At 56.9% G+C, this 115,343-nt stretch carries 105 protein-coding genes (2 of these 105 running past the window's edge); 58 read left to right on the plus strand and 47 right to left on the minus strand.

Features of this window, described 5'->3' with window-relative positions:
* Positions 1 to 347, minus strand: the 5' portion of a protein-coding gene (locus FQB27_RS10900) for a TetR/AcrR family transcriptional regulator (protein ID WP_169561081.1). 337 nt of this gene lie to the left of the window's left edge; the window shows 347 of its 684 coding nt (coding positions 1-347); the start codon lies at positions 345 to 347; the stop codon falls past the left edge of the window.
* Between the two features lie 847 nt (positions 348 to 1,194).
* Here FQB27_RS10900 and FQB27_RS10905 point away from each other — a divergent pair.
* The 9 genes from FQB27_RS10905 (at position 1,195) to FQB27_RS10945 (ending at position 11,160) form a co-directional block, all read left to right on the plus strand.
* Positions 1,195 to 2,544: an NAD(P)-dependent oxidoreductase gene (locus FQB27_RS10905; protein WP_169561082.1), complete on the plus strand. Its 1,350-nt coding sequence runs from the start codon at positions 1,195 to 1,197 to the stop codon at positions 2,542 to 2,544.
* Between the two features lie 13 nt (positions 2,545 to 2,557).
* Positions 2,558 to 3,832, plus strand: a complete 1,275-nt coding sequence (gene preA, locus FQB27_RS10910; RefSeq protein WP_169561083.1) for an NAD-dependent dihydropyrimidine dehydrogenase subunit PreA — start codon at positions 2,558 to 2,560, stop codon at positions 3,830 to 3,832.
* Between the two features lie 10 nt (positions 3,833 to 3,842).
* Entirely contained in the window at positions 3,843 to 5,078 is a 1,236-nt protein-coding gene (locus FQB27_RS10915; RefSeq protein ID WP_169561084.1) for a Zn-dependent hydrolase, read from the plus strand.
* 103 nt (positions 5,079 to 5,181) lie between these two features.
* Positions 5,182 to 6,012, plus strand: a complete 831-nt coding sequence (locus tag FQB27_RS10920; protein WP_206374568.1) for an ABC transporter ATP-binding protein — start codon at positions 5,182 to 5,184, stop codon at positions 6,010 to 6,012.
* The gene (locus tag FQB27_RS10925) at positions 6,002 to 6,922 is read left to right on the plus strand and encodes an ABC transporter permease (protein ID WP_206374570.1); all 921 of its coding nucleotides are present in this window, start codon (positions 6,002 to 6,004) and stop codon (positions 6,920 to 6,922) included. Before FQB27_RS10920 ends, FQB27_RS10925 begins: the two co-directional genes overlap by 11 nt.
* Complete coding sequence (locus tag FQB27_RS10930; protein ID WP_206374572.1) at positions 6,919 to 8,052, plus strand: ABC transporter permease; 1,134 nt, start codon at positions 6,919 to 6,921, stop codon at positions 8,050 to 8,052. The genes FQB27_RS10925 and FQB27_RS10930 overlap by 4 nt, the downstream gene beginning before the upstream one ends.
* Positions 8,053 to 8,148: 96 nt before the next feature.
* The gene (locus tag FQB27_RS10935; protein WP_169561085.1) at positions 8,149 to 9,144 is read left to right on the plus strand and encodes an ABC transporter substrate-binding protein; all 996 of its coding nucleotides are present in this window, start codon (positions 8,149 to 8,151) and stop codon (positions 9,142 to 9,144) included.
* Positions 9,145 to 9,455: 311 nt separating this feature from the next.
* Positions 9,456 to 10,766: a sulfite oxidase gene (locus FQB27_RS10940; protein WP_169561086.1), complete on the plus strand. Its 1,311-nt coding sequence runs from the start codon at positions 9,456 to 9,458 to the stop codon at positions 10,764 to 10,766.
* A 73-nt stretch (positions 10,767 to 10,839) separates the two neighbouring features.
* On the plus strand, positions 10,840 to 11,160 hold the full coding sequence (locus tag FQB27_RS10945) for a hypothetical protein (RefSeq protein ID WP_206374574.1): 321 nt from the start codon (positions 10,840 to 10,842) through the stop codon (positions 11,158 to 11,160).
* A 48-nt stretch (positions 11,161 to 11,208) separates the two neighbouring features.
* On the opposite strand, the gene FQB27_RS10950 is transcribed toward FQB27_RS10945, so the two are convergent.
* Positions 11,209 to 12,012: an anti-sigma factor family protein gene (locus FQB27_RS10950; protein WP_169561088.1), complete on the minus strand. Its 804-nt coding sequence runs from the start codon at positions 12,010 to 12,012 to the stop codon at positions 11,209 to 11,211.
* Positions 11,999 to 12,670, minus strand: a complete 672-nt coding sequence (locus FQB27_RS10955; protein WP_206374577.1) for an RNA polymerase sigma factor — start codon at positions 12,668 to 12,670, stop codon at positions 11,999 to 12,001. The genes FQB27_RS10950 and FQB27_RS10955 overlap by 14 nt, the downstream gene beginning before the upstream one ends.
* Between FQB27_RS10955 and FQB27_RS10960 the strand changes: the two genes are divergently transcribed.
* Positions 12,669 to 13,415, plus strand: a complete 747-nt coding sequence (locus tag FQB27_RS10960) for a substrate-binding periplasmic protein (RefSeq protein ID WP_169561089.1) — start codon at positions 12,669 to 12,671, stop codon at positions 13,413 to 13,415. The genes FQB27_RS10955 and FQB27_RS10960 overlap by 2 nt on opposite strands.
* Positions 13,416 to 13,491: 76 nt before the next feature.
* On the opposite strand, the gene hydA is transcribed toward FQB27_RS10960, so the two are convergent.
* A complete protein-coding gene (gene hydA, locus FQB27_RS10965; protein WP_169561090.1) occupies positions 13,492 to 14,949 on the minus strand; it encodes a dihydropyrimidinase in 1,458 nt (485 codons plus the stop codon).
* 204 nt (positions 14,950 to 15,153) lie between these two features.
* Here hydA and FQB27_RS10970 point away from each other — a divergent pair, with 204 nt between their 5' ends.
* Complete coding sequence (locus FQB27_RS10970) at positions 15,154 to 16,026, plus strand: nitrilase-related carbon-nitrogen hydrolase (RefSeq protein WP_169561091.1); 873 nt, start codon at positions 15,154 to 15,156, stop codon at positions 16,024 to 16,026.
* Positions 16,027 to 16,060: 34 nt separating this feature from the next.
* On the opposite strand, the gene FQB27_RS10975 is transcribed toward FQB27_RS10970, so the two are convergent.
* Positions 16,061 to 16,951: a DMT family transporter gene (locus FQB27_RS10975; protein WP_169561092.1), complete on the minus strand. Its 891-nt coding sequence runs from the start codon at positions 16,949 to 16,951 to the stop codon at positions 16,061 to 16,063.
* Between the two features lie 54 nt (positions 16,952 to 17,005).
* Complete coding sequence (locus FQB27_RS10980) at positions 17,006 to 18,256, minus strand: D-amino acid dehydrogenase (protein WP_169561093.1); 1,251 nt, start codon at positions 18,254 to 18,256, stop codon at positions 17,006 to 17,008.
* A 121-nt stretch (positions 18,257 to 18,377) separates the two neighbouring features.
* Between FQB27_RS10980 and FQB27_RS10985 the strand changes: the two genes are divergently transcribed.
* Together FQB27_RS10985 and FQB27_RS10990 are read left to right on the plus strand one after the other, a co-directional pair.
* Entirely contained in the window at positions 18,378 to 19,178 is an 801-nt protein-coding gene (locus FQB27_RS10985; protein ID WP_169561094.1) for a crotonase/enoyl-CoA hydratase family protein, read from the plus strand.
* A gap of 191 nt (positions 19,179 to 19,369) precedes the next feature.
* Entirely contained in the window at positions 19,370 to 20,335 is a 966-nt protein-coding gene (locus tag FQB27_RS10990) for an alpha/beta hydrolase (RefSeq protein ID WP_169561095.1), read from the plus strand.
* 9 nt (positions 20,336 to 20,344) lie between these two features.
* On the opposite strand, the gene gph is transcribed toward FQB27_RS10990, so the two are convergent.
* Entirely contained in the window at positions 20,345 to 21,010 is a 666-nt protein-coding gene (gph, locus tag FQB27_RS10995; protein WP_169561096.1) for a phosphoglycolate phosphatase, read from the minus strand.
* Positions 21,011 to 21,117: 107 nt separating this feature from the next.
* Here gph and glmU point away from each other — a divergent pair, with 107 nt between their 5' ends.
* A complete protein-coding gene (gene glmU, locus FQB27_RS11000) occupies positions 21,118 to 22,464 on the plus strand; it encodes a bifunctional UDP-N-acetylglucosamine diphosphorylase/glucosamine-1-phosphate N-acetyltransferase GlmU (RefSeq protein WP_169561097.1) in 1,347 nt (448 codons plus the stop codon).
* Positions 22,465 to 22,489: 25 nt separating this feature from the next.
* Positions 22,490 to 24,313: a glutamine--fructose-6-phosphate transaminase (isomerizing) gene (glmS, locus tag FQB27_RS11005; protein ID WP_169561098.1), complete on the plus strand. Its 1,824-nt coding sequence runs from the start codon at positions 22,490 to 22,492 to the stop codon at positions 24,311 to 24,313.
* A gap of 211 nt (positions 24,314 to 24,524) precedes the next feature.
* Here glmS and FQB27_RS11010 read toward each other — a convergent pair whose 3' ends face one another.
* The 5 genes from FQB27_RS11010 to FQB27_RS11030 all read right to left on the minus strand — a co-directional run bounded on the left by FQB27_RS11010 (position 24,525) and on the right by FQB27_RS11030 (position 26,877).
* Complete coding sequence (locus tag FQB27_RS11010; protein WP_169561099.1) at positions 24,525 to 25,130, minus strand: hypothetical protein; 606 nt, start codon at positions 25,128 to 25,130, stop codon at positions 24,525 to 24,527.
* Positions 25,131 to 25,354: 224 nt separating this feature from the next.
* Positions 25,355 to 25,690: a hypothetical protein gene (locus FQB27_RS11015; RefSeq protein ID WP_169561100.1), complete on the minus strand. Its 336-nt coding sequence runs from the start codon at positions 25,688 to 25,690 to the stop codon at positions 25,355 to 25,357.
* A 1-nt stretch (position 25,691) separates the two neighbouring features.
* Positions 25,692 to 25,898: a hypothetical protein gene (locus tag FQB27_RS11020; protein WP_169561101.1), complete on the minus strand. Its 207-nt coding sequence runs from the start codon at positions 25,896 to 25,898 to the stop codon at positions 25,692 to 25,694.
* 208 nt (positions 25,899 to 26,106) lie between these two features.
* Positions 26,107 to 26,337 carry a hypothetical protein gene (locus FQB27_RS11025; RefSeq protein ID WP_169561102.1) on the minus strand — a complete coding sequence of 77 codons (231 nt, stop codon included), beginning with the start codon at positions 26,335 to 26,337 and terminating at the stop codon, positions 26,107 to 26,109.
* Positions 26,338 to 26,361: 24 nt separating this feature from the next.
* The gene (locus FQB27_RS11030) at positions 26,362 to 26,877 is read right to left on the minus strand and encodes a PAS domain-containing protein (protein WP_169561103.1); all 516 of its coding nucleotides are present in this window, start codon (positions 26,875 to 26,877) and stop codon (positions 26,362 to 26,364) included.
* Positions 26,878 to 27,141: 264 nt separating this feature from the next.
* On the opposite strand from FQB27_RS11030, the gene gabD reads away from it, so the two are divergent.
* The 13 genes from gabD to rpsD all read left to right on the plus strand — a co-directional run bounded on the left by gabD (position 27,142) and on the right by rpsD (position 43,855).
* Complete coding sequence (gene gabD, locus FQB27_RS11035) at positions 27,142 to 28,623, plus strand: NADP-dependent succinate-semialdehyde dehydrogenase (protein WP_169561104.1); 1,482 nt, start codon at positions 27,142 to 27,144, stop codon at positions 28,621 to 28,623.
* 85 nt (positions 28,624 to 28,708) lie between these two features.
* On the plus strand, positions 28,709 to 30,064 hold the full coding sequence (gene gor, locus FQB27_RS11040; protein WP_169561105.1) for a glutathione-disulfide reductase: 1,356 nt from the start codon (positions 28,709 to 28,711) through the stop codon (positions 30,062 to 30,064).
* A gap of 163 nt (positions 30,065 to 30,227) precedes the next feature.
* Positions 30,228 to 31,607 (plus strand): class II 3-deoxy-7-phosphoheptulonate synthase, encoded by a 1,380-nt coding sequence (locus FQB27_RS11045; protein WP_169561106.1) that lies wholly within the window; start codon positions 30,228 to 30,230, stop codon positions 31,605 to 31,607.
* Positions 31,608 to 31,618: 11 nt separating this feature from the next.
* The gene (locus FQB27_RS11050) at positions 31,619 to 32,770 is read left to right on the plus strand and encodes a beta/alpha barrel domain-containing protein (protein WP_169561107.1); all 1,152 of its coding nucleotides are present in this window, start codon (positions 31,619 to 31,621) and stop codon (positions 32,768 to 32,770) included.
* Positions 32,771 to 32,867: 97 nt separating this feature from the next.
* Positions 32,868 to 34,262, plus strand: coding sequence for an MFS transporter (locus FQB27_RS11055; protein ID WP_338090303.1), 1,395 nt, complete (start codon positions 32,868 to 32,870; stop codon positions 34,260 to 34,262).
* A gap of 143 nt (positions 34,263 to 34,405) precedes the next feature.
* A complete protein-coding gene (locus FQB27_RS11060) occupies positions 34,406 to 35,173 on the plus strand; it encodes a hypothetical protein (protein WP_169561109.1) in 768 nt (255 codons plus the stop codon).
* Positions 35,174 to 35,380: 207 nt separating this feature from the next.
* A complete protein-coding gene (locus tag FQB27_RS11065; protein WP_169561110.1) occupies positions 35,381 to 36,148 on the plus strand; it encodes a hypothetical protein in 768 nt (255 codons plus the stop codon).
* A gap of 164 nt (positions 36,149 to 36,312) precedes the next feature.
* A complete protein-coding gene (locus tag FQB27_RS11070) occupies positions 36,313 to 37,977 on the plus strand; it encodes an NAD+ synthase (RefSeq protein ID WP_169561111.1) in 1,665 nt (554 codons plus the stop codon).
* Positions 37,974 to 39,305: a glutamate--tRNA ligase gene (gltX, locus tag FQB27_RS11075; protein WP_169561112.1), complete on the plus strand. Its 1,332-nt coding sequence runs from the start codon at positions 37,974 to 37,976 to the stop codon at positions 39,303 to 39,305. The genes FQB27_RS11070 and gltX overlap by 4 nt, the downstream gene beginning before the upstream one ends.
* Positions 39,306 to 39,320: 15 nt before the next feature.
* Positions 39,321 to 40,700: a cysteine--tRNA ligase gene (gene cysS, locus FQB27_RS11080; protein WP_169561113.1), complete on the plus strand. Its 1,380-nt coding sequence runs from the start codon at positions 39,321 to 39,323 to the stop codon at positions 40,698 to 40,700.
* Positions 40,700 to 42,304 carry a citramalate synthase gene (gene cimA / locus FQB27_RS11085; RefSeq protein WP_169561114.1) on the plus strand — a complete coding sequence of 535 codons (1,605 nt, stop codon included), beginning with the start codon at positions 40,700 to 40,702 and terminating at the stop codon, positions 42,302 to 42,304. Before cysS ends, cimA begins: the two co-directional genes overlap by 1 nt.
* 22 nt (positions 42,305 to 42,326) lie before the next feature.
* On the plus strand, positions 42,327 to 43,082 hold the full coding sequence (locus FQB27_RS11090; protein ID WP_169561115.1) for an RNA methyltransferase: 756 nt from the start codon (positions 42,327 to 42,329) through the stop codon (positions 43,080 to 43,082).
* Between the two features lie 155 nt (positions 43,083 to 43,237).
* The gene (rpsD, locus tag FQB27_RS11095) at positions 43,238 to 43,855 is read left to right on the plus strand and encodes a 30S ribosomal protein S4 (RefSeq protein ID WP_169561116.1); all 618 of its coding nucleotides are present in this window, start codon (positions 43,238 to 43,240) and stop codon (positions 43,853 to 43,855) included.
* 168 nt (positions 43,856 to 44,023) lie between these two features.
* On the opposite strand, the gene FQB27_RS11100 is transcribed toward rpsD, so the two are convergent.
* Positions 44,024 to 44,962 carry a hypothetical protein gene (locus tag FQB27_RS11100; protein ID WP_169561117.1) on the minus strand — a complete coding sequence of 313 codons (939 nt, stop codon included), beginning with the start codon at positions 44,960 to 44,962 and terminating at the stop codon, positions 44,024 to 44,026.
* 94 nt (positions 44,963 to 45,056) lie between these two features.
* On the opposite strand from FQB27_RS11100, the gene FQB27_RS11105 reads away from it, so the two are divergent.
* Entirely contained in the window at positions 45,057 to 45,800 is a 744-nt protein-coding gene (locus tag FQB27_RS11105) for a TerC family protein (protein WP_169561118.1), read from the plus strand.
* Positions 45,801 to 45,836: 36 nt separating this feature from the next.
* On the opposite strand, the gene purN is transcribed toward FQB27_RS11105, so the two are convergent.
* Both purN and purM read right to left on the minus strand, forming a co-directional pair.
* Positions 45,837 to 46,487 (minus strand): phosphoribosylglycinamide formyltransferase, encoded by a 651-nt coding sequence (purN, locus tag FQB27_RS11110; RefSeq protein ID WP_169561119.1) that lies wholly within the window; start codon positions 46,485 to 46,487, stop codon positions 45,837 to 45,839.
* Positions 46,484 to 47,566: a phosphoribosylformylglycinamidine cyclo-ligase gene (gene purM, locus FQB27_RS11115; RefSeq protein WP_169561120.1), complete on the minus strand. Its 1,083-nt coding sequence runs from the start codon at positions 47,564 to 47,566 to the stop codon at positions 46,484 to 46,486. Before purM ends, purN begins: the two co-directional genes overlap by 4 nt.
* A gap of 133 nt (positions 47,567 to 47,699) precedes the next feature.
* On the opposite strand from purM, the gene FQB27_RS11120 reads away from it, so the two are divergent.
* The 8 genes from FQB27_RS11120 to FQB27_RS11155 all read left to right on the plus strand — a co-directional run bounded on the left by FQB27_RS11120 (position 47,700) and on the right by FQB27_RS11155 (position 56,202).
* A complete protein-coding gene (locus FQB27_RS11120; protein WP_169561121.1) occupies positions 47,700 to 48,779 on the plus strand; it encodes a DUF2066 domain-containing protein in 1,080 nt (359 codons plus the stop codon).
* A gap of 46 nt (positions 48,780 to 48,825) precedes the next feature.
* Positions 48,826 to 49,353 carry a CDP-alcohol phosphatidyltransferase family protein gene (locus FQB27_RS11125; RefSeq protein WP_169561122.1) on the plus strand — a complete coding sequence of 176 codons (528 nt, stop codon included), beginning with the start codon at positions 48,826 to 48,828 and terminating at the stop codon, positions 49,351 to 49,353.
* 36 nt (positions 49,354 to 49,389) lie between these two features.
* Positions 49,390 to 50,472: an AI-2E family transporter gene (locus FQB27_RS11130; protein WP_169561123.1), complete on the plus strand. Its 1,083-nt coding sequence runs from the start codon at positions 49,390 to 49,392 to the stop codon at positions 50,470 to 50,472.
* Entirely contained in the window at positions 50,469 to 51,143 is a 675-nt protein-coding gene (locus FQB27_RS16695; protein WP_206374578.1) for an HdaA/DnaA family protein, read from the plus strand. The genes FQB27_RS11130 and FQB27_RS16695 overlap by 4 nt, the downstream gene beginning before the upstream one ends.
* 1 nt (position 51,144) lies before the next feature.
* Positions 51,145 to 51,924, plus strand: coding sequence for an SDR family oxidoreductase (locus FQB27_RS11140; RefSeq protein ID WP_169561124.1), 780 nt, complete (start codon positions 51,145 to 51,147; stop codon positions 51,922 to 51,924).
* 25 nt (positions 51,925 to 51,949) lie between these two features.
* The gene (locus tag FQB27_RS11145) at positions 51,950 to 52,390 is read left to right on the plus strand and encodes a DUF2147 domain-containing protein (RefSeq protein ID WP_169561125.1); all 441 of its coding nucleotides are present in this window, start codon (positions 51,950 to 51,952) and stop codon (positions 52,388 to 52,390) included.
* A 97-nt stretch (positions 52,391 to 52,487) separates the two neighbouring features.
* Positions 52,488 to 54,641, plus strand: coding sequence for an RNA degradosome polyphosphate kinase (locus FQB27_RS11150; protein ID WP_206374580.1), 2,154 nt, complete (start codon positions 52,488 to 52,490; stop codon positions 54,639 to 54,641).
* Between the two features lie 37 nt (positions 54,642 to 54,678).
* The gene (locus FQB27_RS11155; RefSeq protein ID WP_169561126.1) at positions 54,679 to 56,202 is read left to right on the plus strand and encodes a Ppx/GppA family phosphatase; all 1,524 of its coding nucleotides are present in this window, start codon (positions 54,679 to 54,681) and stop codon (positions 56,200 to 56,202) included.
* Positions 56,203 to 56,273: 71 nt separating this feature from the next.
* Here the strand turns inward: FQB27_RS11155 and rnd are convergent, their stop codons facing one another.
* Entirely contained in the window at positions 56,274 to 57,428 is a 1,155-nt protein-coding gene (gene rnd, locus FQB27_RS11160) for a ribonuclease D (protein ID WP_169561127.1), read from the minus strand.
* Positions 57,429 to 57,673: 245 nt separating this feature from the next.
* Between rnd and aspS the strand changes: the two genes are divergently transcribed.
* Both aspS and FQB27_RS16890 read left to right on the plus strand, forming a co-directional pair.
* Positions 57,674 to 59,458 (plus strand): aspartate--tRNA ligase, encoded by a 1,785-nt coding sequence (gene aspS, locus FQB27_RS11165; protein ID WP_169561128.1) that lies wholly within the window; start codon positions 57,674 to 57,676, stop codon positions 59,456 to 59,458.
* A gap of 185 nt (positions 59,459 to 59,643) precedes the next feature.
* A complete protein-coding gene (locus tag FQB27_RS16890) occupies positions 59,644 to 61,275 on the plus strand; it encodes a sensor domain-containing phosphodiesterase (protein ID WP_169561129.1) in 1,632 nt (543 codons plus the stop codon).
* A gap of 337 nt (positions 61,276 to 61,612) precedes the next feature.
* Here FQB27_RS16890 and FQB27_RS11175 read toward each other — a convergent pair whose 3' ends face one another.
* A complete protein-coding gene (locus tag FQB27_RS11175) occupies positions 61,613 to 65,323 on the minus strand; it encodes a vitamin B12-dependent ribonucleotide reductase (protein WP_169561130.1) in 3,711 nt (1,236 codons plus the stop codon).
* 467 nt (positions 65,324 to 65,790) lie between these two features.
* Here FQB27_RS11175 and FQB27_RS11180 point away from each other — a divergent pair, with 467 nt between their 5' ends.
* From FQB27_RS11180 to FQB27_RS11190, 3 genes are read left to right on the plus strand one after another with little or no spacing between them, the layout of a single operon-like run.
* A complete protein-coding gene (locus tag FQB27_RS11180) occupies positions 65,791 to 66,156 on the plus strand; it encodes an NADH:ubiquinone oxidoreductase subunit NDUFA12 (RefSeq protein ID WP_169561131.1) in 366 nt (121 codons plus the stop codon).
* Between the two features lie 36 nt (positions 66,157 to 66,192).
* Positions 66,193 to 66,651 (plus strand): outer membrane lipid asymmetry maintenance protein MlaD, encoded by a 459-nt coding sequence (gene mlaD / locus FQB27_RS11185; RefSeq protein ID WP_169561132.1) that lies wholly within the window; start codon positions 66,193 to 66,195, stop codon positions 66,649 to 66,651.
* Positions 66,652 to 66,664: 13 nt separating this feature from the next.
* Complete coding sequence (locus tag FQB27_RS11190; RefSeq protein ID WP_206374582.1) at positions 66,665 to 67,075, plus strand: DUF2155 domain-containing protein; 411 nt, start codon at positions 66,665 to 66,667, stop codon at positions 67,073 to 67,075.
* Here FQB27_RS11190 and aat read toward each other — a convergent pair.
* Genes aat through aroQ form a run of 4 tightly spaced genes read right to left on the minus strand, consistent with a single transcriptional unit; the run spans position 67,042 to position 69,990 of the window.
* Entirely contained in the window at positions 67,042 to 67,695 is a 654-nt protein-coding gene (aat, locus tag FQB27_RS11195; RefSeq protein ID WP_169561134.1) for a leucyl/phenylalanyl-tRNA--protein transferase, read from the minus strand. The two genes, FQB27_RS11190 and aat, sit on opposite strands and share 34 nt — an antisense overlap.
* A gap of 11 nt (positions 67,696 to 67,706) precedes the next feature.
* Entirely contained in the window at positions 67,707 to 69,050 is a 1,344-nt protein-coding gene (gene accC, locus FQB27_RS11200; protein WP_169561365.1) for an acetyl-CoA carboxylase biotin carboxylase subunit, read from the minus strand.
* A 14-nt stretch (positions 69,051 to 69,064) separates the two neighbouring features.
* A complete protein-coding gene (gene accB, locus FQB27_RS11205; protein WP_169561135.1) occupies positions 69,065 to 69,529 on the minus strand; it encodes an acetyl-CoA carboxylase biotin carboxyl carrier protein in 465 nt (154 codons plus the stop codon).
* A 26-nt stretch (positions 69,530 to 69,555) separates the two neighbouring features.
* A complete protein-coding gene (aroQ, locus tag FQB27_RS11210) occupies positions 69,556 to 69,990 on the minus strand; it encodes a type II 3-dehydroquinate dehydratase (protein ID WP_169561136.1) in 435 nt (144 codons plus the stop codon).
* A gap of 219 nt (positions 69,991 to 70,209) precedes the next feature.
* Here aroQ and thiS point away from each other — a divergent pair, with 219 nt between their 5' ends.
* Together thiS and FQB27_RS11220 are read left to right on the plus strand one after the other, a co-directional pair.
* Positions 70,210 to 71,187 (plus strand): sulfur carrier protein ThiS, encoded by a 978-nt coding sequence (gene thiS, locus FQB27_RS11215; protein WP_169561137.1) that lies wholly within the window; start codon positions 70,210 to 70,212, stop codon positions 71,185 to 71,187.
* Between the two features lie 71 nt (positions 71,188 to 71,258).
* Complete coding sequence (locus FQB27_RS11220; protein ID WP_169561138.1) at positions 71,259 to 72,047, plus strand: DUF3750 domain-containing protein; 789 nt, start codon at positions 71,259 to 71,261, stop codon at positions 72,045 to 72,047.
* A gap of 83 nt (positions 72,048 to 72,130) precedes the next feature.
* On the opposite strand, the gene FQB27_RS11225 is transcribed toward FQB27_RS11220, so the two are convergent.
* Both FQB27_RS11225 and FQB27_RS11230 read right to left on the minus strand, forming a co-directional pair.
* Positions 72,131 to 72,946, minus strand: coding sequence for a DsbA family protein (locus tag FQB27_RS11225; protein ID WP_169561139.1), 816 nt, complete (start codon positions 72,944 to 72,946; stop codon positions 72,131 to 72,133).
* 89 nt (positions 72,947 to 73,035) lie between these two features.
* A complete protein-coding gene (locus FQB27_RS11230) occupies positions 73,036 to 74,325 on the minus strand; it encodes a M48 family metalloprotease (protein WP_169561140.1) in 1,290 nt (429 codons plus the stop codon).
* A gap of 142 nt (positions 74,326 to 74,467) precedes the next feature.
* Here FQB27_RS11230 and FQB27_RS11235 point away from each other — a divergent pair, with 142 nt between their 5' ends.
* Both FQB27_RS11235 and FQB27_RS11240 read left to right on the plus strand, forming a co-directional pair.
* Positions 74,468 to 75,889: a gamma-glutamyltransferase gene (locus tag FQB27_RS11235; RefSeq protein WP_169561141.1), complete on the plus strand. Its 1,422-nt coding sequence runs from the start codon at positions 74,468 to 74,470 to the stop codon at positions 75,887 to 75,889.
* Positions 75,890 to 75,930: 41 nt separating this feature from the next.
* Positions 75,931 to 77,070 carry a pyridoxal phosphate-dependent aminotransferase gene (locus tag FQB27_RS11240; RefSeq protein ID WP_206374584.1) on the plus strand — a complete coding sequence of 380 codons (1,140 nt, stop codon included), beginning with the start codon at positions 75,931 to 75,933 and terminating at the stop codon, positions 77,068 to 77,070.
* A 103-nt stretch (positions 77,071 to 77,173) separates the two neighbouring features.
* Here FQB27_RS11240 and FQB27_RS11245 read toward each other — a convergent pair whose 3' ends face one another.
* On the minus strand, positions 77,174 to 80,140 hold the full coding sequence (locus tag FQB27_RS11245) for an Rne/Rng family ribonuclease (protein ID WP_169561142.1): 2,967 nt from the start codon (positions 80,138 to 80,140) through the stop codon (positions 77,174 to 77,176).
* A 553-nt stretch (positions 80,141 to 80,693) separates the two neighbouring features.
* Between FQB27_RS11245 and FQB27_RS11250 the strand changes: the two genes are divergently transcribed.
* From FQB27_RS11250 to prfB, 3 genes are all read left to right on the plus strand, one after another.
* Positions 80,694 to 81,902 (plus strand): N-acetylmuramoyl-L-alanine amidase, encoded by a 1,209-nt coding sequence (locus tag FQB27_RS11250; protein ID WP_169561143.1) that lies wholly within the window; start codon positions 80,694 to 80,696, stop codon positions 81,900 to 81,902.
* A 125-nt stretch (positions 81,903 to 82,027) separates the two neighbouring features.
* On the plus strand, positions 82,028 to 84,457 hold the full coding sequence (locus tag FQB27_RS11255) for a penicillin-binding protein 1A (RefSeq protein ID WP_169561144.1): 2,430 nt from the start codon (positions 82,028 to 82,030) through the stop codon (positions 84,455 to 84,457).
* Between the two features lie 60 nt (positions 84,458 to 84,517).
* Positions 84,518 to 85,637, plus strand: a protein-coding gene (prfB, locus tag FQB27_RS11260) for a peptide chain release factor 2 (protein ID WP_169561145.1) whose coding sequence is annotated in 2 segments (ribosomal slippage) — positions 84,518 to 84,586 and positions 84,588 to 85,637 — 1,119 coding nt in all. Because the reading frame shifts where the segments join, the coding sequence is not laid out codon by codon here.
* A gap of 134 nt (positions 85,638 to 85,771) precedes the next feature.
* On the opposite strand, the gene FQB27_RS11265 is transcribed toward prfB, so the two are convergent.
* Together FQB27_RS11265 and FQB27_RS11270 are read right to left on the minus strand one after the other, a co-directional pair.
* A complete protein-coding gene (locus FQB27_RS11265) occupies positions 85,772 to 86,986 on the minus strand; it encodes an NADP-dependent isocitrate dehydrogenase (RefSeq protein ID WP_169561146.1) in 1,215 nt (404 codons plus the stop codon).
* Positions 86,987 to 87,104: 118 nt separating this feature from the next.
* Positions 87,105 to 87,689 carry an LOG family protein gene (locus FQB27_RS11270; RefSeq protein ID WP_169561147.1) on the minus strand — a complete coding sequence of 195 codons (585 nt, stop codon included), beginning with the start codon at positions 87,687 to 87,689 and terminating at the stop codon, positions 87,105 to 87,107.
* 88 nt (positions 87,690 to 87,777) lie between these two features.
* Here FQB27_RS11270 and FQB27_RS11275 point away from each other — a divergent pair, with 88 nt between their 5' ends.
* The 4 genes from FQB27_RS11275 to FQB27_RS16895 all read left to right on the plus strand — a co-directional run bounded on the left by FQB27_RS11275 (position 87,778) and on the right by FQB27_RS16895 (position 90,804).
* Positions 87,778 to 88,086, plus strand: a complete 309-nt coding sequence (locus FQB27_RS11275; RefSeq protein WP_206374586.1) for a hypothetical protein — start codon at positions 87,778 to 87,780, stop codon at positions 88,084 to 88,086.
* A 105-nt stretch (positions 88,087 to 88,191) separates the two neighbouring features.
* Positions 88,192 to 88,674 carry a c-type cytochrome gene (locus FQB27_RS11280; RefSeq protein WP_169561148.1) on the plus strand — a complete coding sequence of 161 codons (483 nt, stop codon included), beginning with the start codon at positions 88,192 to 88,194 and terminating at the stop codon, positions 88,672 to 88,674.
* Positions 88,675 to 88,684: 10 nt separating this feature from the next.
* Positions 88,685 to 89,587 (plus strand): c-type cytochrome, encoded by a 903-nt coding sequence (locus FQB27_RS11285; protein WP_169561149.1) that lies wholly within the window; start codon positions 88,685 to 88,687, stop codon positions 89,585 to 89,587.
* A gap of 77 nt (positions 89,588 to 89,664) precedes the next feature.
* Complete coding sequence (locus FQB27_RS16895) at positions 89,665 to 90,804, plus strand: Ig-like domain-containing protein (RefSeq protein WP_169561150.1); 1,140 nt, start codon at positions 89,665 to 89,667, stop codon at positions 90,802 to 90,804.
* Positions 90,805 to 90,820: 16 nt separating this feature from the next.
* On the opposite strand, the gene FQB27_RS11295 is transcribed toward FQB27_RS16895, so the two are convergent.
* Positions 90,821 to 91,315 carry a hypothetical protein gene (locus FQB27_RS11295; protein ID WP_169561151.1) on the minus strand — a complete coding sequence of 165 codons (495 nt, stop codon included), beginning with the start codon at positions 91,313 to 91,315 and terminating at the stop codon, positions 90,821 to 90,823.
* Between the two features lie 224 nt (positions 91,316 to 91,539).
* On the opposite strand from FQB27_RS11295, the gene FQB27_RS11300 reads away from it, so the two are divergent.
* The 3 genes from FQB27_RS11300 (at position 91,540) to FQB27_RS11310 (ending at position 94,992) form a co-directional block, all read left to right on the plus strand.
* Positions 91,540 to 93,378: an ABCB family ABC transporter ATP-binding protein/permease gene (locus FQB27_RS11300; RefSeq protein ID WP_169561152.1), complete on the plus strand. Its 1,839-nt coding sequence runs from the start codon at positions 91,540 to 91,542 to the stop codon at positions 93,376 to 93,378.
* A gap of 109 nt (positions 93,379 to 93,487) precedes the next feature.
* Entirely contained in the window at positions 93,488 to 94,186 is a 699-nt protein-coding gene (locus FQB27_RS11305; protein WP_169561153.1) for a phosphatidylserine decarboxylase, read from the plus strand.
* The gene (locus FQB27_RS11310; protein ID WP_169561154.1) at positions 94,186 to 94,992 is read left to right on the plus strand and encodes a CDP-alcohol phosphatidyltransferase family protein; all 807 of its coding nucleotides are present in this window, start codon (positions 94,186 to 94,188) and stop codon (positions 94,990 to 94,992) included. The genes FQB27_RS11305 and FQB27_RS11310 overlap by 1 nt, the downstream gene beginning before the upstream one ends.
* An 88-nt stretch (positions 94,993 to 95,080) precedes the next feature.
* On the opposite strand, the gene FQB27_RS11315 is transcribed toward FQB27_RS11310, so the two are convergent.
* The 9 genes from FQB27_RS11315 to FQB27_RS11355 form a co-directional block, all read right to left on the minus strand.
* Positions 95,081 to 98,269, minus strand: coding sequence for an efflux RND transporter permease subunit (locus tag FQB27_RS11315; RefSeq protein WP_169561155.1), 3,189 nt, complete (start codon positions 98,267 to 98,269; stop codon positions 95,081 to 95,083).
* A complete protein-coding gene (locus FQB27_RS11320; protein ID WP_169561156.1) occupies positions 98,266 to 99,372 on the minus strand; it encodes an efflux RND transporter periplasmic adaptor subunit in 1,107 nt (368 codons plus the stop codon). Before FQB27_RS11320 ends, FQB27_RS11315 begins: the two co-directional genes overlap by 4 nt.
* A gap of 43 nt (positions 99,373 to 99,415) precedes the next feature.
* The gene (locus tag FQB27_RS11325; protein WP_169561157.1) at positions 99,416 to 99,961 is read right to left on the minus strand and encodes a PadR family transcriptional regulator; all 546 of its coding nucleotides are present in this window, start codon (positions 99,959 to 99,961) and stop codon (positions 99,416 to 99,418) included.
* A gap of 317 nt (positions 99,962 to 100,278) precedes the next feature.
* On the minus strand, positions 100,279 to 100,452 hold the full coding sequence (locus FQB27_RS11330; RefSeq protein ID WP_169561158.1) for a hypothetical protein: 174 nt from the start codon (positions 100,450 to 100,452) through the stop codon (positions 100,279 to 100,281).
* A 105-nt stretch (positions 100,453 to 100,557) separates the two neighbouring features.
* On the minus strand, positions 100,558 to 100,773 hold the full coding sequence (locus tag FQB27_RS11335; RefSeq protein ID WP_169561159.1) for a DUF1289 domain-containing protein: 216 nt from the start codon (positions 100,771 to 100,773) through the stop codon (positions 100,558 to 100,560).
* A 17-nt stretch (positions 100,774 to 100,790) separates the two neighbouring features.
* Positions 100,791 to 101,234, minus strand: coding sequence for an iron-sulfur cluster assembly scaffold protein (locus tag FQB27_RS11340; RefSeq protein ID WP_169561160.1), 444 nt, complete (start codon positions 101,232 to 101,234; stop codon positions 100,791 to 100,793).
* 7 nt (positions 101,235 to 101,241) lie between these two features.
* On the minus strand, positions 101,242 to 102,876 hold the full coding sequence (locus FQB27_RS11345; RefSeq protein ID WP_169561161.1) for an NTP transferase domain-containing protein: 1,635 nt from the start codon (positions 102,874 to 102,876) through the stop codon (positions 101,242 to 101,244).
* On the minus strand, positions 102,866 to 103,561 hold the full coding sequence (locus FQB27_RS11350) for an XdhC family protein (RefSeq protein ID WP_169561162.1): 696 nt from the start codon (positions 103,559 to 103,561) through the stop codon (positions 102,866 to 102,868). Before FQB27_RS11350 ends, FQB27_RS11345 begins: the two co-directional genes overlap by 11 nt.
* A gap of 11 nt (positions 103,562 to 103,572) precedes the next feature.
* Positions 103,573 to 104,001 (minus strand): XdhC family protein, encoded by a 429-nt coding sequence (locus tag FQB27_RS11355; RefSeq protein WP_206374588.1) that lies wholly within the window; start codon positions 103,999 to 104,001, stop codon positions 103,573 to 103,575.
* A 615-nt stretch (positions 104,002 to 104,616) separates the two neighbouring features.
* Between FQB27_RS11355 and FQB27_RS11360 the strand changes: the two genes are divergently transcribed.
* Entirely contained in the window at positions 104,617 to 105,222 is a 606-nt protein-coding gene (locus FQB27_RS11360) for a hypothetical protein (RefSeq protein WP_169561163.1), read from the plus strand.
* Positions 105,223 to 105,233: 11 nt separating this feature from the next.
* Here the strand turns inward: FQB27_RS11360 and FQB27_RS11365 are convergent, their stop codons facing one another.
* From FQB27_RS11365 to FQB27_RS11410, 10 genes are read right to left on the minus strand one after another with little or no spacing between them, the layout of a single operon-like run.
* Positions 105,234 to 106,118, minus strand: coding sequence for a ChaN family lipoprotein (locus FQB27_RS11365; protein ID WP_169561164.1), 885 nt, complete (start codon positions 106,116 to 106,118; stop codon positions 105,234 to 105,236).
* Positions 106,119 to 106,129: 11 nt separating this feature from the next.
* Entirely contained in the window at positions 106,130 to 107,833 is a 1,704-nt protein-coding gene (locus FQB27_RS11370; protein ID WP_169561165.1) for a Na(+)/H(+) antiporter subunit D, read from the minus strand.
* Positions 107,826 to 108,095, minus strand: coding sequence for a hypothetical protein (locus FQB27_RS11375; protein WP_169561166.1), 270 nt, complete (start codon positions 108,093 to 108,095; stop codon positions 107,826 to 107,828). The genes FQB27_RS11370 and FQB27_RS11375 overlap by 8 nt, the downstream gene beginning before the upstream one ends.
* Before the next feature lie 13 nt (positions 108,096 to 108,108).
* Positions 108,109 to 109,614, minus strand: a complete 1,506-nt coding sequence (locus tag FQB27_RS11380; RefSeq protein WP_169561167.1) for a monovalent cation/H+ antiporter subunit D family protein — start codon at positions 109,612 to 109,614, stop codon at positions 108,109 to 108,111.
* A gap of 3 nt (positions 109,615 to 109,617) precedes the next feature.
* The gene (locus tag FQB27_RS11385) at positions 109,618 to 111,114 is read right to left on the minus strand and encodes a monovalent cation/H+ antiporter subunit D family protein (RefSeq protein WP_169561168.1); all 1,497 of its coding nucleotides are present in this window, start codon (positions 111,112 to 111,114) and stop codon (positions 109,618 to 109,620) included.
* Between the two features lies 1 nt (position 111,115).
* The gene (locus tag FQB27_RS11390; protein ID WP_169561169.1) at positions 111,116 to 111,475 is read right to left on the minus strand and encodes a cation:proton antiporter subunit C; all 360 of its coding nucleotides are present in this window, start codon (positions 111,473 to 111,475) and stop codon (positions 111,116 to 111,118) included.
* A 9-nt stretch (positions 111,476 to 111,484) separates the two neighbouring features.
* Entirely contained in the window at positions 111,485 to 112,543 is a 1,059-nt protein-coding gene (locus tag FQB27_RS11395) for a DUF4040 domain-containing protein (protein ID WP_169561170.1), read from the minus strand.
* Between the two features lie 8 nt (positions 112,544 to 112,551).
* Positions 112,552 to 112,911 carry a monovalent cation/H(+) antiporter subunit G gene (mnhG, locus tag FQB27_RS11400; RefSeq protein WP_206374590.1) on the minus strand — a complete coding sequence of 120 codons (360 nt, stop codon included), beginning with the start codon at positions 112,909 to 112,911 and terminating at the stop codon, positions 112,552 to 112,554.
* A complete protein-coding gene (locus FQB27_RS11405) occupies positions 112,911 to 113,204 on the minus strand; it encodes an MrpF/PhaF family protein (RefSeq protein ID WP_169561171.1) in 294 nt (97 codons plus the stop codon). The genes mnhG and FQB27_RS11405 overlap by 1 nt, the downstream gene beginning before the upstream one ends.
* Positions 113,201 to 113,674: a Na+/H+ antiporter subunit E gene (locus FQB27_RS11410; protein ID WP_169561172.1), complete on the minus strand. Its 474-nt coding sequence runs from the start codon at positions 113,672 to 113,674 to the stop codon at positions 113,201 to 113,203. Before FQB27_RS11410 ends, FQB27_RS11405 begins: the two co-directional genes overlap by 4 nt.
* A 497-nt stretch (positions 113,675 to 114,171) precedes the next feature.
* Here FQB27_RS11410 and FQB27_RS11415 point away from each other — a divergent pair, with 497 nt between their 5' ends.
* Positions 114,172 to 114,744: a cold-shock protein gene (locus FQB27_RS11415; protein ID WP_169561173.1), complete on the plus strand. Its 573-nt coding sequence runs from the start codon at positions 114,172 to 114,174 to the stop codon at positions 114,742 to 114,744.
* 115 nt (positions 114,745 to 114,859) lie between these two features.
* Here FQB27_RS11415 and FQB27_RS11420 read toward each other — a convergent pair whose 3' ends face one another.
* Positions 114,860 to 115,343 carry the 3' portion of an ABC transporter substrate-binding protein gene (locus tag FQB27_RS11420; RefSeq protein ID WP_169561174.1) on the minus strand. Its footprint extends 452 nt past the window's final position, so 484 of the gene's 936 nt are visible here — the last part of the coding sequence; the start codon falls outside the window, past its right edge; it ends in the stop codon at positions 114,860 to 114,862.

Raw genomic sequence — 115,343 nt, forward strand, 5'->3', positions numbered from 1 at the left:
TTGGCAAAGACCCGCGACGCTTCTGGCCGGGTGCGAGACAGGTCCATCTTGGCGCGGATGTAATCGGCAAGGGTTGAGGCCGGATCGTCGTTCGCCGTGATTTCCCGGAACGAGGAAAGCCACAACGCCACAATGTCATCGACAACGGCCCGGTACAGCTTGGCCTTGGTCCCAAAATAATAATGGATGTTGGCTTTTGGCAGGCCCGCCTCTTCGGCGATGGAGGCAGTCGTTGCCCCGCGAAAGCCGTTCTGCGCGAAGACCTTTTCCGCCGCCTTCATGATGCGCTTTTCATTTTCCTGTCGGATACGGCCTTGCCCGTTCCCGTCCGTGGAGATGTCCTGCATACCGATAACCCGCCTTTCGCCGCGAATGCGCCCCTGTCGAAAGACAACAGGAACGCGAGAGCGGTTCGTATATTTTAAACTTACCTGACCAAATGGTCAATTCTTGCAGAAAGCGAATATATCAGGATCTTAATGGACCATTCAGGCGAATAAAATAAGATCAAAACAGAACGCGGAAAGTGCCCCTTAGAATTGAAAGGGGCATTACTTCGCCAATCCGGTCCTAAAAAGCCAGAAAACCTGTGTATAAAATTAGTAAAAAATAATATTATAATGTGAATTTTATTTAGATTTACTCTTATTCGTTGAAATATATTGCATTTTTCACACATATCGATTTTCTTTATAAGAACATAAAGTGAACATATGGACGAAAGTGAGGCCCCCTATGAAATTCAGGCTAGTAAATTCAGGGCCTCTTTTATCCCTTCGTTGTGATTTTTCGCCCTTAAAATCAGGGTGCCCCTTTCCACGGACGGGGAGATGATGGGCAGGGGCCATCTGTACCGTTATTGGTACAAATCATGAACATTTTTTGGGGCGAAAACCGGCAAAAAGGGGATCAGGCGGGAAGGTAATCATACGGGGGAGGGTCAATTTTGCGTGATATTTTTCTGATTAAGGATTCGCTTTATAATGGCATTTTATGCCGGGACGCGGGTTTCTTATCTGGCGGTTTGGTGGATTGGGGCCGCTTGGCAGGCTATGGGAATGGCACTTTTTCAGGGGGTTGAGTTAATATTCGAAAAAACTTGACCGTTTGGTCAGATTTTGACTACCTTCATATTAACAAAATATCAAATTCGGCCATGAGCCGATCATGTCTAACTGGGCTGGGGAAAGAAAGATGGGTGATATCGCAGGTATCGCGGCGGGACGTTTGTCCGTCGACGAGCTGTCGAAGAATTTCGACGACATGTATCCGGCACTGGATTCCAAAACCGCCGGGATCGAGGCAAGCAGGTGTTACTTCTGTTATGACGCTCCCTGTATGGAAGCCTGCCCCACGGGGATTGATATCCCGAACTTCATTCGCAAGATCCAGACCGGCAATTACCGGGGATCGGCACTGGACATCCTGACAGAGAATATCATGGGCGGGGCCTGTGCGCGGGTGTGCCCGACGGAAATCCTGTGTGAGGAGGCTTGCGTTCGCACCGCGCAGGAAGACAGGCCCGTCACCATCGGCCGCTTGCAACGCTTTTCCACTGACTGGTTGATGGAAACGGGGGAGCAGCCGTTCGAGCGGGCCGCGCCAACGGGCAAGACCGTTGCTGTGGTGGGGGCTGGGCCGGCCGGACTTGCCGCCGCCCACCGGCTGTCCATGCTGGGGCACGAGGTTGAGGTTTGCGAGGCCCGCCAGAAGGCCGGGGGCCTGAATGAATACGGGATTGCCGCCTATAAGGTGCCCCACGATTTCGCCCAACAGGAAGTGGATTTCATTCTCGGCCTTGGGGGGATCACGGTTCATTACGGTCAGGCCTTGGGGCAAGAGGTGACACTGGCCGGGTTGCGGGATCGCTATGATGCGGTTTTCCTTGGGCTTGGCCTTGGGGCTGTGCGGGCGCTTGGTCTTGCCGATGAACAGGTTGAAGGGGTTTATAACGCGGTCGATTACATCGCTGCCCTGCGCCAGTCGGATACCAAGGCCGATATCCCGGTAGGCCGCAAGGTTGTGGTGATTGGGGGCGGCAATACGGCAGTGGATATCGCGGTCCAGACAAAGCGACTGGGGGCGGAGGATGTGACGCTGGTATATCGGCGCGGCGCCGACGCCATGAGCGCCACCCCCCATGAACAGCATTATGCCCAGACTAACGGGGTGAAAATCAAGCATTGGGCCAAGCCGGCCTCGTTGCAGGTTGCCGGGGGTGTCGTGACCGGGGTCGGGTTCGAATATACCGAACTGGACCCGGACGGGCGTCTGATCGGAACCGGCGAGACTTTCACCCTTGAAGCGAACATGGTGTTCAAGGCCATTGGACAGGTTTTCATCCCGGACCCGGTGACGGAAAGCGCCGCCTGCCTTGAACTGGCGGAGGGGCGCATCGCCGTCGGGGACGGCGGGGCAACCTCCATCCCCGGTGTTTTCGCCGGGGGGGACTGCGTCTCCGGGGGCGAGGATCTGACCGTTGCCGCCGTTCAGGATGGCAAGCTGGCGGCCCATGCCATCAACGATTATCTGGCGAACCGATAAGGGGGAGAGCAGAATGGCTGATATTTCATACAATTTCGCAGGAATTAAAACGCCCAATCCCTTCTGGCTGGCCAGTGCCCCGCCGACGGACAAGGAATATAACGTGGTCCGCGCCTTTGAGGCCGGATGGGGCGGTGTGGTCTGGAAAACCCTGGGGGAAGACCCGCCGGTGGTGAATGTGTCCTCCCGCTATGGTGCGGTCAACCTGAACGGCCAGCGCATGATGGGGCTGAACAATATCGAGCTGATTACGGATCGGCCGCTGGATGTCAATCTGGAGGAAATCACCCGCGTCAAGAAGGACTGGCCGGACCGGGCCATGGTGGTTTCCCTGATGGTCCCGTGCGAGGAAGGGCCGTGGCAGAAAATTCTGGGCCGGGTTGCGGAAACCGGTGCCGACGGGGTGGAACTGAATTTCGGCTGCCCCCACGGCATGTCGGAACGGGGGATGGGGGCGGCCGTCGGTCAGGTGCCCGAATATGTTCAGATGGTCACCGAATGGTGCAAGAAACATACGGACATGCCGGTGATCGTCAAGCTGACCCCCAATATCACCGATATCCGCACATCGGCGCGGGCGGCGGTGAACGGAGGGGCGGATGCGGTTTCCCTGATCAATACCATCAATTCTATCGTCAATATCGACCTTGATATCATGGCCCCAACCCCGACCGTGGACGGCAAGGGAGCCCATGGCGGCTATTGCGGACCGGCGGTCAAGCCCATTGCCCTTAACATGGTGGCGGAAATCGCCCGTGATCCTGACTGCAACGGGATTGCCATGTCCGGGATCGGGGGCATTTCCAACTGGCGCGACGCGGCGGAGTTTATCTCGCTGGGGTGCGGCACGGTACAGGTCTGTACAGCGGCCATGCACCGGGGGTTCAAGATCGTCGATGACATGAAGACCGGCCTTGCCAACTGGATGGATGCCAAGGGGTACAAGACGCTGGACGATTTCCGGGGGCTGGCCTCGGCCAATGTCACGGACTGGAACCAGCTCAACATGAACTACGACATCAAGGCCCGGATCAATCAGGATCTCTGTATCAAGTGCGGCCTGTGCCATATCGCCTGTGAGGATACGTCCCATCAGGCCATTGCCGCCGCCCGTGTGGCGGGAGACCGGCGTTATGAGGTGGTCGATCAGGAATGCGTCGGCTGTAACCTGTGTATGCATGTGTGCCCGGTGGATAACTGCATCACCATGGAGCGGGTCGACGAGGGGAAACCCTACATGAACTGGAACCAGGACCCGCGCAACCCCCACAGAACAGCGGCGGAATGAGGGAAAAATAATGAAAAACATGAATGTAACCGGGGATCGTCTTTGGGACAGCCTGATGGAAATGGCCAAGATTGGCGGGACGGAAAAGGGCGGGTGCTGCCGTTTGGCCCTGACCGATCTGGACCGGCAGGGGCGCGATTTGTTCGTGAAATGGTGTGAACAGGCTGGCTGCACCATCAAGGTGGACAAGATGGGGAATATCTTTGCCCGCCGCGCTGGCGAGGATGACAGCCTGCCCCCGGTCATGATGGGATCGCATCTGGATACCCAGCCCACCGGCGGGAAATATGACGGTGTTTTCGGGGTGCTGGCCGGTCTGGAAGTGGTGCGGACGCTGAACGATTACGGGGTGCGGACCCGCCACCCGGTCGAGGTGGCCGTCTGGACCAACGAGGAAGGATCGCGTTTTGCGCCGGCCATGGTGGCCTCGGGTGTGTTTGCGGGGGTGTTCGATCTGGATTATGGGCTCAGCCGGGCCGATCTGGATGGCAAGACCATGGGCGAGGAGTTGGCCCGGATCGGTTATGCGGGCGAGGAAGAGGTCGGCGGGCGCGAGATCAAGGCCTTCTTTGAAGCCCATATCGAGCAGGGCCCGATCCTTGAGCATGAAGAAAAGACAATCGGTGTGGTCAAGGGGGCGCAGGGGCAGCGCTGGTATGAAATCACGGTGACCGGGCAGGAGGCTCATGCGGGTCCCACCCCCATGGCGCGCCGCAAGGATGCGCTTGTCGCTGCCTCGAAAATCGTGACCGAGGTCAACCGGATCGGACTGGACAACCAGCCCTATGCCTGTGCCACCGTGGGGCTTTTGAATTGCAGTCCCAATTCCCGCAACACCATTCCGGGAGAGGTGTTCTTTACCGTTGATTTCCGCCACCCGGATGATGCCATCCTGTCCAGGATGGATCAGGAACTTCGGGCCTATGCGAACAAGATCGCAGAGGAAGGCGGCTTTGACATGGCGTTCGAGCAAATCTGGTATTCTCCGCCTGTGGAGTTCGATGCCGATTGCGTGAACGCGGTTCGGACCGGTGCGGATATAGCAGGTTATGCTCATATGGACATTATCTCCGGGGCAGGGCATGATGCCTGCTACATCAACCGGGTGGCCCCGACAGGCATGATCTTTGTTCCGTGTGAAAACGGGATCAGTCACAACGAAGAGGAAGAGGCGACACCGGAAGATCTGGCCGCAGGCTGCAATGTCTTGCTGCATGCGGTGGTGGAACGGGCAACCGTCGCCTGATGGGAGACGATCAGGGGGAACGGCAAGGGGAAAACCCCGGCCAGACCCCTGACAGGGCGGCGCTGCCGAAGAGTAATCGAGTTCAACAGGGTAAGGCGTTGGGATGCATCGAGCAGTCGGTTCCGATGACGGAACAGGTGTGGTGACCGCACCGGCAAAACCGGTCATAGAAATAGAAAAACTTAATCTTGTCTTTCAGACACCGGATGCGCCGGTTCACGCCCTGTCGGATGTGGACCTGACCGTCAATGCCGGTGATTTTGTCTCATTTATCGGGCCGTCCGGTTGCGGCAAGACAACCCTGATGCGGGTGATCGCCGATCTGGAAACCCCGACAGGCGGACATATTTCCGTCAATGGCATGACCCCGAGAGAGGCCCGCGAACAGCGGGCCTATGGCTATGTGTTTCAGGCCCCGGCCTTGTATCCGTGGCGGACGGTGCGCAAGAATGTCATGTTGCCGCTGGAAATCATGGGGCTGGACAAGGCAGAGCAGGAGCGGCGGGCGCGGGACAATCTGGCGCTGGTCAATCTGGAAGGGTTTGAGAAGAAGTTCCCGTGGCAACTGTCCGGCGGGATGCAGCAGCGGGTTTCCATTGCCCGCGCCCTGTCGGTGGAGCCGGACCTTCTGTTGATGGACGAGCCGTTTGGGGCGCTGGATGAAATCACGCGGGACCACCTGAATGAACAACTGTTGCGGCTGTGGGACCAGACCGGGAAAACGGTGATTTTTGTCACCCACTCCATCCCGGAATCCGTGTTCCTGTCCTCCAAGATTGTGGTCATGTCGCCGCGGCCCGGAAAGATCATGGATGTGATCGATTGCGACCTTCCCCGGGACCGCAAGCTGGATATCCGCGAAACACCGGAATTTCTGGCCATTGCCCACCGGGTGAGAGAGGGCCTCCGTGCGGGGCATTCCTATGATGACTGAGGCGGTGTTGCCAGCCAGCAGCGGGGGGGGCTGGTCGCGACTTTATCAGGGGAAAACCATCCCGGTCCTGACGGTTCTGCTGTTCCTGTGTGCGATCTGGTATGCGGGGGCGGTGTATCTGAATTCCAGTGTGCTGATTTCCGGGTATGAACGAAACAATGTGGAATGGGATGCGGGCCGTCTGGTGTCGGACGCGTGGGCGATGGAACGGCCCATCCTGCCAGCCCCCCACCAGATTGCCGAGGAAATCAACAAGACGGTCTTTCAGAAGAAAATCACCTCGAAACGCAGTCTGGTCTATCATGCGTGGGTGACGACCTCTGCCACCCTGCTGGGCTTTGCGTTCGGGGCGCTTTTGGGGATTATGCTGGCCGTCGGTATTGTCCATGTGCAGACGCTGGATCGCAGCCTGATGCCGTGGGTGATCGCGTCACAGACCATTCCCATCCTTGCCATCGCCCCCATGATCATTGTGGTGCTGGGCAATATGGGGCTGACGGGAACCATCCCGAAATCCATCATTTCCATGTATCTCTGCTTTTTCCCGATCACCATCGGCATGGTCAAGGGGCTGCGCTCCCCGGATGTGTTGCAGCTTGACCTGATGCGCACCTACAGTGCCTCGACGGCGCAGGTTTTCTGGAAATTAAGAGTGCCTGCGTCTGTTCCGTTCCTGTTTGCCAGTTTGAAGGTGGCCATTGCCATCAGTCTGGTCGGGGCCATCGTGGGCGAGTTGCCGACCGGCGCGGTTGCCGGGATTGGTGCCCGTTTGCTGGCCGGGTCCTATTACGGGCAGACAATCCAGATTTGGTCCGCGCTGATCGTGGCCTCGGTACTGGGGATGTTGCTGGTATTTCTGGTGTCCGTCATTGAAAGGCTGGTCATGAAAAAGATGGGGTATGGCACATGATCGGGTTTTTGAAACGGGACTGGACATTAAGCGGCTTTCTGGTGTTGGCGCTGGTGTCCTTCACACTGCCTGTCGGTTCAGGAGAGGGGGGAAGACTGTTCTGGACCGGGGAGATGGGGGCACTGATCCTGGGGTTGATCGGTGTCTCCATTGCCCTTTTTCATCAATGGCGGGGCACGGATGGCCCGGCGGGGGCGCTTTTGGTGTCGCTGGGGGTGATTTTGGGGGCGGCCGGGTTGTTGCTGCTGATCGATCCTGCATATGAGCAAGGTACGGCGGGACCGGGCCTCTGGCTGTATTTGCTGGCCCTTGGGCTTTATGCGTGGCGGGCCATGGACCTTTTGTCGCGAAATGCGACAGGAAAACGGGCGCTGTCCCTGTTGGTGCCCGCCCTGTTCGGGATGTGGCTGATCTATGTCTGGCAGGTGGTGACCACCGGTTTTCAGGTGCCGTCGGTCCTGCTTCCAAGCCCGGTGCAGATTGCGGTGGCCTTTGCCGGGCATCTGGATATTCTGGCGGCGGATTTCTACCAGACCTTCGTCAAGTCGGTTCTTAGCGGCTTTGTCATGGGCTGCGGCGCCGGGTTTCTGGTGGCCATTCTGGTGGACCGGATACCCTTCATGCAACGAGGCTTGTTACCGCTGGGCTCGCTTGTCAGTGCCATTCCCATTGTGGGGATTGCACCGATCATGGTCATGTGGTTCGGGTTTGACTGGCAGTCCAAGGCGGCGGTTATTGTGGTGATGACCTTCTTTCCCATGTTGGTCAACACGCTGGCCGGGCTGGAGGCGACCAGCCATCTGGAAAAGGATCTGATGCGATCCTACGCGGCGTCCTATTTCCAGACCTTGCTGTTCGTGCGGTTGCCGAACGCCCTGCCGTTTATCTTCAATGCCTTGAAAATCAACTCCACGCTGGCGTTGATCGGGGCCATCGTGGCGGAGTTTTTCGGCACGCCGATTGTCGGGATGGGGTTCCGCATTTCAACCGAGGTTGGGCGCATGAATGTGGATATCGTCTGGGCCACCATCGCGGTCGCGGCGCTGGCCGGTTCCCTGTTTTATGGGGGCATTGCCCTGATTGAGCGGAGCCTGACATTCTGGCATCCGTCCTATCGGGGTAAAACGTAAATCCCGCTGGGAAATTATAAAAAAATAAAGTAGAAATATCTAAGGGAAGAAACAATTACGAATAAATGATACGTCTGACAGGAGAGGAGAGGTAAAATGAAAAAACTCAGCCTATTGGCATCGGCTGCTCTGATGAGTATGGCGGCGGTTACAGCCCAGGCCGCGGATTCATTGACCCTGCAACTGAAATGGGTCACACAGGCCCAGTTTGCGGGCTATTACGTGGCAAAGGACAAGGGGTTCTATGACGAGGTGGGGCTGGATGTCACCATCAAGCCGGGCGGGCCCGATGTGGCGCCGGCGCAGGTGCTGGCCGGGGGCGGTGCCGATGTCATTATCGACTGGATGCCCTCCGCATTGGCGACACGGGAAAAGGGGGTTCCTCTCGTCAATATCTCTCAGGTTTTCTCAAAATCCGGCATGATGCTGACCTGTCGCAAGGACATGGGGATCAGCAGCCCGGATGACTTCAAGGGCAAGACCCTCGGGGTGTGGTTTTACGGTAATGAATATCCGTTCCTGTCCTGGATGGACAAGCTGGACCTGAAAACCGACGGGGCCGGCGCGGATATTACGGTGCTGAAGCAGGGCTTTAACGTTGATCCCCTGCTGCAGAAACAGGCCGCTTGCGTATCAACGATGACCTATAACGAATATTGGCAGGTGATCGATGCAGGCCTGACGCCCGAAGAATTGCAGATCTTCAAATATGAGGATCAGGGCGTTGCCACACTTGAGGATGGTCTTTATGTCCTCGAAAGCAGCCTGAAGAAAGACGATATGAAGGACAAGCTGGCGCGCTTTGTCAAAGCCTCGCTGAAGGGCTGGAAATATGCCGTTGAAAACACCGATGAGGCCGCGGATATCGTGCTGGAAAATGACGCGACAGGCGCCCAGACCGAGAAACACCAGCGGCGGATGATGAGTGAAATCGCCAAGCTGATTTCAACGGAAAAACTGGGCCGTCTTGACGAAGCTGCCTATGAGCGGACAGTCAAGACATTGCTGACCGGGAAGTCCGCCCCCGTCATCAGCAAGGAGCCGGTTGGTGCCTTTACCCAGGAAATCTGGGATATGGGGATGGGCATGTAAGGCCTGCCCTGATCCGAAAATGAAGAAGAAAAGGGAGTGTCTCGGCACTCCCTTTTTTTTGTGCCAATGGGGGATTAGGGATCGGCGGGGGGTGGACTTTCAGAATTCCTGATCCAGCCTTTTAGGGGAAGTCCCGGTTCATGGTGCCGCGTAATGCCGTTTGTTTTTTGCCGGGGAAAACGGGGGGATCAAGGGGTTGATCACCCACAGACGGCATAAAAAAACGGGGCAGGGAATAATTGTTGTTGCTGACCCGTTAATCCTGAAACCGGCATTTTGCCATGAACCGTTCGTGTAGGAGAGGGAGCGACATGCAGAAAAAACCAAACAGCACAGAAGAGTATCAGAGCCTTTTTGAGGCTTATGAAAAGGACCCGGCACAGGCCGACCTTGATTTCCTTGGCCGGGTTCCGTACAAGGATCGCCGCGGCTTTCTGAAAGGGGCCGGTCTTGCGGCCCTTGGCGGGCTTCTGGGGGCGTCCATTCCGTTCCATCGGAATTTCCCGTCCGGCCTGATCCCGGTGGCCCTTGCCGATGAGGCAGGCCCGCTTGCTGGCAAGGATGGTCTGACATTGCTCAATGACCGGCCGGTGAACGCGGAAACCCCGCCGCATCTGCTGGACGATGCCATCACCCCGACCAACCGTCACTTCATCCGGAATAACGGTATTCCGCCGGAGCAGGTTGACCCGGATAGCTGGAAACTGACCATCGATGGTCTGGTGGATACACCGCTGGAACTGACCATTGCCGACCTCAAGTCCAAGTTTGAAGTTGTCACCATGGCCCTGACCATTGAATGCGGCGGCAACGGCCGGGCGTTCTTCAATCCTCCGGCGAAGGGTAACCAGTGGACCTATGGCGCGGTGGCCTGTTCCAACTGGACAGGGGTGCGCCTGAAAGACGTTCTGGAAGCCGCCGGTGTCAAGGACGAAGCGATCTATACAGCCCATGAAGGGGCGGACATGCACCTTTCCATGGCGGAAGGCAAGCTGCCCATTTCCCGCGGTATGCCGATCGAGAAAGCCCTGACCGATGACATCCTGATTGCGTTCGAGATGAACGGCGAGGCCCTTCACCCCATGAACGGGGCGCCGCTGCGTCTGGTTGTTCCGGGCTGGCCGGGTTCCTGTTCCCAGAAATGGCTGACCCGCATTTACCTGCGCGATATCGTGCATGATGGTCCGAAAATGACCGGTACGTCCTATCGTGTCCCGAACCATCCGGTTGAACCCGGCGAGAAGGTGGACAAGAAGGATTTCGACATTATCGAAAGAATGCCGGTGAAATCCCTGATTACTGCCCCGGCAACAAATGCGTCCGTGGCCGAAGGGGATATCGAGGTTCGCGGTCATGCCTGGTCCGGGGACCGGGCGATTTCCGCCGTGGATATCTCCATCGATTTCGGTGCCACCTGGCAAAAGGCCGAACTGGATGCACCGGTGAATTCCGGGGCGTGGCAGAACTGGCGGGCGGCGGTCAAGCTGCCGGTCAAGGGCTATTACGAAATCTGGGCGCGGGCAACCGACGATCAGGGCGAAGCCCAACCGCATGCCATCAACTGGAACCCGAAAGGGTACCTGAATAACAGCATGCACCGCGTCGCGGTCCGTTACGCATAATCAAAAGTTTATTTTATATCGGGCGGTGGTCATGGATCACCGCCCTTCCTTGTATTGTTTGGAGTATGGAATAGTGAAAATTTTCGCAACTGCATTTGCCGCAGGCCTGTTGGCCGTCGCCCATGTCAGCCCCGGCCTGGCCGATGACGAGCCGGAATTCGGGGTGCTGGTGGAAAAGCCGGGCGTTGAGGAAACCTTTATCTATTGCACGGCCTGTCATTCAGAACGGATCGTGGCGCAGCAGGGATTGACCCGGAAGGACTGGATCGATTTGCTGGAATGGATGGTGGACGAGCAGGAGATGGAACCGATCGAGGAGCCGGATTACACCATCATCATTGATTATCTTGCGACCTATTATAATACGGACCGGCCGAATTTCCCCGGAAAGTAACAAAAATGGCCCGGCCACCCTTGAAAGTGCCGGGCCCTTTTTTTGAGGCTAGGCGCAAGGCCGGGATTTGGCGTAAGTCTCCTGCATGGCCATGCGAAGCGGCTCCAGCGGTTCGGCATTGCGGCCGGTTTCCTCTTTCGCATAATCAAGGATGGTTTGAAACCGTTCCGGGTCCATACCCGATGCCATCATGTGAAATGTAAATTCCCCATGACGCCAGTCGGCCGTTCTGAGGCCTGCCAGCGTTGCCGAGGCGGGGGCATCGGTGCCGCCGGGCTGTTGCGCTGCGACAAGGGTCAGCTGACACCCGTTGCGCCCCCGGTAATGCATGGCCACAACATCCCGTCCGTCTTCCGTGTCCAGAACCACATCCGCCAGAACCAGCGCCGACGCATAAAGATCGGGTATGGTGAACCGGGTGTTGCCAACGCTGGAAACCATCAGGCGGGGGCCGGTTTCGGGTAACAGATAGGTCTTGCCGGAAAAGGCCGTGTGGTAATCCGCCGGGGTCTTGTGGGGGGCGGTGTCGATCATGCCATCCCAGACAAGCCACGATGCCCCGATTGCCGAGGCCAGCAGAACCGCCGCGGCCCATCGCCGGACGGAGGGCCGGACAGGCAGCTTGTCCCTGAACGGTTGCCGTGGCCGGGATGGTTGTTCTTCCGGGATGGGGGCCATATCCATCCGGCCCATGGCACCAAGCCCCGTTTTCAGGGCCAGCAATCGTTTTTGTTCTATCCGAAGGTCGGGACGGACCGTCAAAAGCCGTTCAAAGGCGACGTGGGACTGTTCGTCCAGTTCCCCGTCCAGATAGGCGTTCAATTGCTCCCATTCGGTGTCAGTTATTGCCATTACCGCTACTCTTCACTCTTGGCTCAAAGGGCCGAATATTTGTCTCTTCGATCCGGGACAGCATGGCCCGGCGTGCCCGGCTGATCCGGCTCATTACCGTGCCTTGTGGAATGTCCAGAACCACCGCCGCTTCGGCATATTTCAGGCCGAGGACATCAATCAGGTACAGGATCTCGCGATCTGTGGCACTGACCTGGGTCAATGCCTGCCGTACAAGGATTTCCTCGATCACGGTGGGCGTGTGAGGCTCACACTCAGACAGTAAACGTGCCTGATCGCTGGAATATTCCGAACGCACCCGATCTTTTCTCAATCCATCAATATAAAGGTTGCGGATAATCCGAAACATCCACGGCCGCAAATCCCTGATATCCTCAGGCACCCGTTTCGCAGACAGGGCGTTCTTGACGGCTTCCTGCGCCAGATCATCGGCCAGATCCCCGTTCTTGGACAAGGCAGTGGCATAGGCCTTCAGCTCTGGCAGAAGCAGTAGTATTTTTTTGCGCAAGGACATGCCCAGATATAATAACAGATTACCCGGTTTGACCAGAAGAAATACATCCCGCCCCAAGGGAGAGAACAGAAGGCGGGAAGGGGAATAGAGGGGTTTGCCATACCCGTATTTCGCGCTATATTTATAATTAAATAATATTATCATGAGGGCGCATGTTATGAAGGCAGTCTGGCAACAGATGCAGGGGGGCGGTATTTTTGTCGCCGCGTTTCTTATCGTGTGCGGGGGCGCCCTTTTTGGTCCCGCAGCACAGGCCGAGGAACACAAGGCGGGCGTTGTGATTGGCCAGATCCGGGAATCGCCCTTGCAGGAGAGAATTCGTCCGGGCATTCAGGAGCTTTATGACCGGATCGGGATTGAGGCCGAATTTATGCTGCTGCCCTCCAAACGGGCACTGGTCATGACCAACGCAGGGGAGTTGGATGCCGAGATTTTCAGGGTCGCCAAGGCGGCGCGGCGCTATCCCAACCTGCGCCGTGTGCCGACGGAAGTCACGGAATTTACCGGGCGGGCTTTCTTTATAAAGGATTTGCAGGTCGATAGCTGGGATGCGCTTGAAGGGTTGCGGGTCGGTATTGTTCACGGGGCGGTCTGGGCGGAAGAAGGAACCCGGGGCCGCAAGGTTGTCCGCACTGAAACCCTGTTCCGGCTGCTGGAGCGTCTGGTGAACGGCAGTGTGGATGTGGCAATTTCCACCCACGGGTCGGTTATGACGATGATTGAAACCAGTTACCCGGACAAGGGCATAAAATACGGGGCGCCGCTGAACAGGACGCCCGTCTACCATTATGTGCACAAGGATCTGGAATATCTGGTGCCCAAGCTGGATCAGGTGATCCGGGAAATGAAGCGGGAAGGGGTGTTCGATCGGTTGACCGGCCCCCTTTGAGCGGCAAAGACGGCAGTGGCCTTCCCCCTCTCCAAAAAAAAGCCCCCGTTAAAAAACGGGGGCAGTAAGAAGGGACTTACTCAGCGGCCATGGGCGGCCGTTTCACGCTCTTCGGTTTGGTAAGTTCCCTTCGGATTTTCAAGGCATCGAAATGGGTGTTGAATGTGGGGCGCTTGATATAGCGGCCCGCGCCTTTCACCACATTGAGCTGGCCGTCCTTATAGACAACCTTGCCCTGACTGATGGTGTGGCTTGGGCTGCCCTTGACTTCCATGCCCTCAAAAATGTTGAAATCGATATTCTGGTGATGGGTCTTGGCGGAAATGGTGCGGGTCATTTCCGGGTCCCACACAACGATATCCGCATCCGCCCCCACACTGATGGACCCTTTGCGGGGATGGATGTTGAAAATCTGCGCCGCATTGGTCGAGGTCACCTTGACGAATTCATTCAGGGTCAGCTTGCCCTGATTGACGCCGTGATGCCACAGGACGGCCATGCGATCCTCAACCCCGGATGTGCCGTTGGGGATTTTGGTGAAATCGTCCCGCCCGGCGGCCTTTTGCGGGGCGCAGAAACAGCAATGGTCTGTGGCAGTGGTTTGCAGGTTGCCCGATTGCAGGCCACGCCACAATTCACGCTGGTGATCCTTGGGCCGGAAGGGCGGGCTCATCACATGGGCGGCGGCATACTCGAAATCCTCGTTGTAATAGACGCTGTCGTCAATCAGCAGATGCCCGGCCAGCACCTCGCCAAAGACCCGCTGACCTTCAAGGCGGGCACGGGTGACGGCCTCAAGGGATTCCTTGCAGGAGACATGAACGATATAAAGCGGTGTTTGCAGGACCTGCGCGGTTCGGATGGCCCGGTTGGCGGCCTCACCCTCCACCTCTGGCGGGCGGGACTGGGGATGGCCTTCCGGACCGGTGATACCGTTTTTCAGCATTTCCTGCTGAAGATAATAGACCATCTCGCCATTTTCCGCGTGGACGGTGGCCATGGCCCCCAGTTCACGGCAGCGGTGGAAGCTGGCCATCATCATTTCGTCGGACACCATGATGGCATTCTTGTAGGCCATGAAATGCTTGAAGGAATTGACCCCTTCCTGTTTCGTCAGGATTCCCATATCGCGGGAGACGGTTTCATCCCACCATGTGACGGCCACATGAAAGCTGTAGTCCGATACGGATTTTTCCGCCCAACCCCGCCATTTGTGGTAGGCATCCATCAGCGGTTCCTCGGGATCGGGAATGACGAAGTCGATGATCTGGGTGGTGCCCCCGGCAAGGGCCGCCGCCGTGCCGGTATAGAAATCCTCGGTTGCGACGGTGCCCATGAAGGGAAGCTGCATATGGGTGTGGGGGTCAATCCCGCCGGGCATCACATATTGTCCGCCGGCATCAACAATTTCAGCACCTGACGGGGCCTCTAGGTTTTCGCCGATGGCCTTGATCACGCCATCCTCGCAATAGATGTCGCTGCGAAATGTGGTTTCTGATGTGACGACGGTACCGCCGCGAATAAGGATCGACATTCCCACCTCCTGTTCGTTGTAATCGCGTTGTCCGGTTCGGCTGTCCGGTTGTGTGTCCGGTGCGTTTTTCCGGGTCTGTTCCCTTCTTTGGAGAACATGATATTTTTCTATTTTAACTTTGCCTTTTGAAAAAGGATAGATAAAATCCTGACCAAATGGTCAAAAAGTTATTTTCCGCAGAAATACAGGGGATGGGAGGGACACATGACCCATGTAAAGGCAGGTTTGATCCAGCTTGGGCTGAAGGGGAATACGGATATGTCCCCAAAAGAGATCAGCGATTTGATGATCGAGGCCCATATTCCGTATATCGAGGAGGCCGGGCGGCAGGGGGTGCAGGTTCTCTCTTTTCAGGAGGTGTTCAACCAACCCTATTTCTGCCCGTCGCAGGATGCCAAATGGTATGCCGCCGCCGAAAAGGTGCCGGACGGCCCAACGGTCAACCTGATGAAGGAATATGCCCGCAAATATAACATGGTCATTGTGGTCCCGATCTATGAGGAGGAAAAGACCGGGATTTACTACAACACGGCGGCGGTGATCGATGCGGACGGGACTTACCTTGGCAAATACCGCAAAACCCACATTCCGCAGGTGGCCGGGTTCTGGGAGAAATTCTTTTTCCGGCCCGGCAATTCCGGCTGGCCGGTATTCGAAACCGCCTATTGCAAGCTGGGGGTTTATATCTGTTATGACCGGCATTTCCCGGAAGGTTGGCGGGCGCTGGCGTTGAACGGGGCGGAATATATCGTCAATCCGTCCGCCACCGTGAAAGGGGTCAGCCAGTATCTGTGGGAGTTGGAACAGCCGGCATCGGCCGTGGCCAACGGGGTCTATATCGGCGCGACCAACCGTGTCGGGACCGAGGCACCATGGAATATCGGCGAGTTTTACGGCTCATCCTATATCGTCAATCCGCGGGGCGAACTGATTGCCCAAGCCTCGGAGGATCAGGATGAACTGGTCGTGGCCGACATGGATATGGGGATGATCCGGGAAATCCGTAATAACTGGCAGTTCTTCCGCGACCGGAGGCCAGAGACCTATCGCCCTCTTGCGGACGATTCTGTCAGCTGAGGGCGCGTCTCACCGGTCCTGTGGTGACTGTGGCCTAGTGGCTGTGCCGGACCCGTTCCCGGTAGAGAATATAGAGGCCGCTGCCAACGATGATGATCGCGCCCAGAATGGTGTAGCCATCGGGGAAGTCCCCGAAGATGGCAAACCCGAAAACCGCTGTCCAGATCAGTTGGGTATAGGAGAACGGCGCCACATTCGAGGCGGTGGAATAGGAAAAGGCCAGAATGATGATGAAGTGGCTGACCCCGCCAATCAGGCCGATCACCCCAAGAAGCAGCCAGCCTTCCAGATCGGGCGGTGTGATCCAGACGCTGGGCAGCACAAAGCTCATGGCAACCGTTCCCACAAGGGCCGTATAGAACAGGGTGGTCAGGGCCGGATCAACCCCGGCCAGCTTGCGGGTGGTGATCTGGTAGGATGAATAAAAAACGGCCATGCCAAGAACAAGGAACATGGCCGGGTGAACGGCACTCATACCGGGGCGCAGGATAATCAGGGCCCCGGCAAATCCCACCAGCACCGCCGTCCACCGCCGGAAGCTGACCTTTTCACCCAGAAACAAAACAGACATGACCGTGACGAACAGGGGGGCCGTGCTGCCCATGGCCCCGGCATCGGCAAGGGGAATATATTTCAGGGCGGTGAAAAAGCAGATGGTCGCGCCCAGCAGCAGCATGGACCGAAAGACCTGAAGTTTCAGGTTGGCGGTGCGGACCAGCTTGCCGCGCAATGTCGGCCCCAGAATAAGAACCATCAGCAGCATGTGAAACGCGTATCGCGCCCACACAACCTGAAGGGGGGAATAGATCGTCGCCGCGTATTTCGCAAAGCTGTCCATGACAACGAACAGGAAAACCGCCGTGCAATAGAGGAAGATACCCCGGTAGGAGGAGGCAAGGGGTTGCGTGTTCGCTGATGCAGACATTTTTTATGCCCTGTTGTTGTTGAATTTTGATAGTGGGCGAAAAACGACCGGCTGTCAAAATCGGAATGACGAATAGTCTTCCGGGGCAAGGGGCGGGGTTTCGTTCAGAACAAGCGCCGTGACAAGATCGGCGGATCCTGCGGACAGGGTCCAGCCAAGCGCGCCATGCCCTGTATTCGTGTACAGGTTGCCAAGGCGCGTTTTGCCGATCAGGGGGACGCAATCCGGGGTCATGGGGCGAAGGCCGCACCACCGTTCCGCCCGGTCAGGGTCGCCGCAATCGGGAAATAGCTTCATGACGGAATTCAGCACCAGATCCTCGCGCACCGGATTGGCCGTCCGGTTATACCCGTTGATCTCGGCGGTGCCAGCGGCCCGCAGACGGTCGCCAAGGCGGCTGATCACCACATGGTTGGTTTCGTCCGTTATGCTGGTCAGCGGCGCAATATTGGTGCCTTCAACCGGGATGCTGACAGAATACCCCTTGACCGGATAGACCGGCAGGGACAGGCCGCATTCCTTTGCCAGATGGCGACTATAGGCACCGCCGCACAGGATAACCTTGTCGAAGGCATGGAACTGGCCATTGGCGGACAGGCCGGTAATGTCGGTAGCGGTTTTCTCCAGCCCGGTGATGGTGCAGTCATATTGAAAGGCAACGCCCATTCGCTCAGCGGTGGCGGCCAGCGCTTGGGTGAAGTGCCGGGCATCCCCGCTTTCATCGATGGGGCTGAACGTACCACCGGTAAAGCCCGATGCACTGCCGGTCAGGGCGGGTTCAATGCGGATGCACTCCTCGCGGGATAACAGGGCCTGTTCCACCCCGAAAGTGCGTAGCCAGTCGCGCCGTTCCGTGGCTTCCTGTTCCGCTTTTTCCCCGGTGAACAGTTTCAGGATACCCCGATTTTGACGGGAATAGTCGATGTCTTCCCGCGCGACCATATCGTTTAGGCAGGTTTTGCTGTGCAGGGCCAGTTTCAGGATTTTTTCCGCATGGTCATAGAAGGGCCGGCGCCGGCCGGACCACAGAAACCGGATCGCCCAGTGCCACATGAAGGGGTCTTTTTGCAGCTTCAGGACCAGCGGCGCATCCTTGCGGCCCAGCCATCTGACAAGCTGCCCCGGCAACCGGGGGGTGGACCAGGGAAAGGGTTGGCTGACCGATATCTGTCCGCCATTGGCGAAACTGGTTTCCTCGGCGGGGCCGGGTTGGCGGTCGAACACGGTCACGTCCTGTCCGCGCCGGGCAAGGGAGTATGCTGTTGTCACGCCTGTAACGCCGGCGCCGATCACTGCAATTTTCAAAATTTCGATCCTGACTGGATATTTGTGCGGAAAAATAGCGAAATAATGATTGGAAGCACAACGAAAATTCTTACACTGTGGGCCGAGACCGTTCATCACCAATAAGAAGAAAGAACAAATCATGTCCGAACCACTGATTTATGAACAAAATGATGCGATTGTTACCCTCACAATCAATCGGCCGGAAGAGCGCAACGCGCTGTCTGACGATCTTTTGTTCGATGCGTTCATGGATGCAGCCGATCGGATCAACAAGGACAATTCCGTCCGCTGCGTGATCCTGACGGGCAAGGGCAAGGCCTTTTCCGCTGGCGGTAACGTCAAGCATCTTCGCGACAAGGAAGGCCTGTTCGCCGGTATTCCCGTTGAACTGCGTCAGGGATACCGTCACGGCATCCAGAAAATTCCGCTGGCTTTCTACAATCTGGAAGTCCCGACCATTGCGGCGGTCAATGGCCCGGCCATCGGCGCAGGTTGCGACCTGACCTGCATGTGCGATATCCGTATTGCCGGAAAGTCTGCCGTGTTTGCAGAAAGTTTCGTCAAGCTGGGGATTATTCCGGGCGATGGCGGTGCCTGGTTCCTGCCGCGCACTGTCGGGCGCAGCCGGGCCGCGGAAATGACCTTTACCGGTGATGCCATTGATGCCGATACCGCGCTGGAATGGGGTCTTGTCTCGCAGGTGGTGGAAGATGCCGATCTGCTGACCGCTGCCAATGAACTGGCGCAGCGCATTGCCAAGAACCCGCCCCATGCCCTGCGTCTGTCCAAGAAGCTGATGCGGGAAGGCGAACATATGCGCCTTGACAGCCTGCTTGAAATGTCTGCTTCCATGCAGGCGCTGGCCCACTACACCGAGGATCATTCCGAGGCGGTAAACGCGTTCTTTGAAAAACGTCCAGGCGTTTTCAAGGGCAAATAAGCGACGGCCTGCCGGGGTGATCTCCGGCGCTGAAAATACCAGCCCTTCTCGCCGCGTGGCGGGGAGGGCTTTTTTGTGTCCGCTGTCCAAGGGTGTTTTCGGTGAAAACAAGCAGGAAAGGCTTGAAACGACGGTCAACTGATTTCATCATCACCACCAGAAACAACTCATGGGTAAAGACGAGGGATAACATGCTCAAGACGGTACGGGTTTTCTTGCTGTGTCTGGTGGCGGTTGCCTGTTCGCCTGTGGTTCAGAAGGCCGGTGACGGGGTTCAGGCCCCTCAGTTGCTGGCCGAACGGTTTGTCACCGCTGACGGATACAGCCTGCCGCTTCGGGTATGGAAGGCACCGGAGGAGCGGGCCGTTGTCATCGCCGTGCATGGATTTAACGATTACAGCAATGCCTTCACCTTTCCCGCTAGCTGGTGGCAGGGGCGCGGCATTTCCACCTATGCCTATGATCAGCGGGGGTTCGGGGAAACCCTGAACCGGGGTATCTGGGCAGGCGAAGACCTGCTGACCCGTGATCTGGCGGCAGTGGTTACGGCGGTACGCCGCGATCACCCGGAAAAACCGGTTTTCCTGCTGGGGGAGAGTATGGGCGGTGCCGTGGTCATGACCGCAGTGACCGGCGAGGCCTTCCCTGATGTGGATGGGATTATCCTGTCGGCGCCGGCCGTCTGGGGGTGGCAGGCACTGAACCCGCTTTACAAGGTTTCGCTTTGGGTGGCGGCGCATCTGCTGCCGGGAGTGACCGCAACCGGGCAGGGGCTGGGCATTCAGGCGTCTGACAATATTCCCATGTTGCGGGGGCTGGGGGCTGATCCCCTGTTTATCAAGGAAACCCGGTTTGATGCCATGTACGGGGTGGTGGGGTTGATGGACCGGGCCTATGACGTGGCGGCGGAGTTGGAGCCGGATATTCTTGTGCTGTATGGGGCCAATGACGAGGTCATTCCCCGGCATCCGGTTGAGGATGTGGTTGCCCGCCTGCCCGAAGGGGCCGATGTTGTCCTCTATGAGCAGGGGTGGCACCTGTTGCTGCGGGACTTGCAGGCGGAAGTGGTCTGGCGGGATATTGAAAGCTGGATCGCAAGCCGGACCCTTCCATCCGGGAAGCGGGTTGCGACCCTGCCGTTATTTCCTGACGACTAGGGCAGGCCGTCAGGCCAGTTTTTCAAGGATCGGGATCAACTCGTCAAAATGATCAATGGTGTGCTGGGCCCCCAACTGGTGGGCCGGACCTTCCGAGTAGCCGAACGAGACGGCAACACTGCCAATTCCGGCGGCATTGGCGGCGTCGATATCGTTATGGGTGTCGCCGATCATGACGGCCTTCCCGGTGCCTGAGGCAAACAGGGCAAGGGTTTTATGGATATGGCCGGGGTCCGGCTTCTTCACATCAAAGCTGTCCCCGCCGGTCATTACCGGAAAATACGGGGTCAGCGAGAAATCCTCGATGATGCGGCGGGCAAAGCCGATCGGTTTGTTGGTGCAAACCCCCATCTGGCAATTCATATCCCGAAGCCGGTTTAGGCAGTCGATCATGCCGGGATAGGGGACGCTGTGGTCGGACAGATGGTGTTCGTAATGGGCGAAAAAAAGATCGACAAGTTCTTCAAAGGCCGCGCTGGATGGAAGGCCCCCTGTTGCGATCAATCCGCGCTCCAGAAGGACACGGGCACCCTGTCCGACCATATGTTTGACACTTTCAAGGGTGACAGTATCCCGACCCGCAGAGGCAAGGCAGTAATTCAGGGTCCCGTGCAGGTCCGGCGCTGTATCCAGAAGGGTTCCGTCAAGGTCAAAAAGAACGCGTAATCCAGGCATCGTTGTAAAATCCAGAAACATTGTTTGATTTGGGGAAGAGTAATCACTATGCAAGAGTGCATGCAACCGATAAATTCCGTTCAAATGAGTGAATGTAACAGAGTTAAATGACGACAATTGCAGCGATAATTCTGGCCGCCGGGGCAGGAACCCGGATGAAGTCCAGCAAAGCCAAGGTGCTCCATCAGATTGCCGGGCGGCCCATGATTTCCCATCTTCTGTCCACGGTTGACGAGATGCAGCCTGCCCGCAAGATTGTGGTCGTTGCTCCTCATATGGACGATGTCCGGGCCGAAGTGGCCCCGGCGGAAACCGCGATCCAGCCAGAGGCACTTGGCACGGGAAGCGCCGTTGCCGCCGCGTTGCCGGCCCTTGAAGGGTTTGACGGGTCCGTTCTGGTCCTGTTCGGGGATTGCCCGCTGATCACGCTGGAAACATTGCAGGACATGGCCGCAGGCCTTGAAGGCGATGACAATACCGCTGCTGTCATTCTGGGGTTCGAGCCGGAAGACCCGGCGGAATACGGGCGCCTTGTGGTGGCAGAGGATGGTACTCTGGACGCCATTGTTGAATATGCCGATGCCAGCGAAGCGGAACGGGCGATCCGCATTTGCAATTCCGGTGTCATGGCCATTCGCGGCCGTCACCTGAAAGACCTGATTACAAGCATCGACAACAACAACGCCAAGAATGAATATTACCTGACCAGCATCGTTGAAATCGCCAAGGCCAAGGGGCTGACCTGCAAGGTCGCCATGGGGGACGAGGAAGAATTGCTGGGCGTCAACAACCGCGTTCAACTGGCGGAGGCGGAAGCCGTCGTCCAGAAGCGCTGGAGAGTGAGCGCCATGATGGGCGGGGCAACCCTGATTGATCCGGCCAGTGTGTTCCTGTCCCACGATACCCGTCTTGGCCGGGATGTGGTGATTGAGCCCAATGTGGTGTTCGGGCCGGGTGTCGTTGTGGGCGACGGGGTGCGTATCAAGGCCCATTCCCATATCGAGGGAGCCGTCATCGGCAACGGTGCACAGGTTGGCCCCTTTGCCCGGCTGCGTCCCGGCGCGGTTCTGGCCGAAGATGTGAAAATCGGTAATTTTGTCGAGATCAAGAAATCCGATCTGGAGAAGGGGGCTAAGGTGAGCCATCTTTCCTATATCGGGGATGCCCGTGTGGGGGCCGAGGCCAATATTGGCGCGGGCACCATTACCTGTAATTACGACGGTTACGACAAATACCGGACTGATATCGGAAAAGGCGCTTTTATCGGCTCCAACACCGCGCTTGTGGCGCCGGTTGTGATCGGTGACGGTGCCATTGTCGGGGCGGGCAGCACGGTTGCCCGGGACGTGGAGGCCGATGCCCTCGCCCTTGTACGGGCCGAGCAGGTGCACAAGCAGGGCTGGGCCGAGCGGTTCCGTAAAATGAAATTGCGTCTGAAAAACAAGACGTCCTGAACAGTATTGCAAGCGAGACAGATATATGTGCGGAATAATCGGGGTCCTTGGTAAATCCAACGTGGTTCCCTCCCTTGTGGGCGGTTTGAAACGTCTGGAATATCGGGGCTATGACAGTGCCGGGATTGCAACCTTGTGCGATGGCGTACTGGATCGCCGCCGGGCCGAGGGGAAGCTGAAAAATCTTGAAGCCGTCCTTGAAGGCAATGGCCTGAACGGAATGGTCGGGATCGGGCATACCCGCTGGGCCACCCACGGGGTTCCCAATGAAGCCAACGCCCATCCGCATATGACACCGCGTCTGGCGCTGGTGCATAACGGCATTATTGAAAATTACCGCGAACTTTCCGCCGAACTGGAAAACCGCAACTACACGCTGGAATCCGATACGGATACCGAGGTTGCCGCGTGGCTGATCACCAGTTTCCTGGATGACGGGAAATCCCCGGCTGAGGCCATGGCCCTGTCCCTCAAGAAGTTTCAGGGGGCCTTTTCCCTTGCCGTCATTTTCAAGGGCGAGGAAGACCTGATGATCGGGGCGCGCCGCGGTGCGCCTTTGGCTGTGGGCTGGGGAGACGGCGAAATGTTTGTGGGCTCCGACGCGCTGGCGCTGGCGCCGCTGACCAATCGCATTTCCTATCTTGAAGAAGACGACTACGTGATCCTGTCACGGGACGGCGCGACCTTCTTTGACGAGACAGGCGCCAAGGTCGAGCGGGAAATCAAGCTGACCCAGCTTTCCGGCGCCATGATCGGCAAGGGCAACCACCGCCATTTCATGATGAAGGAAATCATGGAACAACCGGCGGTGATCGGCGAGACCCTGAACAGCTTCTTCAACCCGAAAACCCGGACCATCACCCTGCCGGACCTGCCGTTTGACTGGCGGGACATCCCGAAAATGACCATTGTGGCTTGCGGAACCTCCTTCTATGCGGGGATGGTGGCCAAATACTGGTTCGAGACATTGGCGGGGCTGGGCGTCGAGGTGGATATCGCCTCCGAATTCCGGTATCGCAGCATGCCGCTGGCTCCGGGCGGGTTGGCGTTGTTCATCTCCCAGTCCGGCGAGACCGCCGACACCCTTGCCGCGCTTCGCTATGCCCGCGAAAACGGACAGCATATCGCCTCGATCGTCAATGTGGAGGAAAGCTCCATGGGACGGGAAAGTGATTTTGTGTTCCATACCAAGGCCGGACCGGAAATCGGTGTGGCCTCCACCAAGGCCTTCACCTGCCAGTTGGTGACGCTGGCCTGCCTTGCCATTGATGCGGGCAAGCAGCGCGGTGTGCTGGATCACGAGCGGGAGGCCCTGCTGAGCGCGGCGCTCTCCGAGGTTCCGGCCCGTGCGGCTGAAATTCTTGAGAATGATACCAATATCCGGGATCTGGCGGCCGAGATTTTCGAGGCACGGGATATCCTTTATATCGGTCGCGGTCCGGGCTATCCCGTTGCCATGGAAGGCGCCCTGAAGCTGAAGGAACTGTCCTATATCCATGCCGAAGGATATGCCGCCGGTGAATTGAAACACGGCCCCATCGCCCTGATTGACGAGGCGGTGCCGGTGATTGTGGTGGCCCCCACCGATCACTATTTCGAAAAAACCGCCTCCAACATGCAGGAGGTCATGGCCCGCAACGCACAGGTTATCTTCCTCTCTGATGCGGCAGGCATGAAGCAACTGGGCGAACATGCCCTTGGCTCCATCGAACTGCCGACGGTTGATCCTTTCGTGGCACCGATCCTCTATTCCATCCCGGTTCAGATACTGGCCTATCACGTCGCCGTCCTGAAAGGGACCGATGTGGACCAACCCCGAAACCTCGCCAAATCCGTCACCGTGGAGTGATAACGAAAAGGGGGCCTTATCGGCCCCCTTTTTTGTGCCCCGGAAAGGGTATCAACGCGCTGAACCTTGTGCGGTTTCGGTGGTAATATGGTGCGGGAAACAGACAGCCTAAAATCAGATAGTTTGGTGCGAGACCTATCAGGCTACTTACCCCGAATTGGATGCTATGTCAGCCAAACCGGGAAGGCCGTTTGAGGGGTTACGGTCGACCTTATTTCTTTATCCCGTTTAAAGGCGTGAGATTCAAAAGGGTGTCAGATTTAATAAAGCCATTTTCATTGAAATATTTCAATTCACCGCAGTAGAGGGTCACATCATCTTTGCAGGGGGCATACTGAAATTCTGCCAACTTGTACTTTTTGTACATCCCTAATTCTTCGGTGACCAAACCGCCCAGATCTTCTTCATTTTTCAGAAAATACGCTGTGCCTTCATCCTGAAACACACTGAAGAGAAAAGCCTTGTAGTACTTGTAAAAGAAAATTGAATTCTCTCTTTCGTAAGCCAGTTTTTTACCAACGGATAACCCTATGTTCGGGTGTTGCTTTACTTTTCTCAGGATTGCTTGATGGAGGAGAGCCTGCTCTTCTTCTGGATACTTGACCAAGTACAGGTCCGGGTACACCTCGGATTGTATGAATAGCATGTTCTTATAAAAGAAGTGGTGGAGCCCTTGCCCGATGAAACCCATTGCCAGCAACGCACAAAACACCCGTGATCTCATTTTATCTCGCAAGACCCACCTGATCAGGCTGACGACAAGCAATAAGATGCAGATCAACACGAGGATCAGAAAGATAATAATGATTATTTCCATCAGGTTGCCCTGCTATCGGTTGTTGGCTTCGTTAGTTTAGTTATTCATCGCTTGAACTATCGTTTGGCTTTACTCATCGGCTGGAAAATTACAGGGTATCCTGCGTTGCCCCGAGATACTATCCAGTTCCGGGCGCCGCAGGGATCGCATCGTGAAATCCAGATAAATGCGCCCCATTTTATCCTTCAATTTCAAAGATATAGGTGTTTGCATATGTCTCATTCTCATAATACGTCAAAGACTTTTTCGAGAAGATAGTGCGATGCCCCCAAGATAACCAATATCAATAACATGGAAATTGCCCGTATTGTGAATCTAGGCTTGGAAGGCTGCGATTTCCTTTTAAGATAAAGCGCATCAAATAGTATAAAGGTAATCGCTAAAATAGAGCCGATGATGCCGCCCACATGAAACAGCCCGATAAAATATATTTTTGAAATAAAAAAAGATAAGGTGTTTGTAACTTCGGGAGCTGAACCCAGAACCAGATACATATACCCGATACCAAGAAGCAGGGCGCCCATAGTCCAAAGACCGTATTCCAGGATTACCTTTCCCATATTATTCTTTCAGGTGTTGATCTTTACGCTCGTTTCCATGGGGCAGTGCTTTCATTCTATCGAACAAGCCTGAAGCACCAAAGTTCACCCCTCCCTCAATATTCCATACCCAGACAGGTGCAACTTCCTTGTTAATTGCTCTTGTTTTGGAGCAGGTATATGCGAAATTTTTGCCAATTTGCCGATGCGGGTCACTGACAAATAACAATACTGATTTTTCTTCTTTGAGTATCAGCTTTTCAATTGAGTCATACTGCTGTTCTTATTTTGTATACTCGATTGTTTTTTCCTGAAAGCAATTTACGCCATCGACTTCCCATGCACCGCTATCTGGCGATAGCAATCATTTTTCCGTCACATGTCCATCATGAATTTCGTGCTTTTTCATCCCTTTTTGTTCAGGATCAACTGTCGCGCTAGCGAACTTCGCTGAGCAGCGGAGTGATCTGGTCTTCGAGGCCGTTTTCAATGAAGAAGCGTTTGGCATCCTGAGAGGCCGGGTCCCTGTAAGTGCCCTTGGAATTCAGGGATTGGAAAATCTCCAGAAATTCCCCTGGCAATTGGTCGATTTCCTGCAGGTCCTCGGCAAGATGTTCATAGCGGATTACCGCATCACAGGCACAGGGGCCTGATTTGGGGCCGCTCAAGTATCGTTTTCAGAAGTGGCAAGGCTACCCTGCTGGCGGGGCGGCGCGGTCCTGGGGGATGGTTTTCATGACGCCGATGATGTGGGTGATGGTGCCAGTCTCATCGGTGAAGGGGCAGTCGACGGATTCAAAGTTGCTAAATCCCCGTCCGGCGAAGGCGAGGTTCCCCCGGCAGCGCATGGCATGGCGCGCCGTGCAAATTCTGTCCATATACCGGGCGAGAAGTTGGTCCTCTACCTGTGGGGAGGTGAGGGAAAAGGGCGTGAGGCGCATGGATTTGCCCACCATCCCGATCACTTTTTCCCCGTTCAACCGATACAGATAGTCGCCGGGGCCAAGAACCTGAATGACATAGACATGCTGGATCAGGTAGCGGTGCTCAAGAATGTCGAAATCCGATCGCCGGGGAAGGTCTGGCAGGAAAGAGTGCCACCAGTCAAAAAACAGGCGGGTGCTTTCCATGGCAAAATCATCTGAAGCCTGAACGGTTTCCCGTTTGATCAGGTTGAAATTGTCTGCACGCGATATGTTACTTTCCACAGCTTGCCCCGTTCCCGAGCCCGTTTCCTTACAGGTTCAGGTTACACACCCAACAATGACACACAGGCATAGGTTATACGAACTGTGCTTCCGTATTCCAATTTAATAAGCATGAAAAAGGCAAAAAAAGGACCCTTGTCACAGATGGGGGCAAAAAGGGGGATTGGCCCGGCCGGGGAGGGGCAAGCTAATGGTTTCTTTTGAAAAAGAGTTGCACTAGACTTCCGCCTCAATTCAAAAAACAAACAGGCGAGGAGACAGGCTGTGCCCACCCATAACGATAACCCGCTCAATCTTCAGGACCCCGGTCTTTTTCGTCAGCAATGCCTGATTGATGGCGTGTGGTGCGATGCCGACAATGGCAAGGTTGTCGAGGTGACCAACCCCGCAACTGGCGAACTGCTTGGGCACGTCCCGGAAATGGGCGAGGCGGAAACCCGCCGGGCCATTGCCGCCGCCAAGGCTGCCATGCCGGAATGGGCGGGGAAAACCGCCAAGGAGCGGGCCAATATCCTGCGGAAGTGGTACGAACTGATGCTGGAGAACACGGACGATCTTGCCCGGCTGATGACCATGGAGATGGGCAAACCCCTTGCCGAGGCAAAGGGAGAGGTTGCCTACGCGGCGTCGTTTATTGAATGGTTCGCCGAGGAAGGTAAACGGATTTACGGCGACACCATCCCGGAGCATCAGTCCGACAAGCGGATTATTGTCCTGAAGCAACCCATTGGCGTGACCGTGGCCATTACCCCGTGGAACTTCCCGGTTGCCATGATCACCCGGAAGGCGGCGCCGGCCCTTGCCGCAGGCTGCCCCATGGTGATCAAGCCCGCCGAATTGACGCCGTTTTCCGCCTTTGCCATGGCTGTTCTGGCCGAGCGGGCAGGAATCCCGAAAGGTATTCTGGGCGTGGTGACCGGCGTGCCGCAGGACATCGGCCGGGAAATGACCGGCAACCCGGATGTGGCCAAGCTGACCTTTACCGGCTCCACCGCCACCGGCCGCCTGCTGATGGAACAATGCGCCAGCACGGTCAAGAAAACCTCCATGGAGCTTGGCGGGAACGCGCCGTTCATCGTGTTTGATGATGCCGATCTGGATGATGCGGTCGAGGCGGCACTGGCGTCCAAATACCGCAATGCGGGGCAGACCTGCGTTTGCGCCAACCGCTTGTATATTCAGGACGGGGTTTATGAGGCCTTTGCCGCGAAGCTGGCAGAACGGGTCAAGTCCATGAAGGTGGGCAACGGCCTTGAAGACGGGGTGGAGCAAGGCCCCCTGATTACCGAGGCTGCCGTCCGCAAGGTGGAAGATCACATCGCCGACGCCCTGTCCAAGGGGGCGAAAGTCCTGACCGGTGGCAAGCGTCATGCCTTGGGGCAGACATTCTTTGAGCCCACCATCCTGACCGATGCCACAACCGATATGAAGGTGGCCCGCGAGGAAACCTTTGGCCCCATGGCCCCGCTGTTCCGCTTCAAGGACGAGGACGAGGTGATCCGGCTGGCCAATGATACGGAATTCGGCCTGGCCGCCTATGTTTGCGCACGGGATATCGGCCGGGTGTGGCGGGTCAGTGAAAAGCTGGAATATGGTATTGTCGGCATCAATACCGGTATTATATCTACGGAAGTGGCGCCGTTCGGCGGCGTGAAACAGTCCGGGATTGGCCGCGAAGGCTCCCGATACGGGATCGATGACTATCTGGAAATCAAGTATATGTGCCTTGGTGGTCTGGATAAGTAAAACCCCTGAAAGAACAAGAATAATAACAAAAACAAAGATGTTGGATGCGCCGGAAGGGTGCATGTGTGTAGAAGGATAGAGTTCAGTGACCTACGACTATGACCTGTTTGTGATCGGTGCCGGTTCCGGCGGCGTGCGGGCTTCCCGGATTTCCTCGTCCCTTGGGGCCAAGGTGGCGATTGCCGAAGAATATCGGGTCGGCGGGACCTGTGTTATCCGGGGCTGTGTCCCGAAAAAGCTGTTCGTTTATGCCAGCCACTATTCCGATGATTTTCAGGATGCGAAGAATTATGGCTGGACCGTCGGGGAAACCCGTCATGACTGGGCAACCCTGATCCGCAACAAGGATGCGGAAATTGATCGCCTGAACGGCATTTACTACACCATCCTGTCCAACAATAATGTGGAACTGTATGAGGCCCGTGCCGAGATCATCGACGCCCATACGGTTCGGGTCGGGGACCAGACCGTGACGGCGCGTTATATCCTGATCGCCACGGGCGGAACGCCGATGATGCCGGATATTCCGGGCATCGAGCATGCCATTTCCTCGAACGAGGCGTTCCATCTGGAAACCATGCCGCAGCGGGTTGTAGTTGTCGGCGGCGGGTATATCGCCGTCGAGTTCGCCGGGATTTTCAACGGCCTTGGTGCCGATGTGATCCAGCTTTACCGCGGGGAGCAGATCCTGCGGGGCTTTGATGCCGACGTCCAGAACATGGTCGCGCAAGAGATCACCAAGAAAGGTGTAACCCTGAAAACCCACGCCAATCCTGCGAAAATCGAGAAGCTGGCCGATTGCCTTCTCATTACCCTTGAGGATGGCAGCACCCTTGAGGCCGACGCCATCATGTATGCTACGGGCCGCTGTCCCAACACGGACGGGTTGGGGTTGGAGAATGTGGGCGTTGACTTGAAGCCGAACGGCGCTGTTGTGGTCGATGCCTATTCCAAGACATCCGTGGACAGCATTTATGCGGTTGGTGATGTAACCGACCGGATCGCCCTGACACCGGTAGCCATTCACGAGGGCATGGCCTTTGCGGAAACTGTTTTTGGCGGCAAGCCGCGGGCCTTTGATCATGCGGATGTGCCATCGGCTGTGTTCTCGCAGCCCCCGGTGGGGACCGTCGGCCTGACGGAAGCCGAAGCGAGGGACAAGTATGGCGATGTGGACATCTACAAGTCCGAGTTCCGCCCCATGAAACAGACCCTGACGCTGGGCAGCGAGCGGGCCTTTGTCAAGCTGGTGGTTGAGCCCAAGTCGGACCGGGTTGTGGGCGTGCATGTGGTTGGCGCCGATGCTGGCGAGATCATTCAGGGTGTGGGGATTGCCGTGAAATGCGGTGCAACCAAGGCCCAGTTCGACAGCACGGTCGGGGTTCACCCGACGCTGGCCGAGGAGCTTGTGACCATGCGGGAAAAATACACCGGCGCGTAATCCTGACGGGTAATAATTGTCCTTATTTTCGTTGCAGAAAATATGAAAATTACAATTTTGCGGCGGTTTTGTGCGCTTTAGCGTTGCATGATCCCGAAAAGCCTGTAGAAATTATGGTTCGTTAAATATTGCGAATGCGAAGAACATTGTAGGGAATAGGAAAATGTCAAATCAATGGACACCTGAAAGCTGGAGAAACAAAACAATCCGCCAGGTGCCGACATATTTTGATACGGAGGCGCTGAAGTCGGTGGAGGAAGACTTGCAGAGCTTTCCGCCGCTGGTATTTGCAGGTGAGGCGCGAAGCCTGAAAAAGAAACTGGCGGATGTTGCCGCTGGTCGTGCTTTTCTGCTTCAGGGCGGTGACTGTGCCGAAAGTTTCAGTGAATTCCACCCCAACAATATTCGTGACACCTTCAAGGTGCTGCTGCAGATGGCTGTGGTCCTGACCTTTGGCGCCAATCGCCCGGTCGTCAAGGTGGGCCGTCTTGCCGGTCAGTTCGCCAAGCCGCGGTCTTCCGATACGGAAGTCGTGGATGGCGTCGAACTGCCCAGCTACCGCGGCGACATCATCAACGGTTTCGACTTCACGGAAGAGGCCCGCGTGCCCGATCCGAAACGGATGCTGACAGCCTATTCACAGGCGGCGTCAACCCTGAACCTGCTGCGGGCTTTCGCGCAGGGTGGTTACGCAGACCTGCATCAGGTGCACCGCTGGAACATGGGCTTTGTAGCCAGCCGTCCGCAAGGCGAACGCTACAAGGAAATGGCGGATCGGATTCACGATGCACTGGCCTTCATGGAAGCCTGCGGTGTGAATTCCAACAATGCCCCGGAAATGAGCAAGACCGACTTCTACACCTCTCACGAGGCGCTGCTGCTGAACTACGAGCAGGCGCTGACCCGTGTGGACAGTACGTCTGGCGCCTATTACGACACGTCGGCCCACATGCTGTGGATCGGCGATCGGACCCGCGACCCGGATGAAGCCCATGTGGAGTTCCTGAGCGGCGTTGCCAACCCGATCGCGGTCAAGGCAGGCCCGACACAGACACCGGAAAACCTGCTGCGCCTTCTGGACAAGCTGAACCCGGAAAACGAAGAAGGTCGTATGACCGTGATTTGCCGCTTTGGTGCCGGCGAGGTAGAGAAACACCTGCCGGCCCTGATCCGTAAAATTGAGGCCGAAGGCCGCAATGTGGTCTGGTCTTGTGACCCGATGCACGGAAACACCATCAAGTCTTCAACCGGATACAAGACCCGTCCGTTCGATCGCATTCTGGCCGAGGTTCGGGAATTTTTCATGGTTCACAAGGCCGAGGGAACCCATGCCGGCGGTGTCCATTTTGAAATGACCGGTAAGGACGTAACAGAGTGTCTTGGTGGTGCCTTCGAGGTAACCGAGGAACTGCTGAGCGACCGGTATCACACGGCCTGCGATCCGCGCCTGAACGCAAATCAGGCTCTGGAGCTTGCGTTCCTGATTGCAGAAATGTTGAAAGATGAAAGGGGTCGGGGAGAGCTTGCGGCAACAGCCTCCTGAACCTGGGGAATATGAACGAACTGACAGCCACAACCAGAAAATCCGCGATTGAGCAATCAATCGCGGATCATACGGACCAGTATTTTAATCGTACCAAAAAGGTCGTTCAGAAATTTGGTGATAAAACCGTAACCTATGCCGTTTTCATGCGGCGGCCCGTGATTTTCTGTCCGCGCCTGATGGTGGAGTGGATGACGGAAATCGCCAGCCTGCGGGGGCAGAGTTTCGAAGTGGAACCCTGTTTCAACGAGGGCGATTGGGTCGGAGCCGGGGAACCTCTCTTCTATATTACCGGCAGTTTTGTCGATCTTGCCGATCTGGAAACCCTGTATCTGCAAAAGATCGGGCCGGCCTGTGTGGCGGCCTATAACGCCTATCTGATGTGTTGCCACATGCCGGATACGGCCTTTCTGGCCATGGATGCCCGGCATTCCGCGGGTGCGGAAATGGCCGAGATGATGGCCTATGCGGCGTCTGTTGGCAGCCGTGCTGCGCAGACAGAACATGGCGCCATCGGTTTCATTGGCAACGCCAATAACAGCACCGCCCATTATTTCGGCAATAACCGGGGAATGGGCACCATGCCCCATGCCCTGATTGGTTATGCGGGAAGCACCTTGCGGGCGGCTGAAATGTTCGTGGAAAGCTATCCCGATGAACCGCTGACGGTGCTGGTGGATTATTTCGGTCAGGAAATCACCGACGCGCTTGCCGTTTGTCGGCGGTTCCCGGAGATGGCCGCAGAAGGGCGCCTGTCCGTGCGGATGGATACCCATGGCGGCCGCTTTATCGAGGGTCTGGACCCGGCGCAGTCCTATGCGGTGCTGGAACGGAACATGCCCAAGGGCATTCGCCAGTATCGGTCCGAGCAGGAACTGAAATGGCTGGTCGGGACCGGGGTGTCTGCGGCGGCAATTTACTATATGCGCGAGCAACTGGATGAGGCCGGTTTCGACAAGGTTCGAATTGTCGCGTCCTCTGGCTTTTCTGCGGACAAGTGTAGCGTCATGGGCAGTATGAAAGCCCCGATCGATGTCATTGGAACCGGGTCGTTTCTCCCGGAAAGCTGGTCCGAGACCTATGCAACCGCCGATGTCATCTCCTATGATGGCGTTCCGAGCGTAAAACTGGGACGGGAATTCCTGTTAAAAAAAGACAAATAAAGACAGTTTCCGTCTGATTTGAAACAATACTTCGTTAAGACAGGCGTTAAGGCCTGTCTTTGACGTTATGTGGATTTTTCAAGTTTGGTGGGTTTAAATGGGTGCTGCTTTATCAGTCTGTTGGCCATTGCTTTTGGGAATTGGCTTTTTGATGCTGGGCAACGGGCTGCAGGGCAGTCTGTTGGGTATCCGCGCCAATCTTGAAGGCTTTCCCACGGCGGTAACCGGGTTTGTCATGTCCGGGTATTATCTCGGCTTTCTGATCGGGTCTATTGTCGCGCCCAAAATTCTGGCGACGGTGGGCCATGTGCGGGTGTTTGCCGCGCTGGCCTCTCTTGCCTCCAGTTCTGCGCTGTTGCATGCGGTCATTCCCGATCCCTATATCTGGACCGTTTTTCGGATTGTCACCGGGTTCAGCTTTGCCGGTTTGTATATCGTCAGTGAAAGCTGGCTGAATGATGCGGCCACCAACGAGACCCGCGGGCGGATCCTGTCCTTCTACATGTTTATCGTTTATGGGGCCATGGCGGCGGGGCAGTTCCTGCTGACCGTTTCCGATCCCATGGGATACAACCTGTTCGTGATCATTTCCGTACTGGTGTCGCTGGCCCTGATCCCGACGGCGCTGTCCGCATCGCCGGCGCCGTCCATTGAAACCCCGAAGAAGCTGGGTATTCGCAGGTTGTTCGCCATTTCGCCGCTGGGCGTGGTGGGGATGACCGTTGTCGGTGTGGCGCAAGGAGCGTTTTTCTCGATGGCGGCGGTGTATGGCAGCATGATCGGCCTGACCCTGCCGCAAATTTCCCTGTTTATCTGTGTGTCGATTATCGGCGGAGCGGTTCTGCAAATGCCGATCGGGCGTCTTTCCGACCGGTTTGATCGCCGTAAGGTCCTGACGGTTGTTACCCTGTTGAGTGCAGCCGCGGCGACCCTTGTCCTGTTTGTGGAGGGGATGGACAGCAAAATCCCGTTCATGGTGGTGGTCACCCTTTTTGGCGGGCTCAGCATGCCGCTTTATTCCCTGTGTATTGCCCATACCAACGACCATCTGGAACCGGATGAAATGGTGGCGGCCAGCAGCGGGCTGATCCTGATGAACGGGATGGGCGCAGTGGCGGGTCCGTTCCTGATTTCCCTGCTGATGGCAAGTTACGGGGCGATGGCGTTCTTTTCCTTCCTAACCGTGGCGCATCTGTTCATCGGCATTTTCGCGATTGTCCGGATGAGCATGAGCGAGCCGACACCGCTGGAAGACCAAAACGACTTCGTGGCCATGCCGGTGCGGTCCGGACCGATTGCGGCCACCATGAACCCGGAGGCCGAGGAATGGGATGAGGAGCCGGACCTTGAGCCGGAGCCAAATACCTGGTTCACCGGCCTCAGCAAGGCGTCCATGTCCATCCTTGAAGACAGCGGGGATGACGATGACGAGGAAGCCATGCATGGTGACCTGACGGATGATGGTCCCGCCCTTTGGGGGCGAAACGGCTAAGCCGATTATCTCCTTAAAGTTGTAAAATTAAATTCCGTTTCTATTTACAGTGAGGCGGTGCCGGGAGTTTCGCTCTTTGGCATTGCATGCCCGCGGATTTCGCGTCGCGGCCCATGACTGTAACCAAGGAACGGAATTTTCGAATGTATCTAACCCCCAATGACCTAAAGACTGCCAGTGACCGGGCCATCGTGACCCGCGAAGTCAATTACCTTCCTCATTTCATTGTGAAAAAGATCAGCGCGGGATACAGCGCCGAACCGGTGCTTATCTGGCTTACCAAGGTGCAGGAGAGACGGCATGCTCCCAAATGGCCCGTGTGGGATTTTTCGCGATATGGCGGATCCCAAATGGAAGGACAGTATTTACCGATCTGCTCCGGCATTGCCGAGGGCATCAGGGTATGGGCCCGACATCTGGCTGACTTGCCGATGGAGGACCTACTTACAAAACTGAACAGCAATTCTCTGTTCAGGCGGCAGGCAATGGAGAAGTTGGAAGGAAAGACACCTGTCGCTCTGCAGGAACGAGAAGAGTGGGAGGAATGGATGTGTAATCGTGAAAAATGCGAGTTTTTCATGGCGGATGCGTTTGAACAGTCCCCGGACCCGAAGGCCTTCCATTTCACATTGGATTACTTGGAGGTGATTGGGCGAGTTTTACTTGATGTTCATTTCAGATGTGGAAATCAACAAGCAACCGAGCGCATGACCGGGGCGTTAAAGGCCCTGCATGAGTTGGTGGAGGCGGTTAGGAACGCAGTAGTTCACGGTGAGGCAGTAGAAGAGCCTGAACAGCTAAGTGTTGATGAGCAGTTGAGATTTCTAAAATCGCACCGTTTGATATCAGAAAACGATGACGAAGACCGGATTGATATTCTCCTTGCCGCCTTGAAGGGTAGATTGGAGTGAAGAGGATGGAAAGTCTGCCGACAAAAGAGCTGTTCTGCCCTTTTTGGAATAAGTGTCTAATGAAAGATGACGCTTAAATTTCTAAAAATAATTTTTCTACTTGCAGAGAGGCAAAGCAGAGCCCGTTATGCGCAGCTTTTCCTGCTGCGGTTTTCAGGCTGCTGCGCCAGTTTGTAACCAAAGAACGGAATTATTGAAATGTATCTAATGCCCAGCGATTTAAAAATTGGCTGCGACCGGACATTCGCCACCGGAAATTCGAATTATTTTGTTAAATTCATTTTGAATAAAGTCAGGTCTGGATACAGCATCGAACCGCTCATTGACTGGTTGGTTGAGGTGCTGGACAGGCGGCGTGCAGCCATTCTTCCCGTTTGGGATTATCCACGCTATGGCGGCTCGCGGATTGAAGCTAAATACCGTTGGATTTGTTATGGAATGACGAGTGGCATAGTTGCATGGGCTAAGAGCCTAACCGATCTTTCTAAGGATCAAATGCTACATACCCTACAGACGGCTCTTCAGTATCAGGGGCATCAGGTGGTGGGTGCGCCAATCGATTTGTCAGATAATGAGTGGTGGAGGGGGATTGTATGGCAAGAACGGCTGGAGAGTTCGAAGGCGGAAGAGTTTGACAGGTGCACTCTCCCACAAGGTTTTCATTTTACACTGGGGTACTTGGAGGCGATTACGGAAGGACTACTCCAAATCCAGGCCAGAAACGCTTGTCTGCTTGTTGCGTCAGGGATCAACGAAGCACTCCGTGCTTTGTGCAAACTGGTGATGGAGGTTAAGGCCGCCATGTTTTTGGCATTTAATGGGGAATATTTGGATAGCCCTGATTTGTTGCCGCAAAGGCAGCAAACTGTTGGCTGGATTCTGCAGAGAGAAAGGGAGGCCGAGAACCGGATCGCGGGCCTTATTGTTCGTCTGGAGGAGGAAGGGCACAGTCCCGATGAACCGCCTGCGGCTTGATAACAAGCCTGCTGCCAAAAAGGGTGGTCCTGTCCGGTTGAGCCGCCGGGCAGGGCCGCTGTTTTGTTCGGGGAGGGGGCGTTTGGCCGAAAAAGCCTGTAAAAAAGTGGTGTTGGATGAAAACACCCATTGCTGCCACGGGCGGAGGGGGGTAAAAACCGGGTATGACCGACACACTTAAAATTGCCATGGCGCAGGCCAACCCCAAGCTGGGGGACATTGACGGGAATGTGGCGCTCGCTCGCGAGTTTCGGCAGGAGGCCGAAGCGGAAGGGGCGGACCTTGTTGTTTTTCCCGAGTTGTTTGTTTGTGGCTATCCGCCGGAAGACCTTGTCCTGAAACCCTCCTTCATTCGGAAATGCAAGGCGGCGGTGGATGAACTGGCGGAAATGACCCTTGATGGCGGCCCGGCCATGCTGATGAGCGCGCCGGTGCAGGATGGGGGTAAGCTGTATAATGCGGTGATGCTGCTGGAAGAGGGGCGGATTTCCGCGACCCGGTACAAGCATAACCTGCCCAATTACGGTGTGTTCGATGAAATCCGGGTGTTCGAGCCGGGTATCCTGCCGGGGCCGATTTCCTTCAAGGGCGTTCGCCTTGGGGTGATGATCTGCGAGGATATGTGGTTCAGCGATGTGGCGGAATGCCTGTCGGAAACCGGTGCCGAAATGCTGGTCATCCCGAATGGCAGCCCGTTTGATCATGGCAAGGCGGATGCGCGGTTGAACCTTGCGGTGGAGCGGGTAACGGAAACCGGCTTGCCGTTGATGTATGTGAACCAGATCGGCGGTCAGGATGAACTGGTCTTCGATGGCGGCTCTTTCGTTTTGAATGCGGACAGAACCCTGCCGGTTCAGATGGCCTGCTGGAAAGAGGATTTGCTGGTCACCGAATGGCAGCGGGGCGCGGACGGCGTCTGGGCCTGCCAGAGCAGTGATCTGAAGGATCCGGGCGGCGATCTGGAGCGCCTCTATCATGCGATGGTTCTGGGCCTCAAGGATTACGTGGAGAAAAACCGTTTTCCGGGCGTGGTTCTTGGCCTGTCCGGCGGGATCGATAGCGCCCTGAGCGCCGCGATAGCCGTTGATGCCCTCGGGGCGGATCGGGTGCATTGCGTGATGATGCCGTCCAAATATACCAGTCAGGAAAGTCTGGATGATGCGGCGGAATGCGCACGTCTTCTGGGGACCCGACTGGACAGTGTGTCGATTGTTCCGGCCGTGGATGCCTACGAGACCATGATGGGGCCGTTGTTCGCCGGGACCAATGCGGACATCACCGAGGAAAACATCCAGTCCCGGGTGCGGGGCGTGACCCTGATGGCCATTTCCAACAAGTTCGGGAAGATGGTCCTGACAACCGGCAACAAGTCGGAAATGTCCACAGGCTATGCGACCATTTACGGGGACATGTGCGGCGGGTATTCGGTCCTGAAGGATTTGTACAAGAGCACCTGCTTCAAGGTGTCTGAATGGCGAAACGCGCATTCCTCGCCGTTGTTCAAGGGGCCGGAGGGGCCGGTCATGCCGGTTAATGTAATTATCAAGCCGCCGACCGCGGAACTGCGCGAGGACCAGAAGGACGAGGACAGCCTGCCCCCCTATGAGGTGCTGGACAAGATCCTGCACGGGTTGGTCGAGGAAGAAAAATCGGTCACGGAACTGATTGAGGCCGGCTTCGAGCTTGAAACGGTCAGCCGCATCCAGAACCTGCTTTACATCGCCGAGTATAAGCGGCGTCAGGCGCCTCCGGGTGTCAAACTTTCCACACGCAATTTTGGTCGTGACAGACGGTATCCGATCACAAACGGATATAGAGACAAAAGATGACTGTAAAATTCAGATTTGCCCCCAGCCCGACCGGTTTCCTGCATGTCGGTAACGCCCGGCTTGCCCTGATCAACTGGCTGTATGCCAGCAAGGAAGGCGGGGGAATGGTGCTCCGTCTTGACGATACGGATACGGAGCGATCCACCGAGGAATATGCCGAGGGCATTCAGGAAGACCTGAAATGGCTGGGCCTTGAATGGTCGGACCTGCGCAAGCAGTCGGACCGGGGCGAGGCTTATACCGCTGCGTTTGAAGCCTTGAAGGCAGCCGGGCGGATCTACCCTTGCTATGAAACCGGTGAGGAACTGGAATATAAGCGCAAGCGCCAACTGGCCCGCAAACTGCCGCCGGTCTATGATCGTTCCGCGTTGAAACTGAGTGACGAGGAAAAGGCCGCGTTTGAGGCCGAGGGGCGCAAGCCGCACTGGCGGTTCCTGCTGGATCAGGAAGTCGTGGCGTGGGATGACAAGGTGCGTGGCCGCGTTGAGGTCGATTGCGCCAGCATGTCCGACCCGGTGCTGATCCGCTCTGACGGGCGTCCGCTCTATCACCTGCCGTCTGTTGTGGATGATATCGATTTCCAGATTTCCCACGTGATCCGGGGCGAGGACCATGTCAGCAACACGGCACTGCATGTCCAGCTTTTCAAGGCGCTTGGCGCCGGGGTGCCGGAATTTGCCCACCTGCCGCTTCTGATGGGGCCGGACGGGGGGCCGCTGTCAAAGCGCGAGGGCAGTCAGTCCCTGCGCGAACTGCGTGAAAGCGGCATCGATCCCATGAGCGTGAACAGCCTGCTGGCCCGCCTTGGAACATCGGACAATGTGGAAGTGCGCCACACCCTGAAAGAGGTGGTCGAGGGCTTTGACATCACCCGTTTCAGCCGCGCCGCTGCCAAGTTCGATCCGGCGGAACTGATGAACCTGAACGCCAAGCTGCTGCATGACATGCCGTGGGATGCGGCGCGGGATAAACTTGCAATTGACGGCGCGGATGAGGCATTCTGGCTGGCTATCCGGGGGAATGTCTCCACCATGCTGGAAGCCCGCGAATGGTGGGACGTTGTCACCGGTCCGGTCTCTCCGGTGGTCGAGGATCAGGCCTTCCTGACAGCCGCGCTTGCCCTGTTGCCGGAAGGGCCGTTCAATGACGATAGCTGGAAACAGTGGACCACGGCGGTCAAGGATGAACTGGGGGTCAAGGGCAAGGCCCTGTTCCTGCCGCTTCGTCTTGCCCTGACGGCTAAGCCGCATGGACCGGAAATGAACAAGATGCTTGTGCTGATCGGCCGTGACAAGGCAATGGCGCGACTGACAGGCGAAACTGCGTAACGAAGGACAATTGACGTGACACTACATCTTTACAATACGGCGAGTCGGCAAAAGGAAGAATTTGTCCCCCGTGACCCTGCAAATGTAGGGATGTATGTATGTGGTCCGACCGTGTATGACTTTGCGCATATCGGGAATGCCCGGCCGGTTGTCATTTTTGACGTGCTGGCCCGCCTGCTGCGCCGGATCTATGGGGCCGAACATGTAACCTATGTCCGCAATATCACGGATGTGGAGGACAAGATCATCGTTGCGGCCGAGGCCAATAACGAGAGCATCGAGGACCTGACAACCCGTACAACGCAGGCCTTCCACGATGATATGGCCGAACTGGGCGCCTTGCCGCCCGATCGGGAGCCGCGCGCGACCCAGCATATCGACGGCATGATCGGCATGATTTCCGTGCTGATCGAAAAAGGCCACGCCTATGAGGCAGAAGGGCATGTCCTGTTTGATGTGACCAGCATGCCGGAATATGGGGCCCTGTCCGGGCGCAATCGCGATGACATGATCGCTGGTGCCCGTGTGGAAGTGGCCCCGTATAAAAAGGACCCGGCGGATTTCGTGCTGTGGAAGCCGTCAACGGATGATATGCCGGGATGGGACAGCCCGTGGGGGCGGGGCCGTCCGGGGTGGCATATTGAATGTTCTGTCATGTCCAAGGCGGAACTGGGCGATACGTTTGATATTCACGGCGGCGGACGGGACTTGATTTTCCCGCACCACGAAAACGAGGTGGCGCAAAGCTGCTGCGCCAATGGCAAGGGAACCTTTGCCCGCTATTGGGTGCATAACGGCTTCCTGACGGTCGAGGGGGACAAGATGTCCAAATCCCTCGGGAATTTCCGAACCGTTCGCGAACTTCTGGCCGAAGCCCCCGGTGAGGCGCTGCGCCTGAACATGCTGTCTGCCCAGTATCGTCAGCCGCTGGACTGGACCGCCGACGGGGTCCGGCAGGCCCGAACCAATCTGGACCGTCTTTATACGGCGGTGCAGCATCTTTCCGATGTTGAGGCCGCCCCGGATGCTTTTGCAGCCGAGGTGCTGGACGCACTGGAAGATGACCTGAACACCCCGAAGGCGCTGACGGCGCTTTATGCCTATGCCAGCGAGGCCAACAAGGCCACGGACCCGGCCGCGCGTGCAATGCTGAAAGCAAAGCTGCTGAGCGGCGGGGGCTTGCTTGGCCTGTTGCAGCAGGACCCGGATGTCTGGTTCAAGGGCGGCAGCGAGGGTGAAATTGATGCCGAGGCAATCGAGGCATTGATCCAGGAACGACTGGATGCAAGAAAAAATAAAAACTATGCGCGGTCGGATGAAATCCGGGATATGCTGAAAGATCAAGGCGTTATCCTGGAGGATGGGCCGCAGGGAACCACTTGGAAGAGGGCGTAATGGCTAAAGAACGGTTATATCTTTTTGACACGACGCTGCGCGATGGGGCGCAGACGCAGGGTGTGGATTTCAGTGTCGAAGACAAGACCATTATTGCCGAAGCCCTGGACGCCCTCGGGATTGACTATGTGGAAGGGGGCTGGCCCGGTGCCAATCCCGGCGATACCGCGTTTTTCGCCGCCCCGCCAAAACTGAAACACGCCACTTTCACCGCGTTTGGCATGACCCGCCGTCCGGGACGGAGTGCCTCTAACGATACGGGCCTGAAGGCGGTTCTGGATGCGGAAACCCCGGCGGTTTGTCTGGTCGGGAAAAGCTGGGACTATCAGGTGGATGTGGCGCTTGGCATTTCCAACGAGGAAAATATCGAGCTGATTGCCTCCAGCATCGAGGAATGTGTCCGGCTGGGGCGGGAGCCCATGTATGACGCCGAACATTTCTTTGATGGGTACAAGGCCAACCCGGAATACGCGCTTGCCTGTATCAAGGCAGCCTATGAGGCTGGGGCCCGCTGGGTGGTTCTGTGTGATACCAATGGCGGCACCTTGCCCCATGAGGTGTCCGAGATTGTCAGCGAGGTGGTTAAGCATGTGCCCGGTGATCATGTGGGTATCCATACCCATAACGACACGGAAAATGCGGTCGCCAGTTCACTGGCCGCGGTACTGGCTGGCGCCCGTCAGGTGCAAGGTACCCTGAACGGTCTTGGGGAACGCTGCGGCAACGCCAATATGGTCAGCCTGATCCCAACCTTGCTATTGAAGGAGCCGTTCAAGTCCCGGTTCGAGACCGGTGTCACGGCCGAGGGGCTGAAAAGCCTGAAAAGTGTCTCGAACCTGCTGGATGAATTGTTGAACCGGGCACCCAATCGGCATCAGGCCTATGTGGGGGGCTCGGCGTTCAGTCACAAGGGCGGGCTGCATGTGTCAGCGGTCCAGAAGGACCCGCGCACCTATGAACATATCGATCCGCCGCTGGTCGGCAATCACCGGATCATCCCGGTTTCCGATCAGTCCGGGCGGTCCAACATTCTGGCCCAGCTTTCGGATTTCGGCCTGAAAATCGATCCGAAAGACCCGAAAGTGGACCGGCTTCTGGAAGAGGTGAAGGAACGGGAATTCCACGGCTATGCCTATGACAGCGCGTTGGCCAGTTTCGAGCTGATGGCCCGGCGGCGTCTGGGGCAACTGCCCGAATATTTCGATGTGGAGAGTTTCCGCGTACAGGTGGAACGTCGCCATAATGCCAAGGGCGAACTGGTCAGTGTGGCCGATGCGGTGGTCAAGGTTGTTGTGGACGGACAGCGCCTGATGTCCGTTGCCGAAGGAAACGGCCCGGTCAACGCGCTTGATACGGCGCTTCGCAAGGACCTTGGTAAATATTCCGCCTATATCGATGACATGCGGCTTGCGGATTTCAAGGTGCGGATCCTGAACTCCGGCACCGAGGCGACCACCCGTGTCATGATCGAAAGCACCGATGACAGCCGTCACCGTTGGTTCACCATCGGGGTTTCCACCAACATCGTGGATGCGTCCTTTGCGGCGCTTCTGGACAGTATCACGTACAAGCTGCTGCGCGAGGGCGCCCCCGCCAGCAAGTAGGCCCAACAGAAAGTACTACCCTATGACAACGGCTGAACAGATGCCTGCCATTATCCTTGTCGAGCCGCAGATGGGCGAGAATATCGGTGCGGCGGCGCGGGCCATGCTGAATTTCGGGCTGACGGAAATGCGGATTGTCAATCCGCGGGATGGTTGGCCCAACGAACGGGCGGTGGCCATGGCCTCCCGCGCCGATGAGGTTCTGGATAATGCGCGCCTGTTTTCCTCGGTCGAGGAGGCGATTGCCGATCTGAAGAAGGTGTATGCCACCACGGCCCGGCCCCGTGACATGATCAAGCATGTGGCAACCCCTAAAGGGGCGGCGCAGGAACTTCGCAGCCTGTCCGCAGCCGGCGAGAAGGCCGGTATCCTGTTTGGCAAGGAAAGCTGGGGCCTGTCCAGTGAACATGTGACGCTGGCCGATACCATTATCACGGTGCCGCTCAACCCTGATTTTTCCTCTATCAATCTGGGGCAGGCGGTTCTGCTGGTGGCCTATGAATGGTTCCAGTCAGAAGATGACACGGCGGACATGGTGATCCGCAACAGCGAGCGTCTGGCCAATAAGGAAGAACTGGCGCACCTGTTCAACCGGATTGAGGGCGAACTGGATGCCCGTGGGTATTTCGAGCCGATCATGGCGCGAAAACCGGTGATCCTTCGCAACATGCGGAACATGTTCCAGCGGTTCGGCCTGATGGAAAGCGATATTCGCGCCTTTCAGGGCATCGTCAAGGGCCTGTGCCTGCCCCGGCGGGGTGAGCAGGACAAGGACTGATCCCTTCCGGTATCCCGGCAAAGGCGGGGGTGCCGAAAACAGGCGGTTTTATACTGTTTCGCTGTTGACATACGGCGCGCCGCAAGTATATTGCCGCTTTCCGTGCAAGCCTCGTCGGCATGCCTTATCCTTTAATTCTGATAGGAATAAGCACTATGAGTAAGCGTATTCAAGCGAAATACAAAATTGACCGTCGCATGGGCGAAAACCTCTGGGGTCGTCCGAAAAGCCCGGTAAACCGCCGCGAATATGGCCCGGGTCAGCATGGCCAGGCCCGTCGTGGCAAGCTGTCTGACTATGGTGTTCACCTGCGCGCCAAGCAGAAGCTGAAAGGTTACTACGGTAACATCACTGAAAAATCTTTCCGTCGTCTGTACAACGAAGCTGTCCGTCTGAAAGGCGATACTTCCGAAAACCTGATCGGTCTTCTGGAACGCCGTCTGGACGCCGTTGTATACCGCATGAAATTCGTCCCGACTGTTTTTGCGGCACGTCAGTTCGTCAACCACGGTCACGTGACTGTCAACGGCCGTCGCGTCAACATCGCCTCTTACCAGGTGAAACAGGGCGACGTCATCGAAGTGCGCCAGAAGTCCAAGCAGCTCGCCATCGTGCTTGAAGCTGCTGCCAGCGCAGAACGCGAAGTTCCGGAATATCTGGACGTGGACCACAAGACAATGAAAGGGACGTTCACAAACATCCCGACACTGTCTGACGTTCCGTACCCGGTTGTCATGGAACCGAACCTCATCGTCGAATACTACTCTCGCTAAGGCGGGGGATGGTTGCCCGCCAAGCGTGGGCAACCCATTCGAAACAAAAAAAGCTGTCAGCATCCGCTGGCAGCTTTTTTTTATGCCTTCCGGCTCGCCGGGATGTCGGGAGGGGCCGCAGTCGCGAGCGGTCCTCAGAAGCGCACAGGCCTCAAAAGCGTCCTGGCCTCAGTCGGCGTTGGACAGCCACGTGACCCTCTGGTTGGTCAGGTCCCATTTAAATTCGGCCCATTCTCCATACCATTCACATTCCGTGCAGAATAATCCGGTCAGGTCATTGCCAGACAGGGACAGCTCAAGCGGGGTGAAGTTGACCGCCTTGCTGCATCCCGTCGGGATATGATAGAGCGACAGGACCTCTCCGCTTTCCTTGTTTCGGGCAAGGACGAGGCCTTCCGCATCACAGGTGTTGCGCTGTTCAAGGGCGGTGACCTGCCATTTCTCATTTTCGGCCAGCGTCCCCATGAAGACATGGGTGTTCAGATAGGGACCCATGCCCAGAAAGGCCGTGGCCAGTGCCGGGGCGGGCAGGGGGCGGACCGGGGCGGTAAAGTCACCGGTTTCCTCTGCGGTGGTAAAGGCGGCATGATAGCCGTCATCCTGTTTCGGGCTCCATGCCTCAAGGAAGGATTTGAACAGGACACCGGCATCGCGCTTTTCTTCCCACAGGCAGAGTGCTCCGGCTGAATTTTCATCCGTTTCCACATCCTCGCCGGTGGAAAGCTCCTGATAGAGGCCGAATCCGCCGCTTTCCGGGTCGTGATAGACATAGCTGCCACTGCAATTGGGGCCGTTGCCATCATCGCAGGCCAAAATGACAAGATGATCCCGGTCCTGCCGTTCGGAATAGCAGGTCTTGATCTCCAGAATCTCACCGGTGATGGCAACGGAAAGTTCCTGCCCGTTTTCGTCTGTCACCTGAAGGGAGGTGCCTGTTTCGCCCTCCGTCAGGGACAGGCGCAGGGTGGACTGGCTATCCGGGTTGGTGAAGCCGCCGCGGATTTGTTTGGGAATGCCATTTTCGTCTGATGCGGCATCCGCCATCACCGGAAGGGACTGACCTGTTGCCAGCAGGCAGACTGGCAGGGCTGTTAGAATTTTTTTCATGATCGACTTATATCAAACCGTGCAAGGACTTGCAGCCTATGGTTAAAATAATTACCTGACGACCTTCTGTTTTAACAAAAGATTTGGAAAAACAATGTCTTTTCTGGAAATTTTCCTCGATCCAGCGGCTGTGGTGGCTCTGGTTACCCTGATTGTCATGGAAGTGGTTCTGGGGATCGATAACCTGATTTTCATTTCCATCCTGAGCAACAAACTGCCCGAACATCAACGGGAAAACGCCCGCCGCCTCGGGATCGCACTGGCGTTGATCCTGCGTCTTGGCTTACTGTCCCTGATTGCGGTGATTGTGTCTCTGACCCAGCCGGTCTTTACGGTTTTCGGGCAGGAATTTTCGTGGCGGGACCTGATCATGCTGGGCGGGGGCCTGTTCCTTGTCTGGAAGGCAACCACGGAAATTCACCATCATGTTGATGTGGACAGCGAAGATGAGAAAGAAGAAAAGCCGAAAGCGATCAGCTATGCCGGGGTGATTGTCCAGATCCTGCTGCTGGATGTGGTTTTCTCGCTGGACAGTATTATTACAGCGGTGGGGATGACCGATGAAATCCTGATCATGGTAACGGCGGTTGTGGTGGCCGTGGGGGCCATGATGCTGGCGGCGACGCCCTTGTCCAACTTCATTTCGGCCAATCCGACCATTGTCATGCTGGCGCTCGGGTTTTTGCTGATGATCGGCATGACCCTGATTGCCGAAGGTCTGGGCTTCCATGTTCCCAAGGGATATGTCTATGCGGCGATGGCCTTTTCCGCCTTTGTGGAAATGCTCAATATGTTCGCAAAAAGAGCCCGCCGAAAACGGCAGGCTCTAAAGACATAGGATCTAACCGAAAAGTGGTCCGGTTGACGGGATCGGTTACGGGCTTTCCGGCGACGGATTGATCAGTGACTGATCCGGCTCAATCGCGCCGGTAATCTTGGCAACGGACCCGTGAACCTTGACTTTGCGTTCCGCGATCAGTTTCAGGGCAAGGGGATAAATCCGGTGCTCCTGCTCCAGAATGCGGGCGGCCAGTGTGTCGGGGGTGTCGTTGCCATGAATGGGAACGGCGGCCTGTGCGATGATCGGGCCGTCATCCATTTCCGCCCGGACATAGTGAACCGTGCAGCCGGTAAAGCGGGCACCGGAATCAATGGCCCGTTCATGGACGTGCAGGCCCTTGAAGGCGGGCAGCAGGGACGGGTGGATGTTGACAATCCGGTCCCGCCAGCGATTGACAAATGTCGGGGTCAACAGGCGCATGAAACCGGCAAGGCAGATCAGGTCCACCTTCTTTTCCGTCAGGTATTTGGTGATTTCGTTGTCGAAATCTTCCCGTTCCTCGAAATCCCGGTGATTGATCACCTTGGTTTCGATATTGTGACGGGCCGCAAACTCAAGGCCCGCTGCATCCGGGTTGTTGGATACCACGGTGACAATCTCGGCCGGAAAGCCTTCCTGCTGGCAGGCCTGAACAAGGGCCTGCATGTTGGTGCCACGGGACGAAATGAGGACTGCTACTTTCACCGTGAAAACGCCTTTTCAAGGTTGTTGATCACAACTTGTTCCTGTCCGTCCTGACGCGCTGTCAGGCGACCGATCGTAAAGACGGTCTCCCCTTGCTCTGTCAGCAGGGCGCGGGCAGTCTCGGCATTTTCCGGGGCCACGGCCACAACCATGCCAAGGCCACAGTTGAAGGTGGTTGCCAGTTCGCGGGGCTGGATATTGCCAAGCTCGGCCAGCCAGCGGAACAGCGGCGGCAGGTCCCAGGCATCGGCGTCCAGTTCAGCCACCAGTGTTTTCGGCAGGATGCGCGGGATGTTTTCAAACAGCCCGCCGCCGGTGATGTGGGACAGGGCCTTGATATGCCCGGCGCGAATGCCGGCAAGGCAGCTTTTCACATAGATGCGTGTCGGGGCAATCAGGGCATCGCCCAGCTTGCGGCTTTCATCAAACGGGGCCGCTGCGTCCAGATCCATCTTGAAATCGGCGATCAGGCGGCGAACAAGGGAATAGCCGTTTGAATGAACCCCGGAGGAGGCCAGACCCAGCAGAACGTCGCCTTCGTTCAGGGTGTCCGCCTTCAGAAGCTGGTCCCGTTCCACGGCGCCAACGGTAAAGCCGGCCATGTCGTAATCGCCCTTGGCATACATGCCGGGCATTTCGGCGGTTTCGCCGCCAATCAGCGCGCAACCGGCCTGTTTGCAGCCCTCGGCGATACCGGCAACAATGTCGCGGGTTGCGTTCACGTCCAGCCCGCCGGTCGCAAAGTAATCAAGGAAGAACAGCGGTTCCGCGCCCTGCACCACAAGGTCGTTGACGCACATGGCAACCAGATCGATCCCCACGGTGTCGTGCTTGTTCATGTCGATGGCGACTTTCAGCTTGGTGCCGACGCCATCCGTTGCGGAAACCAGCAGGGGGTCCTTGAACCCGGCTGCCTTGGGGTCGAAAATGGCGCCAAACCCGCCAAGGTCGGCATCCGCACCCGGTCGCCGGGTCATGGCCGCCAAAGGCTTGATCGCATTGACAAGATCGTTCCCGGCTTCGATATCGACGCCGGCGTCCTTATAACTATAACTTTTCTTGGAGCTATCGGTATTCATATATATGCTGTATCCAGTTCCAGAGTCCCGAAGCGTCAACATACGGTTTTTCCAGTGGTTTGCAATGACTGATACACAACAAAATAGCTGTCTGCGCCTGACGATTGCTTTGATTAGCGGTCTGTTTCTCGCAATGTCCATAAAGCCGACCCTTGCGGCGCAAAACAACCTATACACAATTCGGGGAATTTCCGTTGACGTTACGGCAGGTTCTGCGTCCGAAGCCCGTTCGGTCGCCTTGCAACAGGGACAGAAACGGGCGTTTGAGGCCTTGCTGCGAAAGGTGACCCCGAAAAGTCACCATGACACCCTGCCATCCATCGCCGATTCTGAGATTACCGGCATGGTCGCTGGCATTCAGGTGGCCAACGAGAAAACCTCGGCCACCCGGTATCTGGCAGACCTGACCTTTGAATTTCGGCGGGAACAGGTGGTTCCGATCCTGAAATTGAACAGCCTTCCCTATTCAGAAACCATCAGCAAGCCGTTGATCGTACTGCCGGTCTTTAACAGCGAGGGCGGACGGAACCTGTGGGACGAGCCGAACCCGTGGCGGGATGAATGGTTGGCCGTCTTTGAAGGCGGCGAAAAGCCGGAAGGCAGCCTGCAGCGTCAGGATGACTGGGTCCAGACCCGGTTGCAGCCTGTTGTGGTCCCGGCCGGAACCCTTGAGGATATACAAGCTATCTCTGCTGAGCAGGCGGTTGCCCTTGATCCGGCAGCATTGGAAGAATTGCAGTCCTTTTATAACGCCAAGGGGGTGCTGGTGGCACTGGCCACCTTGACAGTCGATGGCGGCGTTCGGCGTCTGGATGTGTCCTATCAGCGAAGCGACGTGTTCACCACGGCGGTGATTGAAAGTTTCACTGGCGGGGACGAGGACCGGGACGTATTCCGGGCGGCCATTTTTGATGTGGTCGGCACCCTTCAGGAAGACTGGAAGGACCAGACGGTTCTGGATACCTCCATCGAGAACCGGATTGCCGTGTCCAGCCGGATTGAAAGCCTGAATGACTGGCTGGATATCCAGAGCCGGGCCCGCGAAATCCCTGCCATTCAGGAAATCATGGTGCGCGAGGTTTCTGTTGGTCAGGCCTTCTGGGAAATCTCCTTTGTCGGTCAGCTTGAACAGTTGCAGGGGGCGCTTGCGCAACGGGATCTGGTGCTGGAGAATATAAATGGTTTCTGGGCACTGGAAAAAAAGGCAAACTGACCTTATGACATTGCCCTTTGGTCTTGTTATCTGGAACTGATTGATTGTGAATATACCGAACAGTCTGACCCTTGCCCGAATTGTATCCGTTCCGGTGATCGTGTGGTTGATCCTGCGCGAGGAAATGCTGGTGGCGTTTATCCTGTTCGGGCTTGGCGGTATTTCCGATGCGCTTGACGGGTTGATTGCCAAGCATTTCAATCTGGTGACCAAGCTTGGCAAGTATCTGGACCCGTTGGCGGACAAGATCTTGTTGGTCTCCATCTATGTGACGCTGGGGGTGAAGGGCGATCTGGCCAGTTGGCTGGTGATCCTTGTGGTCAGCCGGGATGTGCTGATTGTGGGCGGGATCCTGTTTTCCATGCTGCTGGGCACCCGGATCACGATCCAGCCGGTCCGGATCAGCAAGATCAACACCTTTTTCCAGATTGTTCTGGCGGCCATGGTGTTGGGGTCCGCCGGTTTTGACGTAGACCTTGGGTTGCTACATGGTGTGACCGTGTATATCGTTGGCGTGACCACGGTTATGTCCGGATACAGCTATTTAAGCCAGTGGATACGGCAGGCAGGCTAGGGCCGGGCATTACCTAACGGATTTCAACGGGGTTTTATGACTCTTAAACAACATTTCAGATTCTGGGCCATTTTTGTCGTCCTGTTTGTCCTGTTCCTGCTGTTGCTGCGGGATATTCTGCTGCCGTTCATTCTGGGGATGGCGGTCGCCTATTTCCTTGATCCGGTGGCGGACAAACTGGAAGAAAAGGGCATGGGGCGAACGGCGGCGACCTCGCTGATTGTCGGGGTGTTCCTGATTGTCACCACGGTGGGGGTGATCCTGCTGGTGCCCGCGCTTGTGGACCAACTGATCGGGCTTCTGAAACTTCTGCCGGGCTATATTGTTGCCATCTATGACCTTGTCCGCCCCCTGATCGAGCGGGTGGTGGATATTCCGGCCCTGATGGAAAGCGAGGAGCTTAGAACCGCGATTACCGCCTATGCCGGGAATGCCATCAAGAATATCGCAGGCCTGTCCAACAACCTGCTCACAGGGGGGCTGGCCCTGCTGAACCTGATTTCGCTGATGGTTATCACGCCGGTTGTGGCGTTTTACCTGTTGCGAGACTGGGACCGGATTACGGCCAAGATCGATAGCTGGCTGCCCCGCAAGAACCTTGAACTGATCCGCCGTCTGGTTCGTCAGATCGATGATGTGCTGGCCGGTTTTGTGCGCGGCCAGTCGCTTGTCTGTCTGATTTTGGCGATTTTTTACGGGGTGTCCCTGCTGATCGTCGGGCTGGACTTCGGCCTTGTGATCGGTCTGGTCACGGGTCTGATTTCGTTCATTCCGTTTGTGGGCGCGATTGTCGGCTTTATTGCCTCGGTCGGGGTGGCCCTGTTTCAGTTCTGGCCGGATTTCATCCTGATCGGGGTGGTCGGTGCCATTTTTGCGGTCGGGCAAATTCTGGAAGGATATGTTCTGACGCCGAACCTGGTCGGTGACAAGGTGGGCCTGCATCCGGTCTGGATCATGTTCGGCCTGCTGGCGGGCGGGGCCCTGTTCGGCTTTATCGGCGTTCTGATCGCGGTGCCCGCAGCGGCGGTGATCGGGGTTCTCAGCCGGTTCGCCCTTGAACAGTATCTGGCCAGCCCCATTTACGACGCAGCCTCCCGGAGCGAGGAGACAAAAGAGTGATTGCCTCTCAAATTCCCATGGATTTCGATTTCCGGTCTGCGCTTGGCCGCGAGGATTTTCTGGTCGCACCGCCCAATCAGGAAGCGATTGCGTGGATTGACCGCTGGCCGGACTGGCCGGGGCCTTTTCTGCTGATACAGGGGCCGGGCGGTTCGGGGAAAACCCATCTTGCCCATGTGTGGCAGCAGCGTGCCGGGGCCCGTGTGGTCAATGCGGCATCGCTCGCCCATATGGGGATCGAGGCGCTGACCGATCTGATCCGCACCCCCATCGTGCTGGAGAATGTGGATGCCACCACGGATGAGGAAAAGCTGTTTCACCTCTATAATCTGGTGAAGGAAAACAGCGGCTTCATGATCCTGACCTCCCGCACCGGTCCGGCCCAGTGGGACCTTGGCCTGCCGGACCTGAAATCCCGCATGGGGGCCATCCAGATTGTCCGCATTACCGAACCGGACGACAGCCTGTTTGCGGCGGTTCTTCTGAAACTGTTTACCGATCGCCAGTTGTCCGTTTCCCCGGATGTGCTGCAATATCTGATTGCCCGGCTGGAACGGTCCTTTGGCGAGGCACAGCGGGTGGTTGCCGCCATTGATGAATTGTCGCTGGCGGAAAAACGGAAAATCACCATACCGCTTGTTCGCAACCTTTTGGGAACGGAGAAAGACTGACATGGAACTTGGACTGAAGGGCAGAACGGCCATCATATGTGCCGCCAGCAAGGGCCTTGGCCGCGCTTGCGCCGAGGCACTGGCCGCCGAGGGGGTCAATGTGGTGATCACGGCGCGGACCGAAGGACCGCTTCTGGAAACCGCCGATTTTATCCGCACCACTTACGGGGTTGATGTGACGGCCATTGCCGGGGATATCACCACCGAAGAAGGGCGCCGGGATGTGCTGGCCGCCTGTCCGAACCCGGATATTCTGGTCAATAACGCGGGCGGTCCGCCGCCGGGTGATTTCCGTGACTGGACCCTTGATGACTGGCACAAGGCACTGAATGCCAACATGCTGACCGCCATTGAACTGATCCGCCAGACCGTTGATGGCATGCAGGAACGAAAGTTCGGCCGCATCGTCAATATCACCTCGGCGGCGGTCAAGGCACCGATTGATATTCTGGGGCTGTCCAACGGGGCACGGGCCGGTCTGACCGGTTTTGTCGCGGGTATTTCACGGAAAACCGTGGCCCACAATGTGACCATCAATGGCCTGTTGCCGGGACCGTTCGAGACGGACCGCCTTAAATCCACATTGGAACCGGCTGCCCGGGCCAGTGGCCGGACCATCGAGGAGGTCGCCGCTGAGCGGGCCGCGATGAACCCGGCAAAACGGTTCGGCCGCCCGGAAGAATTTGGTGCCGCCTGTGCGTTTTTGTGCAGTGACAAGGCGGGCTTCATTACCGGGCAAAATATCCTGTTGGATGGCGGGGCGTTTCCGGGTACCCTTTGATAAAACAGATCGGGGAGGAATGTTCATGCGTGGGCTGTTCGGTATGGTTGCGGCCGTTTCACTGTTGACGGCGGGGCAGGGACTGGCCGCCGCAGACAAGCAGGACATTTCCGGGCTGTGGCAAACGGTCGGCGCGAAAAGCCATGTACGTATCGACAAATGCAGCGCCGATACCTATTGCGGCAAGATCGTCTGGCTGAAAGAACCGCTGAACGATGCGGGCACACCGGTCAAGGACATCCACAACCGCAATGGAACCCTGCGGGACCGCGACATTCTGGGCATCGATATCCTGTCCGGCCTTGAACAGGTCGGGGAGGGACGCTGGGATGACGGAAACATCTACAACCCCGAAGATGGCAATACCTACGGATCGGAACTCAGCCTCAATGAGGATGGCAGTCTGGCCGTAAAGGGCTGTGTCCTGTTTTTCTGCAAGGAACAGGTCTGGACGCGGGTGGAATAAAGGTATTTTTGCCGACCCTTGTAATAAAGTCGAGACATAACACCTGTATATGGAAGGGGGCGGATCGCCCGATTAATCCAGATGATGAGGTGCTGAATTGAGTTCTCCTTTGACAACAGAGGAACGTGTTTCAACGGAAGTTGTTGATTTTGATGATAATTCACGGTTCATCAATCGTGAGCTGTCGTGGCTGTCATTCAACTGGCGCGTTCTGGAGGAGGCCGAGAACAAGAATCACCCCTTGTTGGAGCGCCTGCGTTTCCTGTCGATTTCCGCGACCAATCTGGACGAGTTCTACATGGTGCGCGTGGCTGGTCTTTGGGGACAGATCAAGGCACAGGTCACCACCATGAGTGATGACGGCCTGACCCCGTCACAGGTGTTGGACCAGATTGACGAGAAGGCAAGCCGCCTGATCGCCAGCCAGCAGGCCATCTGGAAGGACCTTCTGGGGGAAATGCGCGAGGCGGGTATTGCGGTTGTCGATACGAAAGAACTGACCCGCGAGGATAAAAGCTGGCTTCGAACCTATTTCGAGGAACAGATTTTCCCGGTTCTCACCCCGATGGCCATTGATCCGTCACACCCGTTCCCGTTCATTCAGAACCTGGGTTTCGGGATGCTGTTGCAGTTCAAGGAAAAGAACAACATGGGCTCCCTTCGGGCCTTGTTGCCTTTCCCGTCGTCCTTGCGCCGGTTCATCCGCCTGCCGGGCGATGAAATCCGTTTCATCCGTATTGAAAACCTGATCACCCTGTTTCTGGACCAGCTTTTCCCCGGCTACAAGCTGGAGGAGATCGGCCTGTTCCGCCTGATCCGCGATAGTGATATCGAGATCGAGGAAGAGGCGGAGGATCTTGTGCGCCTGTTTGAAAGCGCCTTGAAGCGCCGCAAGCGCGGCAGCGTGATCCGCCTGAAGGTCAACAAGGGGATGTCGAAATCCATGGTGGCCTTCCTGACCGAAAATCTGGACATTGATGATCGGGCCATTCTAGTGGTGGACGGGATTATCGGGATTTCAACGGTCTCGCAACTGATTACCAATGAACGGCCGGATTTGTGTTTCGAGCCGGCAACCCCCCGCTATCCTGAGCGGGTGAAGGAGGCCGGGGGCGATGTGTTCACGGCCATCAGCCTGAAGGACTTCATCGTTCATCACCCGTATGAAAGTTTCGACGTTGTGGTGCAGTTCCTGCGTCAGGCGGCGGCCGACCCGGATGTGGTGGCGATCAAGCATACCCTGTACCGAACCTCGTCGGATTCCCCGGTGGTCAAGGCACTGGCCGAAGCCGCCGAAGCGGGTAAGTCCGTCACCGCCCTGATCGAATTGAAGGCCCGCTTTGACGAGGCCGCCAATATCAAGTGGGCGCGGGATCTGGAACGGGCCGGGGCGCAGGTGATCTATGGGTTCTTCGATTTGAAAACCCACGCCAAGGTGTCCCTTGTGGTGCGCCGTGAAGGTAACAACCTGAAAAGCTATATGCATTTCGGGACGGGGAACTATCACCCGGCGAACGCGCGGATCTATTCCGACCTGTCCCTGTTTACCGATGACAAGGATCTGGCCAAGGATGCGGCCCTGATGTTCAATTTCATCACCGGATACGCCAAGCCGGACGGCCTGAAAAAGCTGCGCCTGTCGCCCTATAACCTCAGTTCGTTCCTGCTGGAAATGATCGAGAAGGAAATCGAGTTCGCGAAAGCGGGCAAGCCAGCCTCGGTCTGGGCAAAGATGAATTCCCTTGTGGATCGCCAGATTATTGATGCGCTCTATCGAGCCAGTCAGGCGGGGGTGGATATCCGTCTGGTGGTGCGGGGTATCTGTTGCCTGCGTCCCGGCATTCCCGGCCTGTCCGAGAATATCCATGTGAAATCCATCGTCGGACGCTTTTTGGAACATTCGCGGATTGTCTGCTTTGGCAATGGCGCGGAAATGCCGTCGGACCGGGCCAAGGTCTATATTTCCTCGGCGGACTGGATGCCGCGCAATCTGCACCGGCGGGTGGAAACATTGGTCCCCATGACCAACGATACCGTGCGCCGTCAGGTGCTGGACCAGATCATGGTGGCCTGCCTGAAAGATACCCAGCAGACCTGGACACTGGGCCCGGATGGGGAATATACCCGCTATCCCGCCAGTGGGGATGGCTTCTCTGCCCATAACTATTTTTTGACAAATCCGTCTTTATCTGGACGTGGAAAAGCGCTAAAGGTGAACGGACCTGTGCCCAAGTTGATCCCGCCGGAATAGGGAAAGCCGGGCAGAAGCACTAACAGAGTAGGTATTCGTGCACAGAATTGTTGATAACCGCGATAGAAGTCTGGATCCGGGCGTCAAACCCCTGGACAAGTTGAGGGGCGTTATCGATATCGGGTCCAACTCGGTTCGTCTGGTGGTCTTCGACGGTCCCTCCCGGGTGCCCTTTCCCAAGTTCAACGAAAAGGTCCTTTGTGGACTGGGACGGGACTTGGGCAGTTCTCGCGTCTTGGGGGACGAAGCCATGGAGCAGGCGCTGACCGCGCTCCGACGTTATTCCGCCCTTGTGAATTCCATGGGGGTGGAACGTGTGATCGTCGCGGCAACCGCGGCGGTCCGGGAGGCGGATAACGGCGCCGAGTTCGTGGCCGAGGTGGAGCAGGAATGCGACTTGAATGTCCAGGTCCTGAGCGGGAAGCAGGAGGCCCGCTATGCCGGCCTTGGTGTGTTATCCGGAATGCCCTATGCCAATGGCATTGTCGGCGATCTGGGGGGTGGTAGCCTTGAACTGGTAAAAGTCGGCGACCACAAGGTTCTGAAAGCGGCCTCTCTGCCTTTGGGGGCCCTGCGTTTGTCCCGGATGGGAATGAGCGACGACCAGTTGAACGCCTATCTTCACAACCTGATGGAAGATGTGGACTGGCTGGAAGAGGTCAAAGGCAAGAATTTCTATGTTGTTGGCGGCGCGTGGCGCGCCCTTGCCCGGTATCATATCTCGAAATCCGGGCATCCTCTCAATATCATCCATAATTACAAGCTCACCTTGCCCCAGATGAAGGCGGTCATCGCCGAGGTCATCACCATGAGCGAGGACGAGTTGCGGGCGGTGCCGCTGGTGCCGAAATCCCGTGTGGCAACCATGAAAACGGCGGCCCTGATCATGGAACAGCTTTTTGAGCTGATCGAGCCGAAAGGCATTGTCTTCTCGTCCAACGGGTTGCGGGAAGGGCTGCTGTATTCCGAACTGAAGAAAAATGTCCGCACACGCGATCCCTTGCTGGAGGCTTGCCGCGACATGGCGGCACGGGAAGGGCGTTTTGCCGAACATGGGGAGGAAATCTTCCGCTGGCTTCTGCCGGTGTTCGCCCGTGTCGGTGAAAAAGGGCAGCGACTGGCGCTTGCCGCTTCAACCCTGTCGGATATTGCCTGGTCCATGAGCGCGGATTATCGCGCCGGTCAGGCCTTCCGCCGTATTTTCCGCGCCCCCTTCAGCGGGATCGGGCATAAGGGCCGGGCCATTGTGGCCTTGGCCGTCTATGCCCGCTATCAGGGCAATCTGGAGGGCCATGCCCTTGAGGATGGTCTGGCTCTGGTGAGCGAAGAAGACAAAAGACATGCCTTCAGTCTGGGGCTTGCGCTTCGGCTGGCCCACAGCCTGAGCGGCGGGGTGATGGGCATTCTGCCGCAGACCCGCCTGACGGTGACCGAGGATCGGCTGATCCTGTCCGTGCCGAGTGAGCTCTCTGTTCTTCTGGGGGTCCATGTGGACAGTCGTTTGCGCGCCCTTGCGGAAATTCAGGACAAGGTCTGCGCCATCGAAATCGTCGAGAACTGATTTTACCGGCCGCGGCATCAAGGCGCGGCCGGTAACAATTTCAGGTCGGGATCAGTCTGTTGGGCTGGACGTCAGTCCGTCAGGCTGATCACCTGAATTTTCCGGCCTTTTGCCGTAAAGGCGATTTTCCCTTCTTTCAGGGCGAGGGCATCCTTGCCAAAGATATCATGGCGCCAGCCGGACAGAACCGGGGTGTCCGGGTTGTCTTCTGCGGCAATTTTCTCAAGGTCCGATGTGCTGCAGACCAGTTTCTGGGCCACATCATTTTCCTCGCAGCGCTGTTTCAAAAGAACCCGCAGCAGGTCCATCAACGGGCCAATGCCTTTTGGATGATGAACCTTTAGCGGCACGGCGGGGCAGTCTTCTTCCGGCATGGCAAGGCCTTCCTCGATGGCGGCGAGCAGGCCAGCCCCCATTTTGCCGTCGGCGAATTTCTTGCCAATGCCCCGGACATGGGACAGTTTTTCGGCATTTTTCGGCGGGTTCGAGGCGATTTCCAGCAAGGCTTCGTCCCGCAGGACGCGGTTGCGGGGCAGGTCCTGCAAATGGGCCTGCCGTTCGCGCCATGCGGCGGTTGTTTTCAGGATGGCCAGAAAACGCGGCTTGTTGCTGCGGGCCTTGATCCGCTGCCACGCATTTTCCGGCGGTGTGAAATAGGTGTCCGGGGAGCGCAGGATTTCCATTTCCGAGGCCACCCAGCTTGCCCGTCCGGTTTTTTCCAGCTTGCCCTTCAGGAACTTGTACACCTCGCGCAGGTGCGTCACGTCGGCTTCTGCATATTTCAGTTGCCGTTCGGTCAGCGGGCGGCGGGACCAGTCCGTAAAGCGCGACGATTTGTCGATCCCCTTACCGGTAATCTTGGTGACAAGGGTGTCATAACCGACCGATTCCCCGAAACCGCAAACCATGGCCGCCACTTGCGTATCGAAAAGCGGGGTCGGGACCTCGCCCGTCATATGGTGGAAAATTTCCAGATCCTGACGGCCGGCATGGAACACCTTCATCACGTCGGGGTTCTGCAATAGTTCCAGCAGGGGGGCCAGATCGAAATCCTGGGCCAGCGGATCGATGATTGCCGACTCGTCCTCGCTGGCAATCTGAATCAGGCAGAGTTTCGGCCAGAAGGTGCTTTCCCGCAGAAACTCGGTATCGATGGTAACATACGGATGGTCGGACAGCCGCTTGCAAAGGTCTGTCAGGCTGTCGGTGGTCGTAATGATCTGCATGGGTGCGGGGTGCTTTTCTTTTGGGACGTATCGATTTATGGCACGATTATCGCGAGTTAGCCGGAAATATCCAATTTATTCCGAGATTAGTGCATTTTTAGATACAAAGGAAGGTTGGCGCGGGGGAAAAAAGATTGTAAGACAGGCGCTTTAGAAGCTTTGTCGATTTGGTGCGATCCAGTTTAGCGGTCATATCGGATCAGGCAAGGGCAGACAGTCCATCGAATACGCACAAGAGAGCCCCGATGCATAGTTATAGAACGCACACTTGCGCGGAACTGCGCGACAGTGACGTGGGAAAAACAGTTCGCCTTTCCGGTTGGGTCCACCGCAAGCGGGATCACGGTAACCTGCTGTTTATCGACCTGCGGGATCACTACGGGATCACACAATGTGTGATCGAGACAGATGTTCCGATCTTTGATCAGGTTGAATCCGTCCGGTCTGAAAGCGTGATCACCGTAACCGGTAAGGTTGTCGCCAGAAGCGAGGAAACGGTCAATCCGAACCTGCCGACCGGCCATATCGAAGTGGATATCGAGGATTTCACCCTGCAATCCGCCGCTGATGAGCTGCCCATGCCCGTATTCGGGGATCAGGAATATCCGGAAGATATTCGCCTGCGTCACCGGTATCTGGATCTGCGCCGCGAACGCCTGCACAACAACATCGTTCTGCGCTCACAGGTGATTGCCTCCCTGCGCCGCAAAATGCAGGATCAGGGCTTCATGGAATTCCAGACCCCGATCCTGACCGCATCTTCCCCGGAAGGCGCACGGGACTTTCTGGTTCCAAGCCGCATGCATCCGGGTAAATTCTATGCCCTGCCGCAGGCACCGCAGCAGTTCAAGCAGTTGGTGATGATGTCCGGCTTTGACCGGTATTTCCAGATTGCCCCTTGCTTCCGCGATGAAGATGCCCGCGCCGACCGTAGCCCGGGTGAATTCTATCAGCTGGATATCGAGATGGCCTTCGTCAATCAGGACGACGTGTTCAACGCGGTTGAGCCGGTCCTGACACAGGTCTTCCAGGAATTTGCCGGGGATCGCAAGGTGGAAACACCGTTCGTTCGGATCCCGTTTGATGAAGCCATGCTGAAATATGGCTCTGACAAGCCGGACCTGCGGAACCCGATTATTCTGGCCGACGTGACCGAGCCCTTCCGGGGATCAGGCTTTGGCCTGTTTGCCCGCGCCATTGAAGGCGGTTCTGTTGTCCGCGCTATCCCGGCACCGGGTGCCGGTTCCCGTGCCCGCAGCTTCTTCGACAAGATGAATGACTGGGCCCGCAAGGAAGGCGCTGGCGGACTGGGTTACATCATCTTCAAGGATGGGGAAGCCAAGGGTCCGATCGCCAAGAACCTGGATGAAGAGCGGATCGCAAAGATCAAGGAACTGGCCGGTGTTGAAGATGGCGATGGTATCTTCTTTGCCTGTGACAAGGAACTGGCCGCCGCTGAACTGGCTGGCAAGGCGCGTATTCTGGTCGGTAACGATCTGGATATCTGTGAAAAGGACGTGTTCAAGTTCTGCTGGGTGATTGACTTCCCCATGTATGAATATGACGAGAAAGAGAAGAAGATCGATTTCAGTCACAACCCGTTCTCCATGCCGCAAGGTGGTCTGGAAGCCTTGGAAACCATGGACCCGCTGGACATCAAGGGATACCAGTATGATATCGTTTGTAACGGTATCGAGCTGTCCTCCGGTGCCATTCGGAACCACCGCCCGGATATCATGATGAAGGCATTCGAGATTGCCGGTTATGATGCACAGGTGGTCGAGGATCGTTTCGGTGGCATGCTGAACGCGTTCCGCTACGGCGCACCGCCCCACGGTGGTATTGCACCGGGTGTTGACCGTATCGTGATGCTGCTGGCGGATGAGCCGAATATCCGCGAGGTGATCCTGTTCCCGATGAACCAGCAGGCACAGGACCTGATGATGCAGGCCCCGGCGGAAGTGCCGCTGAAGAACCTGCGTGAGTTGCATATCCGGTCCGTTCAGCCGGAACCGAAACCAGAAGGTTGATAAACCTGCAAGGATGATTGAAAAGCCCGGTTTTTACCGGGCTTTTTTTGTGTTTTAGGGGTGTCTTATTTCGGTTTTCTTAACCGTTTCGCCCCTACTATCGCCAGCGGGGGCCCATCAACAAGGTTATGCCTGTGACACAATCGAAGACAATTGACACATTGCGTGGAGATCGCGAGAGATTTGTGGCTTTTTCTTTTGCGGCCGCAGACCTGCTGCTGGAACTGGATGATCAGGGCAAGATATGTTTCGCATCCGGTGCGGCAAAGGGAATTCTGGGCAAGGATTTACCCGATCTTGACGGAATGGCCTTCGCCGACCTGCTAGACCCACAGGATCGCCGGGTTATCACCTATCTTCTTGAAAACATGAAGGAAGGGGAGCGGATCAGCCCGGTTTCAGCGCGCATGCAAAATACCAACACCATGGCGGTGATCGGGGCGTGCAGCCTGCCACGGGTGAACGGTCATATCTATCTGACCCTGAACGTGACAGGCCTGCCGGCGGCCCAGTCGGTTGCCGTGCACCGGGATACGGAAACGGGACTGCTGACCAATAACGATTTTGTCCAACTGGCGACGGATCAGCTTAATATCGCTGCGGAAACGGGGCAGGAACTGGAACTGACCTTGCTGGAATTGTCCAACCTTGGCGACATGAGCAAGCATACCTCCGAATCCGATATGGAGGAATTCTTCAACAAGATGGGCGCGGTCCTTCGCAGCTATTCTCTTGGGGGGGATTCCGCCGGACGTCTGGATGGGGACAAGTATGGCGTTCTTCACAACAAGTCCCTTGACCATACGGTTCTTCAGGAAAAGGTGGAAACCTTGTCCAACGAGGTTGCGCCGGGGCATGGGCTCAAGACGGATGCCAGCACGATCGACCTTGAGAAAGGCAAGCTGTCGCAGGAAAATGCAACCCACGCCCTGATGTTCGTCATCAACAGCTTCGTCAATGACACCGGCGGCGGGTTCAGCATGTCCAGTCTGGCCGAAGGGCTGCAGGGGCGGATGGAAACCACCCTGAACCGGATTTCCAGTCTGAAGAACGTGTTCAAGCGGCACCAGTTTTCACTGGTCTATCAACCGATCGTCAACCTGCTGGATGAAACGACCCATCATTACGAGGTTCTGTGCCGGTTCAAGGATGGCGAGTCGCCCTACGAGACAGTGACCTTCGCCGAAGAGGTGGGGATTATCCGGGATCTGGATCTGGCGGTGACCAAGAAGACCCTTGAGGCCCTGAGCGAATATCCGCGGCAAGGGCGGTTGGTGCCCCATGTAGCCGTGAATATATCCGGCCATTCGCTGGAGTCCGATGACTTTGTCGATACGCTTTACACGTTGCTGGGGGATTATCCGAATTTCAGGAAATATCTGTCCCTTGAGGTTACCGAGTCGAGCCAGATTCGTGATCTGGTTCGGGCCAACCGGGTGATCCAGCAATTCCGCAAAAATGGCATCGAAGTCAGTCTGGATGACCTTGGGGCTGGGGCGGCATCGTTCCAGTATATCCAGGCACTGGATGTGGACAATATCAAGATTGATGGGGCCTATGTTCGCGACGTGCTGCACGAGGAAAAGGACGCGGCGATCCTGAAATGTATGGCGCGTCTGTGCCGGGACCTGAAGATCGGGACCATTGCGGAAATGGTGGAAACACGGGACCAGTTCCAGTTGTTGAAACGGATGGGCGTTGATTACGGACAGGGCTGGTTCTTTGGCAAGCCACAGGCCGTTTTGGACATGCCGTTCAAGAAGCGGCAGATCAGCCTGAACATGAAGCGCAAGGGCGTCCAGTCAGAGTGGAACTGAGCCCGTTAATTCGGGTGTGCCCTGATCCATCGGGCGACCAGATGCAGGCAGCAAAAAGGGCGAAGCAGGAAGGACCGCTTCGCCCTGTAAAGGCTTGCCTTGGTACTGACTATCGGGATACCTGATACGCCACAATGTAATCCGATCCCGGTACACAACAACTCGGCGGATTACATCCCCCTCAACGCACTCAAATCAAACTGTTTACGCCATACTTGCCTGACGGGTGAGGAACTGGAACCGGGTATGCCACTGATTTGGGGTACACAACTGATTACGCAACGGATAAATGCAGTGACTTGTGAGGAGTGTCTCACAAGTCACTGTTTTTTCTTGGTTATGAGCACCCGCTGGTTGATCCGCAGGTGTCACATTTCATGCAGGTGCCATTGCGGACCAGCGTAAAATTACCGCATTCGCCGCAGCTATCCCCTTCATATCCTTTCATGCGGGCTTCCATGACCTTGTTAGCCCGGTCCGATGACGTAGCGGCGCCTGTCGGGCTTCCGTTGCTGCCGCCACTGGTGCGGCTGATGGAAACGGACGCGGCGCTGGCCGATGTTGTGGTGGGCGCACCGCCCGGTGTTTCCACACTGACGGAGGCCTGCGCCGCTGTCATGTTCATGGCCATGCTGGACAGTCCGCCCTGCAGGACCTGAAGGTTGCGAGAGCGGATATAGCCCGTAGAGGTCAGGTTGATCACATTGTCGAGCTGCATGGAATGTTCGTGATATTCCTCGCTGCTGATCTCGGCCTGTGCCTCGCCGGCGCCAAGGCTGTCAATGCGAAGGTCATCCGGTGCCACATGGGCCAGATCATTGCGGCCCAGATAGGAAATGGCCAGTTCCCGGAAGACATAGTCCAGAATGGAGGTGGACATCTTGATGGCGTCGTTACCTTCCACAATGCCCGACGGTTCGAACCGGGTGAAGGTATAGGCTTCGACGAATTCTTCCAGCGGAACGCCATATTGCAGGCCGATGGAGATGGCGATGGCAAAGTTGTTCATCAGGCTGCGGAAGGCGGCGCCTTCCTTGTGCATGTCGATAAACAGTTCCCCAACGGACCCGTCATCATATTCCCCGGTACGCAGATAAACCTTGTGGCCGCCGACAACGGCTTTCTGGGTATAACCCTTGCGCCGGGTGGGAAGCTTCTTGCGCTCGCCGATCATGCGCTCGACAATGCGCTCTGCAATTACGGTGCTGGCAACGGCGGCCGGGGCCTCCTTGATGGTTTCTTCCAGTTCCATCTGGTCATCCTCGTCCTCGTCCACCGCAAGGGCGGAGAGGGGCTGGCTGAGTTTGGAGCCATCCCGGTAGAGGGCGTTGGCCTTCAGTCCCAGTTCCCATGACAACAGATAGGCGTCCTTACAGTCCTCGACGGTGCTGCTGTTGGCCATGTTGATGGTTTTGGAAATCGCGCCGGAGATAAACGGCTGGGACGCCGCCATCATGCGGATGTGGCTGTTCACGGAAAGATAGCGTTTGCCGATCCGGCCACACGGGTTGGCGCAATCAAACACCGGCAGATGTTCGTCTTTGAGGTGAGGAGCCCCTTCAAGGGTCATGGCCCCGCAGCAATAGGCATTGGCGTCGTTAATTTCCTGCTTGCTGAAGCCAATTGCGGAAAGAAGATCGAAATTATAGTCATTCAGATCGTCTGCCGCCAGTCCAAGGACGTCCGTACAGAACTCCTCACCCAGGGTAAACTTGTTAAAGACAAACTTGATGTCGAAGCTGGATGCCAGACCCTTTTCGACCAGTTCCAGAACATCATCCGTAAAGCCCTTGTCGCGCAGCGCCTCGTGATTGACACCCGGTGCTTCCTGCAGGGTGCCATGCCCGACGGCATAGGCGATGATGTCGCGCACTTCCTCGCGGTTATAACCAAGCGTGGAGAGGGCTTCGGGGACCGTGCGGTTGATGATCTTGAAATATCCGCCGCCGGCCAGTTTCTTGAACTTGACGGTGGCAAAATCAGGCTCAATCCCCGTTGTATCGCAGTCCATGACCAGCCCGATGGTGCCGGTCGGGGCGATAACGGTGGTCTGGGCGTTGCGATAGCCATGCTGCTCCCCAAGGGCGAGAGCCTCATCCCAGACGCGAACAGCGGCATCGGTCAGCGCCGCATCGGGGCAGTTGGCAATATCCAGCGGAACAGGAGAGACAGACAGCGCCTCATACCCATCCTTGTGACCCAGCGCCGCGTTGCGGTGGTTGCGGATCACGCGGAGCATGTCCGCCGCATTTTTCTTGTAGCCGGGGAAGGCGCCAAGTTCGGCCGCCATTTCGGCACTGGTCCGATAGGCCACACCGGTCATGGTCGCCGTAATGGCCCCGCAAAGCGCCCGGCCTTCGTCGGAATCATAGGACAGACCCTGTGCCATCAGCAAGCCGCCGATATTGGCAAAGCCAAGACCCAGCGTGCGGAATTTATAGGACAGGCGGGCAATTTCCTCGGACGGGAACTGCGCCATCAGGACGGAAATTTCAAGCGTGATCGTCCACAGCTTGACCGCATGCTCAAAGCCTTCGATATCGAAGCTTTTGTCTGCGCGACGGAAGTTCATCAGGTTGAGCGACGCTAGATTACAGGCCGTGTCATCCAGGAACATATATTCCGAGCAGGGGTTGGAGGCGTTGATCCGGCCATCCTGCGGGCAGGTGTGCCAGTCGTTGATGGTGGTGTCATACTGCAGGCCCGGATCAGCGGACTGCCATGCACTTTCACCGATCTGTTCCCACAGGTCACGGGCCTTGATGGTTTTGGCAACCTTGCCGTCAATACGGCGGATCAGGTTCCAGTCGCCATCTTCCAGAACGGCCTTGATAAAGGTGTCGGTTACCCGGACGGAGTTGTTGGAATTCTGGCCGGAGACAGTCAGGTAGGCATCGGAATCCCAGTCCGTATTATAGGTGGAAAACTCGATTTCCGTGAAGCCCTGCCGGGCAAACTGGATCACACGCTGAATATAGTTTTCCGGCACCATGGCCTTGCGGGCCTTGATGATCGCCTTGCGCAATGACGGGTTTTCCGCCGTGTTATAGGCTTCGTCCCCCTCCAGTTCGGCGCAGGCCTTCATGATGGCGTTCAGGTGCAGGTTACACAGCTTTGATCCGGCCACCAGTGCGGCCACCTTTTGTTCCTCGACAACCTTCCAGTTGATATATTCCTCAATATCCGGGTGGTCGATATCCAGTGTCACCATCTTGGCAGCGCGCCGGGTGGTGCCGCCGGACTTGATGGCGCCCGCAGCCCGGTCGCCGATTTTCAGGAAGCTCATCAGGCCGGAGGACTTGCCCCCGCCGGACAGGCTTTCCCCTTCGCCGCGGATGTTGGAGAAATTGGTGCCGGTGCCGGAGCCATACTTGAAAAGACGGGCTTCGCGAACCCACAAATCCATGATACCGCCGTCATTGACCAGATCATCATCCACGGACTGGATGAAGCAGGCATGGGGCTGCGGATGTTCATAGGAGTTGACGGACTTCTTCAGCTTGCCGGTCTTGAAATCCACATAGGAATGGCCCTGTGCCGGGCCCGCAATGCCATAGGCCCAATGCAGGCCGGTGTTGAACCATTGCGGAGAGTTTGGCGCGCCCTTTTGTGAGGCGAGCATATGGCGCATTTCGTCAAAATAGGCGCGGGCGTCGTCTTCGGTATCGAAATAGCCGCCTTTCCAGCCCCAGTAGGTCCATGTACCGGCCAATCGGTCAAAGACTTGCGTTGCGGAGGTTTCCCCCACATAGCGGTCTTCCTCATCAAGGGCGGAGAGGGCGTCTTCGTCGGCTTCCTGCCGGGCCAGCCATTCCGGGACATCCTGTTCCTGGACGGATTTCAGGCGGGCAGGGACGCCGGCTTTGCGGAAATATTTCTGGGCGATGATATCACAGGCCACCTGCGACCAATCAGACGGCACATCGATATTGTCCAGCTTGAAGACAACCGAACCGTCGGGATTCCGGATTTCACTCGTCGCCTGCCGGAATTTCATCTTGGCATAGGGAGAAGAATCGGCGTTGGTGAAATGACGAGTAATACGCATGATAGGAATGCTCCCCCAAGTAGCTTGAAACCTTCTAGTACCGCCTCAAGTCCTGCCGGTTCCCTGTGATGTAGCCCCCGTTCCCTGCGGGGTGATTACCACATATAGTAGGTTGGCACCTTCGAAGCGCTAGGATGGTGCGCCCGAATTTTTTGAAAATCAACATTGACTTTACTACAAGGTCTAGTTGGTCGATGCGTAAAATTTTCCATATATGGCGTCGGGGCGCAGTTTTGCGCCTGCTTCAATTGGCGGGGGCACAGCAAAGGGTCGGAATTTTTTTTTAGCGGGCTTTCTGTTCGTTCGCTGATTCAGGTTTCTTCCCGAACACCGAAACAGAATCACAGCGTTCAGGATGTCACAGAGGGGGCAATTTTCCCCGCCCGGATGAAAGTTGGACTGGACGAACCCCTTTCAGGGTGCCATATTCCCAGCAAATTTTGGTGCTTTTGTAGAAAGAGAAAGTTATGGCTACGTTCGGTACTTTGTTGTTTACCTGGTGGAAGGGTGAAAAGGTTGGCGAAGACCAGTTCGGTAACCGCTACTACAAGGAAAAGGGAAAGCCGACAGGTCCGTTTGGCCGGGAACGCCGCTGGGTCGTGTACAAGGGCCGCCCGGAAGCCTCCAAGGTGCCGGCGGCGTGGCATATCTGGCTGCATTACACCACCAACAATCTTCCCGATCAGCAGGCCGTTGCAAAACAGAACTGGGAAGAAGAGCATCTTCCGAACCTGACAGGAACAGAGTTTGCCTATCGTCCGGGCGGTGCCGTGAACAAGGGTGGACAGCGTCAGAAAAGCACGGCTGACTATCAGGCATGGAAGCCCGAGTAATTCGGGTTTCATTAACCGGAGTGTGGGGAAAGCGTTTTGGGTAATCAGATTGTAGAGACCGTTATCGGGGGCGTTGTACTTGCTTTTGCAGCAATTTTTCTGATCTTTGCCTATCGGACCGCCGATATCGGCAGCGGTGGAAACGGTGTTCACCTGACAGCGCGATTTGACCAGATCGACGGCCTGAATGTGGGCAGCGATGTGCGCATGAGCGGTATCAAGGTCGGCACGGTGACCAGTCAGGATCTGGACCCACAGACATTTCAGGCGATTGTTGGCCTGAGTGTGGACAGCGCCATCAAACTTCCCGAGGACACCGCGGCCAAGGTCGCCTCCGAAGGCCTGCTGGGCGGCAGCTATCTGGCGCTTGAGCCGGGCGGGGCGGATGAGCTTCTGGAAAGCGGCGACGAGATTACCTATACCCAAAGTGCGGTCAACCTGATGGATTTGATCGGGCAGGCCATTTTCAGCGCCGGTTCCGGCAAGTCCGAGTAACCGGATGTCAGGCTTGCGTATCAGTAAACCGGCACTCCTGAAAAAGTCGGGCGGGGTCCTTCTGGCGGCCCTGCTGGGCCTGACAGGGGCATTGTTTTCGGGGCAGGAAAGTCAGGCGTCTTCCGTCCCCGGCAAGGAAGTGGTTCTTCGCGCCCTCGACAAGGTGACAGCGCGAACAGAAGACCTGACGATCCCGATCGGGCAATCTGTCTATTACGGCACCCTTCAGATTACGGCCCGGAAATGCCTGAAACGCCCGCCGGAAGAAACACCGGAAACCTCCACTTTTCTGGAAATTCTCGACAACAAGCAGGACGAGGACCCGGTCCTTGTCTTCATGGGCTGGATGTTCGCCTCAAGCCCGGCGCTGAGTGCCCTTGAGCACCCCGTCTATGATGTCTGGGTGATTGACTGCAAGATCTGATCCGGCGTCGCCGCATCGTCCAGAGTGTAAAAATCCGCCTGCCTTTTCAGGGCTTCATTGAGGCGGCGATGATATTCTTCCCGTGAAATTTCAACGGCACCCAGCGTGGCCAGATGTTCCGTGATGAACTGGGTATCCAGAAGGATATACCCGCCCGCCCTGAGGCGTGCCACAAGATGCACAAGGGCAATCTTGCTGCTGTCGGTAGCGTGGGAGAACATGCTCTCTCCGCAAAAGGCGGAAGCAATGGACACGCCATACAATCCGCCCACCAGCGTCCCGTCATGGTCCCAGACCTCGACGGAATGGGCGTTTCCCATCAGATGCAGTTCTGTATAGAGGTCAAGGATGGTTCGGTTGATCCATGTGGTGGGGCGACCGGGCGCCGGTGCGGCGCATTCCTTCATGACCTGCCGGAAGGCCTTGTCAACGGTTACCCTGTAGGGGGTCTTGCGGACGGTTTTGGCCAGTTTCCGGGGGACGTGAAAATCATCGAGGGGAAAGATGCCGCGCCACTCGGGATCGACCCAGAAAATTTCCGGGTCGTCCCGTGATTCGGACATGGGAAAAATCCCGTGCGTATAAGCCGTGAGGAGTATCTCTGGCGTCAACGCAGTCATTGGAAGACCGATCAGCCCCGGTCTTTCAGCAGTTTTTCAAGCCAGTGAATGTTGTAGTCACCCTTGATGAACTCTTCGTTGGCGATCAGTTCACGGTGCAGGGGCAGGGTTGTCTTGATGCCCCCGACAACAAACTCTTCCAGTGCACGGTCCAGCCGCATCAGGCATTCCTGACGGCTGTTGCCATGGACGATCAGCTTGGCAATCAGGCTGTCATAATATGGCGGCACGTTGTAGCCGGAATAGAGGGCGGAATCCACGCGAACCCCCAGCCCGCCGGGGGCATGGAAGTCCAGGACCGGTCCCGGGCTGGCAGCAAAGGTGACAGGGTCCTCGGCGGTGATCCGGCACTCGATGGAATGACCGGAAAACTTCACGTCGTCCTGTGTGATGGTCAGGGAATGACCCGCGGCCACCTTGATCTGTTCCTGAACGAGGTCAAGACCGGTGACCATTTCGGTGACCGGGTGTTCGACCTGCAGACGGGTGTTCATTTCAATGAAATAGAACTCGTCATTCTCGAACAGGAATTCGATGGTGCCCACACCTTCATAGCCCATTTCGCGGATGGCATTGGCAACGGTTTCGCCAATCTGGTCGCGCAGTTCCGGACGCAGTGCCGGGGAGGGGGTTTCCTCAAGGGCTTTCTGGTGACGGCGCTGCAAGGAACAGTCCCGTTCGCCAAGATGGACCACATTGCCCTTGCCGTCGGCAAGGATCTGGATCTCGATATGGCGCGGGGTTGCCAGATATTTCTCGATGTAAACCGCGTTATCGCCAAAGGCGAGCTGGGATTCCGCACGAGCAGAGGAGAAGGCCTCGGAAATGGCGTCTTCGTTCAGCGCCACTTTCATACCGCGTCCGCCGCCACCGGCAGACGCCTTGATGATGACCGGATACCCGATATCGGCAGCGATCCGCTTGGCGTCCTCAAGGGTTTTGACTTCGCCGTCTGAACCCGGAACACAAGGCACACCGGCTTTTTTCATGGTGTCCTTGGCGGCGATCTTGTCGCCCATCAGGCGGATATGGTCTGCGGACGGGCCAATGAACTTGATGTCATGGGCGGTCACGATGTCCACAAATTTCGCATTTTCCGACAGGAAGCCATATCCCGGATGAATGGCGTCCGCATTGGTGACTTCCGCAGCGGCAATGATCGACGGGATGTTCAGGTAGCTGGCGCTTGAGCTTGGCGGCCCGATACAGACGCTTTCGTCTGCCAGTCGCACATGCATGGCATCGGCGTCGGCCTCGGAATGAACGGCAACCGTGCGGATGCCCATTTCACGACAGGCACGGTGCACACGCAGGGCGATTTCGCCGCGGTTTGCGATGAGGATTTTTTCAAACATGGGTTTGGTCACGCTCACTCGATCACGACCAGCGGCTGACCGAATTCAACCGGCTGTTCGTTTTCAACCAGAACCTTGACGATCTTTCCGCCTTTCGGAGCTGCAATCGGGTTCATGGTCTTCATGGCTTCGACAATCAGCAGGGTCTGGCCCTGTGAAACGCTGTCGCCGACAGAGACAAAGTTGGCCGCGCCGGGTTCCGGTGCCAGATAGGCTGTACCAACCATCGGTGACTTGACGGCACCCGGATGGTTTTCTGCTTCGGCCGGGGCAGCTTCAGCGGCAACCGGCGCAGCAGCAGCGGCAACAGGGGCCGCAACCGGTGCAGCAACAACAGGGGCCGCCGCAACGGTGGAGGAATTACGGGAAACCCGCAGGCGATGATTGCCGCTTTCCAGCTCGATCTCGCCAAGGCCGGTTTCGTTCATAATTTCCGCCAGTTCACGAATGGCGTCTCTATCGATGTCAAATTTGCTCATTTTATTTCGACTTTTCATTTCATTGCTCAAAGAATTTCGGCAAGGGCGTCCAGTGCCAGACAATATCCCTTCGGGCCGAACCCACAGATCACGCCTGTGGCGGCCAGCGAGATATAGCTGGTGTGTCGGAAACTTTCCCGCGAGAAGACATTGGACAAATGTACTTCGACACAGGGAAGCCCGACGCCCTTGATGGCATCCATCAGCGCGACCGATGTATGGGTATAGGCCGCAGCGTTGATGACAAGTCCGTCATGGTCCTGCGGAGCATTCTGGATCAGGTCAATCAGTTCGCCCTCGTGATTGCTTTGCACGAAGCCAAGACCAAGGCCCAGTGACCTTGCATGGTCTTTTGTCATGCGCTCGATATCGTCGAGGGTTGTGTGGCCATAGATTTCCGGTTCCCGCTTGCCCAGAAGGTTCAGGTTGGGACCGTTTATGACCAGGACCGACTTGCCCATTTTTACTCCGATTTGGAACAGGACCGATTAAGTAACTTGCCCACTTATAATCAAGTTTTGACGGATGATAAAGAATTAGAGTTGGGCATTGTGAAGAAATCATGACAAAACCGCCGATGACGGTTGAAAGTCGGGTCTGATCGACCCATAATCCGGACGAATTTATCCCTTGGCCGGGGCCTATGCCGACCGGCCTGACATGAGTTAAGGTATTTGTTGATGAAACTGACCATTAATGGAGAGGTGCGGGAATATTCCGCCTCCCTGACCATTCAGGAATTGTTGGCCGATCTGGAACTGGATGGCTCCAAGGTGGCATTGGAACGCAATCTTGAAATTGTTCCCCGGTCAGAATATGGCTCGACCCGTCTTGAGGACGGCGACACGCTGGAAATCGTACATTTTATAGGTGGTGGAAACGTGACACAGGAAGACAGCTTCGAAATTGCCGGACAGAAATTTACCTCGCGGCTGATTGTCGGCACCGGCAAATACAAGGATTTCGAGGAAACAAAACTGGCTATTGAGGCGTCCGGGGCGGAAATCGTCACCGTGGCTGTCCGCCGGGTGAATATCATGGATCGCAGCCAGCCCATGCTGGTGGATTATGTGGACCCGAAGAAATACACCTTCCTGCCCAACACGGCCTTTTGCTACACCGCCGAGGAAGCCCTGCGCACCCTGCGTCTGGCCCGTGAGGCCGGGGGCTGGGACCTTGTGAAGCTGGAAGTTCTGGGCGACGAGAAAACCCTGTACCCGAACATGCCTGAAACCCTGAAGGCAGCCCGCGTCCTGATCGACGAGGGGTTCAAGGTCATGGTCTACTGTTCCGATGACCCGATCCTTTGCAAGGAACTGGAGGATATGGGCTGCGTGGCGATCATGCCGCTGGGCGCACCGATTGGCTCCGGCCTTGGTATCCAGAACCCGGTCGGGATCAGCATCATCAATGAACAGGCCAATGTGCCGGTTCTGGTGGATGCGGGTGTGGGGACAGCTTCCGATGCGGCCATCGCCATGGAGCTTGGCTGTGACGGCGTGCTGATGAATTCGGCCATTGCCCACGCAAAAGACCCGATCCGCATGGCCGATGCCATGAAACACGCGGTTATTGCCGGTCGTCAGGCCTATCTGGCGGGCCGTATGCCGAAGAAAATGTATGCGAACCCCAGTTCCCCGCTGGCGGGCCTGATCTAGGGGGCCAGCCGGTCCCCAAAATCGACACTTTCTGCTGTCATCTCTATAATGTTCCATGAACGGGAGGTGACATGCAGCGGGTTAAGACCTTTGTAAAATGGTTCCTGATCCTTGTGGTGGTGCCGTTTGGCACCCCGCAACTGATCAGCTACGCATCGGGATATCCCGATGGGCAGCGAAGCTGGAGCACCGCCCGCCGGGATGCGTCGGGCCTGTCCCCGTCGCCGCAGGACCACCGGGAGGCAGTGGTTCAGGTTTTTGGCGCCCGAACGTGGGGCTGGCGCGGCACCTTTGCGGTTCACACATGGCTGGCGGTCAAGGATCGCGATGCCCCGCATTACACCCGATATGAAGTCCTTGGCTGGCGCGCCTATCGCGGCGGTTCCGCCCTTGCCGTAGGGCGGGGAAGTCCTGACAATCACTGGTATGGCAGTGCGCCCGAACTTCTTGCCGACCTTCGCGGGACGGCCGCAGAACAGGTGATCGCAAGGCTGCCGCAGGTGATCGGCACCTATCCCCACAAATCGGAATATCGGCTGTGGCCGGGACCAAATTCGAACAGCTTCATTGCCTATATCGGTCGGAACTTTCCCGAACTGAAACTGGATTTACCACCGACGGCAATCGGCAAGGATTATCTGGCGAATGGCGAGATAACCGGCCCGGCCATCAGCGGGGACGGGTTTCAGCTTTCCCTGATGGGGTATGGCGGTTTTCTGGTCAGTCCGGAGCAGGGGATGGAACTGCATGTTCTGGGATTGACCGCCGGCTTCGATTTTGACGATCTGGCGTTGAAGGTGCCGGGATTTGGTCGCCTTGCCCTAAAAGGGCGACCGGAACAGCAAGGTTACACCAGGTAAAAAAGGAAACGGCCCGGAAAAATCCGGGCCGAATTCGGTGTGCCTGATGGCTGATGCCTGTCGGTCAGGGACCCGGTGAAGGGTCAGTTTTTGGCTGCGGCGGTTTTGTTCTTTTCGCGCGCGGTGTCGACCAAGGCTTTCATCTGGGCAATCGGGATCGCACCCGGGGCCAACTCGCTGCCAATGATAAAGGTCGGGGTGCCACTGATGCCAAGGGCGCGGGCCTGCTGGTAGGTTTTCGACAGATTTTCCTGAATGTCGTCGTCCTTCATATCCGCCTTCAACTGTTCAATATTCAGGCCGGTTTCCTCGGCAATGGCGAAAACGCGGTCTTCAGACAGTTGCGCACGGGTTTCCATCAGGGCCACGTGGAAGTCCATATACTTGCCTTCCTGTTTCAGGGCGGCCATGGCGGCCTGTGCAGCCAGCATGGACGGGTCACCCAGAACCGGGAATTCTTTCAGGACAAGACGGATATTGCCGTCATCCTTGACCAGCTTCATCACATCCGGGAAGCTCTTTTTACAATAGCCGCAGCGGTAATCGAAAAATTCGACAACTGTCACATCGCCGTTCGGGTTGCCAGCCACATAACTGTATCCGTCCTGTTCAAGGTCGGGGCGCATGGCATCCAGAAGGGCTGTCTTCTGGGCAGCGGCTTCCTGTGCCTCTTTCAGTTGCAGGGCCGTAATCACCTCGCGGATCACTTCCGGGTTTTGCAGAAGATAGGCGCGGACACGGCTGCCAAACTCGTCAGAAACAGGAGTGGACATCCCGGCCTGTGTGGCCGCAGCGCCCTGTCCGCGGGACAGGAACTGGTAGGCATAAAGGCCTGCCATGCCGGCCAGGGCGATAAGCAGCACAATACTGAGAAGGCTGAGCTTGGAGTTCTTTTTCATACAAATGACTTCAGTTGGTTAAGGTCAGGCCGAGTGTAATCAGCTTTTGGGAATTCTCAAAGCACAACCGCGTGAGCTGTGCCCGAGGATCAGTTTTTCGCAAGGCGCGAGGCAATGGTGATGATGTCATCGGCCCGCAAGAAACCGGGAGAGCCGACCCGCATGTTCTCCTGTGCCCGTTTGGCATGGAAAATGGCTTTTTCAAACTGCCCCAGCAGGATAAAGCGCTCGGCTGTGGCAAGGGCCAGATTTCCCGTGTCGCCCATACGGCCATAGGCAATGGCAAGCTGGTTCCAGGTGGTCGGGTTCTGGGCATCCATGGAGACGCTCTGTTTCAGGACATCGATGGCCTTCCGGTCATCGGCAGAATAGCCAGTGCTCAGCAATACCGTTCCATAAAGCGTCAGGATCAGTGGCTGGTTCGGGGCGTATGTAGCGGCTGCCTCCAGCGAGGGGAGGGCCCCTTGAATATCCCCGTTTTCATAGAGCATCTGCCCCTTCAATTCGTGGAAATACGGATCAGCGGGAAACTCGTCAATCAGGCTATTGATTTCCAGCAGGGCCTTGTCCAGTACCGGACGGCGGAAATAGGCAATCGCCCGGGCATAGCGGGCCGGAACGGACAGGTCTGTTTCCGGGTACCGTTTCAGGGTGCTGGCCATGGAATGGATGAACCCCTGCAACTTGGCCTGCATCCGGTCGAAGGCCTGCAGGGACTCGGCGCTTTCCCCCCTATCCCTGAACACGGAATGGCGGACGCTTTGCTCCATGGCGCGAACCCGTTCGCTGCTGATCGGGTGGCTCAGCCAGTAGGGGTCCACATTGCCGTAGTAAACCTGATTGGTCTGGCCCAGAATACCAAGGAATTCCAGCATCCCCTTGCCGGACTGCCCCGTGCTTTCAAGATAGCGAATGGCGGCCTGATCGGCGGCTGATTCCTGTGTCCGGTTGTATTTCAAAAAGGACTTCTGTGCTGCGGCCTGTGATCCGGCGATAATCCCCGCGCCGCCCTGACCGCCGCCAGCGACAATGGCGGCGGCGCCCAGCACATACCCAATGATGCTTTTGATGCTGGCATTTTTCAGGGCTTCGTGGGTGCGGGCCAGATGGCCACCAGCGATATGACCGGTTTCATGGGCGATCACACCTTTCAACTGGCCCGGATGCTCGACCCGTTCCAGAAGACCGGTGAAGAAAAACAGCCGCTGCCCACCGGCGACGAACGCATTCAGGGTCTTGTTATTGACCAGATGTATGGATACATCTTCGGGGTTCAGGCCCGCGGCAACAAAGAGAGGGGTTGCGTAGGAACGCAGGGTGTGTTCAATTTCCGCATCACGGATATAGGACAGGCCCGTCTTGTTCTTGGCGACCGCCATTTGACTGGACAGGATGAGACATAAAATGGCTGAAAACGGTAAAAGTATGCGCTTAATCAAGAAATCTGCCCCTTTGTTATGGAACAAAGGTAAGAATAGTTTCGCGTGCCGTCAATGGGGGCGCAAAACTTCACTTCTGCTGATGGGGGGACTTTTTGCCCTTGCGGCCTGTGAAACTGCGGAACAACCGGTCGGTGTTCTGGAAAGCGTTGAAGGGCCGCTTGGCGGCGCCGCTTCCGATGAGCCCCGTGCAACCCTTGTGGCGCAGGACATCCTGTCTTCCGGCGGATCGGCTGCGGATGCGGCCACGGCGCTTTATTTCACGCTGGCGGTAACCTATCCCATTGCCGGCTCTCTTGGTGGGGGCGGGGAATGTATTGTCTATGACCGCCAGAAGAACGAACTTGAAAACCTGCAGTTCTTTGCGGCTCCTCCTCAAGCGGGGGGACGCATTGCGGTGCCGGGCAACATGCGCGGTTTTGCGGCGCTGCATGCCCGCTATGGCAAGATGGACTGGGGCGCCTTGCTGGCCCCGGCCGAAAATTTCGCGAATTTCGGGGAAAGCATGTCCCGCGCCCAGCATATGGCCATGGTGACAACCACGGACCCGGCCGGGCTTGGGGATAACCTGAAGACCATTTATGGCAATGGGGCCGGTGCCTTCAAGGACGAAGGGGCCAAGATCCGGCAGGTACGTCTTGCCAGTGTCCTGTCCCGTCTTCGGACCGATGGCGGGGCCGCGTTTTACGGCGGGACCATGGCGCGGGCCTATCTGTCCGATGTGCGCGATGCAGGCGGCACCATGACCAGTGCAGATCTGTTCAATTACAAGCCCACATGGCAAGCCGCCCGGACCTTCAACACCGACGCCCACACGGTTGGTATCTCAAGCCGCTATTATGGTGAATTGTACCAGAACCTGTGGCAGGGTATTTTTGACGGCAAGGGTCTGCTGCAACTGGATACCAGCGTATCCGCAGGCCAGCAGGCCGAGGTTGCCGCCCGGAACTTCGGTCCTTATGCGCGCTTCTCGCCTTTTGTATCCGGGGGGGCCACGTCCTTTGTGACCATGGACAACCGGGGCAGTGCGGTTTCCTGCGTGGTGGGCGTCCGCAAGCCCTTTGGCGTGGGCGAAGCAGGGAATATCACCGGTATTGTGATGGCCCCGAATATCCCGGATGAACAGGCCGAATTCCCGGCCACCCCGATGGTGGTGGCCAACCTGCCGACCAAGACCTTCCAATATGCCAGCGCCTCTTCCGGCGGGGCTGCGGGGGTCAGCGGCGCGGTTCGGACAGCCGTCGGTGTATTTGGCGAGGGCCGCACCCTTGAGGCCGCCATTTCAGAGCCGCGGGTCTTTACCATGGGCCAGCAGTTGCCGCTTCTGTATGAACAGAAAATCCCGGCAGATCAGTTGCTGGGGATGACGGATCGGCACCCGGTCATGATCGAGGTCGAGCGACTGGGCGCGGTTAATGCCATTCATTGCGCGGACGGCAAGGTTTTCAATTGCCAGTCCCGATCCGACCCCCGGGGTTATGGTCTGTCCATGATCCAGAAATAGGGGCGGGCCTTTATTTTTTTAGTTAATTGACAGGTGTAGATGTGAAAAGCGCGAAGCGCGGCAATGTTCCGCCGTTTTTTGCCATGGAGGTCCTGAAGGCCGCCAACAAACGTGAGGCCGAGGGCAAGGTTGTCTATCATATGGAAATCGGGCAACCGGCCACCTCCGCCCCCTCCAAGGTTACGGAAGCCGCGGAAAAGGCGCTTCGGGACACCTCCATCGGGTATACAGAGGCGCTCGGCATTCCGCCGCTTCGCAAGGCCATCGCAGATCATTATGGCCGGATGTATAATATCGACCTTGATCCGGCGCGGGTGGTGGTTACCACGGGATCATCAACCGGCTTCATGCTGTCCTTCCTCAGCCTGTTCAACGCAGGGGACCGGGTGGTTCTGGCCGATCCGGGATACCCGGCCTATCGCAACATCCTGTCGTCACTGGATATCGAGGCGGTGGGCATTCCCACGGGGCCGGAAACCAATTTCCAGCCAAGCCCGGCCCTGATTGATGCCGTGCCGGGGCCGCTTCACGGATTGCTGGTCGCCAGTCCTTCCAACCCCACCGGCACCATGCTGTCCCCGACGGAATTGTCTGCGCTTGTCGATTATTGCCGGGACCGGGATATGCATTTTATCTCTGACGAAATTTATCACGGCTTGACCTATTCCGGGGAAGCCAAAAGCGCCTTGTCCTATACGGATGACGTGGTGGTGATCAATTCCTTCTCGAAATACTTTTCCATGACCGGCTGGCGCCTTGGCTGGATGATTGTGCCGGAAGCACTGGTGGGAACCATTGAGCGACTGTCACAAAGCCTGTTCATTTCTGCCCCCAGCCTCAGCCAGTATGCGGCCATTGCGGCGTTTGACTGCACGGACGAACTGGAAGGGTACCGCGAGAATTATACCCGCAACCGGGCGATCCTGCTGGAAGAGTTGCCGAAGATGGGGCTGGACAAGCTGGCATCGGCGGATGGGGCTTTCTATATCTACGCGGATGTGAGCCATCTTACGGATGACAGCATGGAGTTTTGCAAAAGAATGCTGGCGGAGACCGGGGTGGCGGCAACGCCGGGCCTTGATTTCGATCCCAACCGGGGACAGGCCTATGTGCGCTTTTCCTTCGCCGGATCAACCGAGAGTGTCAAGGGCGCCATTGAGGCCTTGCGCGGCTGGCTATAACCCGGCCCTGACGGCATTGGGGGCGGGAAAACACTTCCTCCGATGCGGAATATAGACACAAAAAAGGGAGCCGATTGGCTCCCTTTTTTAATGGCTATCCGCCTTATCCGCGGTTGCGACGCCACCAGCCGGTCCGGCGGGGGCGCTTGGGCTTGTCTGCCGGTGCTTCCGCTTCGGCCGGGACAGGCTCTTCTGCGCCGACAGAGGCCACATCCAGAACCGCCGGTTCCTCGGCTTTCTGCTCGGCATCAGCGGCTGTTGCTGCAGGGGCTTCTTCGCCGGCAGCAGGCGTATCCGCCTGATCAGCCTTGGCAGCTTCCTGTGCCGGTTCTGCTTCGGCTTGAACGTCCGCTTTGCCTTCTGCATCCGCCGGCGTTTCCGCGACAGCTTCGGCCTCGACCTCAGCGGCAGGTTTGGCTGCCTTTGCCCGGCTCCGGGACGGACGCTTGGGTTTTTCCGGCTTGGCCGGTGCTTCTGCTTCTGCCTCTGCAGCCGGGGCGTCTGCCGCGTTTGCGTCAGCGGTCGGTTCGGCTGTTACGGCTTCCCCAGTATCCTGCTCAGCAGGCTTCTCAGCTTTCTTGCGGGGGGCGCGTCTGCGTTGGGGACGCACCTTTTCGGCGGTGTCCTCGGTGCTTGCGTCCTGTTCCGCTGCGGCTGGTGCCTCCTCGGTGCTTTCCGGGGCGGCTTCCTCAGGGGTAGCCGCGGCCGGAGCCTCTTCGGACGTTCCAGTCTCAGCCGTTGTTTCCGCCGGGGTTTCCGCGCCGTCTTCAGACGTGGATGCCTCTGCTGCGGGTTTGCGGGAACGACGACGACGCGGGCGCTTGGGTTTTTCCTCGCTCACATCGGTAGAGCCGTCTTCGCTCTGACCGGCTGCGGCCTCGGTTTCCGATCCCTGTTCCGCATCGCTTGCAACGGAAATGGGGATGACAACCGCTTCACCATCCTCGGAAGAGGAGGCTGCATCCTGCTGATCGCCACCCTCGGTCTGCTCCTGAGAGCCGGAGCGGGACCGGCGACGACCGCCGCGTTTGCCTCTCCGGCGCTTGCGGGGCTCTTCCTCACCGGTGGTTTCCTCGGTGCTGTCCGCGTCCTGCGCTTCCTGCTCGTCAGATTCCGTACCGGCTTCGGCCTCGGCTCCCTGATCGTCGCGGGATTTGCGACGACGACGACGGCGGCGACGTTTGGCGGAAGCGCTTTCTTTCTCTTCCTTCTCTTCTTCGTCACCGTCAGTGTCGCTGTCTTCGAATTCTGCGATCCGCGGGGTTTCCCGTGCTTTTTCCGGGGGACGGCCCTGACTTTTCTCGCGTTCAATGGTGTGGTCATTCTGATTGATCGTGGGATCAGCCAGAATGATGATGGTCAGGCCGTAGACTGATTCAAGTTCCTGAATGACAGCCCGCTTCTGGTTCAGAAGATAGATCGCCACATCCGTGTGAACGGTCACGGTGATCCGGGCACTTCTTTCACGAACGCCTTCTTCTTCAAGGGCGCGAATGATCAGCAGGGCCGTGCTTTCCACGGAGCGGACAAAGCCGGAGCCGCCGCAGGTGGGACAGACATTGGTGCTTGCCTCCAGGAAGGAGGGGCGCAGACGCTGCCGGGACATTTCCATCAGACCAAAGGGGCTGATCCGTCCGACCTGGATACGGGCACGGTCGGATTTCAGGCAATCCTTCATGCGCCGCTCAACCGCCTTGTTGTTGCGGTTGTCATCCATGTCGATGAAGTCGATGACAATCAGACCGGCCAGATCCCGCAGGCGAAGCTGCCGGGCAATTTCCTCTGCCGCCTCAAGATTGGTCTTGATGGCGGTTTCCTCGATGCTCCGCTCCTTGGTGGCCTTGCCGGAGTTCACGTCGATGGAGACAAGCGCCTCGGTCGGATTGATAACGATATAGCCGCCGGATTTCAGGTGCACTTCCGGGTTGTACATGGAGGCAAACTGCTGCTCTACCTGGAAACGGTGGAACAACGGAATGCGATCCCGGTAAGGCTGGACCTTCTTGGCGTGGCTGGGCATCAGCTTGCGCATGAAATCCTTGGCGATCCGGTAGCCGTTGTCGCCTTCAATCAGGATTTCACTGATATCCTTGTTATAGAGGTCGCGAATGGACCGCTTGATCAGGTTCGCTTCCTCATAGACACAGGACGGTGCCATGGATTTCAGGGTCAGTTCGCGAATGTCATCCCACAAACGCAGCAGGAATTCATAGTCGCGCTTGATCTCGACCTTGGTCCGGTTCAGGCCCGCAGTCCGGATGATCACGCCAACGCCTTCGGGCACCTCCAGCTCTGAGGCGATTTTCTTCAGGCGTTTGCGGTCTGCCGGGCTGCTGATCTTGCGGCTGATACCACCGCCCCGGCCCGTGTTCGGCATCAGGACGCTGTATCGGCCGGGTAGGGAGATATAAGTCGTCAGGGCTGCGCCCTTGTTACCGCGTTCTTCCTTGACCACCTGTACCAGCAGAATCTGGCGCCGCTTGATCACTTCCTGAATTTTGTAGTTCCGCTTGGCCCGAGGTTTAAGCTCGGGTTCCACATCGTCGTCACCGCCCAGGTTCTCAACGTCATCCTCGCCGCCATCCTCGATGGTTTCAAGGCCGCCAAGGGTATCGTCCTCGTCATCGACAAGGCCGTCTTCGTCATCATCGGAAGACCCGTTTCCGGTTTCGTCTGAGGAAGTGGTTTCGGAGGAGGGGGTGTCGGCTTCTGTTGCCGTTTCATCGGCAGAGCCGTTGGAAGCATCATCCGCATCGTCATCGTCGGCGAAGGCCTCGCGGGCTGCGGCGCTTTCCTGTTCAAGTAGCTGTTCCCGATCGGAAACAGGAACCTGATAGTAATCTGGGTGGATTTCAGAGAAGGGGAGGAAACCGTGTCGGTTGCCCCCATATTCGACAAAGGCCGCCTGAAGCGAGGGTTCAACCCGTGTTACCTTTGCGAGATATATATTACCTTTTAGCTGTTTCTTGGCAGCCGTTTCATAATCAAATTCTTCTAACCGTGTACCCTTGACGATAACAACGCGAGTCTCCTCGTCGTGAGTCGCGTCAATCAACATACGCGTAGCCATATACAAGCTCCGTGACGGTGGTGTCCCATGTGAGAAAGAACAGAACCGTCAATTTTTTAGGGAAGTCGTTGGCGCCAGTACCATACGTCACACTTTGTGCAGCGAGCCTTTGATTTGAATTGGCTCCATGCCGGCTGCCGATCCTGCCCTGACAGAAATAAATAATCAGAACAGAACGACTTCAGTTTCACTCCAATTTCTTTGCTTTGTCTTTAGCGCTGTTTCCAGACGCTCCGGGGACCGGTATACCGATGCCTGCAAGAGCTGTCGAAAACGGCGCCGCCCAAAAACACATATTTGTGACAGTGGGACTGACCAAAGAAACTCACGGCTTGATGATAGTTACTTGGCCACAACATAACAAACGAATAATGACGGGGGACAAAAAAAAGTTGTCGAATTTTTATCCACCGTTGATCGACTGTTCCGGTCCTTGTAATTTGTTAAGGGAATTCGCGGTATAGTCCGGTAGTTGTTAATTACAGGACGGATCGGTTATGCTGGATGCAGGCATTGTCGTATCGGTTTACGAATAAAGGTGGCGCCTCCTGTTATGATTGGATTGGCTGGTTTGTTTCGAAGTGTACAGCTTTTGGCTGGTGTTCTGCTGGTGATCGGGACCCTGACGTCCGCCGCCGTTGCGGCGCGGACGACGGTGACGGATGTCCGTCTTGGTATCCATGCGGACAAGACCCGCTTTGTCATGGAGGTCAGCGAAAAGCCTGATTTCCGGCTGTTCTACCTGAATAATCCCTATCGTATCGTCATCGACATGCAGGAACTGGATTGGGAAGTGCCGGATAGCAAGGGCCGGACCAGTGCCGGGCTGGTGCAGCAATACCGGTACGGATTGTTTCGCCGGGGCACATCCCGGGTGGTGCTGGATTTCAAGCAGCCGGTGAAGGTTCTGAAACAGGTGATCCTGCCGCCGGGCGAGGGGAAACCCTATCGCTTTTTCATTGATATCCAGAAAACGTCTGACGGCGAATTCCAGCAGGCGGTAGAGGCCAGCCGGAATGTCCAGTTGGCGTCCTTGCCGAAGGAAACAAAAACGGTTGCTGAAATCATCAAGAACCAGAAACACACCATCGTGGTGGATGCGGGCCACGGCGGGATTGATCCCGGCGCCATCGGCAAAAGCGGGGTTCATGAAAAGAAGCTGACCCTGGCGGTCGCCCAGCGGCTGGCCCGTATCCTGAAAAGCCGGGGGGATTATAATGTCGTCATGACCCGTGATGACGACACCTTCCTCAGCCTGAAAGAGCGGGTCAATGTGGCCCGGAACGTCAAGGCGGACCTGTTTATCTCGGTTCATGCGGATTCTATTGGCCGGGCCGATGTGCGGGGCTCCACCGTTTATACACTGTCGGAAACCGCCTCCGACAAGGAGGCCGAGGCACTGGCCAGCAGCCATAACAAGTCGGATATCATTGCCGGGGTTGATCTGGATGAACAGGACGACACCGTGCAGGGCATCCTGATCGATCTGGCGCAGCGGGAAACCATGAATTTCTCGGTCAAGTTCGCGAAATACCTGATTCCCGAAATCGCCCAGTCCGGCATGAAGCTGGGCAGCAGGTCCCACCGCTTTGCCGGTTTCCGGGTCTTGAAAGCGCCCGATGTCCCTTCGGTCCTTGTGGAACTGGGATATCTGTCAAACCGTCAGGATGAGAAAATCCTAAAATCCGATAACGGTCAGGAGAAGCTGGCCCGCTCCATCGCGGCGGCGGTGGACAAGTATTTCGGGACCATCAAGCCATGAATATGCCACACACAAACAATAAAACGGCGCCAAGATAAAGATTTTGCTGGGGATCACACTAATATCCCTTTAGGGAAGGCCCCATGTGGGGATGGCCCCGGCGGCCCGAAAGGTAAAGTTTTGGTATGAAGAAACTGTTGAAAATTATGGTGGTGCTTTTCTGTTTGCTGATCCTTGGCGGATTGGCGGCAGGCGGGGCTGTTTTCTATGGTTTCTGGCATTTCGGCAAGGGGCTGCCTGATTACGCGCAGCTTGCCAGTTACGAGCCGCCGGTCATGACCCGGGTTCATGCGGCAGATGGCAGCCTGATTGCGGAATATGCCCGCGAAAAGCGCCTGTTCGTTCCTATCGAGGCAATCCCGAAACGGGTAACACAGGCTTTTCTGGCGGCAGAAGACCAGAATTTCTATGAGCATTTCGGAATTGACCTGAAGGGCATTGCGCGGGCGATGCTTGTAAACGTACAGAATATCGGTCAGGGGCGCCGTCTGGTCGGGGCCTCGACGATTACCCAGCAGGTGGCAAAGAACATGCTGCTGACCAACGAGGTTTCCTACGAGCGCAAGGCGAAAGAGGCCATTCTGGCCATCCGTATTGAACGCTCCCTGCCGAAAGACCGTATCCTTGAACTGTACCTGAACGAAATCTTTCTGGGGCATCGGGCCTATGGGGTGGCCGCGGCGGCCCTGTTCTATTTTGACAAGGCCATGAACGAATTGACAGTGGCCGAGGCCGCCTATCTTGGCGCCTTGCCCAAGGCCCCCAACAACTATAACCCGTTCCGCTTTCCCGATCGGGCGCTTAGCCGCCGGAACTGGGTCATTTCCCGGATGCTGGAAGAAAAGTTCATCACGCCGGAACAGGCCGAAGAAGCCATTGCAACGCCGCTGAATGTGCAGCGGGGCCGCCATGCAGAAGTATTCAAGGCCGAATGGTTTGTCGAGCAGGTCCGCCGTGAACTGTTTGACCTGTATGGCAGCGAAGGCCTGTATGACGGTGGCCTGTCCGTTCGGACCACCATGCAGACCGCCTACCAGAAACTGGGGGAACAGGTCCTGCGGGATGGCCTTCGGACCTATGATCGTCGTCATGGCTGGCGCGGTCCGATCGCGTCCGTGGACATTGCCGAAAACTGGCTGGAGGCCCTGCAGGCGGTTCAGGAACCGGCCGGGCTTACCCCGTGGGAGTTGGCGGTTGTTCTTGAGGTTGGCGCCAAGGAGGTGCTGATTGGCCTGAAAAGCGAGGACAAGGGCCGTATTCCGTTTGATGAAATGAAATGGGCGCGCCCGTGGCTGAAAGGCCAGAAGGTGGGCCGCAGTCCGGGTAAGCCGTCGGATGTCTTGTCCGTTGGGGATGTGGTCGCCGTGACCCGTCTGGAAGGGGAGGGTGTACCTACCGGAACCTTTGGTCTGGAACAGATCCCCGCTGTATCCGGTGCGTTGGTGGCGATGGACCCCCATACGGGGCGTGTTCACGCCCTTGTTGGAGGATGGAGCCCGGAGCTGTCCAAGTTTAACCGGGCGGTTCAGGCCCTGCGCCAGCCGGGGTCGGCCTTCAAGCCGTTTGTGTATGCCGCGGCCCTTGATAACGGCTTCAGCCCCGTGGACAAGGTGATGGATGGCCCGTTCGTCCTGAACCAGCCCAATGGCGAGCGGTGGAAGCCGTCCAACTATACCAACCGGTTCTATGGGCCGAGCACCCTCCGGCTCGGGATTGAGAAATCCCGCAACCTGATGACGGTCCGTCTGGCCCGTTCTGTGGGGATGGATGTGGTGTCCGATTATGCCGGGCGGTTCGGTATTGATGACAATCTGCAGCCGACCCTTGCCATGTCCCTCGGGGCCATGGAAACAACCCTGCTGAAAATGACAACGGCCTATGCCGAACTGGTCAATGGCGGCAAGGAAATCGTGCCGACCCTGATCGACCGGGTTCAGGATCGCCGGGGCCATGCCATCTACAAGCATGATACCCGCCCCTGTGACGGCTGTTTCGCTGCCAGTTGGCATGAACAGGAAGAACCGGTCATTCCTGACAACCGGACACAGGTGATTTCACCGGCAACGGCCTATCAGGTGGTATCCATGCTGGAAGGTGTTGTGCTGCGGGGAACCGGGCGGAAGGTTGCCGCAGTGGGCAAGCCGCTTGCCGGCAAGACCGGCACCACCAATGATGCCCGTGACGCATGGTTCGTCGGTTTCTCACCGGACCTTGCGGTGGGGATCTATGTGGGGTTTGACAATCCGCGCACCCTTGGCCCCAAGGAAGGCGGCAGTGGCGTGGCCTCGCCGATTTTCCGGGACTTCATGGCCGGGGCGCTGAAAGACAAGCCGTCCATTCCGTTCCGGGTGCCGGAAGGTATTCGCCTTGTCCGGGTCAATTCCGTGACCGGCGAGCCAGCCCGTCCCGGTGACCGGGGTGTGATCCTTGAGGCCTTCAAGATTGATCAGGGCGGAAGACAGGCGGTTCTGGATGGTTCCGACGATGGCGGGCCCCGCCTTCCCGTGGGAGCCGGGGCACCTTCGACGACTTTTGGTCCGGGCGGTCTTTACTGATCGGTCTGTAACGACTAGTTTCTGGCCCCAAACGAATAATTCTTTGAAAATGGAGTGACTATGCGCGCCGAACATCAGGCTCTTGTCGATGAAATCAAGCAGGCTATGGCCCTGCTGAGGAGGTATCTTTGACTGGGATAAGGCTCTTCGTCGTCTCGACGAACTGAATTCCCTGGTTGAGGATCCGGACCTTTGGAACAATGCGTCCAAGGCCCAGGCCCTTATGCGGGAGCGAACCTCCCTTGAAAACGCGATCAACAGCTACAAGCGCGTTGCGCAGGACCTTGAAGACACGGTCGAGCTGATCGAGCTTGCCGAGATGGAAGACGACGAGGATACCCTGCAGGAAGCAGAGGCCGCCCTCAAGGACCTTCATACGGAAGTCGAGCGCCGCCGTGTGGAAAGCATGCTGTCCGGTGAAGTGGACGCCAACGACTGCTATGTTGAAATTCATGCCGGGGCCGGGGGAACGGAATCCCAGGACTGGGCACAGATTCTGCTGCGCATGTATACCCGCTGGGCAGAGCAGCATGGCTGCAAGGTCAAGATTTTGGAAGAAAGCCCGGGCGAAGAAGCGGGGCTTAAATCCGTCACGATCGAGGTCAACGGCGAGAACGCCTATGGCTGGCTGAAAACGGAAAGCGGTGTGCACCGTCTTGTGCGGATTTCCCCGTTCGATTCCAACGCCCGCCGCCATACCAGTTTTACGTCGGTCGGCGTGTTTCCGGTTATTGACGATGATATCGAAATTGATATCGACGAAAAGGACCTGCGCATCGATACCTATCGGGCATCCGGTGCCGGCGGTCAGCACGTTAACCGGACGGAATCGGCGATCCGTATCACGCATATCCCAACCAACGTGGTTGTGCAGTGTCAGAACGACCGGTCCCAGCACAAGAACCGCGCTGCGGCCATGAAGATGCTGAAATCCCGTTTGTATGAACTGGAAATGCAGAAGCGGGACGAGGCCGCCGCCGAAACCCGTGGGCAGCAGACCGACATCGGCTGGGGTCACCAGATTCGATCCTATGTCCTGCATCCTTACCAGATGGTCAAGGACCTGCGGACCGGGGTTGAAAAAGGCAACGCCCAAGGCGTTCTTGATGGTGATCTTGATGATTACCTTGCCGCCGCCCTGTCGCAGCGGATCGGTGAAGGAAACGAAAGCGAGGCCTGATCGGCCCTGTTTTTTACATCAGAAAAGTCCTGCCATCCGGCAGGGCTTTTTTTGTGGGGCAGGGACCATGAGCGCAAAGAAAAAGGCCGGCGAGAACGCCGGCCTTCTGTCTTTTTCCTGTCGGAAGCTGGGGGTTAGCCCATTGCCTTCTGCAGGTTCGCATCGATTGCGTCCAGGAACTGGTTGGTTGTCAGCCAGCCCTGATCTTCACCGACCAGCAGGGCCAGGTCTTTTGTCATCTGGCCGCCTTCAACGGTAGATACGCAAACAGCTTCCAGTGTTTCCGCGAACTTCTTCAGTTCTTCGTTGCCGTCCAGTTTGGCACGGTGCAGCAGGCCGCGTGTCCAAGCGAAGATGGAGGCAATCGGGTTGGTGGAGGTTTCGTTGCCCTTCTGGTGCTCACGATAGTGACGGGTCACTGTACCGTGGGCGGCTTCTGCTTCAACGGTCTGCCCGTCCGGGGTCATCAGAACAGACGTCATCAGGCCGAGAGAGCCAAAGCCCTGTGCAACGGTGTCGGACTGTACGTCGCCGTCGTAGTTCTTACAGGCCCAGACGAACTTGCCGGACCACTTCATGGCGCAAGCGACCATGTCGTCGATCAGACGGTGTTCGTAGGTGATGCCGGCTGCGTCGAACTTGTCCTTGAATTCAGTCTGGAAGACTTCTTCGAACAGGTCCTTGAAGCGACCGTCATACTTTTTCATGATAGTGTTCTTGGTGGACAGGTATACCGGCCAGCCGCGGGCAAGACCGTAGTTCATGCAGGCGCGGGCGAAACCACGGATGGATTCGTCAAGGTTGTACATGCCCATGGCAACACCGGCATCCGGGAAATCAAAGATTTCGAATTCCTGTGCCGGACCACCGTCAGCCGGGGTGTATTTCATGGTCAGCTTGCCCGGACCCGGGATGAGCATGTCTGTTGCACGGTACTGGTCACCAAAGGCGTGACGGCCGATGACGATCGGGTCGGTCCAGCCGGGAACCAGACGCGGAACGTTGCTGCAGATGATCGGCTCACGGAAAACGGTACCGCCGAGGATGTTACGGATGGTGCCGTTCGGGGAACGGTACATTTCCTTCAGGTTGAACTCTTCAACCCGCTGCTCGTCAGGAGTGATGGTCGCGCATTTCACGCCAACGCCGTATTTCTTGATGGCATTTGCTGCATCAACGGTGATCTGGTCGTTGGTGGCATCGCGGGATTCCATGCCAAGATCGTAGTATTTAAGGTCAATATCCAGATAGGGAAGGATGAGTTTTTTCTTGATAAAGTCCCAGATAATCCGGGTCATTTCGTCTCCGTCCAGCTCTACGACTGGATTCTTGACTTGAATCTTTGACATGTCTAGATCCTTCTTTCCTCACAAATTGAATTCTGTGCGCGCAAAATACCATTGCGTGCGAACGGTGCAAGCAGCATTCCAAAAAAACACAATTTTCTTGGGTTTTTGCTGCAAAAAGTTACATTTTTGAGATGTCAGCCTTGATTTTGGCGGCGGGGCTGTCCTCAAGGGCGTCCAGAATGTCCTCAAGGCTTTCCACAACGGTGAACAGGTCCCGCGCACTCGGTTCGGCAAAACCCGCTTCGATCATGCTGTCGATCAGGGACAGGAACGGCTGCCAGTAATTCTTGTAATTGACCAGAATGATCGGCTTGTCATGCAGGCTGAGCTGGCGCCAGGTGATCATTTCAAAGGTTTCATCCAGTGTCCCGAGCCCGCCCGGCAGGACCACAAACGCGTCGGAGCGTTCAAACATGAGTTGCTTGCGCTCGTGCATGCTTTCGACCACGTGCAGTTCGGTCAAATTCTCGTGACTGACCTCAATATCATGTAGATGGCCGGGAATAATCCCGATAACCTCTCCCCCAGCTTCCAGTGTGGCGTCGGCGGTAATGCCCATCAGGCCCACATGCCCCCCGCCATAGACAAGCTGGATACCATTTTGGCCGAGTTGGGTGCCCAGTGTTCGGGCGGCTTCCTTGAAGTCGGCATCCGCAGGCATTCTGGAACCACAATAAACGCAGAGAGAAGTAATTTTCGACATGAGGTCTCCCGGTAAAATAAGTCTTGGAGTTGCTGTGTTCAGCGCCTTTCTTATGTGCGGTGCATTGCTGGCGCCGTCAAGAACTGTTTTGGCCGGTTTCGCAGATGTGATGGATGTGAAGATCGTGAAAACCGGTGCCGATCTGTACCGCATCACGGTGACGGTCACCCATGAGGATGAGGGCTGGGACCATTATGCGGATCGGTGGGACGTTCTGGACGAAGATGGCAACCTTCTTGGGTCACGGGTGTTGATGCACCCGCATGTTGAGGAACAACCCTTTACCCGTTCGCTTCTGTTGGCGTTGCCCATGGGGGTGAAACGGGTTGTGATCCGCGCTCATGACAAGATACATGGTCTGGGCGGTCTGGAAAAAAGTGTCGATGTGCCACATTGACATGTTTCTGCCTTGAATTTGCCTGTACAGTGGAGGGGCAATTCAAGGCACTTTGTTGCACTGAGTATATGTACAGTCTGAACTTGAAAGTAGGGGACTAAAAGAATGAAAAAATCTGTTAAACGCGTTGTACCGATGCTGGCACTGGGTGCCGTTGTGCTGTTCGGGGCCAACATGGCTGTTACGCAGGCACAGGACATGTCTACAGGCATTCCGGAAGCCGATCACCGGATCAAGCAGATGAAAACCCTTGGCATGAATATGAAAGCCATTGCCGGTGTCGCCAAGGGAGAGGCGGAATATTCCCCGGAACTGAACGCCAATGCGGAAGGTATTCGCGCCGTGGCCATGGAAATGGACACCCTGTTCCCGGAAGGCTCCGGCGGGGAGAAAACCCGTTCCAAGCCTGAAATCTGGCAGAATACTGCAGAATTCTCCAAGGCTATCAAGGATTTCCAGACTGAGGCCGACAAGCTGGTTGCCGCAGTTGCCACCGGTGATCGGGGCCAGATTGGTGCCGCGCTTGGCGCCACAGGGAAAACCTGCGGTGGCTGTCACAAGCCGTTCCGTAAACCGAACGAATCCTGATGGCCTGACAATGAGGCTTGAAGGAATGCAAGGGAGACTGCCAGCATGGCTGGCAGTCTTTACCATTTTTCCGGCAGTTCTGGTTGCCGGACAGGTTCGGGCGGACATTACCGAAGAGGGGCGTTACCTGACGGCCGCTGCGGGGTGTCAGTCCTGTCATACGGACCCGGCCACAAAGGATGCGCCCTTTGCCGGGGGACGGGCCATGAAAACCCCGTTTGGTGTTTTTTATACCCCCAACATTACCCCGGACAGCGAACAGGGCATTGGCGGTTGGAGCCGGGATGATTTCATCCGGGCCGTCAAGACCGGTGTGTCCCCGGAAGGACAGCATTATTTTCCGGCGTTCCCCTATACCAGTTATACCCGCATGACCGACGAGGATGCGGGCAAGATTTTTGCCTATCTGCAAAGCCTTCCGGCCAATGACCGGCCAAACCGGGATCACGAGATCGCGGCGCCGTTCAGTTGGCGGTTTCTGCAGGCTGGATGGAAGCTGTTATTCTTTGATGAAGGCGGCGATGATCAGGCCCTGCCCACCGATCCGGTTCTGGCGCGGGGCGCGTATCTGACCAATGCCCTCGGCCATTGCGGCGAATGCCACACACCGCGCAACGGTCTTGGCGGCATCGATGACAGCCTGTTCATGGCGGGCGCGATTGGCGGCGGTGAAGGCGAACTGGTTCCCAATATCACCCCGGACCCGGCCACAGGGATTGGTGACTGGACAAAGGGCGATCTGGCCAGTTTTCTTGAAACCGGCATGAAGCCGAATTTTGATGATGTTCAGGGAACCATGGGGGATGTGATCACCTATAGTACGTCCCATCTGTCGCTTGAGGACAGGGAGGCCATGGCCGCCTATCTTCTGTCGTTGCCAGCAATCATCAACAAAATAGAGAAGCCGAAGTGATTGATATTGCGACCGGTTGCATCCGGGACCTCTAAGGTTCATACTAATCAGCGAAGATTGATATAGGTGAGGGTGCTGTGCGGATTATAGGTATTGTCGTATTTGTCCTGCTGATCGGCGTGGCCGCTTTTTTCCTGTGGCGCGAGATGACCCCCCCGCCGGTGCCAAGCCTTGCCGAAAACGGGGAGGGCAGCCAGACCGGGCAGGGCGCGGGCGACACGGCACGGGATACGCAATCCCCTGACGCTTCGAACCGGGAGACAGGCCTTGCGGATGACGGGGCGACCAAGCCCCGGATCATTGAAAAAGAAACACTGGAAGGCCGTGCCGCCGAAGGGACGGATACCCCGGAGGCAGAGGCCCGCCCCCGGTTTGATATTGTCCGCGTTGACAAGAATTGCGGACTTCTGGTGGCTGGCCGGTCCGAGCCTGCAGCCCGTGTTACCATTTTTGCCGGGGATCAGAAACTGGGCGAGGCGACAGCCTCCAACCGGGGGGAATGGGTGTTCATTTCCCCGCAGCCCCTGTCAAAGGGACCGCAGCAGATTAACCTTGTTGCCCTGAATGCGGATGGCCGGGAGTTGGAAAGCGCCCGTCTGGTGGTAATGCAGGTGCCGGATTGCGCCCGCGATGAAAAAGACCGGGAACCGGCCATTGCCCTGCTGACCCCGAAAGGAAAAGAGGCCGCTGCCGATTTTGACAAGCGGGTTAGCAAACTGCTGCAAATGCCGGAGCCGGTTGGCGATACCGGAGCCGCGGCGGACCTGTCCGTTGGGGCTATCGATTATGATGACGCGGGCAATGTGGACCTGTCCGGCAAGGCGAAACCGGGCAACAGCGTCAATGTCTATGTGGATAACAAGCTGGTCGGCACGGCAAATGCCGATGACGATGGCAACTGGACCCTGACGCCGGACGATGACATCGCACCGGGAACCTATACCTTGCGGGCGGATCAACTGAACGATCAGGGCAAGGTGATTTCCCGCATTGAAATTCCGTTCCAACGGACCGCCGCAGACGAGGTGGTACTGGCAAGGGGCGGGTTGGAAATACGGGCTATTGTCCAACCGGGAAACAGCCTGTGGCGGATTGCCCGGCGCATGTATGGGGAGGGGATGGAATATACCCTGATCTATCAGGCAAATCAGGACCAGATTCGCGATCCGGACCTGATCTATCCGGGGCAGATATTCACCTTGCCAACCGGAAACTGAGGGGCGGAACTACCGGTTAGCCGATCTGGTCGTCGGGAAGGACTGCCTCTTTATGGGGAATGGGCGAGGATGGCCGTTGCCAGCCCACTTCCCGCGCCAGTTCCATATAGGGCCGCGCATTCAGCAGCGTTTTGACCGACGAGGCAATAAGCCGGGTTCCGGTCAGTTCCCCTTCCAGAATATCGTCAATCATCAGGAATATCTGTTGGCGTTTCGGCTCCAGCACAAAGCGGATATGATCCTTTTCGTCTTTCCATGCCAACAGGCCCCGCAGGCGCTCCCGCAGTTGCGGATGCTCTGCCGAGAAGGGGAGCGAGCCCAGATAGCCAAGATGAATCAGACGGTGTCCATTTCCGGTTTTTGACAGCTTGGCAGAGAACGGGATTTCCTCCCACACGAAGTGATAGGACATGGGTGCCGTTGGCGTGACCCAGGTCAGTTTTTCGCTGCTTTCCTCAAGAAGTGTGTTGAAGCTCCCGGATAGTGCTGCTTCTGTATGGACTTCGGACATGTACCCAACTCGTGAGATATTCGTGTGTAGAGTCGCCTTGCGACAGAAATACTATCCTGCCAAGTGGTTAACAATCTGGTAACCTGAGATTATAAAATAGCGGCTATTCTCCTGCTTCCGGTTTCATTTTTCCGCCAAGGCCCTGTTTCGGGCGGGGCGGAATAGGATCAGGTGCAGGCGGCCTATAACGGGCCGGGCCGGAAAAACCCGTAATCGGAAGACGCATGACAGAGAACAAATTTGACAGTCACTCCCAGACCGGGAAACGCAGCCATCTGGCAACGGTCGTCACCCTGCTGGACTATATCTGGGTTTCGGGGCGCAAGGATTTGCAGTTTCGGGTGGTGATTGCCGTCCTGTTCCTGCTGGCGGCCGAGGTCTCGGTGATCATGTCCCCCTATATCATGAAGTTTATCGTTGATGACCTGACCGGGGAGAAGGGGGTCGATACCCTGATTGTGGTGCCCATCGCCCTGATCGGGGCCTATGGACTGGCGCGGGTGTTCCAGCAGGCGTTTGGCGAACTTCGGGATGCCATTTTTGCCAAGGTGGGGCAGAATGCCATCCGGCAGGTCGCCTTGCGCACCTTTCGTCACCTGCACCGGCTGTCCTTGCGTTTTCATATGGACCGCCAGACCGGGGGCCTCAGCCGTGTGATCGAGCGCGGGACCAAGGGCATCGATTTCCTGCTTCGGTTCATGCTGTTCAACATCATTCCGACCATCCTGAAAATCCTGATCATTTGTATCATCATGTGGACGGAATACGGGATTGCCATGGCCCTTATCACGGCGGCCACCCTGATCGGGTATATCTGGTTTACGCTGGCGGTCACGGAATGGCGGCTCAAGTTCCGCCGGACCATGAACGAAAAGGACAGCGAGGCCAACACCAAGGCCATCGACAGCCTGCTGAATTTCGAGACGGTCAAGTATTTCGGAAATGAAGAACATGAAAGCCGTCGTTTCGACCGGGCCATTGCGGGGTACGAGAAAGCGGCGGTGAAAAGCCAGACGACCCTGTCCTACCTGAATATCGGGCAGGGCGTGATTATCAGCCTTGGCATGGTGCTGGTTTTGTATTTGGCGGCTGAGGGCGTTGCCAATGGCAGCATGACGGTGGGCGATTTTGTGGCGGCCCACGGGTTCCTGATGCTGCTGGTCCAACCGCTGAACTTTCTGGGGTTCGTGTACCGGGAAATAAAACAGAGCCTGGTGGACATGGAAAAGATGTTTGAACTGCTGTTCGTGGGCCGGGAAATCGACGACAGCCCGTCGGCCCGGACGCTGGAGGTTCGGGATGCGGCCATCGAGTTCAAGGACGTGGATTTCGGGTATGAGGGCAATCGCCAGATCCTGCACAAGGTTTCGTTCCGGGTTGAACCGGGGACCAAGGTTGCCATTGTCGGGCCGTCCGGAGCCGGAAAGTCCACCATTTCCCGAATTCTGTTCCGGTTTTATGATGTGAATGCGGGCCGTGTGACCATTGACGGGCAGGATATCCGCGATGTGACGCAGGCGTCCTTGCGGGCGGCAATCGGGATTGTGCCGCAGGATACGGTCCTGTTCAATGATACCATCCGGTACAATATCGCCTATGGCCGGCCGGGGGCCAGTGATGCGGAAATCGAGGAGGCGGCGCGGCTCGCCAGCATCGATACCTTTATCGAACGGTTGCCCGACGGGTTTGATACCATCGTTGGGGAACGGGGCCTGAAACTGTCTGGCGGCGAAAAACAACGGGTGGCCATCGCCCGCACCATTTTGAAGGGGCCGCAAATCCTGTTGTTTGACGAGGCCACGTCGGCCCTTGATTCCAAGACCGAGAAAGAGATACAGGCCAGCCTGTCCGAGGTGTCACAAAACCGGACCACGCTGGTCATCGCCCATCGGTTGTCCACCGTGGTGGATGCGGATGAAATTCTGGTTCTGGACGGGGGCCGTATTGTAGAACGGGGAACCCATACGCATCTATTGGAGATGCAGGGACAATATGCAGAAATGTGGGCGCGCCAACAGGAGGCGGCGACCTATCAGGAAAAACTGGAACAGGCCCTGACCTGACCGATCGTAACCCGGTCACACGGCAAAAAATATATTCTTTTATTCTTTTTGCCTGTGTGTTGCGGTATACGGCTAGACTTGTAACGCTGATAGTTGAGAGACAAGGATCATGGATACATTAAAATCAGTACTGGTTCCGATTAACAAGGAAGGCCATCGCTTTATCGCGATTTTCGCCGTGGTTACCTTGCTTCTGTTCCTGCTTACGTGGCCAGTTCTGGGGTGGATCGGTGTTGTTCTGACACTGTGGTGCGTCTATTTTTTCCGCGATCCGGACCGGCAGGTCCCGACACGCGAGGGGTTGATTGTCAGCCCGGCAGACGGTGTTGTGCAGCTTATTGAACGGGCGGTGCCGCCGGAAGAACTGGGCCTTGGCAATGACCCGCGCCTGCGGATCAGTGTGTTCCTGAATGTCTTCAACGTGCATGTGAACCGGGTACCGCTGGGCGGAACCGTCGTCAAACAGGTTTACCGTCCGGGTAAATTCCTGAATGCCGCCCTTGACAAGGCATCCGAGGAAAATGAACGCCACGCCGTGCATGTCCGCACCGAGGATGGCAAGGATATCGTGTTTGTTCAGATCGCAGGGCTGGTCGCCCGGCGTATTATATGCGATCTTAACGATGGCCAGATTGTCCGCTCCGGTGAGCGGTTTGGTTTGATCCGGTTCGGTAGCCGGACCGACATTTACCTGCCCGATGGGGTCGAGCCGCTTGTCGGCGTTGGACAGACCATGGTGGGCGGTGAAACCGTCATCGCGGACATGCTGGCCAAGAATGAAACACCAATTACGGTAGAGGTACGGTAATGCTTTTAGGCCGCCGACGGAAGCTCAGTGAACTTCCCATCAACTCCCTGATCCCCAACATGCTGACAACGCTGGCATTGTGTGCCGGGCTGACATCTGTCCGCTTCGCCCTTGAGGATAAATGGCAGTTGGCTGTGGCGGCCATTCTGGTAGCCGGGGTTCTGGACGGACTGGACGGGCGTATGGCCCGCCTTCTGAAGGGATCATCGAAGTTTGGCGCGGAACTGGACAGCCTGTCCGATTTCGTCAGCTTTGGTGTGGCCCCGGCGCTTGTGCTGTATCTGTGGACGCTGGATCAGGGGCTGGGCAATTTCGGCTGGATCATTGCCCTTGTCTTTACCGTATCCTGCGGTCTTCGGCTGGCCCGTTTCAATGCCATGCTGGATGAGGATCAACCCGCTTGGGAGGCGCGCTATTTCACTGGCATCGCCGCCCCGGCCGGGGCCTCGATTTCCCTGCTGTTCATTGTGGTCAGCTTCTATTCCGACGCCGAGATTTTCCAGTCTGCCATTCTGAATGCCGGGTGGTTGCTGTTGATGGCCTTCCTGATGGCCAGCCGCATTCCCACCTTCTCCATCAAGCGGATCCGGGTTGCCCGGCGCTTTATCATGCCCATGCTGATTGTTGTGGGCGGATTGGCGGCGGTCATGGCCAGCTATCCGTGGGAATTGCTGACAGGGGTTGCCCTTGTCTATCTGGCGACCATTCCTTTTGCCATTGCCACCCATCGCCGCCTTGTGCGCGAGGAGGTCCGCAAGAAAGGTTCCGTTGATCTTGAGACGGAAAAGGAAAAGCTCAGCAAGTAACGAGCACCCGGGAAAAGAGCCCGGCTCGACAAGGGGCAGGGGGCAAGGAATAAAAAAGGGAGGCTTTAGCCTCCCTTTTCTTTTGCCGTTATTCGGCGGGCTGGATCGCCTGTTGTTCCCGTTTCGCCGCAAGACGTGCCCGTTTATGGGCGCGGCGCCGATCGAAATAATCGGACACATTGGCGCCGATCATCAACAGGCTGGGCGTCATGATCAGGGTCAGGACCGTGGCAAAGGTCAGGCCGAAGGCCACCGCTGTTGACAACTGCACCCACCACTGGGAGGAAGGCGCGCCCACAACCACCTCGCGGGAGAGGAAGTCGATATTGGTCTGCAGCGTCATGGGCAGCAGGCCAAAGATGGTGGTGATGGTTGTCAGCATAACCGGGCGAAGACGCTGCGCCCCCGTCCGAAGAATGGCCTCGCGGGCGTCCATGCCCTGTTTGCGAAGATAGGCAAAGGTGTCGATCAGAACGATATTGTTGTTCACTACGATCCCGGCCAGCGAGATAATCCCGACCCCCGTCATGACAATGCCGAACGGCTGTCCTGTGACAAGCAGGCCGACAAACACGCCAATGGTGGACATGATCACCGCCGTCAGGATCAGGAAGGCATGATAGAAGCTGTTAAACTGGGTCACCAGAATGATGGCCATGATAAACAGGGCAACGCCAAAGGCCTTGCCAAGAAACGCCTGGGCTTTCTTCTGTTCCTCATCCTCGCCCTTGAACGCGAAGGACACATCCGGGTCCAGACCGGCCCCGTCCGGGGCTTTCAGCCATGCCTCGATCTCGCGCACCTTGTCATCCACCAGAACGCCGTCAACCACATTGGCCTTGATGGTCATCACCCGGACCGAATCCACGCGGGTAATGGTTCCGACCTTGGGCTGGGGGGTGCGCTCCGCAAAGTTGGAGATGGGCACCATGCCGTGGTCTGTACTGATCCGAAGGTTGTCCAGTTGTTCAAGGCTGCGATATTCCTCCGGATAGCGGATGCGGATTTCCACTTCGTCATCCACTTCATGGGGACGATATTCATGGGCCTTGATACCATTGGTGACCAACTGGATCGTCTTGCCGATGGTGGTTACATCGGCGCCAAAACGGCCCGCCTGTGCCCGGTCAACGGTGATCTGCCATTCGATACCGGGAATGGCGCGGCTGTCCTCAAGATCCTGAAGGTCGGCCACTTTCTGTTCCAGATGACTGCGGATTTTAACCACAGCCGGTTCCAGTTTCTCCGGGAAGCGGGAGGCCAGTTCGATCTGGATGTCCTTGCCGGTGGGCGGCCCGGCATCCGGTTCGCGGGTTTCCACCGTAATCCCGGCAATATACCGGGTCCTGTCCCGAATATCCTTGAACACCTCGGCGGCGGGACGGCGTTCCAGCCAGTCCTTGAATTCCATCTGGATCACGCCGATCACATCCTCGGAAATGTCCTGTCCATCGGCGCCGCCGCCCGTCCGGGAATAGATGGACGAGAAATCATCCAGTTTCAGGACTTCCCGTTCCACCTGCTGAACCAGCATGTCCTTTTCAATGGTGGACATGTTGCCGCGCGCGTGGATATAGACAAGCGCCATTTCCGGCTCCACATCGGGGAAGAATTCCTCGCCGTTTCCGTGGGTCTGGTAATAGGCCTGTACCCCGATCAGGGTTACGACCCCGGCCAGCACCACAAGGGACGGGCGCTTCAGGGCCTTTGACAGGGTGCGGATATAAAGGCCGGTTGCCCCGCCAATATTGCGAATATCCCCGCTTTCCGCTGCGGCCAGTGCCGACAGGGTTTTCGAGTTCATGGACCCGGCCTTGCCGAACACGGACCCCAGCGTTGGCACAAAGATCAGCGCCATCAGCAGAGAGCCGGTGAGGGTGGTAATCAGGGTGATGGGCAGGAACTTCATGAACTCGCCCACAACACCGGGCCAGAACAGAAGCGGCATGAACACGGCCAGTGTGGTGGCCGTGGAGGCGATAATGGGCCACGCCATGCGCTTTGCCGCCAGACCATAGGCTTCCACCCGGTCGAACCCCTCGGCCATCTTTCTGTCCGCGAACTCGGTCACCACAATGGCCCCGTCCACCAGCATGCCAACGGCCAGAATAAGGCCGAACAGCACCACGATATTGATGGTGAAGCCAAACAGGTACAGATACAGGATACCGATCAGGAACGAGCCGGGAATGGACAGACCGACCAGACCGGCGGTGCGAACGCCAAGGGCACTGATCACCACGATCATGACAAGGATAATGGCGCTGATGATGTTGTTCTGCAGGTCCTTCAGCATGGTGCGGATATCGTCCGACTTGTCCTGACTGAAGGTAACCTCGACCCCTTCGGGCCAGTGCTTCTGTTCTTCCAGAACAAGGGTCTGCACCTGCTCGATGGTTTCGATGATGTTTTCACCCAGCCGCTTCTTGATTTCAAGCACCACGGCAGGCTTGCCGTTCAGGCGGGCATAGGTTTCCGCATCCTTGAAGGTCCGACGAATGGTGGTCACATCGCCAAGGGTGACAACGCCATCCCCGGACACCTTGAGCGGGATGGAAAAGACATCCTCGGCGGTTTCAAACAACCCCGGTACCTTGATGGAGAACCGGCCCTTGCCCGTATCCATCGCCCCGGCGGCCACCAGTCTGTTGTTAAGCTGCACCGCGTTGATCAGGTCCGTGTTGGAAATCTGGTAGCTTTCCAGCTTGACCGGATCGATGATGACTTCCAGTACCTCTTCGCGGTCGCCGCTGATATCGGCTGCCAGAACCCCTTGCAGGCCTTCAATGTCATCCTGTAGGTCCTTGGCAATGCGGATCAGGGTGCGGGTCGGGATTTCACCGGACAGGGTCACCACAAGGACCGGGAACAGGCCCACATTCACCTCGTGAACCGTGGGGTCATCGGTTTCCTCGGGCAGTTCCTTCTTGGCGATATCCACCTTTTCGCGCACATCATCAAGGGCGGAATCCGCATCGAAGCCCGCCTCAAACTCCATCAGGACGGATGCGTGACCCTCGCCGGCGGTGGATTTCATTTCCTTGATGCCCTCGATGCCGCGAAGCTCGATCTCCATGGGGCGGACCAGCAGGCGTTCCGCATCCTCGGGTGAGATGCCCTCATGGGTCATGGACACATAGATGATTGGAATGTTGACGTCCGGGTCGGATTCCTTGGCGATATCGTTATAGGCCACCGCACCGGCCACCAGAATCAGCAACAGGGTACTGATGATGGTGCGGGAGCGGTGAATGGCCGCATCAATCAGCGCATTCATGAGCGGGCCCCCGCTGTTTCTGTCACCGGAACCACTTTTTCGCCGTCCTTGACGAATTCATTGCCGACCACAATCACCCGCGCTGTCTCGGGCAGGCCGCGAACCCACGCACCATCGTTTGAATCGGACAGGATGCTCACCGGAACGAAACGGACAATATCCCCATCATCAACAATGCGAATACCCAGCGTCCCTTCGTCATTCAGGGTCAGGTAAGCGGGTGACATGAAGTGGGCCTGCACCGGGGTGGTCAGGAACACGGTTTCCGCCGTGACGCCGGACCGGATGGTGCCTTCGGTATTATTGATCAGCAATTCAACACGGAACGTCCGGGTGGCCGGATCGGCGGTCTTGCCGATAAAGCGAATGGTGCCGGAAACCGTCTCGCCGGTCACAAGGCGGGCAGTGCCGCGGTCGCCAACCTTGATCCGGTTGACGAACATTTCCGAAATCTGGCCGGTGACAAGGAACGGGTCTTCATCGACCACCGTGGCAACCGGGTTGCCATCTTTCAGATAATCGCCGATCTCCACATGGCGCTCTTCCACAATGCCGTCAAACGGGGCCCGGATGATCAGGTCCTCCAGCATGATGCGGACCGATTTGGCCTGGGCGAGGGCGCTGTCCAGCAAGGCCTTGCTGCTGGCCAGTGTGGTATTGGCGCTGAAGCCCTTCTTGTTCAGGGACTTGGCAGCGGCATACTCAATTTCCCGCTGGCGGACCAGAGCCTCGGCTTCGGCAAGTTGGGCAAGGCGGGCCTTGACGGCAAACTTGACCAGAATGTCGCCCTCCTTGACCCGCTGGCCCCGCTCGGCGAGGACTTCAACAACCCGGCCCGGCGTTTCCGCCTTCAATTCAACGGTTCTGAAAGCCTCCGTCTTGCCGCGCACCACAACTTCCTGCGTGCGTTCGGACGCGACAAAGGTGCGGACCTGTACCTCAAGAGGGGAGACCGTATTGGGCTCAAGGGCCGCCGACAGATCCGCTGTTTCCGCGTCTGTGCCCGCGACTGGCTCCGGCTCGTCACTGGCAAATTGCCCGGAAAGGATCCAGCCGGTCACGCCAACGGCGATCGTGATGGCAATAATAACTGAACGGTTCACAGATTTACCTCTTTTAGGGTCCTGAATGGAAAGGCCGATGGTTTCATTTGACAGACTGTTTGGCAGGTGCCCGGACAGGGGCCGGTGCCTCGATCAAGTGTCTGTTCTGTTCCAGGTATTCAATTGCAGCCTGATACATCGTAACGCCAAATCCACATAGAAATTGCTCGGATTGCGATTGTTTCATGCCACAGCCTTGTGACAATTCGTCCTTTTTTTGACGATAATCCATAATTTGATTGTCAATCAGCCGGGATACGTTGCCCGGTTGCAACAAGTGAGAAAACATCAGTGTGGCCAGAAAGTCGGAGCGGAATTTGTCCGCTGCCGGGGCGTTGTGGATTTCCTTGAGGAATTCCTCCCGGCCCGCCGGGGTGATTGAATACACCTTGCGGTCCGGCCGCCGGCTCTGGCTTTCGGCGCGGCAGGAAACCAACCCTTCTTTCGTTAACCGGTTAAGGGAAGGGTAAATGGAACTGAAGCTGGCGTCATAGACCATGCTCATGCGGTCCTGAAACGCCTTCTTGATCTCGTATCCTGTGGCTTCCCCGAAGGTCAGCAACCCCAGACAGAGTGTCCTGATGTCCATTTATCCTGCTCTCCCTGCCTGCATGTCCTTCTGGAATGCAGGGCCGTTATTCTATCACTATATCGGACCGATATATATCGATCTGTCATATCAGCGGCGAAAACAATGAGGACGGCAGGGGGCGTTGTCTGTGACCTTTGTCACGGGGAAAAGACAATTGGGAACGCAGGTGTCTCTTTTTCGTCTTATTGAAACGAAAAGGTGACAGAAAAATGTGACGTAGATAACAAAATGCAGCCGGTCCGAACCGGTGCAAGAGGCCCGGTATCCGAATTCCCTAAAGTGATTCTATCAGAAGAATGTCCTTGAGGGTCCGCTTATCCTTGCAGGTTTTTATACCTGTCCTGCTCATGGGCGCAAAGGGGCGCAGGGGTGTCTGTCCCAAGGGTTGCGGTCGAGAAGGAGGTTGCGGACGGGACGGCCCAGGCCATCACCACAAACAGCAGTACCAGAAACAGGGTGGTCAGCGTGGAAAGTGTTCTCAGATACATGATGTCCCCCTGACAGAATGATGCATTTGCAAACCTTATCAGGGGGATGTGTCTATTCTTGGCCGAAAAGACGGCAGGAATAAGGTGACGGCGCCTTTTTGGCGGTCAGGCGTTTTCTTTAGCGGCCCGGCGGCGACCACGCAGTTCCTTGATGACGGCGAGTTTTTCCTCGCTGGACATCAGGGACCAGCCACCGATTTCGAGGCGGTTGCGAAAACAGCCCTTACAATACAGGTTGGCGTCATCCATGCTGCAAATGCCGGTGCAGGGGGACGGGATGTCGGTGTTCAGGTTCTTCTGTTTGATAACGGTTCTGTGCATAGTCGAAAATCAGCTTCTTATTCTTGTTGTTCTGTTTGTGTTTCCAGAATTTCGATCAGCGCATTGAAAGGAAGCAATACGCAAATATGGCGGCTTTTGTGATCCTTCACCGGGGCAAAGAATTCCAACCCCTCCCAGGGCAGGTCGATGTCACCATCTTGTTCTTCCCCCTTTTCCAGAAGGGCAAGAAGGGCGGCGCGAACCCGGTCGATATCCTCCAGTGTCAGACCGACCGCATGTTCCCCAAGAAGAGAGGCAGACGCCTGACACAGCATACAGGCCTTGTTGTCATGGGCAAGCTCCATGATGCGTCCGTCTTCAAGGCGGACCTGAAGCGTGACCCGATCCCCGCAGGTCGGGTTATCCAGGGTCAGGGTGGCGTTTGGGGCGCTAAGGGTGCCGGCGCCTGTTGCGTTGGCTGCAAGCCGCATCAGGCTTTTCTGGTACAGTTCCTGGATCACTTGAAACTCACTTCTTCTTTTTGGATACGAGGGACAGCATGTCTGGTGTGTCTATATCAATGAAAATGCCGTCACTGTCAATTTCCACAGAATGAACAACATCTTCGTTATTTAAAATCAATTGCTTGGCGCCAATATCTCCAGTGATTTCTGAGATTTGATTCTGGAGCTGGCTGGAAATCAGGACCGGGTTTCCCCGCTTTCCCTTGATGGTGGGGACGATGATGGCGCGGCCTTCGTCGGGGTTGAAAGCGTCAATCAGGCGGTTCAGAATGTCCGCCGAGACAAGCGGCATGTCCCCAAGGCAAACCAGAATGCCGTCATGGTCCCCGGCCAGTTTCTGAAAACCGGTTTTGAGGGAGGTGGATAACCCGTCAGCGTAATCGGGGTTGTCGGCACAATCGACCCCCAGATCCCAAACTGATTTCCGAATGGCCTCTGCCTCATGCCCGCAGACCAGCAGGGTTTTGTCCACCCGCGCCGCAAGAACCTGTTCGGTCACATGGCGGATCATGGGTTTGCCATCAATGAGGGCGAGGAGCTTGTTTTCAGGCCCCATGCGCCGGGATTGCCCCGCCGCAAGGATCAGGCCCGCGATTTTCAGGGGCTGTCCCCCGGTGTGGCGGCGCCGGGTTCCATCCCGCGGTTGCGGGCGGCTTGGAATTTCCTTGAGAAGGCCGCCTTCGCCCATTTCCATGATATCCTGTGCACCCACGGGAATATCGGCCAGTAACCGTTGCAGGACCCAGTCGAATCCGTTCAGTTTCGGCGATCGGGTACAGCCGGGCAGACCGACAACGGTGGCCTTGTCCAGTTCCCCCAGCAGCAGAAGATTGCCGGGGTCGACGGGCATACCGAAATGAAGGACCGTGCCGCCACTCTCCTCAAGGGCGCGGGGAATGACATCGCGAATATCTGTAATGGCCGATGCCCCGAAAACAAGGATCAGGTCGCAGCCTTCCTGTTCAAGGGTTTTCAATGCCGGGGCCAGTTCGGTTTCATGATGGGGAATGACCATGTGGCGATACAGGCTGTTGCCGCACTGGTCCAACCGGTCGGACAGGACGCGAACCGATTTCTCGATAGTCTTGTCCGTGGTGCCGGGAAGACGGGTTGAGACAAGCCCGATCTTTTTGGGCGTGAAGGGACTGACCGTGACCAGCTTGTCACGGGCGGACCCACAAAATTTAGTGGCCCGATCCAGATGGGCGCGATGGGCGGCGAAGGGAATGATCTTGACGGTGGCCAGCATCTGGCCCGCCTCTACCTTCTCCATATGGCGGACGGTTGCGACTGTAACGCTTTGGTCTATTGTATTGATTTTATTAATAAGTTCACGGTTGATGCGGGCGACGCCTGCCTGCTTTGCATGAAGGTTGGCCCGGCCTGTGAAGGGCGGGGCAACGGACACATGATCGCCGTTGAACTGTTCCGACAGAAGGCGGGCGGCGTCATCTTCGGCGATGTCGTCTGCTTCCAGCCGGGCGGCGAGCACGGTCTCATGCCCGGCCTTGGCCAGACAGGCCAGCATCTCGGTATCCAGCACTTGCCCTTTCTTCAGCCGGCCAAGGGGACCGGCATCCACGGCATGGGCAAGGATGGCCCCTTCGGCCATGGACAGGGGCAGGCGGTCAAAGATCATGGCGGGCCCCTTTTCGCAAGATCAGGGTCAGTTCGGCCATGATGGAAATGGCAATCTCGGCCGGGTTTCGGGCCCCGATATCCAGACCGACCGGCCCATGAATGCGGTCCATGTCGGTTTTGCTGAAACCGGCCTCTGTCAGCCGGTCCTCGCGTTTTGCACGGGTTCTGGTACTGCCAAGGGCACCGATATAGAACATGTCCGTTCTGAGTGCCGCTTGCAGGGCCGGGTCATCCAGTTTGGCGTCATGGGTCAGGGTGACAAGGGCGCTGCGTCTGTCCGGTGCCAAATCGCTCAAGGCTTCGTCCGGCCAGCGGGTATCAAGGGCCACATCGGGAAAGCGAAGGTCGGAGGCAAAGCTGCGTCTGGGATCGATGACCGTTACGTCATATCCCGCAGCGGCCGCCATGGGCACCAACTTCTGGGCGATATGGACGGCGCCAACAACAAAAAGCCGAAGCGGCGGGTTGAAGATATTGAGGAAAACAGGCCCTTCATCCGTTTCCACTTCCTGCGGCCTGTCCATTTGAAGGGCCGATCTTGCCGCATTGATGATGTTGTTTTCCTCTTTTATTTCAAATGGATACATTAATTTGCTGTGGCCATTTGTCAGGTTTGTCGCCAGCACAACCTGTCGCTTTTCGGCCTTGGCCCGTTGAAGTTCTTCCAGAAGCGCGAGATCCATGGCAGGCTCTTTCAGTTGACGGTTTCAATGAAGATGCGGATCTTGCCGCCACAGGCAAGACCCACTTCCCAGGCCTGATCATCGCTGACGCCGAACTCCAGACTTTTTGTACCGCCGGATTGCATCAGGGACAGGGCTTCCTGAATGACGGCCCCTTCCACGCAGCCACCACTGACCGATCCGACCATATTGCCTGCCTCGTCAATGGCAAGCTGGCTGCCAACCGGGCGGGGGGCCGATCCCCATGTCTGGATGACCGTGGCAATGGCAACGGACTTGCCCGCCTGTTTCCAGTCAAGGGCTGTTGCAAGGGCATCATCCCGAAGGGCCTGATCAAGCGAGGACGTCATGGCGCTGTCATGGATGGGACCTTCCTGAGACTGGCCTTCCTGCAGCCAGCCGGTTCCCCTTGCCCGGCCCCGGATGGGGGAGGTGGGCATGGAAGGGATTTGGCAGGCGGACGCAGACGCAGGTCATGTTACGGCAAGGGGCATGATGGGTTTGCTCATAGTTCGGGTCTATCCAGACAAACAGGTTAAACCGCCTCCGGCTCCGGGGCAACAGGCGTTCCGGGAGGGCGCGGCGGGGATCACAAAACCAAGGGGAAGACGCAATGCTTCCCCTTGGGTTCGGTTCAGGCCATCAGGCAGGACATCAGTCTCTCCCTTCTCTACTGACATTGATCACCCTCCCATATATGGTGTTCTCCTCCCTAGGATTGAATGGCCGCAGCCGGTGCCGCCATTTCCGAGTGCCCTTATTGAAACTTTATATTCCTCACTCGGTATTGAGTTTCGCCCCCAACAGCGATCACGTCAAGATATGATCATTTGAAAAATATCATATTAAGTATGGTTGAACGAACTGTTTGTTGGTTGTAGGGGCCGGTCCGGCCCTGTTTCCCTTATGTGTAAGAGAGATTAGCGGAAACTAAACCCGTCCCGCAAGTGCCGAGAGGCAGGCCCCGTTATTCCGGGCGGTCAGGGGAATGTTAAGTCATGGTTAACCACTGGTGATTATGGTAAAATCCAGACTTTAAAATTGCGGAGTGAAGTATGCGCCCAGCGATCAGATCAACATTCGATGTGGTTTCCTGGCTGGAAATCCAGGGAGAGAGAACCGGAAATGTGATCCGTCCGCAATCCCTGATGCGGCTTTTGTATCTGGCGCAGGCGCTGTATGCCGCCCGTCACAAGGGCGCGAAAATGATGCCCGCCACCTTCCTTGCCACCCGCGTCGGCCCGATCGAGCCGGACCTGTTCATTGCGTTGGAGCAGGGGGTGAGGGCGTCCGATCCCATCCAGCCGTCCGCCGCGGTCGAGGCTGTCCTGAACGAGATGTGGCAGGCCTGCGGGGCCCGAACGGTGGAGGAACTGGACCTGATTCTGGATCGGGACAGGGCCATTGAGGCGGCGCTTGGCCGGGGCAGAAATTCGGAAGTCCAGATCAAGGAAATGGTTTTCGCCTATGCCGACGGTATCCCGTCCCTGATGGGGGACCCGGCCGTCACCAAGTTTCCCGATGGTTCCACCTTCAACGCGGGACATTCCAATCTGGATGCAGCGCCCAATGATGCCCAAGAGGTGCGATTTACCGCCGATGGGCGGTCTGTCACCCGCTGGGCCCCCAAGCGGCGGGTCACCACCAAGCGAACCCGCTAGGGCAGGGCGGTTTAGTTGGCAGACGGCTTTTTGCCGAACTTCTTGCGCAGGCTTTCGCAGTAATCAACCGCAGGCGACGGGGCCGTAAACCACAGCGCGTCATAGCGGGAGACGAGGGCCTTGGCGTCTGTCTTCTCGGTTTCCTCGGCAAAGCCAAGGACAAAGACGCGGGCCGCCGGGTCCATTGCTGTCAGGTGAAGGGGAACGCCGCGGTCTTTGCGCACATGACCATTCCCGGCAATCAGGAAAGAGCGGCCGCTTCCACGGGCGTTTTTCATCTGCTGCTTCATCAGGTCATCCTTGGCAATCTGCATGACCATCATGGGATCGATCATGCCTGCGGGCAAAAGGTCGCAATGGCTGCTAATGATTTCCTGACGAAGATCGGCCAGCGCCGCATCGGGCAGGACCGTATTCAGGGCGGTGGCACCGCTCATTTTCTCGCGAAGTTCCGCCCGCGGGTAACTGCCAAAAAGAACCTTGGCCCCGGCATCCACGGCAATGCGCATCAACGGGCCGTAATACTGCCAGTTCGGCCAGCCGCTTTCTTTCCAGTTCAGCGCCTGTTCCAGTTCCGCATAGGGCAGGGAGCCGGACTGAAAGGCATCAATGGTTGGTTGCTGGTCCCGGTTCAGCATCTCAAACACCACTGTATCGCCGGGCTTCACGCTGGCCTTCAGGACCATCAACTGACGTTCGTGATGGTGGGGGTTGTCATGCTTCTCGCCGATCAGGATATAGTCGGACCCTTGCAGGTCCCGCATCACCTGTTTCAGATCGGCGGGGTCGCCGCTTGCATTCTGGATATCGTTGGTATCAATGCCGGACGAGGTCGCACTGCATCCCATGGCGACAACCAGCGTAAACAGAAGCAAAACGGCGTGAAGTTTTTTCATGAACCACCCGATCAGAATTGATAAGCCACCAGCAGGATGACACCGAACAAGGCCACAATGGCCACCACCGCCGCACTGGAGGAGACGGTTCGGGACATGGTCTTGCCATCCCCGTGGGTGTCAACCGCAAGGGAGATAACCCCTGCCACACCCCGCTGGCACAGGTTAATAAACGCGGTCCAGACGGTCAGGATCAGTGTCCCTGTGGTGATGGCCAAAGACTTCCCGGCCTTGCGATAGAACCAGTCGAAGTCCAGATTGATCGCAGACTTCAGACCCGGATATACCCCAAGACGGAGTGCAAGGGCAAAGGCCAGCGTAGCAAACAGGATCAGTTGAAGCTGCGTGACCACATGGCTGGCGGTATAGACCTCGTAGCTGACATCATAAGGCAGCAGCGAGAAGAAGGCCCCCGGCATGACACCGGCCAGAATGGCCAGCCCGGTCAGCAGCGCCATGGCCAGCAACATATGGGCCGGGGCGTCCTGTACAGGGGCCGGGTCTTTTTCCGCATTGCGGCGGAAGAAGCCGAAGACCGGAATTTTCAGGCCGATATTGTCAATCACGGCGACCGCACCAAACAGCATGAACAGCCAGACGAAGTAATATCCTTCCTTCAGGGAGGCGGATAGGATCAGCGATTTGGACGCAAAGGCCGCCGTCAGCGGGAAGGCGACAATCACAAGCGATCCGATCACCGCAAAGAAGGCGGTCAGGGGCATGGATTTGTAGAGGGAGCCAAGCTCTGTGGCCTTGGCCGTGCCTGTGCGGTACAGGATCGCACCGGTGCACATGAACAGAAGGCAAGTATATAGAATACTGACGCTGGCATGGGCGGCAACGCCGTTCAGGGCCATTTCCGTCCCGATGCCGATGCCGATGACCATGAAGCCCTGTTGGCTGTTCATGGAATAGGCGAGGGTCCGGCGCAGGTCATTTTCAAGTGTGGCGAAAACAACCGGGAAAATCACCATCACAACCCCGATATAAATCAGCAGGTCCGTTCCCGGAAAGGCGCGGGCAAGGGCATAGATGGCCAGCTTGGTGGTAAAGGCGGACAGGACCACGGTGCCGGTCACGGTGGCTTCGGGATAGGAATCCTGAACCCAGTTATGGAGCAGCGGGAAAGCGGCCTTGATGCCGAAGGCAATCAGGAACGCCCAAGTGGCAAAACTGCCAAGTTCCATGGGACCAAAGGCAAGGCTTCCGGTATCCGCAACATAGAGCGCAATACCGCCCAGCAGGATCACGCCAGAGGTCACCTGAATAATCAGATAACGCACACCTGAGCGGAATGCCCGTTCGGTGCGGCTGGCCCAGATCAGGAACACGGAGGATACCGCCGTGATTTCCCAGAACACGAACAGGGTCAACAGGTCACCGGCAAAAATCGCACCGATGGCAGAACCCGCATAGATCAGCGTGGCGATATGCTGGACCGTGTCCTTCACATGCAGCGAATAGAGCAGGGCGGCGAAGGCCGCGATATGGAAGATGATCCCGAAGACGCGGGACAGCGGATCAATATGGGTGAGAACCACCTGCAGACCCAGCATGTCGATCACGCCCCAGCTTCCAAGGCCGAGAGAGATCATCTGGGCAAAACCGAGAACCGGCAGGGCCAGAACCAGCAGCGAGCGGATAAATCCAGAGGTCAGCGGCACCAGAAGGGCGCCGAGGATCAGGATAAAACCGGGATTGAGACCATCAATCATAGTAGTCCTCCTTCCGGGTCAGAAAGGGCCGGACGGTTTTGGCAACGACCAGCAGGGCCAGAAAGGAAATCATGGCATAGAGACCGTAGAAAACGGGGATATCCTCCATGTCCGTGCTTGTGTGCTTGTGATAGACAAAGTCGAACAGGGCCAGAATATCGGGAATGGCAGCGAGAATGGCGAGAAGGACCACCACCCGGAATACCTTGTCGGTCGCGCCGGGCTGATCCAGCCAGTATTTCTTGTCAGTATTTCTAGACATCGGAATTCTTCCCTTATGGCAACACGATCGGCAGGATCATCTGGTAGATGGGATCGATGAACAGGAACAGCACGATACACATCATGGCGGTAAAGGCCGGCGGCAGCACACACAGGATCGGTGCCTCGCGGATCTTGTCACGGCTCAGGAACGAGATTTCCTGACCGACAGCCACTTTCGGGTCTGAACTGCCAAGCGGGGGATAGAAGAAGCCACGGATCACGATGGGCATCAGGTACCCGATGTTCAGTAGGGAACTGATTAGCAGCACCCCAAGGACGAACAGTTGATCCGCCTCGACCGCACCCAGCATGATGTAGAACTTGCTCCAGCTTCCGCCAAGGGGTGGAATACCGATGATGCTGAGGGCGCCGATGAAGAAGGCGATGAAGGTCACGGGCATCTGGCGACCAAGGCCGCGCATGTCGCTGATTTCGGTTTTCTTGACGGCGGTGTAAATGGCACCGGCGCAGAAAAACAGGGTGATCTTGCCAAAGGCGTGCATGACGATTTGCAACGCACCGCCGGTCATGGCCATCGGGGTGGCCAGCGAGGCGGCAAGGACGATATAGGCAAGCTGACTGACCGTGGAATAGGCCAGCCGGGCTTTCAGGTTGTCCTTGGTCATGGCAATAACCGAAGCGGCAATCAGGGTGAAAGACGCGATCCATGTCAGGATTTCAAGGGTGTTGACAGATGCCAGAAAATCCACCCCGAAAATATAGATGGAGACTTTCAGGACCGAGAACACGCCCGCCTTCACAACAGCAACCGCATGCAGCAGGGCACTGACCGGTGTCGGGGCAACCATGGCGGACGGCAACCAGCGATGGATCGGCATCAGGGCCGCCTTGCCAATACCATACATGAACAGGAACAGCAGGATACCGGACGCAACCGGCCCAAAGTGACCGGCCAGAATGCCGCCCTTGGTGAAGTCCAGTGTCCCGGTTTCAACCCAGACCCAGATAATGGCTGGCAGCAGCAAGCCGATTGAGGTCGAGATCAGGATCCCGAGATAGATACGGCCGCCTTTCAGGGCTGCCTCGTTCCCCTTGTGTGTCACCAGCGGATAGGTGGACAGGGTGAGAACTTCATAGAAAACGAACAGGGTCAAAAGGTTACCGGCAAACGCGATCCCCATGGTGGCGGAAAGCGCGATGGCGAAGCAGATATAGAACCGGGTCTGCTTGTTCTCCTTGTTGCCGCGCATATAGCCGATGGAATAGACGGAATTGACAATCCACAGGCTGGACGCGACGACCGCGAAGGTCATGCCAAGGGGTTCCACATTCAGGGTCAGGGACAAGCCCGGCAGAATGGCTGCCAGTTCATAGACCAGAACCTCGCCCGCCAGAACATGGGGCACGATGGTCAGAACATTGGCAAACAGCAGGCCCGCGGTGACAAGGGTAACCGTTTCCCGAATGTTGGGGGCCTTGCCGGCAAGCGCAATGCCGATGGCCCCGAGCAGCGGAATGAGAATGGCAAGCGCCACATGGGTTTCAATGGCAAACATAACTTACAGGCCCCCCATCAGAAAGCTGGCGGCCTTTTCGGCAAAGCCCACGTTGACAGTTGTCTGGATACCAAAATAGAAACTCCCGATAATGAAAATCCAGGTGGGGATCAGCAGGGACAAAGGCGCTTCCCGTGCTTCGGCATCCGCCGGGGCAGGCCGGAAATAGGCCACCTCGACCACCCGCCAGATATAAATAACGGCCAGCAGGGAAGACAGCAGCATCCCGGCGGTCAGGGCATATCCAAGGAAATCACCCCGTTCCAGCGTTGCCATGACCAGATACCATTTGCTGACAAAACCGGGGGTCAGGGGCACACCGATCAGGGCGAGGCCGCCGAGAACAAACCCGAAGGTGGTCAGCGGCATGCGCGATCCGATGCCTTCAAGGTCTTTCAGATAGGCGCTGCCCGCCACAAACACCATGCAGCCAACGGACAGGAACAGGCCTGTCTTGACAATGGCGTGGTTGAAAATATGCAGGATGGAGGCCGTCAGGCCTGCTTCCGAGGCAAGCGCGATCCCGACTGTCATATAGCCAAGCTGGGCCACACTTGAGAAGGCCAGCAGCCGTTTGACGTTGGTCTGGAAGATGGCCACCGTGGACATGCTGAGGAAGGCAATGACGCCCAGCGGCATCAGCAGTTCGGACAGGCTGACCACGCCAAAGCTGAATTCGGCGCCAAAGATCGTGAAGATAAAGCGCAGCAGCAGATAGACGGAAACCTTGGTCGCGGTTCCGGCGAAGAAGGCCGTGACAATGCTGGGCGCATAGCTGTAGGCGTTGGGCAGCCAGACATGGAACGGGAACATGGCCAGCTTGATGGCAATCCCGATGATCAGGAAGGCCACGGCGGCGCGAACCGGCCGGGTATCGGCAATGGCATCAAAGCGCGACGCGATATCGGCAATGTTCAGGGTTCCAGTCATCATGTAGAGCAGACCCACACCGATCAGGATGAAGGTTGCGCCGATGGTGCCGATAATCAGGTACTGAAACGCCGACGTCAGGGCGCGCCGGTCCGCCTTTTCACCCATGGCAATCAGCACATAGGAGGAAAGCGAGGTGATTTCCAGGAACACAAAAATGTTAAAGGCGTCGCCTGTTACCGTAATCCCCATCATCCCGGCAAGGGCCAGCAGATAGGCGGAGAAGAACAGGCCAAGCTGGTGCGGCGGCACCTCCTTGGCGATGCTTTCACGGGCATAGAGCAGCACACCGGTGCTGATCCCGCTGATGATCAGCATCACGAAGGCGCTGAGCGGATCGGCCACATACTCGATCCCCCACGGGGCGGCCCAGCCACCCAGCATATAGGAAATGGGGCCGGTATCGCTGACGGTGAGCAGGATCTGGACACTGACAGCAAAGGACAGGGCGCTGATAACCGTGGTCAGGAACCAGGGAAAGGTGGTCCCCCGCAGCATGGCGCAGACGGGCGCAGCCAGAAGCGGAATGATAATCGCCAGAACAGGCGCATGGGAAGCTACTAGTGACATATCAGGCCTTGTCCTCGCGGGCGAGGATGTCTTCCTCGTCAATGGTACCGAAGGATTCCTTGATCCGGACCACAAGGGACAGGCCCAGTGCCGTGGTCGCAACACCGACCACAATGGCGGTCAGGATCAGAACATGGGGAAGGGGGTTTGAATAGACGACATCCTGTGCGCCTTCCACCACAATCGGGGCGGTTCCCTCGTCAATCTTGCCCATGCTGATATAAAACAGGAAGACGGAAATCTGGAACAGGGACAGGCCGATCATCTTCTTGATCAGGTTTGTCCGGCTCATGACCGTGAACAGGCCGATCATCAACAGGATGACAAAGATCCAGTAATTGAAATGGTCGAAAAATATCATCACACCGCCTTAGTTGATATCATTGCCACGGCCTTCTGCCCGACCGGCAAAGGCGTAGAAAATTGCGATCATGGCCGCTGTGACCGTTATGCCAACACCCAGTTCAACCAGCAGAATTCCAAGATGCTGCCCGGCCACCGGATCGGCAGACAGGACATTGTAATCAAGGAAGTTTCCGCCAAGGAACAGGCTGACAACCCCGACACCGCCATACAGCACCACCCCCAGCGCCAGCAGGAATTTCACCAACCGGGTGGAGACGATCTGCCGTGTGAAATGGAGGCCGAAAATCAGGGAATAAAGGATGAAACCGGCCGCGAAGATCACGCCTGCCTGAAAGCCGCCACCGGGACCGAAATCACCGTGGAACTGGACATACAGGGCAAATAGCAGGATGAAGGGAATAAGCAGCTTGGCGACCACATGGGGAACAAGATCATGCTCACTGCCGACCCGTTCCGCCGGAGAGGCGGAGGCCGCTGCGTCATTGTCCATATTCGTGTCTGTGTCGGGGCCGTCGGTGAGGTCTGCCTCGTCTTCCCGGCGGCGGCGCAACTGGCTGAGGATCAGCAGAACGCCAATACCGGCGGTAAAGATCACGGTCACTTCGCCAAAGGTATCAAAGCCACGATAACTGGCCAGAACGGAGGTCACCATGTTGGGAACGCCGATTTCCTTGGGGCTTTCCTCGATATAGCGAGGGGCCACATGGGTCTGGACCGGGTTATCGGCGCGGCCAAAGGCCGGCATGTCGAACGTGGCATAGACAAGGGCGGTCCCGACCAGCAGGGACACGAGGAGCGGGACCAGCGCCCGGCGCCGGGCCGGTTTCTCATCGGACCCGACCAGTGCAAGGGTCCCCAGATAGAGAACCGTGCTGATCCCCGCACCAACGGCGGCCTCGGTAAAGGCCACGTCAACCGCATCAAGCGAGACAAAGATCAGGGCCATGATGAAGCTGACGGCCCCCAGCAGCATGGTGGCAACAAACAGGTTCCGGACGTAGAGAACGGATAATGCGCCTGCCACCAGCAGCAGCATCAGGAAAATATCGGTAAATTGCTCCATGTTCCCCTCTAGTCCCGGCCTTTCCCAAGATCGTCTGACGTCTTGTTGTCTTCGCTGTCTCCAAACCCGTCAAGGCGCGGTTTCAGGCCCGCAACGAACGAGGCCTGTGCCAGCGCATAGGACGCGGTCGGGCTGGTGAAAAAGATAAAGATAACCACGAATGCCAGCTTGACGGTCACCAGTGAAAAGCCGCTTTGCAGGGCCAACCCGACGAAAATCAGCAGCGTGGCAAGGGTGTCCGCCATGCCGCCGGCGTGGATGCGGGTATAAAGGTCCGGCAGGCGCAGCAGGCCAAGGCCGGTGATGATCAGAAAAAAGCTGCCGGTCAGCAGCAGGAACCAGGTTCCGATATCAAGAGCAAGATCCATCAGTTCCCCCGCTTTCGTGTGCCGGAAAGACCGCCGCGCAGGGTTCCGAACTTGAAATATTTGAGAACGGCAAGCGTGCCGACAAAGTTGACCAGTGAATAGACCAGCGCAAGGTCCAGAAAATCCGGACGCCCGTTCATGAAACCAAGGACCGCAATCAACAGAACGGTTTTGGTCCCGATGGCGTTGACCGCCAGAATTCGGTCATAAGAGGTGGGGCCAAGGATGGCCCGGCCCAGCGCCATGGCGGCGCTGACAAGAATGGCAATGGCCGTTACGGCAAAGATACTCATGCTTCCCTCATCAGTTCGGTAACCCGCCGGTCCATTTCGCCGGATTTGACGCCGTCCGCCGAACCGGTGGTCAGGGCGTGAACCAGAACAACATCATCATCAAGGTCAACCGTGACCGTGCCCGGTGTCAGGGTGATGGAATTGGCATAGATCACCTTGCCAAGATCGGATTTCTGGGTGGCCTTTGTTGTGAACATGCTGGGGCGCAGGTAGGTCTTGGGCATCAGGACGCATTTTGCCACATCCACATTGGCCTTGATGATCTCGACAACAAGCCAGAACCAGTAAGTGATGATGCGCGGACCCAGATGAATGGGGTGACCTTCCCGGTCGGCAACATCCATGCGGCGGGCGATAAACGCGACCAGCGCGCAGGACACCACACCGAAACCGATGAGGAGGGGGGTGTATATCCCGGACAGTAGTAACCACACCGCCAGTAGAACAAGGAACAAGCTAGCTGTACGCAACAGTTTTTCCTCTTATCGTTTGAGCCTGCACCTAAACGGGTGCAAACCGTGTGTTTTGGGGAGTGTGTATGCCATGAGTCTGCTGAACCCGCAAGGAAGTTCCGACATTTTCCCCAAGGGTGTGATTGCTCATATTATTAGAAAAATGCGGTGAAAAAAGTAATTTTTATTGCGAATAATTGTCGGTTTCAAGTATTCGGAAATGATCGGGAATCGCTCAATTATCCGTTTTTGAAAATCCTGGCGGATTCGGTGTAAAGCAGGGCCCGATAACTTGAATGACAATTTGATTTGGCGGGTTTTACACGGTCAGGTAGCGTTTGTTTTCTCTTTTAGGGAGGATTGACTGTGTAAATTCTCCTGCTTGCTGTTTTTTTCAATTTTACCCCTATTTCTGAATAAGTAGGGTTAATAGAATATTGAAATTTAGAAAAACATCATGTTAGTGTGTTCGTTCCGGGGGGAGAGTTGTAGTCGCTAAATAGGTGGAATTTCCAATGACAGCCAAGGTCGAGCAATTGCGAAGCAATCCGGAATTAACAACTCCCTTTGATGACAAGGAGGAATCCTTCGAACTCAAGGGTCGCGTAAAATGGTTCAATACGGTCAAGGGGTTCGGTTTTTTGACCCCGGATTCTGAGCCGGGGGATATTTTCCTTCATTTATCCTGCTTGCGGGAAGCGGGACACGAATATGTCGCAGAAGGCGTTACCGTCAGTTGCGAGGTGGTGCGGCGGTCCAAGGGCCTGCAGGCCATCAAGATCCTTGATATCGATACCTCGACAGCGGTGCCGTTCCAGCCAAGACCGGTGGAAACCTCCAATGTAACGCGACATCCAGCCATTCAGCCGCAAGGCGATTTCGTCACCACCGAGGTGAAATGGTTCGATCCTGTCAAGGGATACGGGTTCCTGACACGGGGCGAAGGCACACAGGACATTTTCATCCATATGGAAACCCTGCGGCGGGAAGGGGTCATGCCCATTCAGGCGGGACAGTTCCTGCGCGTGCGCATCGGGGACAGTGACAAGGGCCCGCAAGTGGCCGAGATCGAGAAACCGGACATGTAGGCGGGAAAGGCCTTCGCGGCCATCTGCCCACGGGAATCGAAAGAAAAAAGCCTCTGTCCTGGGACAGAGGCTTTTTCCATTTTCGGGGATGCAGTCCACATCCCACGAGAGGATGTTACCGGAGTTCGATGGCGTAGTCCGATACGGGCAGGGCCTCTTTCACGACGCCAGCCTCTTTCAGGAAGTTGGCAAACCGCTCATACCGGTTGCTGTCCAGCGCGGCGGGGCGCAGCGCAAAGCGCGGCAGAGTGTCGGCCCAGGCGCGGCGGTTCAGTTCATCGTCCAGTTCCTTGTGGTTACGGATGAACAGTTTCCAGCTTTCGTCCGGGTGGTTGATCAGGTACTGAACGCCTTCCTCAATCGCGGCAAGGAACGGTTTGAAACGGGGATCGTCAAGGTTGTCGCTATGGGCCACGATCACCAGTTCGTCATAGGACGGCACGCCTTCTTCCTCGGGGAAGAACGCCCGGCCCGGATGGCCTTCGATATCCATCTGGTTCAGTTCAAAGTTCCGGTAGGCACCAATCACCGCATCCACCTTTTTCGCCAGCAGGGACGGGGACAGGGACCAGTTCACGTTGATCATTTCCACATCATCC

The organism is Sneathiella chinensis (assembly GCF_012720115.1).
In the GTDB taxonomy this organism is placed as follows: domain Bacteria; phylum Pseudomonadota; class Alphaproteobacteria; order Sneathiellales; family Sneathiellaceae; genus Sneathiella; species Sneathiella chinensis.

Bases quoted from the DNA above. Each gene is read 5' to 3' on its own strand.
- FQB27_RS10905 (WP_169561082.1), top strand. From the start codon at position 1,195: ATGGGTGATATCGCAGGTATCGCGGCGGGACGTTTGTCCGTCGACGAG.
- preA (WP_169561083.1), top strand. From the start codon at position 2,558: ATGGCTGATATTTCATACAATTTCGCAGGAATTAAAACGCCCAATCCC.
- FQB27_RS10915 (WP_169561084.1), top strand. From the start codon at position 3,843: ATGAAAAACATGAATGTAACCGGGGATCGTCTTTGGGACAGCCTGATG.
- FQB27_RS10920 (WP_206374568.1), top strand. From the start codon at position 5,182: ATGCATCGAGCAGTCGGTTCCGATGACGGAACAGGTGTGGTGACCGCA.
- FQB27_RS10925 (WP_206374570.1), top strand. From the start codon at position 6,002: ATGATGACTGAGGCGGTGTTGCCAGCCAGCAGCGGGGGGGGCTGGTCG.
- FQB27_RS10930 (WP_206374572.1), top strand. From the start codon at position 6,919: ATGATCGGGTTTTTGAAACGGGACTGGACATTAAGCGGCTTTCTGGTG.
- FQB27_RS10935 (WP_169561085.1), top strand. From the start codon at position 8,149: ATGAAAAAACTCAGCCTATTGGCATCGGCTGCTCTGATGAGTATGGCG.
- FQB27_RS10940 (WP_169561086.1), top strand. From the start codon at position 9,456: ATGCAGAAAAAACCAAACAGCACAGAAGAGTATCAGAGCCTTTTTGAG.
- FQB27_RS10950 (WP_169561088.1), bottom strand. From the start codon at position 12,012: ATGGCAATAACTGACACCGAATGGGAGCAATTGAACGCCTATCTGGAC.
- FQB27_RS10960 (WP_169561089.1), top strand. From the start codon at position 12,669: ATGAGGGCGCATGTTATGAAGGCAGTCTGGCAACAGATGCAGGGGGGC.
- FQB27_RS10955 (WP_206374577.1), bottom strand. From the start codon at position 12,670: ATGATAATATTATTTAATTATAAATATAGCGCGAAATACGGGTATGGC.
- hydA (WP_169561090.1), bottom strand. From the start codon at position 14,949: ATGTCGATCCTTATTCGCGGCGGTACCGTCGTCACATCAGAAACCACA.
- FQB27_RS10970 (WP_169561091.1), top strand. From the start codon at position 15,154: ATGACCCATGTAAAGGCAGGTTTGATCCAGCTTGGGCTGAAGGGGAAT.
- FQB27_RS10975 (WP_169561092.1), bottom strand. From the start codon at position 16,951: ATGTCTGCATCAGCGAACACGCAACCCCTTGCCTCCTCCTACCGGGGT.
- FQB27_RS10985 (WP_169561094.1), top strand. From the start codon at position 18,378: ATGTCCGAACCACTGATTTATGAACAAAATGATGCGATTGTTACCCTC.
- FQB27_RS10990 (WP_169561095.1), top strand. From the start codon at position 19,370: ATGCTCAAGACGGTACGGGTTTTCTTGCTGTGTCTGGTGGCGGTTGCC.
- gph (WP_169561096.1), bottom strand. From the start codon at position 21,010: ATGCCTGGATTACGCGTTCTTTTTGACCTTGACGGAACCCTTCTGGAT.
- glmU (WP_169561097.1), top strand. From the start codon at position 21,118: ATGACGACAATTGCAGCGATAATTCTGGCCGCCGGGGCAGGAACCCGG.
- glmS (WP_169561098.1), top strand. From the start codon at position 22,490: ATGTGCGGAATAATCGGGGTCCTTGGTAAATCCAACGTGGTTCCCTCC.
- FQB27_RS11010 (WP_169561099.1), bottom strand. From the start codon at position 25,130: ATGGAAATAATCATTATTATCTTTCTGATCCTCGTGTTGATCTGCATC.
- FQB27_RS11015 (WP_169561100.1), bottom strand. From the start codon at position 25,690: ATGGGAAAGGTAATCCTGGAATACGGTCTTTGGACTATGGGCGCCCTG.
- FQB27_RS11045 (WP_169561106.1), top strand. From the start codon at position 30,228: ATGTCAAATCAATGGACACCTGAAAGCTGGAGAAACAAAACAATCCGC.
- FQB27_RS11050 (WP_169561107.1), top strand. From the start codon at position 31,619: ATGAACGAACTGACAGCCACAACCAGAAAATCCGCGATTGAGCAATCA.
- FQB27_RS11055 (WP_338090303.1), top strand. From the start codon at position 32,868: ATGGGTGCTGCTTTATCAGTCTGTTGGCCATTGCTTTTGGGAATTGGC.
- FQB27_RS11060 (WP_169561109.1), top strand. From the start codon at position 34,406: ATGTATCTAACCCCCAATGACCTAAAGACTGCCAGTGACCGGGCCATC.
- FQB27_RS11065 (WP_169561110.1), top strand. From the start codon at position 35,381: ATGCCCAGCGATTTAAAAATTGGCTGCGACCGGACATTCGCCACCGGA.
- FQB27_RS11070 (WP_169561111.1), top strand. From the start codon at position 36,313: ATGACCGACACACTTAAAATTGCCATGGCGCAGGCCAACCCCAAGCTG.
- gltX (WP_169561112.1), top strand. From the start codon at position 37,974: ATGACTGTAAAATTCAGATTTGCCCCCAGCCCGACCGGTTTCCTGCAT.
- cimA (WP_169561114.1), top strand. From the start codon at position 40,700: ATGGCTAAAGAACGGTTATATCTTTTTGACACGACGCTGCGCGATGGG.
- FQB27_RS11090 (WP_169561115.1), top strand. From the start codon at position 42,327: ATGACAACGGCTGAACAGATGCCTGCCATTATCCTTGTCGAGCCGCAG.
- rpsD (WP_169561116.1), top strand. From the start codon at position 43,238: ATGAGTAAGCGTATTCAAGCGAAATACAAAATTGACCGTCGCATGGGC.
- FQB27_RS11100 (WP_169561117.1), bottom strand. From the start codon at position 44,962: ATGAAAAAAATTCTAACAGCCCTGCCAGTCTGCCTGCTGGCAACAGGT.
- FQB27_RS11105 (WP_169561118.1), top strand. From the start codon at position 45,057: ATGTCTTTTCTGGAAATTTTCCTCGATCCAGCGGCTGTGGTGGCTCTG.
- purM (WP_169561120.1), bottom strand. From the start codon at position 47,566: ATGAATACCGATAGCTCCAAGAAAAGTTATAGTTATAAGGACGCCGGC.
- FQB27_RS11120 (WP_169561121.1), top strand. From the start codon at position 47,700: ATGTCCATAAAGCCGACCCTTGCGGCGCAAAACAACCTATACACAATT.
- FQB27_RS11130 (WP_169561123.1), top strand. From the start codon at position 49,390: ATGACTCTTAAACAACATTTCAGATTCTGGGCCATTTTTGTCGTCCTG.
- FQB27_RS11140 (WP_169561124.1), top strand. From the start codon at position 51,145: ATGGAACTTGGACTGAAGGGCAGAACGGCCATCATATGTGCCGCCAGC.
- FQB27_RS11145 (WP_169561125.1), top strand. From the start codon at position 51,950: ATGCGTGGGCTGTTCGGTATGGTTGCGGCCGTTTCACTGTTGACGGCG.
- rnd (WP_169561127.1), bottom strand. From the start codon at position 57,428: ATGCAGATCATTACGACCACCGACAGCCTGACAGACCTTTGCAAGCGG.
- aspS (WP_169561128.1), top strand. From the start codon at position 57,674: ATGCATAGTTATAGAACGCACACTTGCGCGGAACTGCGCGACAGTGAC.
- FQB27_RS11175 (WP_169561130.1), bottom strand. From the start codon at position 65,323: ATGCGTATTACTCGTCATTTCACCAACGCCGATTCTTCTCCCTATGCC.
- FQB27_RS11180 (WP_169561131.1), top strand. From the start codon at position 65,791: ATGGCTACGTTCGGTACTTTGTTGTTTACCTGGTGGAAGGGTGAAAAG.
- aat (WP_169561134.1), bottom strand. From the start codon at position 67,695: ATGACTGCGTTGACGCCAGAGATACTCCTCACGGCTTATACGCACGGG.
- accC (WP_169561365.1), bottom strand. From the start codon at position 69,050: ATGTTTGAAAAAATCCTCATCGCAAACCGCGGCGAAATCGCCCTGCGT.
- accB (WP_169561135.1), bottom strand. From the start codon at position 69,529: ATGAGCAAATTTGACATCGATAGAGACGCCATTCGTGAACTGGCGGAA.
- aroQ (WP_169561136.1), bottom strand. From the start codon at position 69,990: ATGGGCAAGTCGGTCCTGGTCATAAACGGTCCCAACCTGAACCTTCTG.
- thiS (WP_169561137.1), top strand. From the start codon at position 70,210: ATGAAACTGACCATTAATGGAGAGGTGCGGGAATATTCCGCCTCCCTG.
- FQB27_RS11220 (WP_169561138.1), top strand. From the start codon at position 71,259: ATGCAGCGGGTTAAGACCTTTGTAAAATGGTTCCTGATCCTTGTGGTG.
- FQB27_RS11225 (WP_169561139.1), bottom strand. From the start codon at position 72,946: ATGAAAAAGAACTCCAAGCTCAGCCTTCTCAGTATTGTGCTGCTTATC.
- FQB27_RS11230 (WP_169561140.1), bottom strand. From the start codon at position 74,325: ATGGCGGTCGCCAAGAACAAGACGGGCCTGTCCTATATCCGTGATGCG.
- FQB27_RS11235 (WP_169561141.1), top strand. From the start codon at position 74,468: ATGGGGGGACTTTTTGCCCTTGCGGCCTGTGAAACTGCGGAACAACCG.
- FQB27_RS11245 (WP_169561142.1), bottom strand. From the start codon at position 80,140: ATGGCTACGCGTATGTTGATTGACGCGACTCACGACGAGGAGACTCGC.
- FQB27_RS11250 (WP_169561143.1), top strand. From the start codon at position 80,694: ATGATTGGATTGGCTGGTTTGTTTCGAAGTGTACAGCTTTTGGCTGGT.
- FQB27_RS11255 (WP_169561144.1), top strand. From the start codon at position 82,028: ATGAAGAAACTGTTGAAAATTATGGTGGTGCTTTTCTGTTTGCTGATC.
- FQB27_RS11265 (WP_169561146.1), bottom strand. From the start codon at position 86,986: ATGTCAAAGATTCAAGTCAAGAATCCAGTCGTAGAGCTGGACGGAGAC.
- FQB27_RS11270 (WP_169561147.1), bottom strand. From the start codon at position 87,689: ATGTCGAAAATTACTTCTCTCTGCGTTTATTGTGGTTCCAGAATGCCT.
- FQB27_RS11280 (WP_169561148.1), top strand. From the start codon at position 88,192: ATGAAAAAATCTGTTAAACGCGTTGTACCGATGCTGGCACTGGGTGCC.
- FQB27_RS11285 (WP_169561149.1), top strand. From the start codon at position 88,685: ATGAGGCTTGAAGGAATGCAAGGGAGACTGCCAGCATGGCTGGCAGTC.
- FQB27_RS11295 (WP_169561151.1), bottom strand. From the start codon at position 91,315: ATGTCCGAAGTCCATACAGAAGCAGCACTATCCGGGAGCTTCAACACA.
- FQB27_RS11300 (WP_169561152.1), top strand. From the start codon at position 91,540: ATGACAGAGAACAAATTTGACAGTCACTCCCAGACCGGGAAACGCAGC.
- FQB27_RS11305 (WP_169561153.1), top strand. From the start codon at position 93,488: ATGGATACATTAAAATCAGTACTGGTTCCGATTAACAAGGAAGGCCAT.
- FQB27_RS11310 (WP_169561154.1), top strand. From the start codon at position 94,186: ATGCTTTTAGGCCGCCGACGGAAGCTCAGTGAACTTCCCATCAACTCC.
- FQB27_RS11315 (WP_169561155.1), bottom strand. From the start codon at position 98,269: ATGAATGCGCTGATTGATGCGGCCATTCACCGCTCCCGCACCATCATC.
- FQB27_RS11325 (WP_169561157.1), bottom strand. From the start codon at position 99,961: ATGGACATCAGGACACTCTGTCTGGGGTTGCTGACCTTCGGGGAAGCC.
- FQB27_RS11330 (WP_169561158.1), bottom strand. From the start codon at position 100,452: ATGTATCTGAGAACACTTTCCACGCTGACCACCCTGTTTCTGGTACTG.
- FQB27_RS11335 (WP_169561159.1), bottom strand. From the start codon at position 100,773: ATGCACAGAACCGTTATCAAACAGAAGAACCTGAACACCGACATCCCG.
- FQB27_RS11345 (WP_169561161.1), bottom strand. From the start codon at position 102,876: ATGATCTTTGACCGCCTGCCCCTGTCCATGGCCGAAGGGGCCATCCTT.
- FQB27_RS11350 (WP_169561162.1), bottom strand. From the start codon at position 103,561: ATGGATCTCGCGCTTCTGGAAGAACTTCAACGGGCCAAGGCCGAAAAG.
- FQB27_RS11355 (WP_206374588.1), bottom strand. From the start codon at position 104,001: ATGCCCACCTCCCCCATCCGGGGCCGGGCAAGGGGAACCGGCTGGCTG.
- FQB27_RS11360 (WP_169561163.1), top strand. From the start codon at position 104,617: ATGCGCCCAGCGATCAGATCAACATTCGATGTGGTTTCCTGGCTGGAA.
- FQB27_RS11365 (WP_169561164.1), bottom strand. From the start codon at position 106,118: ATGAAAAAACTTCACGCCGTTTTGCTTCTGTTTACGCTGGTTGTCGCC.
- FQB27_RS11370 (WP_169561165.1), bottom strand. From the start codon at position 107,833: ATGATTGATGGTCTCAATCCCGGTTTTATCCTGATCCTCGGCGCCCTT.
- FQB27_RS11375 (WP_169561166.1), bottom strand. From the start codon at position 108,095: ATGTCTAGAAATACTGACAAGAAATACTGGCTGGATCAGCCCGGCGCG.
- FQB27_RS11380 (WP_169561167.1), bottom strand. From the start codon at position 109,614: ATGTTTGCCATTGAAACCCATGTGGCGCTTGCCATTCTCATTCCGCTG.
- FQB27_RS11385 (WP_169561168.1), bottom strand. From the start codon at position 111,114: ATGTCACTAGTAGCTTCCCATGCGCCTGTTCTGGCGATTATCATTCCG.
- FQB27_RS11390 (WP_169561169.1), bottom strand. From the start codon at position 111,475: ATGATATTTTTCGACCATTTCAATTACTGGATCTTTGTCATCCTGTTG.
- FQB27_RS11395 (WP_169561170.1), bottom strand. From the start codon at position 112,543: ATGGAGCAATTTACCGATATTTTCCTGATGCTGCTGCTGGTGGCAGGC.
- mnhG (WP_206374590.1), bottom strand. From the start codon at position 112,911: ATGGATCTTGCTCTTGATATCGGAACCTGGTTCCTGCTGCTGACCGGC.
- FQB27_RS11405 (WP_169561171.1), bottom strand. From the start codon at position 113,204: ATGAGTATCTTTGCCGTAACGGCCATTGCCATTCTTGTCAGCGCCGCC.
- FQB27_RS11415 (WP_169561173.1), top strand. From the start codon at position 114,172: ATGACAGCCAAGGTCGAGCAATTGCGAAGCAATCCGGAATTAACAACT.